The organism is Pseudoalteromonas distincta, assembly GCF_000814675.1.
GTDB classification, from domain to species: Bacteria; Pseudomonadota; Gammaproteobacteria; order Enterobacterales; family Alteromonadaceae; genus Pseudoalteromonas; species Pseudoalteromonas distincta.
The window spans coordinates 659318-774660 of sequence record NZ_JWIG01000001.1; the positions used below are offsets into that span (position 1 = coordinate 659318).

Genomic DNA, 115343 nt, shown 5'->3' on the forward strand with positions numbered 1-115343 from the left:
GTTATTGGCAAGAAGTTAGCTCTATTTTAACTGCAGCGCTTCCGCTACTTGGTTTATTAGGCACCATTGTTGGTTTGCTTGATACATTTAAAGTAATGGCGCTGGGCCATAACGAGTTAATGAGTGACGCCATTGGTGATGCATTACTAACAACTCAATTGGGCCTTGTGTGCGCTATTCCTGCGTGGTTAATGCAAGCTTACTTAGCGTATTCGCAGCGTAATCCTAAATTACATACGTTAAGTAAACAGTTAGGGTAACACTATGCAATCACGTTTAAAGCACAAGCTAGAGCAAGAAGCGGGGCAACATATCGATATGTCGCCGCTACTTGATGTGGTATTTATATTGCTAATATTTTTTATTGTTACAACCGTATTTGTACGCGAAAGCGGCGTTGAGGTTGATAAACCACAAGCCGTATCGGCCAGTCGTCTTGAGCAGCAAGTTATATTTTTAGCAATAACCGACAACCAACAAGTATTTTTTGATGGCAGCCAAATTGGTGTGGCTGGCGTACGTAGTAGTGTCGAGCAAATGTTAAAGCAGCAACAACGCCCTGTGGTTATTCAAGCTGATAAAACAGTACCTACTGAGTTACTTGTTCAAGTAATTGACGAAGCAAAGCTGGCAGGCGCAGCGCAAGTTAACTTAGCTACGAAACAATAATATGCACACGATTAACCCGCTTCAAAAAACAAAAAACAATCGCCATCCGCTGTTTGCATTTGGCCTTAGCCTCATTGTGCTTAGTGCTGCATTACTGCTTTTATGGCTTGGGCAACTTGCAGAACATCATATGCAAGACAAAGTGGTTGTACGTGAGATTGCCATGGTGGCACTGCCACCTCCGCCACCTCCATCAATATCGCAACAGCAAACAAGTGAGCCAATGCAAAGCTTAGCGGTAGAAGGTGCAGGCGCGTCAATTCAAGCCGTAAAAATTAAGATAAAGAGTGATTTAAGTATTGTAAAACCCGATACACCCAACGTAAAAGTAAGCGCGCCACAATGGCAATCAATGAGTGTAAATTGGGATGCATTTAGCTTAAATCAACTCGATGGTCTCCCCACTTTACTTACTCCCGTCAAGGCCGTTTTACCAAAAAGCTTAACCCGCCGAGGTGTTGATGTATTTACTGTAAAACTCGATGTATTTATTGATGAAAGTGGCAAGTTAAGTTTAATTGAGGTAGTACAAAACCCATACCCTGAACTTAAACCAGCTATCGACAAAATTATTAAACAAAGCCGCTTTAGTGCACCTAAAAAAGAAGGTGAAACCGTACGCGCTCGCTTTATTTGGCCAATCGAATTTAAACCTTAAGCCTATTAAAATGAAAAATATGAATATATTTAAAACGCTAAAACCATTAACTCGCGCAGTTATCACTACTTTAATGTGCTCACTCCCTTTATTAGGTGTAAGTAGCGTGCATGCAAGCGCTGCTAGTACGCCATTAAAAAGTGCGCCACTAAAAGTAACTTTATCGCCTAGCGATCCAACATGGCAGTTGGCTATAAATAATAAATTACTAGGCCCTACAGAGGTTCTTATTGAGCCGACCGAGCGCGGTTTTGCTCGCCAAGTACAACCACTATTACAAGCCGGTAATTACAGTGAAGTTGCGGCGCTATTTAAAGGCCGAGATATAAGCCAAGATAGCACTGCTTTAAACTTATTACGTGCACAAGTACTGCTTTCAACAAAAGACTTTAATAACGCTGAACTAGCTTACCTAGCGTGTTTAAAAGCTTCACCTGATTTAGTAAAAGCACACCAAGGTTTGAGCCTTTTATACATGCAACAAGCAAAGTATGACAAAGCACAAACACACCTAGTTCACAGTATTGAACTTGGCCAAGCTGACGCACAAAGTTATGCGCAACTTGCTTATATACACGTGCAGCATAGCCAACCTTGGAGCGCAGTAGCGGCCTACCGCCAAGCGCTGATGCTTGCTCCTCAAACAGCGCAGTATCAACAAGGGCTATTGTTTGCGTTAATTGAATCGGGTGATTTAAGTCAGGCAAATGCATTATTAAAAGAATTACTCAATAAAACCCCTGATAAAGCTGAACTTTGGCTGCAACGTGCACAAATAGCATTACAGCTTGATCAAAAAAAGCAGGCGCTAGCTGCTATTGAAGTAGCCCTAAAACTCAACCCTAAAGATGCCAGTAACCAGCTTTTAGCAGCCCAGCTGCATTTAACTGAAGGCAGCACTGAACGCGCAGTGAGTTTATTAAAGCAAGGTTTAAAACACGCCACTAAACAGCAGCAAGTTGAAGTTATTAATACCACGATGCAAACTTTAGGCTGGCTTGTATCTCAACAAAAATGGGATTTAGCTAAAGATCTAATAGGCAGCGCAAAAAGATTAACTAAGCAGCTACCCCGTGATGAACAAGCGCAGTTTTCTGTATACAACGCACAAATTGCTATGCAACAAGGTAATACTAAACGTGCTCTTAAAAGCTTAAATAATGCACTTAAAATAAACCCGAATTTAGGTGATGCCCTACTTAGTTTAGCAAGTATATATCGTAGTAAAGGCCAACTCACCCAAGCTAAACTTATGTATGTTCGTGCACAAGCTCTGCCTGATTACCAACTATCGGCGTGGCTTGGATTATCGCAAATAGCGATTGATTCTAAAGACTACCCGAGTGCGCTAAAGCAGCTTAGAAAAGCATTACAAGCTAACCCACAACGCCAGGATTTAATTACTAATATTCGCGCCCTTGAGAATATAGTGCGCCAAGAAGGGTAAGTTTAACACCGTGGTTAAACTGACTTGTAGACGCACAGCTTGCTGGCGTGACGAGCAAAGCTCGTAATTTCTATGCTTTAATGTTTTCTCATTTGCTCCTCTTTGTGCAATAAGATCTTAAGTGATTTATTCACAAAGAAGTTTAGAGAGCGCTTCGCTTTAGAGAAACCAATAAGTAAGCAAAGTAATCAGTTATAAATATTAAAAGCTGCGCTTTTCGCGTGAGCAAGCTAAACGCCTACCAGTAAAAATTTGACGCCGTGGTTAAACTGACTTGTAGACGCACAGCTTGCTGGCGTGACGAGCAAAGCTCGTAATTTCTATGCTTTAATGTCTTCTCATTTACTTCTCTTTGTGCAATAAGGTTTTAAGTGATTTATTCACAAAGAGGTTTAGAGGGCGCTGCGCTTTAGAGAAGTAAAAATACATAATTACTATTGTTTTATGTTTTCTCATTTACTCCTCTTTTACTTCTCTTTGTGCGATAAGTTTTTAGATAATTTATTCACAAGGAGGTTTAGAGGGCGCTTCGCTTTAGAGAAGTAAAAATACATAATTACTATTGTTTTATGTCTTCTCATTTACTCCTCTTTTACTTCTCTTTGTGCAATAAGATCTTAAGGGATTTATTCACAAAGAGGTTGAGAGGGCGCTTCGCTTTAGAGAGGTAAAAATACATAATTACTATGTTTTAATGTCTTCTCATTTACTCCTCTTTTGCTTCTCTTTGTGCAATAAGGTTTTAAGTGATTTATTCACAAAGAGGTTTAGAGAGCGCTTCGCTTTAGAGAAACCAATAAGTAAGCAAAGTAATCAGTTATAAATATTAAAAGCTGCGCTTCTCACTTGAGCAAGCTCGTTTACAATATATATTAAAGCGTTACCAATTTTGCATTTCGACTATGCGTGATTGCGTGCGCGCATATTCAAAGCTCAACTTTTTACCTTTATATAAATGTTCAATGTCGGTTTGCGCATTTATTACCAGCAATTTATGGCAATCGTAAAACTCATCTACTAAGGCAATAAAGCGCCGTGCTTCGTCGTCAAATGTGTGCTCATCAAGCGTTTGTTTTTCGCGTTGGTAGCTATCTTCTATACCGTGAACAATAACTTTACCCGTTGCTTTAACACCCATTTGCGGCACGTTCGATACATATAACACATCAAATTGCGTTGCTAAAAAAATATAATCGTTAGCACTTCGTGGGCCTGAACATAGCGCCATAAAATCAATCATCAAGGCGTTATCTGCTTTTAATAAATAAGGTAAATCGCGCCCATGCACACTAACTGTATTGCTGCATGTTACAGCCGGATACGAAGCTAAAAACTTATTTTCAAAATCGTGAGTTGATAAATTAATAAAATAGTGACGACTGTTTTTACCATATCTAAAGCGGTGATCATCCTCCCCTGCTACGTTAATTATATGACAATGGTTATTAATTAAATCAATAGTAGGTAAAAACCGCGCTCGTTGCAGGCCGTTGTAATAAAGCTGCTCTGGCTTTGCGTTCGATGTGGCCACCAGCACAACACCTTGTTCAAACAATGCATTGAACAATCTGGCCATAATCATGGCATCGCCAATGTCGCTCACAAAAAATTCGTCAAAACACAGTACTCGAATATTTTTAGCCCACTGTTTTGCAATTAGAATGAGTGGATTTTTTTGACCTTGTAGCTGCGAAAGTTGGGCATGCACTTGTGCTATAAAATGATGAAAATGCAGTCGCTGCTTTTGCTCAATAGGTAGGTTTTTATAAAATAAATCCATTAACATGGATTTACCACGCCCTACGGGTCCATATAAATAAATGCCTTTTATTAAGGGCGCTTTTTGCCACCATGATGTGTGAGCTTGAAGTTGCTCGCTTAGCGTATTTAAAGCTTCCACCGCATTTTGCTGCGCTGCATCAAAACACAGTTCACCCGTGTCTATTTTTGCTTGGTAAAGGCTTAAAATTTGTGTGCTGTGCACTGTCATGGTATTTCACTATCGGCTATAATCGCGCCCATTGTAGCCGACTAAAAATGTGAACCAAAATGAAATTCCCTTGCCGCTTAGATAAATTTATTAGCCACTTAGCTGAAATACCGCGCACCCAAGCTCGCGCTAGTATTAAGCGAAAAGAAGTAAGCGTGAATGGCGAAATAATCACATCACATAATTTTCAGCTAGCCCAACAAGATGAAGTACTGCACCAAGGTACGCCTTTGGTATTTTTAGGTAAGCGCTATTACATGCTAAATAAACCTGTTGGCTATGTATGCGCTAACAGCGATGAGCTACATAAAACCGTTTTTGACTTACTTGATGAGCCAAATATGAGCGATTTTCACGTAGCAGGTCGTCTTGATATAGATACCACAGGGTTAGTTATTATTACTAATGATGGCGATTGGTCACATAAAATTACGTCGCCTAAAAGCAATAAATTTAAAACCTACCTAGTAGAAACTCAAGAGCCTATTACCGATGAAGCACTTGAGCAATTACGTACAGGTGTCATGCTGCATAACGAAAAAGATTTAACCCGCCCAGCTATTGCCGAGCGACTTGCTAATTACGGACTGCGTTTATCAATAAGTGAAGGAAAGTATCATCAAGTTAAGCGTATGCTTTACGCGGTAGATAACAAAGTGGTTGAGTTACATCGCGAGCAGATTGCGGGGATTACCCTAGATGAAAACTTGGCTAGTGGTGAATATCGATTATTAACACCCGAAGAAATTAAGTTATAAAAGCGCTTTAAAGGAGCCTAAGGCTTGGACTATTAGTTAAAACAATATAGCCAAACTTTTACTTGAGCCTGTTGGCTTGCTCTACTAAAATAGCGCCCTTCAAAATTACTAAGGTCGGCCGTGTTAGTTAACTACAATCCCCCTATGAGTCCGTATTTAACGATACTTTTTCAGGATGACGACTTACTGATAGTTAATAAACCAAGTGAGTTATTAACTGTCCCAGGTAAAGATCCTAAACATGCCGACAGCTTAATTAATCGTGTTAATCGTGTTTTTCCAACAGCAAGAATAGTGCACCGCTTAGATATGGCGACTTCTGGCATACTGTGCCTTGCCATGAATAAAGCCGCGCACAGACATTTAAGTATGCAGTTTCAAGAGCGCGAAACAGCTAAACGTTACATAGCACGTATATTCGGACACCTTGAAGCTGAAGCAGGATCAGTAGATCTACCCCTTATTTGTGATTGGCCTAATCGCCCTAAACAAATGGTTGATCACGACAGAGGTAAACCTTCGCTTACGCATTTTAAAATACTTGAGCGTGAAGAAAATGCAACCCGTGTAGAGCTAACCCCCATCACTGGTCGCTCGCATCAACTACGTGTGCATATGTTAAGCCTGGGTCATCCTATTTTAGGTGATAGACTTTACGCCCACAAAGAGGCACTTGCTGCAGCCCCTCGCTTACAATTACATGCACAAATGCTGCAATTAAAGCACCCTGTAACTGAGCAAGTACTTACTTTTGAAGCTGAGCCAGAATTTTAACCGGCGCAAATACTTCGTAAATTATTAAACTTTTAGATAACCTTGCCGATACCTAACTAATTGTCATTAGTTAGGTGCGTTATGCTATTTTCACGGTTTTTAAAAAGGGCTTTTTATATACAGCTCAGCTGTGCGCTACTTTTAGCTAACCCCGCCTACGCGGCTGAACATATTGCCCCACCTAGTTTATCAAGTATTGAAAATAGCGATATTGAGCGACTACTTCCAAGTGATGAAATAAAGCCAATATTAGCGGGTGAAACAGAATTTTTAAGCCTTTACAGCGAATATATGAGTAGTAATTTTAGAGGTATCGTAATACTTATACCCGATTGGCATTCTTCACCTACCAATAACTCAGGTATGAGTTACTTGCGTAAAGAGCTTAATAATTTAGGTTACAGCACCTACGCAATGACAGTACCCGACATTGATTGGCAAGCAAGTAAAATGGCCAAAGCAATGCCCAGCGAAACCGAAGCTGCGCCTAGTAAAACCGATGAACCTGCATCACCCGACACAGCAACAAACGCACAATCACAGCCTGCAGAAATAAAAGAAGAACCTCATTACGTAAATGCAATTGAAAAAGTAACTGACGACATACTTGATAACTATAAAATAAATCTCATTTCTCGGTTTAATGCGCTGTATCAAACCGCTATGGAAGATTCGAGTAATATAGTGGTTATTGCACAAGGTACTAGTGCGGGTGTGTTGTTGGAGTACTATGCAGATTTTCCAGATGAGAGACTAGATGCGTTTATAAGTTTGAGCGGTTACTTACCTAATACTAAACGTAACGAAAGTTTGAGCCAAACAGCGTCACTTGTTACACCCGCCTTGCTTGATATTTACTACGCAAATGACAGCACAGACATTTTAATGAGCCTTAAAAGTCGTCAGCGCTGGGTTGAGCGAAATGCAAAATTTGATTACCGCCAACGCCAATTGTTTGGCCTGCGCGATCAACCTGCTCAACACGCACGCCTAACAAAAGAAATAGACGGGTTTTTACGCCGACTTTTTTAAATACTCATAAGCGGCTTGAATATCTTGGCTCTTTTTAACAGCCAATTCCATCATGTGCTTTGGTAAACCTTGCGATACTAATTTATCTGGATGATGTTGCGACATAAGTTTACGGTACGCTACTTTTATATCACGTTGCGTTGCATCGCTATTTAAGCCTAATAACGCCAATGCTTGCGCACGGTTCATATTATTATTTGGCGGTACATGATGGCCAGAGCCCTCACGATAGCTACTACTTTGACCTTGGCTTTGTTGCTGTTGATTAAAGCGCTGTTGTTGCTTTCTAAAGTTAAACTCAGCTTGATAACGTTTTAATACAAATGCAAAGTGTGTTTTAGAAATGCCTAGCTGTTTACTTACTTCTGCTAATAATTGCTTTTCTTGTTCGGCTAATACCCCGTCAGAAAACGCCATTTGAATTTGTATTTCTAAAAACAACTGTATTAAATCGTTTCGTTTAGCAAAGCGTTCTTTAAAATCGTGTACTGTTTCTTTAAGTGAAAAGTCGCTCTCTTTACCTGACTGAAATGCATGTTGTGCTTCGCGGCGTTCTTCGCCCTTTAAGCCCATTTCGTCCATGAACAAGTTAGCCGCTTTTATGTGTATTTCGCTCACTCGGCCATTCGATTTTGCAATGTGCCCCATAACAGCAAAGCAGCTTGAAAAGAATAAAGCTTGGCGCTCGTGAACATCGTCACCACTAAATAAGCTAGAAAAACCGCCTGCTTTATCAAAGTTATTTTTTAAGCTTTTATCAAATAAATGACCTAGGTATAAACCTAAAATAGCACCAAATATTTTGCCAAACATAAAGCCAAAACAAAAACCGAGAATTTTTCCCCACATCTATAATACTGCCTTCTTAAAAATTGAGTTGTTACGCCTCAAGGCGCGTGTTTAATTGGTTTAAACGCTCTGGTGTACCAATGTCATCCCACTGCCCTATATAGAGCTCAGTAGAGACTAAATGTTCATTTAGCTTTTCACGTAAAATAGGCCCTAAAGGGCGAATACCTTGCGTTAATCCTTTAAAAAAATCAGCCTGATACCGGCCAATCCCCGAAAAGGTATATTTTTGACTCTCGGCCGACAAATGGCTTAATGCAAAGTCGCCATCTGGATTGTGTGGCGGATTTTCTATAAGCACTATGTGCGCCTCACCAGGTTGTAAATGAAGTTGCATTAGCGCACTTACATCGTAGTCGGTGTATACATCGCCATTTATTACAATGAACGAGTCGCCCAACAACGGTAACGCTTCAATAATACCGCCGGCCGTTTCAAGGCCACCTTCAACTTCTTGGCTATAAAGTATATTTACGCCAAATTGACTGCCATCTTTAAAATAGTCTTTTATTTTATCACCCTGCCACGCAAGGTTTATTACAATATCGGTAATGCCGGCTGCTTTAAGGTTATTTATATGGTGCTCAATAAGTGGTTTTTCTGCCACTTTTAACATTGGCTTTGGCATATTTTGCGTAAGCGGCATCATTCTTTGCCCGCGCCCTGCAGCTAAAATCATTGCTTTCATGAGCGCTCCTTTGCCAACTTTTCAGTCACTTTTGGCACTATGGTATTTTTTGTCCACTCACTCAATGCTTTAAGCTCTGGGTAAATTGCTGTTACTTCAATAATGTAATCAAGCGTCGGTAAAATATTATCTAAATAACCTGTTTTACCATCGCGTAAATACAATCGACAAAATATACCCGCAGCCTTTAAGTGGCGCTGTAATCCGGTTAAATCAAACCAATATTTAAACTCATCGAATGAAGTGTTAGCCAGTAAATTTTGAGCTGTAAATTCTTGATAAGCAAAATCAAGTAAACTTGTTAACTCTTGCTCTGGCAATTTAAAGTAGCAATCGCGCAGTAGCGATACTAAATCGTAGCAAAGCGGCCCGCGTACAGCATCTTGATAATCTATAATTGCCCACTGGCCGTTACTGTTCATAATATTACGGCTATGGTAATCACGATGAACGGTAACCGTAGGTTGCTCAAGCATCGCCTTTATTAATAGCTCTGAACTTGTTTGCCACATTATTTTTTGTTCGGCACTGAGTGACTCATTAATAAAGTCGCTTACTAACCACTGGCTAAATATATCAAGCTCTAGCTTTATAAAATCTTCGTTATACGCTTGCATAGCAGAAGCTGTGGGCGTTTTTGCCCACTGAGCGCTTAAACTAATTAGTGCTTGGTAATGCTCGGTGCGATTTGCATCATCAAGCATGTCAGCTAGGTGCGTACTGCCTAAGTCACTGAGAACAAAAAAGCCCTGTTTCTCATCGCTTGCAATAATAGTGGGAAGTAAAAAACCTTGCTCAACAAACACCTGGTTTAGCGAAATGTAAGGTTCGTTATTCACTTTTTTTGGATCTGAGTCCATCACTATTAAATGCTTATTATCGTGATTTAAACGATAATAACGGCGAAAGCTAGCATCCCCCGTGATCGCGTTTAAAGTATGCGACTTGGCATTAAGGTGTGTGTTTATAAATTGTTGTAAATTCTCAAAGCGTGTCATTTTATTAGATATCTATTTTTATAGGTCAATTACTGTAATTGCCATTATTTTCCTTTATTATGTGTATATTATATTAAACACAAAGTATTAAGGTCGATAAATGAGCAAAACCTGGGGCATATTGATGCTAAGCGTAGTTAGCGCACCATCGCTTGCCGAAACTGAACTGGCACACAACCTTTGTGGCATTTCAATGCAAACCAGAGCTTGGCAACCACTTGAAGGCCTTAACCTTGGTGAAGTTGATATCCAAGCTGATGATGTTGAGCTACTTGGCACTCAAAGCGCTGAATTTACCGGCAATGTTGATATTAACACCCTTAAGATGAGTTTGTCCGCACAAACTGCGTTGATAGACAAACAGCGTGGTTTATTAAATGCAACGGGGCCAATTACTTATCAAGACTACGTAAGTAAAGTAAACAGCACCGGATTAAATGCCGATTTAAATAATTCAGAAGTCAGTTTGTTAGGCGCCGACTACAGTCTAACCGAACAACAAGGTAAAGGCGGCGCTGAAAAGCTCACTGTTAATCAGTCTGGCCTATTACTCATGAATGCAAGCTTTACTACTTGCCCAAGTGACACCCCAGCATGGGAAATTGAAGCTGACGAAATAAACCTTTCACGCGAAGAAGGCTGGGGCGAAACATATAACGCCGTATTGCGTATTTTAGATACACCAGTTTTATATTTACCTTATTTTACATTCCCGCTAGATGAACGCCGTAAATCGGGCTTACTTACCCCGACTATTTCAAGCTCTGACAAATACGGCCTTGAAACAATTACGCCGTATTATTTAAATATTGCACCTAATTTTGATGCCACTATTACGCCTCGTTATATGTCTAACAAAGGGCTGCAATTACAAACAGAGTTTAGATACCTAACAGAGCAACACGAAGGCTTAGTAGGGATTGAATACTTAGATAGTGATGATTCTGAGCCTGATTTAAATGAACGCTACATGTTTCATTGGCAACAGCAAAGCTACCTGGGTGAAAACTGGCGCGCAAACGTTGATGTAACCAATGTGAGCGATGATAACTACATCACCGACTTAACTTCAAACTACGCAAGTAAAACCGATACTCAATTGTATCGTACTGGTTCACTTACCCATTTAGGTGATACATGGCGAACCGATATTAAAGTGCAAAACTTTGAAGTACTCGGCGATCACTTAGAGTCATACACTGCAATACCACAAGTTAATTTTACGCAAACAGCGCCTTGGCGTTTTGATAATTTTGACTTTAGTGTGTCGGGCGAGATAAGCCATTTTACTAATGATTCATCAGAAGTGGCCATAGACAGCGCAACTCGTGTACACGTAGAGCCAAAAGCACGCTACAACTACGCTACGCATGCGTGGTCATTTTTATCTGAAGTAAGCTTATTACAAACAAATTATAAGCAAAGCGGAAACTTAACCGGCACGCAATACAGCGATACTGTATCGCGTACTATCCCAAAAGTACGTTTGTACTCTCAGCTTAACTTTGAGCGTGACGCATCTTACTTTTTTGAAGATGGTATACAAACACTAGAGCCGCAAATTCAGTATTTATATACACCTAATAAAGATCAGTCAGACATTGGCTTGTTTGATACAACTAAACTGCAAGATGATTATTATGGTTTATTTAGAGACGTGCGCTTTTCGGGTGTTGACCGTATAGCAGCTGCTAATCAGTTTACTTTAGGTGCTACAACGCGCTTATTTGATAAAAAACAAGAAGAAGTGTTTAACTTTAGTGCGGGCCAAATATTTTATTTAAGTGACGATGCCAAGCCAACAGAGCAAGGCTTAAACTCAGACACTAATTATAATGCACTATTTGCAGCTCAAACCATGTTACATTGGCACCGCCGTTGGTACCTCGCTGGAGGTATTCAATATGATACAGATGGCAAGCAAATGGTACAGTCAAATGTAACACTTGATTATAAAGGTGATAATAATCAGCTAGTACAATTGAACCATCGCTATGCAAATGATGTCTCAGGAAATACAATCGAGCAAGCAGGTGTATTTACAAGTATTCCTATTAGCGACGAATGGCAATTTATTGCGAGCTATCATCGAGATCTTGAAAACAACAGAAGTATCGAAGTATTGAGCGGATTACAGTATGAATCATGCTGTTGGGCTATCCAAATTACTGGCCATCGCCAAATTGAAACTGATTTAAATCAGTCAATAGGACAAGAACAAGCAACTTTTGATTCAGGTATTAGTTTGAATTTTGTATTAAAAGGACTTGGCAGTAAAAGCCGTTATGATGCACAAAAATTATTACAACAAGGTATTTTTGGCTATCGTAGACCGTATTTTCTTAGTAACTAGAGTACTATCAGCAAGAGTAGTAAAAAGAATATGAATTTAAAAAAATTATTAACATCAGCAGTTTTAAGTGCCAGCCTTTGTCAAAGTGTAATGGCTGCACCAGTAGAAATAGATAAAGTTATTGGCGTTGTAAACCAAGGCGTAATTTTAAAAAGCGAAGTAGACACCATAATTGATCGTGTTAAAAAGCAAGCACAAGAACAAGGCCAGCAATTACCAAAAGATGAAACACTTCGTGTACAAGCTGTAGAGCGTTTAGTTAATCAAGCGCTTATGATGCAAATGGCTGAGCGTATGGGGTTACAAATCTCAGACAGCCAACTCGATCAAACTCTCGCTAACATGGCAAAAGAGCAAGGCGGAACAATTGCCGACTTACGCCGCACTATTGAAGGTTCGGGCGAAAGCTTTCAAGCTTACCGTGAAGAAATTCGTAAAGAAATCACAACGCAGCAAGTAACACGTGCAAGCGTTGATCGTCGTATTTATATTAGCGAACAAGAAGTTGATAACCTTTTAAAAATTATGGAAACCCAAGGTCAAAGTGCTGAAGAGTACGACATTGGTCATATTTTAATAGATATCCCTAACGATGCGACAGCTGACGAAATTGCTGATGCAAAAACACGTGCAGATAAAGTTATTGAGCTATTAAACGATGGCCAAGAATTTAAGCGTATTGCTATTTCATCATCAAGCGGCTCTAAAGCACTTGAAGGTGGACAACTTGGTTACATGGGCATTAACGAAATGCCATCGCTTTTTGCTGAAGCAGTAAAAGGCCAAAAGAAAGGCGCTATTGTTGGCCCACTTCGCTCTGGTGCTGGTTTTCATATCATTAAAGTACAAGACGTTCGTGGTCTACAAGTTGTAGAAACAACTGAAGTACGTTCACGCCATATACTTATTAAACCTTCAATTATTTTAAGTGAAGAAAAAGCACGCTCAATGCTTGCAGGCTTTGCAAAAGACTTACGTGCAGGAACAGCCGACTTTGGTGAACTTGCTAAAGAGTACTCAGAAGATCCTGGCTCTGCACTTAAAGGTGGCGAGTACGATTGGACAGATCCAACTACCTACGTACCTGCGTTTAAAGATACATTACTTTCTCTTAAAGAAAATGAAATAAGCGAACCGTTTAGAACACAGTTTGGTTGGCATATTGTGCAGTTACTTGGCAAACGTGTAGCTGATAAAACTGAACTAGCTAAACGTAACCGTGCTCACGGTATGTTGTTTAACCGTAAATTTAAGGAAGAAAGTTTTAACTGGCAGCAAGAAATGCGCGAGCAAGCTCACGTTGAAATTTTCCCTATAGACCAATAAATATGACTCTAAGAATTGCTATTACACCGGGTGAACCAGCCGGTATTGGCCCAGATTTACTACTCACGCTTGCTCAGCAAGCGTGGGACGCTCAACTAATAGCGATTGCTGATGGCAAACTATTAAAAGAGCGTGCAAAGCATTTAGGCTTAACAATAAACTTAATTAAATTTGATGATAATGCCCCCGCCATAGCAGCACCTGCGGGCAGTTTGTATATTCATCAGGTTGATTTAGGTGCGGATGTAGAGCTTGGCGTACTAAATGACGGTAACGGCCAATACGTGTTAGATACCTTGCGTATAGCAAGTGAAAAAAACATGGATGGCACGTTCGATGCGGTTGTTACGGGCCCTGTTCACAAAGGCATTATTAACAAAGCGGGCATTTCATTTAGCGGACACACTGAGTATTTTGCGCAGCAATCAAATACTGCAGATGTAGTTATGATGCTTGCAACTGAAGGTTTACGCGTTGCACTTGTAACCACGCATATTCCACTTGCGTATGTATCGCGTGCCATTACTCCTGAGCGCTTAACTAAAGTAGCGGGTATTTTAAATCACGACCTACAAACTAAGTTTGGGATAGAAAAACCACGTATTTTAGTGTGTGGCTTAAACCCACATGCAGGTGAAGATGGCCATTTAGGCCGTGAAGAAATAGAAACAATCACCCCAACGCTTGAAATACTTAGAAGCGAAGGGATGAATTTAATTGGCCCACTACCGGCCGATACCTTATTTCAACATAAATACCTATCTGAAGCAGATGCAGTACTTGCTATGTATCACGATCAGGGATTACCTGTGCTAAAATACAAAGGATTTGGTAAATCGGTAAATATTACCCTTGGCTTACCATTTATCCGCACCTCAGTTGACCACGGTACTGCACTCGATTTAGCAGGGACTGGTACAGCTGACGTTGGCAGTTTTGAATTAGCGATCCGCGAAGCAATTAAGCTCGCCCAAGAAAAAGCACAAAATCAATGACCGATAAAGTACATTTAGGACACCGCGCTCGTAAGCGTTTTGGGCAAAACTTTTTATTTGATGAATCTATCATCGATAAAATAGTCTCTGCGATTGATCCTAAACCAGAAGACAACTTAGTAGAAATTGGCCCCGGCCTTGGCGCAATTACTGAGCCAGTAGCCGACTTAAGCGGCCATTTAACGGTTGTTGAATTAGATAAAGACTTAGCACAACGATTAATTGAACACCCATTTTTGGGTCCTAAATTAACCGTTAACCAAGGCGATGCAATGACGTTTGACTTTGCAAGCTTGGTTCGCGATGACAAAAAATTAAAAGTGTTTGGTAACTTACCTTACAATATTTCGACACCGTTATTGTTTCACCTTTTTGAATTTTCAGATCATATTGAGCACATGCACTTTATGCTTCAAAAAGAAGTAGTAAAACGCATGGTAGCAGGCCCTGGTAGTAAAACATTTGGTCGCTTAAGCGTAATGACTCAATACTACTGTAATGCAATGCCGGTTGTTGAAGTACCACCTGAGTGCTTTAAACCAGCGCCAAAAGTTGACTCTGCTGTTATTCGTTTAATACCTAAAAAGCCAGAGCAACGTACAGCAAAAAGCGTTAAAATTTTAAACACAGTGTGTTTAGAAGCATTTAACCAGCGCCGTAAAACGCTACGTAATAGTTTAGGTAACTTACTTACCGCAGAAGAACTAACTAGCATTGGCATTGATATAACGCTGCGTGCTGAGCGCTTATCTTTACAACAATTTATTGATATAGCTAACTGGATTTATGACAACAAGCAGTAACATTGGATCGCCTGTAAAGGTATCTGTAGAAACATTTTACGTAGAAGGCCAATCTCAACCTGAGCTTGAAAAATACGTATTTGCTTACTCGGTAACAATTAAAAACCATAGTTTATGCAGTGCAAAATTACTGAGCCGCTATTGGTTAATTACCGACGCAAATGGCAAACAAGTAGAGGTTGAAGGCGAAGGCGTTGTTGGCGAAATGCCAGATATTGCACCAGGCGAAAGCTATAAATACACCAGCGGTGCAATTTTAGATACACCTGTAGGCACTATGCAAGGCCATTACACGTTACGCAACGAGTTTGGCTCTGAGTTTCAGGCGCCTATTAATGTGTTTCGTTTGGCTTGCCCTAACATTTTGCATTAAGCACTTAGATGGCAGATTATGCGATAGGTGATTTACAAGGGTGTTTTAGTGAATTTAACACCCTTTTACAACGGGTTGATTTTAACCCAAGTAAAGATCACCTATATTTAGTTGGCGACATAGTTGCTCGCGGGCCAGACTCCCTAGCCTGCTTAGACTATATTTACCAACATCAAAATAGCATGACCATCACTTTAGGCAATCACGACCTTCACATGATTGCCTGCTACTTTCTTAACAAACCCACTAATCCAAAAGATAAATTAAACCCAATATTTGAAAGCCCTAAATTGGCTAACTACATCGCTTTTTTACAAACCCAGCCATTGGCTTTAGAGCTTATAAAACATAACTGCTTTATATCTCACGCGGGGTTAAATCCCGATTGGTCTGTTGAAGATGCGCTAAAACAAGCGCAATTTGCACAAAGCTGTTATCAATCAAGTAACGCAAAAGCGTTTTTTGAACACATGTATCAGGCTCACCCCGCAAAGTGGTCTAATACCCTTGATGACTTTGCAAAGTTTAGATACATAGTTAATTACTTTACCCGCATGCGTTTTTTAACAAGTGATAACAAACTCGAGCTTAATGCAAAGGGTGCAATAACCGAAAGCGAAACTCTCACTCCTTGGTTTAACCACCCCAATATAGCTAAATCTAAACACGATATTATTTTTGGCCACTGGGCCGCACTTGAAGGTAGAACAGGTAATTCACGGGTTCACGCCCTAGATACAGGCTGCGTATGGGGTAACACCATGACCCTAATGGAGCTGAGTACTAAAAAAGTAATTGTAGAAAAATCCCACCTTTCGTCTAAATAAACTGAAAAAAAACAATACATCTGTTAGATTTATCAATTAATAGTTAAAATTAATTAAAGTAATTGATTTTAATTACTTAACTTATTGGTACAAACGCCGATAAGTCTTAATTGAAGTACTTTTGAGTGGAAATCTTATGAACCTGACAGTAAGCCAGCGTATTTGGGGTGGTTTTATATTTATCACACTATTATTATTAATAATTGGTGGTAATTCCTTAATAAAAATTGCAAATATTGACCGTTCCACTCAAAAAGTGAACCAACTATCACTCCCAGCATTAAATAAAAGCTCTGAGCTACAAGCCGAATTTATTTTAATGAGCAAAGCCGCTCAAGCGAGTTTTTACACGACATCAGCCAGTGAACTTGCGCCAATAAAAGCACAGGTCTTTGAGCAAAAACAGCAATTCAACACGCTGCACCGAGAGCTTCAAGATGTAGTAAAAAACGATGCTGCACTTAATCAAAGCAGCCAAAATGTAGAAAAAACTTATTTAAGCTTTTTAAGCACCGTTGAAAATTTATTAGAAGACAAAGGCAAGCAACTAGCATTAAATAAAACATTAAAAGCACAATTAGAAAATATAGAACTAAGTGCAGAAGATGCTAACTCTGTTGTACTCGACATTACCGACATTGATGGGTTTGAACAAAACCACCCTCGCGCTTATCAAGCTGCAAATAATTTAGAAAACAACTTTATGTCGGTAGTTAGTAACAGCACCGACATGCTGACTGTTAAAACGCTTAACACTCTCGATATTGTTAAAAACGAGCAAACGTATTACCTTGAAGAAGTAATACGTACCGTTGATTTAATTAAGCCAGCAATAGAGCAAACGCATAGCGACTTATATTCAAGCCTAAAAGAGTATGTTGATGTTTTAGAAAATAACATAAAGGGCAGTAACAGCTTAGCAGCAAACAAAAAACGTTTAATTGATTCGATTACGCTTACGCAATCAGAGCTTGCACAGTCAGAGCAAGCCACCAAAATGGCACTTAACCAAATTGACGAGCTAGTTAATCAAGCAAGTGACGTTGCGTTTAAATTGCAACAAGGTGTGCGCAGCGATGTAGACTCAGCTAATTTATGGACCTGGGTTGGTATGGTTATAGCCACTCTTTTAGCAATTGTGATTGCCATTATTACTGTTAGCCGCATTACTAAACCACTTGCCGAAGTTAATCGCATTTTAGATATTGTTGCCAGTGGCGACATGACACAACGTTTAGACGACAGCGCTAAAGACGAGTTTGGCGAACTATCTAAAAGTTGTAATACACTAATTGACAGCCTACGCAGCCTAATTAAAGGCATTATTTCGCGCTCTACTCAGCTTGCAGCAGCATCAGAGCAAACATCGGCCATTACCTCAGAATCAAGCCAAGCAATTCGTAACCAGCAAGCACAAGTTGAACAAGCAGCTACTGCAACAACCGAAATGAGCAGTACATCGCAAACAGTTAGTAACAGTGCTCAACAAGCACTTAGCGAAATTAAAAATGCAGATAAAGAAGCTGAGCGTGTTAAAGGTATTTCAAATAACAATAAAGCTACAATTGAACAGCTAGCACGTGAAGTAGACGACGCCTCACAAGTAATTAATAAACTGCATCAAGATAGCGCATCAATAGGCAGCATTTTAGATGTAATACGCGGAATAGCGGATCAAACGAACCTACTTGCTCTAAATGCCGCAATTGAAGCTGCACGAGCTGGTGAATATGGCAGAGGCTTTGCTGTTGTAGCTGACGAAGTACGCTCTCTAGCAAGTAAAACTCAAGAGTCGACCCAAGAGATACAATCAATGATTGAGTCGCTACAAACAGGCGCTGAAGCTGCCGTAACGGCAATGAGCAAAGGTAAGCAACGCGCTGTATCGTGTGTTGAGCAAACCGACCTAGCAAGTAGCGCACTTGATTCGATTACATTTGCAGTTTCGCAAGCCCACGACGTAAGTGAAGAAATTTCGACTGCCGCACTTGAGCAACAACAAGTAGCACAAGAAATTAGCGAACGCCTTGAGTCGATTGTAGCCATCGCAGAGCAAACAGCCGAAGGCGCAAACCAAACTAATATCTCAAGTTCAGAAGTAGCAAAACTTGCTGAAGAGCTTCGCTTGTCGGTAGACGAATTTAAAGTTTAAGTTTACTAAAACGATTAAAAAACCCCGATGGTACACAGTACCACCGGGGTTTTTGTTTATAAGAACTTTAGGAATGAGATGTAAAACCTTACCTACAACATACACACACCCTGCAGATGCGAATTTACTTCGCGCTCATCTAACCTAACTTTACCAAAGCGAGGTATAAAACCTCACCTACAACATGCACACACCCTGCAGATGCGAATTTACTTCGCGCTCATCTAACCTAACTTTACCAAAGCGAGGTATAAAACCTCACCTACAACATGCACACACCCTGTAGGTGCGAATTTACTTCGCGCTCATCTAACCTAACTTTACCAAAGCGAGGTATAAAACCTCACCTACAACATACACACACACCGTAGGTGCGAATTTATTTCGCGCTCATCTACCTTAACTTTACCAAAGCGAGGTATAAAACCTCACCTACAACATACACACACACCGTAGGTGCGAATTTATTTCGCGCTCATCTACCTTAACTTTACCAAAGCGAGGTATAAAACCTCACCTACAATATATGCCACCTGTAGGTGCAAATTTACTTCGCGATCATCTACCTTAACTTTACCAAAGCGAGGTATAAAACCTCACCTACAATATATGCCACCTGTAGGTGCAAATTTACTTCGCGATCATCTACCTTAACTTTACCAAAGCGAGGTATAAAACCTCACCTACAACATCCCCCCTGTAGGTGCGAATTTACTTCGCGCTCATCCAACTTAACTTTACCAAAGCGAGGTGTAAAACCTCACCTACAATATGCACGCCCTGCAGATGCGAATTTACTTCGCGCTCATCTAACCTAACTTTACTTCGCGCTCTCTTAATTTGAAACCTCTGCTACCTTTAATAAAAAGTATTGAAAGACTGTAAAAATGTATCGTTCTGATTTATTGCGAAAAGGCAGAGTATCATTAACAAATCGATTTTACTCAATCACACTAGTGGCACACAAAAGAGAAAACATATTTATTTCTATGGATATTAATCGTTTGATAATCACAGAAATGAAAAAGATAGAAACGCAAGAAGCAGCTAAAACAATAGCATTTGTAATTATGCCAAATCATATACATTGGCTAATTCAATTAGGAACTAAGAAAACGCTGTCTGATGTAATTAAGTTATTTAAAGGCCGTTGCTCTAAAGCAACCCGTGACGACTTAGGTATGTATAAATTATGGCAACGTAACTACTATGATCACATGATTAGAAATGAAAATGATTTACTAAACAATGCTAGATATATTATTGCTAACCCTTTGCGGGCTAAAATCGTAGATAAAATTGCTTTATACCCTTACTGGGATTGTATTTATATAAAATAAAAAGCGAGGTATAAAACCTCACCTACAATATATGCCCCCTGTAGGTGCGAATTCACTTCGCGCTTATGTAATTTAATTTTACCAAAGCCAGATAATAAAACCTCATCTACAACTTATATACATCAATTACTAACTACTAATATATCGCTTTTTTCTTCCTTACTTAGGCGTTTATTGCTAACCTCGCGTTAACGTTTTTACTTAAACAATTTTTTGCTAACGGAATAATTATGCTCAAAAAAATATCACTGTTTATCGGGATGGCAATCAGTGCAAATGCTGTTGCTAAAGGTGGCGTATCACCCTACTTACCTTTAAATCAAGCCCCAGAACTTGAGCACTTAGTACAACAACTTTTAGCTGTAAGTAAAAACACACACATTATGAGTAAACCTTATAAGTCTCACGACATTTATCGAATATTACAAACCATAAGGTATGACTACCCTGAGCTTTACCACACACTTACTTATCAAATTAATCCTTATATACAATCAAGCGCAACCACTCTTGCTAAAGTAACTTTATCAGCAGGCACGAATGAAAAGAACATACCAAATCAACGCGGCCAAACAACAAAAACAAACCTAATAGTTGAAGGTGGTGCTTATTCTAATTTTGGTGATTACTTCGGTATGAGTGCTGTGGGTATAGCCAACGAGGATGAAATATTACTAACGCAAAGTATCATGTATTTAGGCTTCAAATATGCACAACTTGATATCGGTTATAGAGAGCATTGGTATTCACCTTTTAGCAACAGCGCAATGTTACTCAGCACACAAGCCGAAACAACTCCGTCTATATCCATAAGTAATGTAACCCCCATAACTAGCTTTAATATTCGATACGATATGTTTATTACTCAACTCTCTGAGCAAAGAGGTATCTTAAAAAACAAAAGAGTCGAAAACGCAGAAGATCGAGAATATGAACCCGGAAAACCTTACTTATTCGGCCTGCATACTAGCTTGGCAATAACTGACAATCTGACTGTTAGTTTAAGCCGTCTCATGCAGTTCGGTGGGGGTCCAAGAGATGTATCATTAAAAGATTTTGCTGAAGGCTTTTTTAGCCCCGGAAGCAAAGATAATGTTGGCGAAGATGACACAAACGATGTTAACTTTGAATTAGGTGATCAACTAGGTGCTATTGCTTTTGAGTATTCAAACACACTCTATAATACACCTTATGAACTATATGCAGAAATAGCATTAGAAGACACCCTTGGAGGGGATCGCAATAATGCATATAGCTTTGGTTTATTTCTTCCATTTATCAGCGACAAACACAGCTTACGTATCGAACACAGTAACTGGCAAGACCTTTGGTATGCCAATGGTATATATCTAGATGGAAATAGAAATAACGGCAATGTAATTGGCCACTGGGCTGGTGATGAGCATATCTACGACGACTATGTTGCAGCTAAGGCCGTTAGCTTAAATTGGAACTGGCAATTGAATCGAAAAGAGAGTCTACAAACTACATTTAGCAGTTTAAAAAACAAAAGTGATGTTTATACGACCAGCTATGAGTTACAAATAACTTATAATAGAAAGCTTTCTAGAGCAGCTTGGGGAGTTAAAAGCTGGGGTGTAGATTTTTATGGCGGTGAGGATGTATACGGTGACTCATTTGCTAAATTAGGTGTTACGGCCAATTTTAATTAGTAATAGCTGTTTTGTGCTTACATTTAAATTATATCAATTCGCTTAATTAGGTGATCTATTTTGAGGTAATAAAATCGTGTTGGTAACAAGACAAAAATTTCGTTATTTATTTGTTATATATCGGAATTTTTAACACAGTTAGCGTCAGATTTAACCCCTCAAATTTATTAAGTATTATTGTTATTAAGCCAAATAAAATGTATAGCACTTAATGCTATAGACCTTCACACTATATAGATATAAAAAACCCCGTGATTACCACGGGGTTACATACGTATTAAACAATAAGAAGCTAATAGCTTGTTAGTAGTTTAATCACTACCAAATAAATCGCGTGTATAAACTTTGTCTGCAATATCACTGAGTTCTTCAACCATACGGTTAGACACAACAACGTCAGATATTTGCTTAAACTCATTTAAATCTTTAATTACGCGAGAATGGTAAAATTCGCTTTCTTCAAGTACTGGTTCGTAAACTACTACCTCAATACCTTTAGCTTTAATGCGCTTCATAATACCTTGTATAGCAGAAGCTCTGAAGTTATCAGACCCTGTTTTCATTACTAAACGATACACGCCAACCACTTTTGGGCTACGCTTAATTATTGAGTCCGCAATAAAGTCTTTACGTGTCGTATTAGCATCAACAATCGCACCAATAATGTTGTTTGGTACATTTGCATAATTTGCACGTAACTGCTTAGTGTCTTTTGGTAAGCAGTAACCGCCATATCCAAACGATGGATTATTGTAATGATCACCAATACGTGGGTCTAAACTAACACCCTGTATAATTTGCTTAGAGTTTAAGCCATGTGCTTCAGCGTAGCTATCAAGCTCATTAAAGTAAGCTACACGCATTGCTAAATAAGTGTTTGAGAACAACTTAATAGCTTCGGCTTCAGTTGAGTCAGTAAAAAGTACTTCAATATCTTCTTTGATAGCGCCTTGCTTAAGTAAGTTAGCAAATACACTGGCGCGCTCACTTTGCTCACCAACAACAATACGCGATGGGTATAGGTTATCGTGTAGCGCTTTACCTTCACGTAAAAACTCTGGTGAAAATATTAAATTACTAATACCCAACGTCTCTTTAATATTTTGCGTAAAACCAACCGGTATAGTCGACTTAATCACCATAACTGCATTTGGGTTATGCGCTATTGCATCTTTAATTACAGCCTCTACAGAGTTTGTATTAAAGTAGTTATTTTCAACATCGTAATCGGTTGGAGTCGCAATAATTACAAAATCGGCATTTTTGTATGCGGCTACTTTATCAGTTGTGGCTGTAAAATTTAAATCACTGCGCGTTAAAAACTCACTAATTTCAGTATCAACAATAGGCGATTGCTTATTGTTTAAAAGCGCAATTTTGTGGTCGTCTATATCTAATGCAACCACTTCATTGTGCTGCGCTAACAACATAGCATTAGAAAGGCCTACATAGCCTGTACCAACAACGGCTATTTTCATTTTATTCCCTTAAAGTTTATAATTTTAATCATTTGATTTTACCAGATATCTAAAGTAAAACGAATAAACAACTCGTTCAATTAATTTGTTCTCAGCTAAACATTAATAAACATTTATCCTCATCTTAGAAACAACTAAAATGAGGCTATGTACCTACAACTTATAGTTAGTAAGTAATTTACTAAACGTATCAATTTTAGCTTTTCACTTGGCTTAAAAACTCATTGAAGTCTGTACCTAACTTGTCATCACGCATTGCATATTCAACAATAGCTTTAAGATAGCCAAGCTTATCGCCACAATCATGCGAACGCCCACTCATATGAAATGCTTCTACAGTTTCTTTCATCATTAACGCATCAATCGAATCAGTTAGCTGGATTTCACCGCCAGCTCCAACTGGTGTTTTAGCTAGTAAAGGCCATATATTTTTACTTAAAACATAACGCCCTACAACAGCGAGGTTGGAAGGTGCGGCATCTTCATCCGGCTTTTCAACCATCGTCTTAATTGCAGCACTGTGTCCTGGAGTAAGCTCAACACCTCCAATATCAGCGATACCATATTTACTAACATCCTCACGGGCAACTGGCTCAAGCATAATTTGGCTAGCGCGAGTCTCATCAAAACGCTTAATCATCGCAGCTAGGTTTTCAGTCTTTTGATCCGCGGTATAAGCGTCTAAAATAACGTCAGGGAGCAATACTATAAAGTCATTATTACCAACGATAGGCTTAGCGCACAAAATTGCATGCCCTAACCCTTTCGCTTCACCTTGACGTACACTCATAACCGTTACATCAGATGGACAGATTGAACGCACTTCATCAAGTAATGCGCGCTTTACACGCTTTTCAAGCGTTGCTTCAAGTTCATAGCTTGTATCAAAGTGGTTTTCGATAGCATTTTTAGAGCTATGTGTAACCAATACAATATCTTTTATACCCGCAGAAACACATTCATTGACGATATATTGAATCAATGGCTTATCTACAATTGGAAGCATTTCCTTAGGAATTGCTTTGGTCATAGGTAACATACGTGTACCAAGGCCGGCAACCGGTATAACAGCTTTCATGGGTAGTCCTTTATTATATTTAGTATTTTAACTTAGCAATTTGAACTTATATCTAAACTGAATCACAATAGTAGTTGAGTAATAAAAGTGAATATAAAGAAAACGCGTATTTTGCTTTTTAATTACTTAAAAAGTAGATATTGAACATCAAAAATTTATGTTTATACCCTTTAAGATAATTTTCATCACGAACTGGGTGCACCGAGGATACGGAAACGCTTCACGCTACACCGAGGAGTAATGAGCTCTTCTCTTTCACTTCTCTGTATTCTCTGTGGTGATAACAATCTCTTAATCACTTTATGAGCATTTAGCCCAAAACAATTTTACCACCGAGAGCACAGAGGCGCCTCGCGCTACACAGAGAAGTTATTAGATCTTCTCCTTCACTTCTCAGTGGTAATAATAATGCCTTAATTACTTTATGAGCATTTAGCCCAAAACAATTTTACCACCGAGAACACCGAGGCGCTGCGCGCTACACTGAGAAGTTATTAGATCTTCTCCTTCATTTCTCGGTGGTGATAATAATGTCTTAATTACTTTATGAGCGAGGTATAAAACCTCACCTACATAACAATTTTACCACCGAGGGCACAGAGACGCTGCACGCTGCACTGAGAAGTTATTAGATCTTCTCCTTCACTTCTCTGTCCCCTCCATGTTGATAACTATTACTTATTCACTTTGTGAGTATTCACTTAATAAATAAGATTTAGAACTCATCTAAATACATTACTTATAGTAACCTATTAATTCAGTTATAAAATTTGAAAGTTGCGACTCAGGCAGCTCATTAATTCCAGCAGCTGCCGCACGCCCACCACCTGTTGCAAACTTACTACATATATCAACAGCCCCCTGCTTATTACTAAGCGGAGCGCGAACGCTAACAGTGTAACTTCCTTTATTATTACTTGTAACAACACCATGCGCTTTCGTTGGAGCTTGGTTAGCTAAATCATTACCTAATACCCCACTAACACGACGCGCCCAAGGCTCATCATCTAATAAAATAACTTTGGCAGTATCACAATCATGCAGAACTTTGGCCCCTGCAGCTTTTTTCATATCAGCTTTATAAGCACGCTCTAAAGTATAGTAAGCTGAGCTTTCATCGTTTATGGCATCAAGCGGCGATTTATATTGCAAAAGTTGCTCGTAAAGATCTTCTGGAGGAAAATGTAAATCAGCAACTTCACTCCCATAACCATTATAATTAATATACGTACCAAATGCTTTTAGCTGCGATTTTTGTAATTCAGTCAGTTTTAACTTATCAGCTTCTGCATCAGCCTTTGCAAATAAATTATCACCATATGCAGCAGTAATTGCCCACAGGTGAAATTGCTTATCAAGTAAATCACTCACAATTAAACTGGTGCACATATTTGCATCCAGATCTATATGAGGAAATAAATTTGCGTGATTAGGAATGTCACCTGCTTTGTGATGGTCAACATACATAACTTTTGCGCCAGCCGTTAATGCATCATGAAGAGCTGACATATTTTTTTCCATTGAAATATCAAGCACACGAATGCAGTCGCCTGATTGTGGTGTTACTTTTTTTAGTAACTGAATATCACGCTTAACCCCAGTTACTTTAACTGTCTCTGTAGGGTTAGCAAGTTGTAACTGAAGCAATGCGATAATACCATCAGCATCACCATTAAAAACATCATATTTCATAGTAGTCTCAAAGTCAGAAATCAAAGTACTTTGCTTAACTAAGCAGTTAATCTTTAAATTATTCTGGTATCAAAATCTGAATACCTATAATTTTATAACTTCTTTTTCCTTTAAATACTGAATAATTTGCTCAACACTTTGTTCAATACTTTGCTGTGCTGTTTTAACATGTATCTCTGGTGATATTGGTACATCAAAAGCAGAGCTAATCCCAGTAAAGTTAGGTATTTCACCAGCTCTCGCTTTTTTATACAAACCTTTAGGATCGCGGCTTTCACATACTTCTATTGGGGTATCAATAAACACCTCAATAAACTCACCTTTAGCCATAATACTGCGAGCCTGGGCACGATCTGTAGCAAATGGAGAAATAAATGCAGTCGATACTATTAATCCTGCATCCACAAATAACTTAGCAACTTCGCTAATACGACGAATGTTTTCAATACGGTCTTCATCGCTAAATGTAAGCCCTTTATTTAGGCCCATACGAACATTGTCACCATCTAACAAATAAGTATGACAACCTAATTCAAATAATTTTGATTCTACCGCATTAGCAATAGTAGACTTACCTGAGCCACTTAATCCCGTATACCAAAGCAAAACAGGCTTATGTCCTTTGTGAACTTGCTTTTTTTCTCGTGACACCGTTTGTGTGTGCCATACTATATTTTCATCCTGGCTCATTAATATACCTTACTCTAATTCTTATACAGTGCGAGATAACCCCACACTGGCGTAATATAATTTTAAATGCGACACTAAAGTGCATTAAATACTTACTTAAACGGAAAAAATACCGGAATACAAACTAAAACTACCACAGCATAAACAACACTGACAGGTAAGCCCATTTTAACAAAGTCATTTAACCTATAATTACCAGCGTTAAAAACCATTAAATTAGTTTGATAGCCATAAGGGCTTATAAAACTTCCACTTGCAGCAAAAGCAACTGTCATAACAAATGGCAATACATCTACTCCAAACCCCAGAGCAATGGTATAACCTATAGGAAACATTAACGCAGCTGCCGCGTTATTAGTCACAAACTCAGTCATTAACCAAGTTGCTATATAAACAAAGATTAACGCTACATATACATAGCTCGGATCGTTATACTGTCCAATAAAATCGCCTAATGTACCTACTACACCAGAATTAACTAATGCATTTGAAAGCAAAATTGCCGATGAGACAACCAGCCAAATATCAACCGGAAAGCGCCTAACCAGCTCATTCGTAGTTAAACTATGAGTGAATAATAGCCCTCCGAGCAATAATACCAAACCTTCTAATAAATCAAGAATACCAAAAGCGGCCAGCACAATGATTGAAATAAACCCACCAATAGATAGCCAAGCACGCCACCCATTTATTCTTGATTCAGGCTCAACGCCAGAAAGCACTAAAAAGTTTTTATTAATATTAGTTCTTGTTTTGTAATCTTTACCTACCGCTAGGACTAAAAAGTCACCAGAACGGATTACAACGTCTCCTAGCTTACCAGAGACTTGCTCACCATCGCGTCTAATTGCAACTACAGCGGCATCAAATAAAGCCCTAAACCCTGTTGTTTTTAAGGTCTTACCAACAATAATACTTTCCTGCCTAACCACTACTTCAGTTAAATTACTATTTAACGTACCGTTTTTTTCAGCAAAAATTTCCAAGCCTGTAAATTGCCCTAATTGAAGTAACTTAGTAATCTCTCCACAAAATATAAGCCTATCAGAGCAGTGTATAACCTCCGAAGGGGAGACAGGGCTAATTAAATGCCCCTCTCTCACTATTTCCACCAGAAACAATGACTCTAAATGCCTCAAGCCATTAGCTTCAACGGAACGCCCTATAAGCTCAGAGTTTTTAGTGACCTTAGCGTCAATAAAATAGCCTTCGGATGTCGCTTTTTTTTGCTCAATACTCGGTAACATATTCGTGCAAAAATACATAACAACACCACAACTAACGACCAAAATAGCCCCTATCGCTGTGAACGAAAAAAACGACAGTGAACGCCCAGAGGCCTCAATATACATTGAGTTAACAATCAAATTAGTTGAAGTTCCTATTAGCGTTAAAGTACCACCTAAAATAGAAGCGTAGGAAAGAGGTAACAGTAGTTTACTCGAAAAGTGGTGAGGATTATTGCGTATAGGAGAAAGTAACGTAGCGACAACAGCTGTATTATTTAAAATAGACGAAAAAAGTGTAGTAACTCCAAATAATCTAAACCAAGTAGAATGGTAGCTACTCACAATTATTTTAGATGCTACAACCCTTAACAAACGTGTTTTTTCAAGTGCTAAAGAACACAATACAAGTAAGATTAAAGTCACTAAACCAGGGTTTGCAATGCTTGTTAAAAATTGTTCTTTAGTGACCAAATCACAAGCTATCAAAGCAACGAGTGTCGCCCCAAAAACAGCGACTGGCCTTCCTTGAATAACAATTAATCCAGTAACCGTAAGTGCAAAAATAATAAGCGTTAGATAAGCATCTAATGGCATAATTATAGTAGCCATCCATAGTTAATAAAACAAAAGTGCGGGCTTAAAGAGCCCGCAATGCTTAGCATGAGTAATCTAACGAATTACTTTTGCATCCCAATGAGGAAAGTGTTTACGAACCAACGCATTAAACTCAACTTCAAAAACAGAATGTTGGCTTTGCGATTTATTCGTTTTAGCATCCAGAGGCTTACGTATCATCCCAGCACCAACAGTTACGTTAGTTAAGCGATCAATAACAATAAACGCACCAGTGTGCTTATTCAGATCATAAGCATCAAATTGTACCGGTGCCGTTAAAGCAAACTGACAATTACCAATCTCATTTAAGTTTAGCTGCGACGCTTCTTTTTGCTCTAGCGTATTCACGTCAACTTTATAGTTAACAGCTTCTACGTGGCCAAAAACAGACTTACTGCCAACTTTTATTTCATATTCACGGTCAACTTGTAATGCTTCTTCAGTCATCCACACCACATCAGCTTCTAAATTAGCAGATGAATGAGGTTTTTGATGAGGGCGCACTAGCATATCGCCACGACTTACATCAATTTCATCTTCAAGCGTTAGCGTAATGGCCATACCAGCAGAAGCTTTTTCAAGATTGCCATCAAAAGTAACTATTGATTTAACTTTACTTTCTTTACCTGAAGGTAATGACGCAACAGTATCCCCCACTCTAATATCGCCAGCAGCTATAGTGCCACTAAAGCCACGAAAATCTAAATTAGGACGGTTAACATATTGTACTTGCAGTCTAAATTCATCATTTTTAGCATGTGTCACTGAAACCGTGTTTAAAAGCTTCATTAGCGTAGAGCCAGGGTACCAAGACATCGCTTCACTTTCATTTACTACGTTATCACCACGCAGTGCCGAAATTGGTACAAAACGTATATCATCAAAAGATAATTTTTCAGCAAACTCTCGGTAATCTTTTTTAATGTTTTGATAAACAGATTGCTCGTAGTCGACTGCATCCATTTTATTAATGGCAATAACTACATTTTTAATTCCTAACAAAGAACAAATATAGCTATGGCGACGTGTTTGAACTTGCACACCATGGCGAGCATCAATCAAAATAATTGCTAAATCACATGTTGAAGCGCCCGTTGCCATATTACGAGTATATTGCTCATGTCCTGGCGTATCGGCAATAATAAATTTACGTTGATCCGTTGCAAAGTATCGATATGCAACATCAATTGTAATACCTTGCTCACGCTCCGACTGAAGACCATCAACTAAAAGCGCTAAGTCAAAATCGTTGTCCGTAGTGTTAAAGCGTTTTGAATCTTTTTCGATAGCCGCCATCTGATCTTCAAAGATCATTTTGCTGTCGTAAAGTAAGCGACCAATTAAAGTTGATTTACCATCATCTACACTACCGCATGTTAAAATACGTAGCATATCTTTGTTTTCGTGAACTTTTAAGTAAGCTTCAATATCGGTTGCAAGTAAGTTTGTATCTTGTGACATAATTTTCTCTGAAATTTGGTTCGTAATAGGTTAATAACAAGCAGTTATCTATACTTTATTTATAACTTAGTGATAACTTGTCTCTTAAAATCTCTAACGTATGGTTAGAAATAACCTTCCATTTTTTTCTTTTCCATAGAACCAGCTGAATCGTTATCGATTACTCTGCCTTGGCGCTCTGAAGTAGTACAAAGCAGCATTTCTTGGATAATTTCAGGTAATGTTTGAGCCACAGACTCAACAGCTCCCGTTAATGGATAACAACCTAACGTTCTAAAACGAACCATTTTTTGCTGAACTTCTTCGCCTTTTTCAAGCTCCATTCGTTCATCATCAACCATAATTAATGTGCCATCACGCTCAACTACTGGACGCTCTTGTGCAAAATACAATGACGGAATTTCAATACCTTCAAGGTAAATGTATTGCCAAATATCTAACTCAGTCCAGTTACTAAGTGGAAATACGCGAATGCTTTCACCTTTATCTACTTTGCTGTTATAGACATTCCAAAGTTCTGGACGTTGATTTTTAGGATCCCAACGATGATTCTTATCACGGAATGAATAAACACGCTCTTTAGCGCGAGATTTTTCTTCATCGCGACGAGCACCACCGAATGCAGCATCAAAACCGTTCATATCAAGTGCTTGCTTTAAACCTTGAGTTTTCATAATGTCAGTGTGTTTAGCACTTCCATGAACAAATGGGCTAATCCCCATCTCTAAACCTTCAGGGTTTTTATGAACAATTAAATCGAAACCATGCTTTTCAGCCATCTGGTCTCTAAACTGAATCATTTCTTTAAATTTCCAGTTTGTATCTACATGCATTAACGGAAAAGGGATTTTACCAGGATAAAAAGCTTTACGGGCTAGGTGTAATAGCACCGAAGAATCTTTACCTACAGAGTAAAGCATTACCGGGTTATCGAATTCTGCGGCAACTTCACGCATTATATGTATTGACTCTGCTTCGAGCGCTTTAAGGTGGGTTAACTTTTCTTCATTCATAACGTTTATTCATATCCTAAATTATCAAAATCCATTCAAGCCGATTATGTCATTACTTGATTCGGCTAAATTAAAACTATTATGTAGCCCTATTCTAAATTTAATTAACGCCATGTGCAATGTGGGTATATACGTATAACATTATATTATCGATAACGTGCTTTTCCTCCTTTTAAAGAAAAGAAGAACTACTCTTACACCCTAGCTTCACTACAATAACATCTCACTTAAATTTTTTGTCAGTGTATGGCGTAATTAAAAGAGAAACTGTAACTTGATTGTATTAAATTGCCAAAAAACTACTAAAGCACTACTTCCAATGCTTGTCATAAGGCCCCTTTCTCCCTATCAATCCATCGTAAATACCTTTTAGCATAAACCCAAAACGTTTACGCCTATTCTTTTGCATAACAGAATTTAAAAAAAAGCGTATCGGCATAAAAAACAAACACCTTACTTTCCAATAATTAGGGACGTACGCTCTGCGGCTCAGCAATAGAATATTTCTAAACTGATAATACAACCTAATTGGGGCACCGACTTTATAAGTTATCCCCACAAATTTACTACGGGAGTCGCCTAAACGATGAATCATTTCAATATTTTTAGCCTTAGCGATATCAAAACCCATACTACGGGCTCGCCAACACCACTCATGATCAACGCCATCAATAAATAAGGACTCGTCTTTTAAACCGATTTCATCAAGAGCACTTAAATCTATCATCATCCCGGATGCAATAATTTGAGTAACTCCTACCAGTTCATCATATTCAAAAACTTCTTTTTGAACTTTAGGGTTTACTTTTTTGTCCGAAAAACTACAACGAATCCTAGGCCCAATAGCAACTACATTTTGCTTCATTTTATTAGATGCTTTAAGTAAGCTACTTAGGTTAAACACCATATCGCTGGGTATTAGGCTGTCTTGATCAAGTAAAATCGCATACTCACAACCCGCTTCTAATAAATAGATTAAACCTGCGTTATGAGCTGAAGCAATGCCTGAATTAGAAGAGAGATGTATATAATGGTAGTGAGTAATAATTTTACTAAAATCGTGAGGTGTTGGGCTATTATCAACAATAACCACCTCTTCTGTTTGGCCGTATAAGCGAGTTAACAAACGCTCAACTAAAGGCAAGTCTGGCTTATATACAACTAACACCGCACCAATCATAATTTAGTTATGCTTCTTTAAATTAAGTAAAAAGCGATCAGCTTTATACGCCAGTTTTATTATTTTAGAGGGCATCATGCGCAATGCCAAAACAAATAACGCATAGCAATAATTTTTGACCGACTTTTGTGAAAGTAACTCCATAGCAAGTAACCTTGCTTTAAATTCATTTGCCGACTTACCTCTGCCACGCCTTTTATAAAAACCATTAATGCGTCTAAAATGTAGTAATGGTTCTTTTACATTGGCAAATTTACAGCCATCATTAGCTAAAGCAATCCATAAAAAGTAGTCTTGAGTATTACGCATTGTCGATAAGTAGCGGTGTCCACGTTCAAATACACTATATCTAATAGCGACAGTAGGATGATTTATAGGACAGCGACGTGAAAAAGCCAGTAACAACTTAGAGTGGCTCAATGGAAGCCTTCGAATACCCGCTTTGTTACCTTGTTCGTCCACTTCCCACAACGCAGACCCTAGTACATCAACATCGCGATGTTTTTCTAACAAGTTAATTTGCTTTTCAAAGCGATGTAAAACGCATATGTCATCTGCATCCATTCTAAAAAAATATTTGGGTTTTAAAGGTAAAGTAAAATCAATTATATGATTCATACATGTACTCAAACCTTGGTTTTTTATTCCATGTACTAGAGCTAAGTTCGCATGTGTTTTTTCAGCGTGTTTTAGATAAATTGAAATATCATCCGACACTTTACCATCAATCACGATCATAAAAAGATCGGGTGGAATTGTTTGATTTAATACACTTTCAACAGCTTGTTTAACCCACTCTAAGCGATCATTTATATAAACAGACATACCACAAACCACACTCACATCGCTTGCAATTGGGTTAGTCGAATGTAATATAAACTGGCTATTGGTTGTCAAAATAGGAACCACACTCTCTCTATAAAAAGATAAAACAACTCAAATAAACAGTCATTTACAAACTAAAAGCAATTCTAGCTTACTTTAATTAAGCACACAAAAACATTACGGATAATAACGCTAGTTTTACTTTTTATTAACTACCTAAAAGGCTTAATCGCAAAGTTTTCACGTTTGCGAGTTAAATTAGGATTATATGCTGGGTCGTTAGCAATAAAATCACACCAGGTAGTTTGCAGATAATTAAGCTCAGCATTAAAACGTCGCACCTTTTCAGGCGTATCTTCGTGTCCGCGCGATACAGACTCATGATGGTATAAAACAGCCTCTGCACAATATAGGTTTCGTCTACCTAATTGCAGCACCTTTAAACAAAAATCAACATCATTAAAAGCTATTGCTAGCTTTTCTTCGTTCAAACCACCCACAGCCCAAAAGTCATCTGTTTTAACAAGCAAGCATGCAGCGGTAACCGCACTGTAATTTTGACTCGCAACCAAGCGGTTCATATAACCATAATGATCGCTTGGGAAATACTTATGTCCATGCCCGGCGCCGCCTCCATAACCCATAATAACACCGGCATGTTGGATACGATTATCTGAATACAACAGCTTTGCGCCAACACAGCCTATATCTTCACGCATAACATGGCTAACCATATTCAATAGCCAGTCAGGTTCGATTACTTCAATATCATTATTAACTAACGCCAACACATCGCCATTTGCTTTTCTAGCTGCAAAGTTATTTATTGCCGAATAGTTAAATTCTGACGGATAATTAAACACCTTTATTTTTGAATGCTTGCTTAACTCATTGAAATATTTAATGCAGTTAGGATCATCTGAAGCATTATCAATAAGCAAAACTTCATAGTTATCATAAGTAGTTTTACTTAAAATAGAGTCAATGCAATTTTTTACTAAATCCAAACCATTACGCGTAGGAATAATAATCGACACTAATGGTTTTTTATCTAAATGCCATCGCAAATAAACACTTGGTAGCCTTGATGGCACAATACTCGCGAATGAGTCATATAAAACGCTTAATTGGCTTTTAGCATCACTAAAATCAGGTAGTGTAGGCTCTCTTGAAAGTAATACCTGAGCTATATGTCCAACCTTTAAACTAGGATTTTTAAGATGACGAGTACATACATATATACTCAGCATAAATTTATTGATAGGAAGCTTTTCAGCATCAAAACCTCTTAGCTGTTTAACCCAAATACCCGAACTAATATAACCGTTAGTCAGCTGTAAATCTGGATTCCAACTAGGTTTAAAATCAGCAAACTCTCTTTTTTTACCCTTGATACTTAATAAATCAGTATCAACATAAGTCAGCTCGGTTGATTGCGACAACTCTGTAGCAAGTACAAACCCTAAATACGGGTGTAATACATCACCAGCATATACAAAAAAGCACGGCTCGTTAATTATTTTACTAGCCCCCCCCTGTTCACTTAACGAACAAACGACATTTAAATTTAATTTGCTATTTAAGTTTAAAAAATCACTAATATCGCTTTTATTATTATTGTGGCAATACACAACGATATTTACAAATGGGGTATGCTGCTCACGTATACTGTTAAAGGTATCAAGTAATTTACTAGGACTGTAATCGGTTACGCAAACTATTAACGAGCAACCACTATTATTTACATTGGAAAAGCAATCAACTTGCTTTGTAAGATAGCTACTATGTTGATGAATATAATCAGCGTAAGAACGCTCCAGCTCATCTAAAGTTTGTAATTGATAGAGCAAACCACTTTTGTGCAAATTGCGACTATAAGCAGCTACTAAGCTCGGGTGTTGCTTTGCTTTATCGATAATACTAAGAGGTAAAATACCGATGAATGCTTTTAACGTTTTTACTAAAGCCTTTCTTAATATTTTCACTTGGGGATCTGCTTTTCTGTATTGGCGCTATCTATCTTGCGCTCGTACAATTTAATTTTTTTGTTAATTAACGGCCCATTAGGCCTTAACTTTTGTGCTCTTTTCATAAACATATAAGCTAACCCAATATCATGATTTTTTTCTGCAACAAAGGCCAGCTCTCTTAATATATCTACATCACTAACATCATCACTTAATCGAAGTGTATTTCTTAGTCTACTAATATCACCTGAATTTGGAAGCATAAAAGGAAGCTCTTCAGCATTCGTAGTTTTACCTAGTAAGCGCTTTATAAAATTTATCACTTGTGTTTTATACATATATTTATCCGAAATATCAGACAGCTTATATTTTTTAATAAAAGCCTGCCCATATGTGCCAGTGTAACAAGAACGATAACTAGAAAGGTAAAGTGCATTACAAATAGATTTATAAACCTCTGGTGCTTTGTGATCTATATAGTTCGCCACCCGATTAAAATCTTTTTCGCTTAACTTTTGATTTTTGTATAATTTTTGCTTCGCATTATGGACATCATCTAATAAGCCTTCAAACCCAAAGATACAGTGCTTACTTTGCAGCTTATTTAAAAAACACACAGCTTGCTCTTTATATAGCTCATATGTTTTTGGCTCAATAAGAGAAAAAGGCCCTAAATCACTTTTAAAGTTTTGTAAAATTTTATCAGCTTTTAATGCTAAGCTATGAGAGCAAAACTGGTTTATCCATCGCTTAAACTCTAAAGCTTCAAAGCTATAAGAAGGATTAATACTTTTACTCGTTATCAGTGGTGGAGTAACATTTAAAATACTATAAAAATCATCAATAATACTCCCTCCTACAAATGCACTTTTGCTATATGCACGTAAAATAAAATGGCTAGCGCCAATTTCATCTAAAATAGCCTCAAGTTTAGTTAAATAAAACTTAGGCAACTTGGGGAGGTTTTTAATAGGGTCGACTTTATGATGCCTTTTTACCGACTGGTTATATAAAGATTCAAAACTATCTAGTGGGTTACGAATATAAGCTATAAATATCGCATTAGGGAACGCACAACTAACCTCTTTCATATTTTCAAAGAAAAACTCTGAACTTAAAAGTAAGGTATGCATGCTCAGCTTTTCACAAAGGTTGATTAGCTTATCAACCTTACCTTTATTAATAGAGCGGCCTAAACTAGCTGTAACGTCATATATACTATTTAAATTACCTGAACTGATCCCATTTACATCAGTAGTATGCTTTGGATAATAAATCCCATTTTCAGCTAAGCGTTGCCTATCATGCTGTAAACAATACTGTATTGCAGAGGTCCCTGTTTTAGGAGGACCTATATGTATAACTACCTTAACTGACATTAATAAACCTTAAACATAAATTAAAAGCTAAATAGGTTAGCTCTTAACTCTTTTTTATCTTTGCTAATTAAATTCGAGATAATTTTTTCTTCTCTACCAACAATATAACTTTATAAGCACTGCATAATTGGTTTTTTAATGACTCAACAACATGATGAACACTATTAATACGCTCCCCATAAGAGGTTAACGATATAATTACCTGATTCATCAGTCTGTATTTCTACTAATTTCTTTTTTATATTGTGCGATTTTTTTAATAATAAACGGACCATTCGGTCTCAACTCGCTTGCAACTTCCATCATTTTTAGAGATTTATATAAATCTCTTTTCTCTAATATTACAGCCGCATTCCTTAGATTGTCAGTGACATCACCTGACAAATGCTTACATACCTCCTGTAGATAAGTCGCAAAAGAGAAGTTTACTTCTGAAAGATTAATATTCCTCAGCACCTTTCTGATAACCTTGAATTCACTCAGAGAAGAAGACTCTATTAGACTTAATACATCATTAAATCTTTTTTCAATAAAAAGATGGGCCTTTATAAAATAACTGTTGGTAGTATATATCTTTAGAAAGCTTTCTTTTTGAAGGTTATATTCCTTAATTTTATCTATTGGTAACTGAATTGTCTTAAATTCATATTCTAAAAAACAAAATCCATTGCGATTATCTTTGAAAACGCCTCCACCTCGAGGCCTACCTCTCCCTAAAAGAGAAACGTACTCAAGGCTACTTCGATACATTCGGTGTATAATAAGATAAGGCTTAATTTCTCCTACTTTTGATAACTGCTGGTTTCCATCAGAAAATATAGGCTTAGTACCATCAGCAAGAACGTTAATAGCACCTTCAACCTCAATATTATGAATATCTAATTTCTCAGAATTTAAATTTAAGCTCATCAATGTTTTCACTAATCTATGATGCTCACCAGAAATTTTTGATTCTAAAGCAGGCGAGAACTTGTTATCTTCAAATTTATTAAGCCATTCAAATGAAATCACATCCGCCATAAGTAAGTTTAGACAATCTTTGATAGTAGTACTCATATCAAGAGGGGTCCAAAACTCATCAATATCTAAGAACATGATATGACTAAAGCCTTGTTCTTTTGCTTTAGTAAATGCACCACTATAAACATTTTGCTGAGGAGTTTTTAGCCCGCTTAAAAAGTAGCTATCACCATCAATAAAACTTACTGACTCTAAAGGTGCGAGATACTGGCTTAATTCATGAGTATTATCTGTTGTATTATTTACGTAAATATCGATTGCATCAAAACCAAAATATAGATGATGAAATATCCATTCAGGCAAGTAGGCGGCTTCATCTTTAGCTATAGCTACTAATTTTATTTTTAGTTCAAGCTGGGATTCCATATTAGTCACTTTTAACCTTCTCATGAAGTCTATCTGCAAGGTTATTTATCAATGTGATTGCTTCAGGGTTCATAAGCCAACTATCTTGTATCAATGTTATCGAGCTTTTATATTGTGCTTGCTCAAAATTTATGAAGTTTTCTTTAAACTTGCTATACATTACCTTTTCAGTTTTTTTATCTATGAAGTAGTTACCAACAGGTAAGGTAGTTACTTGCGTATTCATTATTTGATGCAGTTCAGTAATGTCCAGCTCAGAGTAATGGGCTAGGTATGCTTCTCTCACATCATTACCATGCATTCCATACTTCGATGACATTATCTTGTTTAAGATCCGGATAGTCTCAGTATCAAAAGGGTTTAAAGAACGATTGCTAGATACTCGACTCTCAGACTTTTCAAGATACTTTGTCGAGTATTCGCAGTTTATTATTGAAAAAAATAGCTCTAATAAATTTTTATCTTTAGCCGCTTTGTCATAGTCAATCAAATGTACTTTTTTAATTCCGAAAACCTTAGCAAAGCGCTCTATTTGGAGATCTGCTGACAGCATATAGCTTTGTGCGGGTTTAGCTAAGTGCTCATGATAAAACTCAAAAAATGATACAGACTTACCATGCTTAATTAACTCTTGCCAAATTGAGTACATTTTTAAACTAGCTCTTCGCCAGCTGTAAATAATATGAACTTCAAAATTACTAAACTGCTTTTTTAGATATTCAAAGTCTTTTACCGTAAAAGAAATAAAATCCTCACTAGATAATAGAATATCTGAGTCTATCTCTTCAAAAAACTTTGAGTCAGTATCTGTCAGTTTTTGCTCTTTAATAAGATCACGAATTAAGTGATGACCAAAAATACGAACATAGTTTTTGGGATAAAACACACCATTATTTAATAATTCATTTTGATTATCTAAACACACTTTTTGAATTAAAGTTGTACCTGTTTTATGTGGCCCCACATGTAAAAATAATTTACGTTTCATTTACTACTCACCTAAAAACGGAAAACGGCCAAAATCACTGACCAGCGGCCCCCACTTGAGGATCTGCGCTTCATCTAAACTTGAATCACCCACAAATGGATTTTTAAACCCGCCTGCGTGCCACTTATCTAATGGGTTAAGAATATGCAAGTTTTGCAATCCAAAATCGCCCGGTATTTGTGCATCAGCGACAGCATTATCACCAACGTGAATAAAACTTTGTTTTGCTGGTAGGCTCTCTTTATATATGCTGCCAAAGAGTACCGTTGTCTTTACGCTTACCCAAGTTACTTGACACCAATAACTCAAACCCAACACTGACCCCCACTTTAGCAAGCATCAGCGACACCTGGTCTTGCGTATAGTAAGTATCTGAGGCAACCGTTACGTGTTTGCCACCTATTATAAGCTCATTAAATAGATCAACCATTTCGTCTTTAGGCACAATCATATCTAAATCATAGGCAAATTCTTGTTCGGCATACTGTACAGCTTGCTCTTTAGTCCAGCCTAGTTGGTTTGCCAAGTATTGATATGTTTCAAAAATATCAACGTCGCCAATAAAGTTTTTTTCTTTTCTAACTTCAAACTCAGCGTTATTGCGTGCTTTAACAAAGCTATGGGCATCACTTACTGTTTTACTTTTTACAAGAGACTTCCCGAGTAATAACTTAGCATAATCTGGGGCGTGATACTTGCGCCTCACTAACGTATCAAATACGTCAAAGCTAATATGATCAAATGCACCAAGTTGGTGGCGTAAATTCTCTTGAGTGTTGACGTATTGGGCTAAAATAAAGCTATTATCAAACGTTAACTGTCCCGACTTTGGATAGTAATATAGTTGTTTAAAGCCGTTTTTCTCTACCAGTAGACCAAGCATTCGCTCAAGCGCATGCAGTTCTGAACCATCATTAGAGAGCGGCTCGGCAGGGAAGTCATCATACTTATAACTTTTATCTAAAAGCTGCTTTAATGCATCAGGCCTTGCCCAAAACATGCCACCAGCAGGGTAAGATAAAAAGTCATCACTTAACTCTATGCCCCACTCTTTTGCTATTTTTTGTGCATGAGGCTTATTTTTCAGCCAATGATTAACCCAATCAGGCATCATCCAAAACGAGGTTGGGTAATACATACCACTTTTAGGGTTATCGTTAAAATGATTAAGTACTTGCTTAATAACATGCTGGTCTTTTAACAAATACTCACCTAAGTAATCTGCCCATTGTGTTTGAGCTCGACCTGAGTACAGAGACTTTTTAGAGTGCATATGGCAAAACAAATCATAGCTTTGTAGCTCGCTTGCAAACTCAACAAGCATAGGTCCAAAATTTCGACCATGGTTAGGCACTACTTTTACCGTCACGTTATTTACTTTTGCACAAGCTTCGAAATCGTTTGTTGCTTTTTTAGCAAGCTCATCACTAGCGACACTCACAAAAACATCTACTGATTGTGGAAATTTAGCCAAAGCATCACAGTAGTAATCAATAAACTCACCATAAAAAACATGGAAACACATTGCTATTTTTAATGAGGTAGCCTCACCGTCGGCAGTACTTTGTATTGCTTTTGGATGCCATTTTTGAGTGGCAGGTAGCGATGTACGTCCTTCTTGCTGACCGTGGTTTAAGTAATGGACTAATGCATGTTCGCCTTGTAAATATATGTCTGTATTACATTTATAATAAAGCTCTGTATCAAAATTTGGACTTGGGTTAACACAGCTAAATTTTCCTTTATGTAAGTAATCTTCAAAGGCTTCAAGCTCACAGCTAAATGTACGACACTGCTGCGCGCTATACCAAGCGTAATCAAATAAACCGGCCTGCTTCGCTCTACTTAGCAAATATGAAATATCTTTAGCTGTATACCCTTTATCATTAGCGTTTAATTTAGCGTACTCACGGGTTTGTATCCGTTCATCAACTCGCTTTGCTAATTTAAATAATTGTGGCTGGTTTTTAACAAAGTTAAATACACCCGGCATCGTTTTTTTTATAAGTTGTTTATTTATCATTATGCTAAACCAAAAAATTGTAGTGCATTGACGGTACCATTACCTGTCACGTCATCGTCAATATCAAATATATGTTTAGTGCTTCTAGGAATCATATTCGGCTTACTTAAATAATTATTTAGTAGCAGCTCTAACTCATCACTATTAAACTCTATTTGATGCTTACCTGTATGGTGACAATACTCAAGTGCTCCAGCCATAACTTGCTCTAATTCATAAAAGTAACGTTGTGATGACACCTTGCGCCCATAGTAAAAATCAAACGTATTTTTATCAAATGTATTAAACCTAATACCTCTAAACTGCCCGAAAGGCGCTGTTAACAAAGATTCCAAAAACATAGAACGGTCCAATGGCAAGTATCCCTCGCCTAATTTCACGCCTTCTTTTAAATAGCCTTTCATTGTTGCTGTGTTATCGGCTATGCGATGTTCTCCAGGTTTAGAAGATATTAGATAATGACCAACCGTGTCTTTATCCAATAAAATAGTCAGTAATGACTGAATAGTCCCTGAGTAACCTAAATCAACTAAATGAAGTGTACTTTGAGCAGTAACACCTAATGATGCTAAATAAGCTAAATAGGGTTTTTTAATAGAAGAAATAACGTTATCAAGTAACTCTTTATGTTGAGTTAAAACGTCTATTATTTTTTTTCTGTCGTGAGGTAAATATAAAAGTTCCTGAATAATATCGTCACTAAACACTTGCCGTATTTCTGTATTTGAAAGTAAAAAACGCGTGCGCATTAAGTCAAAAAAAGAGCCATTAAAGTCACCTTTTAAAGAATACTCATAGCTTCTGCTATCACTCAAAAGTAATTTAAATAAAAAGGCGCGTGATGCTAGTAAATAACAACTATTACCTTGTTTGTCACTACCCGATAAATACTGTTGGTAAGCCTTTTCGAGCCAATACCCTTCTCTAGCAAGAAAGAAAAGTGGGGTGTTTTTAGGTGTACTTTTTGCTAAATTATGCGAAAAAAAGCTCAGCGTAGGACCCATAAACGAAGTGCCAAAAGACGAAAAACGAGCTTGTGAAATTTGCAGTTCTGCAATACTTTCCATTTTGATTAATACCATGATAGTTAAAACTAAAATATATTCACCGGAATTCAATAGCCACTTTAATTACAGCAACTTTTCATCCTTGAGTCGAGGGAGTTAGTTTATGTTATGTACTAAAAATAGTAAACCACAACTTAAACTAGCCAACGGTTTACTTATACCCTTTTAAAAATAATGTATAAATAATTTTAATAAAATCAAACTGTGTTAAAAAAGGGGTTGATACAGTTTCTCTAAATGGATTTAACTTTACTTCATCCGTAAATAACACTTGCCTATTAGGCATATATTTTTTGCACATTCTAGCATTAGAACTTTCGTAATATGCCATAACTTCGTTGTATTTGCTCAATAGTCATTAAATGTGATGGCTGTGGATTTAACTCAATATCAATTATCTCTTGGGCAAATGTTAAAAAGTCTAACCTCTGTTGGCCAGTAATATGCGTCATTCTTGCATTAGCTAATCGAGCAAACTCTAACATTGGATTGCTCCATTTTTCGTTAAGCTTTGCCTTAGCTAAATCCAGTCCAGAAAGCTCTGTAACTCCAATAGCCGATAGGAAATTAAGCCTTATATCATCACCAATAGATGATTTTTCATAGGGAATAATGTTAATTGAGTCTTTATTAAAAAAACTTGCCCAAAGATCAATAAGCTGTTCATAGTCATATCGCAAAGACTGTGACTGATACTGCTCCATAACCTTTTTAAAAACCTTAGGGCTACCTGCTTTAATTTCAGTTGAATATGATGATTCTATATAGTCAGCTTGAGGTCTAAGATATATTATTATCTGTAGCGTAATACTTAACTTTTCAAAAAAATCTCTTATGTATTTTAGTGCATGCTCTCTTAGCCTTGAACTAAAGTGCTCAGCACTCAAAACGATAGTTTTATTTGGGTGCTCATTAATACACTCTTCTAGTTTATTCCATAAAAAGTCAACCGGTTGAGTGACAGACCCTAAAAACTCCGGTGGTGAAACAATGTCTTATTCACTTTACAAAAACAAAACTACCACCGAGGGCACAGAGGCGCTGCGCGCTACACCGAGAAGTTATTGGCTCTTCTCCTTCATTTCTCTGTGTTCTCTGTGGTGATAACAATGTCTTATTCACTTTACAAAAACAAAACTACCACCGAGGACACCGAGGCGCTGCGCGCTACACCGAGAAGTTATTGGCTCTTCTCCTTCATTTCTCTGTGTTCTCTGTGGTGATAACAATGTCTTATTCACTTTACAAAAAACAAAACTACCACCGAGGACACCGAGGCGCTGCGCTTCACCGAGGAGTTATAAAATCTTTACGTCATCATGATGATACATATAGAATACGCCCATAAAAAGCTTTATGAAAAGGAGTCTGTAGTACTTCTGTTCATACATAAAAAATATAATTGAACGTAAAGGGAGATACCGTGAAAATATTGGAAGTGCTAAAAAATGCTGATTTAAGTACAGTACACAATGGCCAAGATACTGTCGCAGACATGTATTACAAATACAGAATAAAAGACTTAAATAAGCCAATTGTAATCACTTTTCCCCCCAATAGAGAAACAATCAATAACAATCCGAATATTGCCCCTTTTAATTTTAACTTTTTATGTCGATACGATATAAATATTGTATGTTTTGGTGTACTAGGAGCCCATAAAGATAACTATTTTATGCATCCAGAATTTTCAGCATTTATAGAAAAGTTAGGGGTTGCATTAAAGCCTTTTAAAATACGGTTAGGGTACGCAAATAGTAAGGGCGGATTTGGAATTGGGGCTTATGCTAACGCGCTAAAATTAGATCATGCAATTTTATTTCATCCAGTCAGTACAAAAAATATAGCTCTAGTTCCGTGGGACAACCAAGCTACAACTAAAGCTTCACAGCACCTAGATTGGTCAGGCCCTTACGGAGACGTAAATATGGGGGAGTGCAAGGGTTTTGTAATATACGACCCCCTCAATCCAATTGACGTAAAACATGCAAATAGATTCCCTAATTTAAAACATATAAAAATGTATGGATACGGGCATAGCCAAGGATATTATTTTTTAGCACAGCATTCCGATCTAATTAAAGAAATGTTAAATGACTTCATAAATAAACAAGAAGTAGATATAACAAACCTAAGAAAAAAAGGTAAATTGCTCAGAACAACTAGCTATTACTACACTAAACTTTTAGTAAAAAAACCAAAAAATAAAACACTACTAAAAAGCCGAGAAAAACTTGAAAAACTTGTCACTTCACCACAAGTAAAACCCATAAAAAAGCAATCAGAAAAGAATATTAATACAATTAGAGATTCAGCTTTAGCTTTAGAAAAAATAAGCCTTGAAAAGGCACTAAACCTGATGAAAATTGCATTAGAGCTAAGCCCTAAAGACTCATTTATTATTAATAAAGTCAATGAATACACTCTAGGCTTTATGGAGTTATCACTAAAAAATAATTTAAAAGAAGAAAAATGTAAGCAAATAAAAAGTAAAGCTGGGAAAGCATTATATTTTGATCATATTAAAAATAAATGTACTACGGTAAATGAATCCAAGGCCCATAACGACAACCTATCATTAGTTGCATTGAATATATCCGCTTCAAACCAAGTTTCGTTTTTTACTATAAAAAACAAAACTGATCTAGTTCCTTTATTTATATCAAAAAAAGGTCTTACGAAAAGTGCTAATAATAACTTTAAAAGCCTTTCCGAATTAATTCATACCGATGACGGCTACTACCTAATAAAAACTGAAGAATGCTATTTGTGTGCAGAGCCTTCTGGTAAAGTTTTATCTAATCGTAAAGTCGCTAATAATTGGGAGCGTTTCAGTATTAATAATTTACCTAAAAACATTTTGGACCCTTTGGTAAATTAATCCAAAGCGGCTACTAGCTCTTCAAATAATTATATAAGATTTAGTAGAGATGGTTTATGCACCAGTTAATCTGGTGCAAACCTATGCTTATGCTTTGCCCCACTTCCCTTGTGTTGCCTTTGTAGTAATTAAAGTATTGTTACCATCTAAGCGCTACACCGAGGAGTAATTAGAGCCTCTCTTTTTCTTCTCGGTGAGCTCTGTGTTCTCTGTGGTGATAACAATGTCTTAATTACTTTAAGAACTTTTAGCCCAAGACAAATCTACCACCGAGAGCACAGAGGCGCTGCGCGCTACACCGAGAAGTTATTAGAACTTATCTTTACTTCTCTGTGCACTCTGTGGTGATAATAGTCTCTAAATCACTTTCGTTGTATATTTAAAAATAAATCTACCACCGAGGGCACAGAGGCGCTGCGCACTACACCGAGGAGTAATTAAATGATGCTATACGCTAATTCGTTTAATGCCATCTAACAATTTAACTTGATTGAAGTTTATTAATAGCCCGGTTTTAATACCAGACAACTTTAAATATGTAATTAGTTGAGCGGAGTGGATTGGTAGTAGTTTATCAACAGCCTTCAATTCTATGATTAATTCACCTGGTATTAAAATATCTAGCCGGTAACCAGCATCTATTGCTCTACCTTTATAATTTATTGGAAGAAGTACTTGGTTTTTAACTAGTAAGCCAGCATCGTGAAGCTCATACATAAAACAGCGCTCATAGGTAGACTCTAGGAGCCCTGGCCCCAGCGCTCTATGCACTTCTATTGCGCAACCAATTACTTTTCTAGTTAATAAGTCTTCCATAACTACCTTTTAATTTAGTATTGAAGCTATTTGTATTAATTCAGTAGATATAGATTAACTATTTGTTTTTAGCAATTTTTACTGTTACGAGGTTTTAAAATCTAACTTAGCAGAAAAGCCAGCTCTAACAGCTACACAGAGAAGTTATTAGAGCTTATCTTTACTTCTCTGTGCACTCTGTGTTCTCTGTGGTGATAAAATCACTTTAGTTTTTTACTTAAAAATAAATCTACCACCGAGAACACCGAGGCGCTGCGCACTACACCGAGGAGTTATCAGATCTTACTCCTTCACTTCTCTGTGGTGATAACATGTTTTATTCACTTTATGAGCTTTAGCCAAAACAAATCTACCACCGAGAACACCGAGGCGCTGCGCGCTACACCGAGGAGTAATTAGAGCTTCTCTTTTACTTCTCTGTGAGCTCTGTGGTGATAAAATCACTTTAGTTTTTTACTTAAAAATAAATCTACCACCGAGAACACAGAGGCGCTGCGCGCTACACCGAGAAGTTATTAGAGCTTATCTTTACTTCTCTGTGCACTCTGTGTTCTCTGTGGTGATAACAATGTCTTAATTACTTTATGAGCTTTAGCCAAAAACAATTTACCACCGAGGAGTTATTGGCTCTTCTCTTTTACTTCTCTGTGCACTCGGTGTTCTCTGTGGTGATAATAGTCTCTAAATCACTTTCGTTGTATATTTAAAAATAAATCTACCACCGAGGGCACAGAGGCGCTGCGCGCTACACCGAGAAAAAGTTCTTCTCTTTTACTTCTCTGTGCACTCGGTGTTCTCTGTGGTGATAACAATGTCTTAATCCCTTGTTTATAGGGTACAAAACCAAACATGTTATTAGTTTGTGGTGGCTAGCTTGGCTTGGTAGGTCTTCACTTTATTATTAATTACCTTGCCATTAGGGCGAACTTTTTGAGCTAACAGCATTAATTGCAATGCTTTTTTCAAATCTGTACTTTCAAGCCTCATAGCTTCATCACGAATAAAATCCACATTAAGCGGATCAGTTAAATCACTATCTTTAATATTATGTATATCTAAACGCGGCGCTTTTTGGGGTTGTTTGTTCTTTATATTAAAAAACGAAAATAAATGGTTTGATATGCTTTCTAAGCGCTTTTCGTCAAGCGCATATAAGCTATTAGTTATAGCCTCTGCTAAGTTTGGCTCGCCCGTAACTTGTAGCTCATCGTTTTTTAGCGCGTTAATAATCACTTGTTTATCATTTAAGCTCATTGCTACATTAAGCTTAGTTTTTATTTCCGCGCTTACTTTACGCAACTTAGTAGCTTCAAAACCTGCATCGCCATAGCTTACAAACCAGCTTTTTTTTATATCAGTCACGTTTAGCTTAACAACTTGACCTTTTAAGTTACCCAAAGGCGCACTTAAAAATAAATAATTTAACGCCTTGCACAAAGCTTTGTTTTGAAGTGTTTTAGGTATTAACCTAAGCGAGGTCGTAATCAGAGTTTTTTTCATAGTGATAGTTTTTCATTAATATAAAGGGTAAAAAATAATTTACAGCTTCGCCCAATGCTTAAAACAGCGTACAACAAAATCACGCTCTGCATTGGCGCAGCTGATATTACTTGTTATTTTGTTGAGCCAGCTAAACTTATTTTTTCCTTTAACTTGTTGAGCCATAAGTTCATAATAAGTACTCACCCCTGATTTGTAATCGCGTGCTAATTTTAAGTGCGCAATCTTACTTAATACAGCAGGGTGTGTTTTTTCTGACTGTGCCAGCACTTCTAAAGCAAGTTCAATTTTGTCTTGCTGAACTAAAAACTCACTGTAATTTAGAGCGAGGGGTGCTAAGTAACCAAGTAGTTTAATCCCTATTAAAAATTCATTTTCTGCCAGTTCAGGCTTACTTAGCTTTATTAAACAGCCTGCTTTTTTCACATAAAATGTAGGATTTTTTAGGTTAGCGGCTATCGCTTTATCAAAATAGTACAAAGCGAGTTCATATTCTTCTATAGCTTGATAGCACTCCCCTAGTAACATATTTACATAAGGGTAATTAGTACCAAGCGCAATACACTTGTGATACACATGTATAGCATCAATAAAACGTTTATTTACTTGAAGTAACCGTGCTAATTCAAGCTGCACTTTACCAACAGCCTCATTAAAATGCACCTTAACTTTATTTAAGCTTTGTTCATCAATTGATTGAGACCTAAGGTCAACTAAGTAATCAATGCATATGTTCTCATCTAATGTACTTAATAAAGATATATCAACCTCTTTTTTAAGTAGTGATTTATTAAAAACCGATGCTGTTACACTAAGCTTTGTTACCTTATCTTTATATTCTAAGTAATACTTTTCATCCTGCTCTGCAGAAAAAGAATAAGCTGGCAATTCATTCGCAGAACTAAAATTAGCAATATTAAGTAGCTCCTCCCAAACAGAATCAAGCTGTCTTTGTAATGCTAATGATAGTGAGTCTTTAACATTTGTAGATGCGCTATCGTTAAATAAACTACTATCAAATGGCGGCTCTATATTAGTATCAAGTTCAAATCCAAAGCGTGTATTTATACTGTTTATTATTGGGGCTCCCTCAAATAAAGCTCGTTGCGTACACAAAATCACTTTATCAGGGTGAGCTTTAGCAAATTTAAGCATTCGCTTATTATAAGCAAGCCATGCTTTTGCCGCAATGTCCGGTTGCGCCCAAATTTTTAAATGGAGGTTTTCGCCGGTAACATCCATCAGTCCGTAAGCAAGCTCACGGCTATGCCTATTAAGTAAAGATTCAATACAGCCGCTCCAATGGCGCACAATAAAAACGTAGCTGCCCAAGCTACCAAGCGCTTGCTCCCACTGCTCTAAAAACAAACAAACCCTTGGGTCCTTAACACTCCAACTATAACTTTTGGCCGAGCGTGCATTAATATATTCATATAAAAAATCAGGCCCTGGGTCTAGTACTACTTCATCATGGAACTGCCAATTACTACCAACAGCTTTTAGCTGCTCATCGTGTAACTTTACGGCCTTTAAATCTTCGTAGTGGCCTTTAACATTACTTATATGAGGGGCAACTAAGTCTTCGCCTAAATCTAGCCCAGCATTAGCTAGGTAATTGGCTAATGTTGAGGTGGCGCTCCTATGAAACCCCGTACACACAATAACAGGTTGACTTTGCATAGACCTTATCCTTAATGAATCATCAAATATTTCTGGGTAACCGCTACTTTCTAAGTCACTCAAAGTGTCACCATTTATTAGTTTTTAATTTACTGAGATTATTTTGCCTAGAAATAATACGGTAGTGCTAGCATATTAAATGCGCTTGTTTAATTTTTTCTTCAGTTAGTTGCTCATAAAAAGAATCAAGTTTACTTGGTTTTTTATCGACAGAATCGACTATGATAGCTGGAGTGCTAGAGTTTAGAGGGTGGTGGTCGAATATATTGGTAAATGATGCTGTTTTAAATATACATTTAACCTCAATTTTTTCATACCTACAACGAAATTTAGATACCGTATGCGGGTGCTTAATATCGTGATTCCAACGCCAAACCTTAGCTTGTAGTATACTTTTTGGGTTAGAAATTGCTCCATTAGATGACATCATCACCCAGGGGATTTTTATACAATCAACTGCATAAAATTCAGTCTTTATTATATCAACTAACCTAAGTGATTTATGTTTATTCGATGTAATAAATTCATCAACGTCTATATATGCAATCCATCCAAAAAGCTCTCGAATTTGCTTATAAACACAAGATGCAAAGTTACTTTTTATGATATTTTTTTCAAAAAAAATCGTTACGTTATTGTACTTTTCTACATCATTATAGATAGACTTATCATTACTATCATCATCAATGATATAAATATGGTCTACCCCTTCACAGAGATAATAGTCAACAAACTCTTTAATAAAAAATTCGTCTTTACAACGGGGTAATAATCGTTAAAAACAACCTACCTCTGCAATTATAAAAAATTATGATAAAGGTCTGCACTTTAAATTCATTCAAAGAACTTCTTTTTCCATGTTTTATACCTTTGCGAGTTTCTAGGTAAAAAAACCATATTTATAGCTTCAGTATCTTCCGGGCTTAATTTAGACATATCGACTGTTGGGTTAATTAAACTTAAAAAGTAAGGCTTATCATCACGACTATCAGGAACATTAGCCAAGTACCTCTCAGCATTACCTGTAAGTATCACATCTGGCTTTAATTTATTAGAAAAATCCTGATCAACATAAGGTTTCCTGACATATATAACTTCTTCAAATAACGCACTTAGAATAGTTAAACACCCTACAAAAAAACTATCCCCAAACAGGAGTAGTCTTTCTTTATATACTGCATCATTATTAATTTTTATACGAAATTCACCTGTATTACCTTTCAAAGCAGCTAAATTCGAAAAACTTTGTATATTTTCATGACCAATGGCGCCGGAGATATACTTCCGCTTTATTGGTTGAGCACCAATCATTCGACCTAAGTCACCCAGTCTATTAGTTGTAACAAATTGAAAAACAATATCTTGAAAACTATAGCCTAATTTATTCAAAACAGGTTCTACTATACTAAAGTACCCAATACAGGAGCAGTGATTACCATCCTTTACGTAATAATCCTTTTTTAAACTTGCTGCATTAGGATAATAGACTTTATAGGTTAGGTGTTCATCTTTGACAATAGGGTAAATGCTCAAACCTAAATTTGAAAAGTCAGCAATATAAGCCATAGCCTTTGTTGGGAAGATTATATGATGATACTTACAGTTATTGGCTGTGGTAAAGCTTATATTACTCGCCATATTTTCTTGAAAATTTTCAATACTAGATTTGCTAAGTTTTATATTACCAAGCATATAATCAAATTGTTTCTGGGCTTTATTTTTTTGTCGCAAAAATAAAGTACTATCATTAAGAATTACAACCCCATTTTCAACTTGTAAATCATTACAGTCCTCTAAAGTGATTTGCATCTATTATCTTCCTTTATTTGTCAATAGAGCTTACAGCAAGATAACTTTTAAGATTAGCAACTTTTTCTTCCCACCTAGCATTCCTAGCGGAGCTTTCCATCTCTTCTATACTACTTGCTGGCATTCTAGACCAAGTAATATTGCTTTTTAATTGCCGGGCTGGAACTCCTGCATAAATTGAATTTGAATTTATACTACCGGTACATATTGAACCTTGAGCTATTACAGTATTAGCTCCTATAACTGTGCCCTTATTTATTACAACATTTCTACCAATCCAAACTTTCTCGTTTAATTTCACATCAGCATCTATATTAATTTTCAATCCTGTATCTAAATTATAAATAGAATGGTGATCAGAAGTATCAACTATTACCCCTGTTGAAAACATACAAAAAGGAGCAATATTTATACTTTTCCCTCCTATAGCTATTAACTTAGCACTTCCAATACTCGTAAAAGCACCTATAATTATCGTGTTATTATTTCCCTTTATCCGTATATCTAAATTACTCAAATCACAATAAGGCCCAAATATTACAGTATTCCCATTACCTGCGATTAAGGCTCGAGATTTTAAAATAGTACAATTTTTACCAAAATAGATTTTGTTATCATTACCATGCTTTATATTGACAGAAAGCCCTTCAGTAATTGCGTCTAACTTAGAGTAATAATAAGAAACTCCTGTTTTAACGTCCTCAGAATAACAAACATCTTTTTCAAGTAAGAAAGTTTCGGATAAACTGTCATCTATCATATTTTAGATCAATTCCATTTATAAAGTTATTATATTCAGTTAGTAAAATTCGCACGAATTTGGGTTTAAAATGATCACGATCAACAAGTAATTCTGAAGCATCATACTGTTCTAAAAAGATATTTGGGTTAAATAATGATAAACTGTCATATTTTTCAGACAATGACTTAAGCATTAAGTTTAAATTTACTCTATAAGGATCCAATTCGATTAAATTTTTGTCTCTTTCTATATTACATACCAACACTATTTTCTTGAAATAACCAAATAGCCCCATTATTTCGGTTTCTAAATTTTCAAGAGGCATAATATAGTTCTCCGCGTCATTGAATTTGGCCTTAGAAATACATGTACTATGTAACTGTACACCATCAAAAGTTCTATAGGCTAGAGTAGACACTTCAATTAGAGCAATACCAGGGAATTGAAAGCACTCTACGGAACTTAGACTAGAAGAGCAACTATCGCTATTTACAACTAAATGGTGTATGTCTTCTGGAATGCTCTTTTCCCCCGCCATTAAAGCTATTCTTTGATTTATTTCCAATATGTTATGAGCATACCAGGAAGAGTTTATATTGGCTAAGTCAACTTTACCTTGTCTATGCAAGTGCTTCATAGTAGCCATAAGCCGGCAAGTCCCCAAGGCAAATACTGTTCTTTTCATAATTAAATCCTATAATACTTATTGTGCGTTCAAAGTTTTCAGTTTGAGCATTAAAAACCTAAGAAGTATAACGACATTCACAATCATCAGCTTGCATAAATTCTTAACTAGCGTTAGCTAAGCTCGTCAAACTAGTAGAAGGATTAATATTATTTAACTTAAGAAACTCTTTAAATTGACGAGCTAACTTTACGCGTGAAATATCATAATCTTCGTAATTCCAATCATTAATTATTTGATTGATATTGCCTTGGTTTATTCCCTGTGGATAGTTTCTAGCATTTGCGTGTGGTATTTTCATTTTTTCACATAATTCTTTAGTTCTAGAGTCTATATATAAACAAATTGCTGGCACCCCAGCCTGAAGAGCAGATTGAACGCCGTGAATACGTGTACCAATAACAATATCCGAATATTGATGTTCGAGCATCCACTGGGTGGGATCTACAAATACTCTAAATTTATTTTCAATCGATTCGACGAGCTCTTCTTCGGAAAAGCCAAGTTTTTGATAAAATGGTAAAATACGCTCAAAAGAGTGTTTAAAATCTTCTTTTGAGTAATTAATAGTTACATTGATCAAATCCATAGGGTGTTGAACAATATAGCGGCCTTTATTATTGATTGCTAAATTTAGTAAAGATCCTTCAAGTTTTGAAAAATCTTTGTTATATGGACTCCCAGCTGCTATGGATATTTTTTTCATACCTGTGGAGTTGAATCTATCTATTATAGTTTTACCTAAATTAGCATTTGGGTTTATAAAATTTGTCTGGCAACCAATTGGTAATGCTTTATCAGCTAAACCCAACTTTTCTAAAATGGAGTAAGTATAATCGCCTCTTACAGTTAAATTTGGGGAAGAGCCTATAGACCGCTCTGTTAATTGTCTGATCCAATCAACCGTCCCCTGAGGAATAAAACTTAAATCTTCAGTTTGTTCTTTAATTTGCGCACCTAAGCCAAGCCCCACAACAGGAACGTCTAATTGTTCAAGCCTCATACCTCTTTTTCCAAGATCAGTATGAGAACCAAGTTGGTTTGCAAGAGAAAATACTAAACCATTACCAATCTTATTAATAATTTCAGGCTTAGCGCCGAAGCCAAATTTTCGGTTGGAGAAAGCAATACAACAACGAGTGGCATAGTAATAAACTAAATTACCTGTATTTCCAGTATATAGTCGCTGAAATTCACTACTGTTCTTTGGGTATATAGTCTGCCCATGATCTGGTCCAACATATGACCAATTAAGACTCATCGCTAAACTCCTTCAGAGCTGCTGTCACAGTTAAGCCCGTTGACTCTATAATTTCGACATACTTTTTAGCTAAAAATTTTCGATTCGTATCGTAATCGACGCCTGAAAAATTCAATTTTTTATATATCTCTTCGATCGAAGTGAATTCTAAATCTTTGATACTGCAATTAGGCAATTTCATTATATCGACCAGCTCACTTGTTCTGCTATCATGCGATAGGAAAACTGATGGTACGCCAGATTGGAACGCAAGCATATTGCCATGGAGTCTGGTACCAATAGATAAATCAAACTTTTTGGAATATTCCATCCAAGAGTTTGCACCAAAGAAAGTGACAAACTTGTCTGTTATAAATTGTTTAAACTTGCCTGATGTATATAAATTTTTCCATAGCTTTTCTTGAAATTGCATATGAGGACATGACTTATCATAATCATCACCCCTTGCTGCTTTAACTATCTCAAGTGGATTTTGGCACACAACGTTAAAGCTATTTTTGCATACTAGCTCAATTAACTTTCTGTACTCTGCATAAAACTTTTTACGGTGTGTATCAACATTAAGTAGGATACTTGGTTCAGGTATTTCGCCCTTTAAAACCTCTGTAAGCTTTTTCTCAATAGTAACCCCTAAATTGTTACTTAGATTTGTAAGGTTAGAAGGGCAACCTAAAGCCGTTACTTGCTTTACACCGTAGCTATGAAGTACTTCTGCGGTGTAGCTACCTCGGCACGTGATATGGAGGGCTTGATCTTTTAAAACAGAAATGAAACGCTCCGTACCTTCTTTTAGAGCTATTTTAGAGCCGGTAGCGGGGGCTTGTGCACCGATGCCAATAACGAGTAGAGGCAGCTTTGTTTTTTGCAACTTATCGGCTAAAGCACCAAGGTCACGATCAGGGTGTAAAAAATTAGAGGCAGGAATAACAATGATATCGAAATTATCACGGATATAGCTAGGATTAAAACCCCAATTATTTAAATATTCTCTCTCACCAATTATATGGCTATCTACAGCATTCCAAAAAGCATGGTTACCAACATTTAATCCAGAGCGTTTGTATGCATCTTCAGTTTCAACTAAAGCTGAACGGAAGTTAGGATCTTCACCCAAAAAAGCTATTTTCATTTTGTTCCACTTGTATTTTTTTTTAATATAAATTCGAGTACATCCTCAACACCATTCAATGGGTTCCATGAAAAGCTATTTGGTGTATTAACCGGGCTCACATTATGGAAACTCAATTCACTATTAGTATTGTTTTGTAGGTACTTAGTTATAAACTTTTGGTTACTTTGTTTGTAATTTGCAGCTATTACCTTTTCGTAAGCTACAGGTAGTTTAAACTCTGTGCTTTTTTTCAGGTCCTTTCTAAACTCTTCAAGTAACTCTGTTTGATTCTCCATACCGTTACGGTTCATAGCTAATTTAAGTAATACCTCGCTATGGCTCAGAGAATAATTCGACGAGTTACTATCTGGGCTTACTAGTTTATTTTGAATAGCTTTGTAATCAATTTTTAATATATTTAAAAAGCTAATTAACAGCCCTTCTTTTTCTTTTTTTACATAATCGTAATCTATTACCTTTACGTCTATGCTTTCAGCGCTCCATTTTTCACAGTACTCCCAGTAATCCATATGCTGGCTGCTTGTTTTATCCCATGTAAGATTAGAAGTTCTAGCTAGCGCTTTAACATCTTGATTAAAACCAGAGGCTATTAATTTATCCTGGCGTCTTACCGATATAACCACTTCAATACTTTCAAAAATACGGTTAAAGTATTCTTTTAATTTATTAATGCCACATAAAATAAAATACTCTGATGAAATAACTACCGTTTCTGCGTTAGCTGATTGGGTTTTAAGCAATTCTTCAATGTCATTAGTGTATTGTTTTTTTAGCTCATTTATATCTGTTCTTATTCCCAAGCGGCTATCGTCAATTAAATAACAAGCTAGGAGGTGAGGCTTTATGCCCCCCAATATTCTAATATTGCCATTTTCTTCAATAACTTTATGGTTTTTATTCAGTACGCCTTGAATATAACTACTACCCGTTTTAGGCATACCTACATGTAAAATGAGCTTGGCCATTAATAAACCTCTTTTAAGTGAATGTCAGCACACTCTTCTATCGTGATAGGAACCTGTATATTATCAACATACTTTTTCCAACATGTGCTATTACTTACAACTTCCTTAATTTTACTTGCTAAGTCAACAGGGTTTTTAGTTCTAAATAGTATTCCTGTTTCTCCATCTTTAATTTTTTCGGCCATCCCACCAATATCACTACCAATTAACGGGCGACCATGTTTATACGCTTCTTGAATTACCATAGGGGAGTTTTCCCACCATACCGAAGGAATAATAACCCAGTCGGTTTGTGCTAGTAAGCCTGGCATTTCATGTGGCTCATAAGAGCCATGCATAGTTACAGTACCTTCTAATTCCCCTAAGAGCTCTTTAACTTTTTCTTTAAACTCACCGGTTTGGTGCTCTAAGTTAGCGCCATGTATATCTAAGTGGACTTGCTGTTTTACCTTTTCTGGCAATGCACTAAACGCTTGCAGTAGCACATCAATCCCCTTAAAAGGATTTACTTGTCCAAAAAAAGCAAAACGGCCACGGCATTCGCCTTTAGCTAATTGCCTTGGTGGTAAAAAATCAGCCTTGGGTTGACCATTTTCTATCATGGTTATTTTTTCTTTTGGCAGCCCCCAGTCAACATAGCGGTCAACTAAAAAGTCACTTGGAGATACAAATTTATCTACATTATCAAATACAGACTTTATGTATTTTTCTCGTAGGAAAAAGTCTGCTGCAGAGCGCTCAGGAAAACAGGTTGCACAGTCGCTCGGCGCTGCTTTATAACACAGCTTCATTTGTGGACCCGGCTTCACCATTTGGCCGTTATTTCCGCAAATTGCTAAATATTCATGCAGGGTAACGATTATTTTGGCATCTGGTAACGAGTTTTTTACCTGCTGTATCATTTCTAACCCCATATGAATATAGTGATGAAAATGAACAACGGTCGGTTTAAAGCTCTCTAATAACAACTTAAAGTCTTGCCAAATATGCTTTTTATAAGCCGACTGAAACAAGAAAAAATCGCCCATAGCAGTATGGTACAGCACTTCGTTTTCATCATTTCGAGTAGAGAATGTAGAGCCGCCATGCGCTTGTATATCTGTTCGGGCTAAAAATAGGCTTTCAATTCCTCTTTTTTTATATTCACTATACAGATTATAAGCAGCAACTTCTGCTCCGCCTTTACTTAAATCTGGGTGCCCGTGTGAGACTACTAAAACTTTACTGTTAGACATTTTTTTCTCTTAATTCGTTAATCATATTATTCCAGCGTGCAGTATGCTGCCAACCATTAAATAAAGTAAGTTTGAATTTCCAATCGCCTTGGTCAACTAACGATTGCGATTGCCTTTCTAAATGGTAAAGTTTTTCAGAACCTAACACGTAGTTTTCATATCCCTGCTCAACTAGTTTTAAGCATAGGTCAGAGTCTTCAAAGTCACCCAATATATAACGCGTTTCAAAGCCCCCTACTTGTTCAAATTTTTCTTTGTCTATTAATAAACATGCTGCGGTAACAGTGTCTGATTTATTAAATTCAAATTTGGGAGCTAAGTTTGCAGGCATTCCTTTGTATTGGTGCTCATTTAGCCATATTCCACCAAACTCGCGGCTTTGGTTAAATTGCATACCAATGTGCTGAATGGTTTCATCTTCATAAACTAATTTAACACCCATCGCACCGATGTTGTTTGTAGTACTGTACTTAGTTAGCATTCGCTGTAACCAGCCAGACTCTGAAGGAATAACATCTGAATTTAATAATAATAACCTTTTTCCCTTTGCCTGGGTCACGCCAAAGTTGTTGGCACCAGAAAAACCAAGGTTTCGTCCGCATGTTATAACTTTAAAAGGAGTTGAATAAAGTTTCGAAACATCTTCACACAATAGCAGTAACTCATGCTCTATGCGGGGGTCATCTAATACATAAATTAATTCTACATTATTAAATGTACTGTCTTTTTCAAATTGACTTATTTGGTGTAACACAAAATCGTACCGCCCGTATAGTGGTACAATTATTGTGCATTCTGGGTCAGTGTTTAAGCTACCAAATTCATAAGTTTTAATTTCTGAAGGTTCTGGTAGCGCTACTCTATCAGCCCAAATTCCTTTTAATGCAGGCATTATGTGATCTTGATAGCATGCAACAACATTGTTGTTAGTTGGCTCTACGTCTACTAATACGTGCTGAGTAGCCATTACCTCGTTATCACTCACTGTCATAACTGATAACGGGATACGTACTATCGCGCCAGATTTTTCGAACAACAAAATTGCAAGCTCTGATGATTCCTTTTTAATCGCGCTATAGCAATAAAAGCCGCCTTTATAATTACTTGGTAAGTGTTCAAAAGCATCATTAACATCTGGTCTTACTTTTAGGCATAATAGTGGCAGTAAGTTTTCGCTAATTTTAGTACCATTGCTTACGCAAATTGCAGATAAAGTATTAAAGTGATTATCTATCCAGCCACGAAAAAAAGTACCATTTTGTCCGCATGTTATTGCAGACTCTACCTGTATGTTTGTTGTCACTTCATTTATATCAACAAACTCTTTTTTAACCTCTGAAAAATAGCTTGCTCCTAAGTTTTCTATCAACCACCTTCTAGCTTCAATTAAGCTAAAGTTATTTGTATCTAACAGCTTATTTTCTAGTTCTTTGTGGTCAAACACATTAGCAACGTCTAAGTCTGTCACTTTTTCTGATTGAAGGCTTTCAAACTTTAATTCTAAATTGTTATTTGTTGGGGTATTTAGCTCTACTATTAATAAAAAGCCGTGCTTTTCTTTCGTGCCTGTTAGTTTTAAGCTTTGTGCTACATCTAACCTTTCTCGCTTAATACATGTAAGCACCCTTAAAGGAGAGTCTAGTAGCTTAACCGAAAAAACAATTTCAGAGTCTTTTACTGTATCTGCACACCAACCTTTAATAATTACAAACTTATTTTTAAAAGTCCCTACTCGTTCTATATAATGTACTATGTCGGAAGGTTCTTCTTCTACTTTATCTTGATGAGCTGCTGTTAAACTCATTTCTACGTCGTCCATTTCTACTTCATGCATTTGTATTTCGTCTGTTTCATCTATTTCGTTAAAATCATCACTTAGGTTACCTAAGTTACTATTTGGTTGAAGTGATAAAAACTCATTATATGTATTAGCTAGCTTTTCTTCACTAACCTCTGTCATATCTAAAGGGAGCGTTAATTCATTTTTATCACTTTTAAGCTGCAAGTAAAATTGGCCTGTTAATAACTCGCAATCGTACAATTGAAAAAAGCCTGGGGTTAAATCTCTGCTTTTTAAGTTTAAATGACTTAAAACATCTTCACGGTCTTCACGCACAGAACTTTGCAAATAGACTGGTATTTTGTCTTCACCAAGTAATGAAATTGATACCGAGCTTTCTTGATCTATGGCCCAGCCGCGAATAAGTAATTGCTCATTCTCTACAAAGCCGCAAATATCTATCCAATACTGGATAGGTGATTCAATAGTTTCAGTCAGTTCGTTTACTTCAGTATCGTTAGTAACAACAGATTTGTCTGAAGTATCTGCAGGTGTCTCTTTGCGTGTAGATATACCTTTGCTTTTATTATGTGCACTTTTAAACCACATTTGCAGCTTCCTTAAATTATTAAGCTATTTTTTTGGTTAACAATTCCGACCACCAAGCTTCATTATCTAAATACCAATTAAGGGTTTTAGCAAACCCTGTTTCAAAGCTTTCGGCTGGTACATAACCTAATTCGTTGTTTGTTTTAGTTGCATCAATAGCATAACGGCGGTCGTGGCCTGCGCGGTCTGTTACGTAAGTAATTAGCTGTTCAACGTTATTAGCAATGGCCGATTTTGCATTAGGAAAACGCTTTGCAAGCTCTGGGTTGGTTGCAAACTTTTCGCCCATAACTTTACACACTAGTTTTACAATATCTATATTGGCCCATTCGTTGTTGCCGCCAATATTGTAGTTTTCGCCTATGCGGCCTTTTTTAAGCACTAGCTCTATACCACGGGCGTGATCTTCTACGTATAGCCAATCACGAATTTGCTGGCCATCGCCGTAAACAGGTAGTGGTTTGTCGTTTAATATGTTAGTTACAATTAAAGGGATTAACTTTTCAGGAAAGTGGAACGGGCCATAGTTGTTTGAACAGTTTGATGTTGTAACCTCAAGCCCGTACGTATGGTGATACGCACGTACTAAGTGGTCGCTCGCTGCTTTTGACGCAGAATAAGGTGAGTTTGGTGCGTACGCTGTTTCTTCGGTAAAGGCAGGATCGGTTGCGCTTAGTGTACCGTATACTTCGTCGGTACTTACATGGTGAAAGCGATGCTCTAATGGCTCATTACCTGCAGCTTTTGGCTCGTCTATCCACTTTTTTTTAGCTGCTTTTAATAAGCTATATGTACCAAGTATGTTTGTTTCAATAAAGGCATCTGGCCCTGTAATTGAGCGGTCTACATGCGACTCTGCTGCAAAGTGTACAATGGTATTTAATTGATGAGTGTCGATTAGGTTTTCGATTAACGCTGTGTCGCAAATGTCGCCATGTACAAAGGTCATATTTGGGTTGTTTGCTACTGAGTCTAAGTTAGCTTTGTTACCTGCATAGGTCAGTGCGTCTAGCACTATTACTTTATCTTGTGGGTTTTGCGCTAACCAATAGTGCACAAAGTTTGCACCTATAAAACCTGCACCGCCTGTTACTAATAAGTTTTTAACTGTCATCTGTTATTCCATTTTACAAATTTTGGCTTTAAGTCTTATGTCACCGGGACGAGTCATAAGCTGTAAACCGTAAGACTACAAATTTTTACAAAAGAGTAAAACAGTAAAGGTAATTTATTTTTACCTTTAATGCGCTCTCTTTAATACTGATAATTACTTTACTTACTTTTAAAGCGAGGTATAAATTCTCACCTACAAAATAATTTTACCACAGAGCCGCTTCGCGCTACACCGAGAAAAAGATCATCTCCTTCTCTGTGGTGAGAACAATCTCTTAATCACTTTATGAGCTTTAGCCCAATACAATTTTACCACAGAGGGCACCGAGGCGCTGCGCGCTACACCGAAAAGTAATTAGCTCTTCTCCTTCACTTCTCTGTGAATTCTGTGTTCTCTGTGGTGATAAAATCACTTTAGTTTTTACTTAAAAATAAACCTACCACCGAGGGCACCGAGGCGCTGCGCGCTACACCGAGAAGTAATTAGCTCTTCTCTTTCACTTCTCTGTGTCCTCTGTGTTCTCTGTGGTGATTACAATGTCTTAATCACTTTATAACCTTTAGCTCAATACAATTTTACCACCGAGGGCACCGAGGCGCTGCGCGCTACACCGAGAAGTAATTAGATCTTCTCCTTCACTTCTCTGTGTCCTCTGTGTTCTCTGTGGTGATTACAATCTCTTAATCACTTTATGAGCTTTAGCCCAAGACAATTTTACCACCGAGGGCACAGAGGCGCTGCGCGCTTCACCGAGAAGTAATTAGATCTTCTCCTTCACTTCTCTGTGTTCTCGGTGGTGATAACAATGTCTTAATCACTTTATATAATCTTTAGCCCAAGACAATTTCGCCACAGAGGCGCTGCTCGCCTATATATGTAATTTAAGCTTGCGCTTTTAACTCTGTTAGCATTGCTTTTAACTGTGCACGCCAGTGCACCGTTTTTACACCGCTTAGCTCTTCTGCTTGTGCTTTATTAAGCACACTAAATGCTGGGCGTTTAGCCGGTGTTGGGTAGCTTGCCGCAGGTATTGCACTAATAGGTATCGCTTTACTTAATAACCCTTGCTCTACCGCGAGCTCTTGTATTGCTACAGCAAAGTCGTACCACGAGGCTACACCTGCATCGGTCCAATTAAGTATTAACGAATTATTAGCGCTACTGTGCTGCTCATTAATTGTATTATCACTTGTTTTAGCAACCAATGCCCAAAGCATGTCAGCCAAACCAGCGGCCCATGTTGGTGTGCCAACTTGGTCGCCCACTATACCTAATTGCTCTTTTTCGCTCATTAAGCGCAGCATTGTTTTAACAAAGTTATTACCAAAAACTGAGTACACCCATGCTGTACGCACTATGATTGCTTGCGACCCTAAAGCCTCGTTAATAGCTTGTTCACCAGCTAGTTTAGACGCACCATAAACACCCAATGGGTTTGTTGCATCGCTTGCGGTATAAGGCAAAGTGCTCGTGCCATCAAACACAAAGTCGGTCGATATGTGCAAAAGCTTAGCGTTAATATGCTTGCATGTACTTGCTAAATTAGCTGCACCTTGCTTATTTACTGCATATGCTTGGCCAACATCAGTTTCTGCTTTATCAACCGCAGTATATGCAGCAGCATTAATAACTATATCTGGCGAATGGCTTATTAATAGCTCGTTTACTTGCTCTACATTACTAATATCGAGATCTTTAGACCCAAAGCATATTAGCTCTATATTGCTTGGGCAGGTTTTTTGTAACTCTGAGCCTAATTGCCCATTTTTACCTGTTATTAATACTTTCATGATGGCTACTTAATTTATTGAATATTAAAATGCTGGGGCGTTTTTAAAGCTAAGGCCAGCTTCGTCTTTGGCAGACAGCTGTGGTAACTTACCTTCCACTAATGGCCAGTCAATATTTAGAGTTGGGTCATCCCATTTTATTGATACTTCAACATTTGGGTTATAAACATCAGTACATTTATATACAAACTCAGCGCTCTCGGTGGTTACATAAAAACCATGTGCAAAACCTTCTGGCACCCAAAGCTGGCGTTTGTTTTCAGCCGACAATAACACTCCTACCCACTGCCCAAATGTTGGCGAGCTTTTACGCATGTCAACTGCAACATCAAAAACCTCGCCCTGAGTTACGCGTACTAACTTACCTTGGGTATTTTGAGTTTGGTAGTGCAGGCCGCGTAATATGCCATGTGCAGATTTACTGTGGTTTTCTTGCACGAAAGTGCGCTCGCCGCAGTGTTGGTTAAATAGTTCTGTGCGAAAGGTTTCCATAAAAAAACCGCGCTCGTCACCAAATACTTGAGGTTCGATTATTTTTACATCGGGGATGCTAGTTTCAATAAATTTCATTATTACTGCCTATTAAAATACAGTTTGATCTAAAAGCGATAGTAAATACTTACCATAACCCGACTTTTTAAGCGGCTTTGCTAGCTTTTTAAGTTGATCTGCATTTATGTAACCCATGCGATAGGCTATTTCTTCTGGGCAGTTAATTTTTAAGCCTTGGCGTTTTTCTATCGCGCGAATAAAGTTAGCAGCATCTAGTAAATCATCTAATGTGCCGGTATCTAACCAGGCTGTACCGCGTCCCATTATTTCAACGTTTAGTTCTTTTTTGGCCAGGTATTGTTCTATTACGTCGGTAATTTCAAGCTCGCCACGTTCAGAGGGTTTTACATTTTTAGCAAACTCCACTACGCGGCTATCAAAAAAGTATAACCCTGGTACAGCATAGTTTGATTTAGGTTTGTCTGGTTTTTCTTCTATTGAAATGGCTTTGCCGCTTTCGTCAAATTCAACCACACCATACGATTTAGGGTTAGCAACATGGTAGCCAAATACTGTAGCGCCTTGCTCACAACTTGTTGCATTTTGCAGTGATAACGATAAATCGTGACCGTAAAACAGGTTATCGCCTAATACTAGGGCTGCACATTGGCCTTGTAAAAAGTCTTCAGCTAATAAAAACGCTTGTGCTAGGCCATCTGGGCTTGGTTGTTCTTTGTATTCAAATGTAATACCCCATGCACTGCCATCGCCTAATAGCTCTTTAAAACGAGGTAATTCAGCAGGTGTTGATATAATTAATATTTCGGTAATACCGGCCATCATTAAGGTAGATACCGGGTAAAATATCATTGGTTTATCGTATACCGGCATTAGTTGTTTACTTACTACTTTGGTAAGTGGGTATAAGCGAGTGCCTGAACCACCGGCTAAAATGATCCCTTTACGCGCTGACTTATTTACAGGGGCTTTTAATGAATACATGTAGAGTCCTATCTATCAATTTTAATTAAATACTTTTTAAGCTGTGTAGCTTTTATTAGTTTATCTTAGCTCTTTTACTGTAGCTAAAACTATTTTGCCAATACCAAACAGCATTAGCTGTAACGCTGCGAATAATAAAATATTATATAAAGTAGTTGGATATTTGTTGTCTTGCGGCAGTGTTGCCGACTCTACAACTACTAAATATTTTAACTGCCTATAAGCTTCTATTCTAGCTTTATCTAAAGATACCTCAGAAGATGTATAGCCTTTAAGCGCCAGCTCTAACTCTATTTTTAAATCAGAAAATTGCGCAAGCACTTCGCTTACTGAGGTTCCATTGTTTTTAATATTATTGTTAGTGCCCTGCTGGGTAGATAGCCTGTCTCGCTCCAGTTCTAGTTGCTTTTTAAGCGCACTAAGCTCAGAGGCTAGCATAACTACTTGCGGGGCTTTTTCGGTCATGGTTGAACGCAAGCCTTTTAGCTGCGCACTTTTAGTCGCAATTTGCCCTTCAAGCCCGTAAGTTATTTGCTGAAGTGCTAAACCTTCGGCTTCTGGGTCGAGTAAGTTATTTTTTTGCTGAAAAGCTAGGGTGTTTTTTTGCGCATCGCGTAAGCGCTGCTCAACTTTTGCATGCTCTAACCTTATAAACTGTAACTGCGCGTCAGCTAATTGGTGGCCTATCGAGTTTATATACCACTCTGCGCGGTTAACAATTGCTTGCGTTAAGGTGTTAGCAAATTCGGGGGTAAAGCCCTGTACTAAAATTTTAATTACACCAGACGCTTCGTCAATCTCTACTGTGGTGTGATCTATATAAAACTTTAGTAAATCTTCTATGCTGGCGTCGCTGCTTAAACGTGAAAATACATCGCCACCATTTTGGTAATGTTCTTTTAAGTTATTGTGTGTTTGTAAGTAATTTAGCATGTCTTCTGAGTGAATATACGCTTTTGCTATTTCGGTATCAGCTGTTGAGTTACCGCCTACACCCAAACCGCTCAGTAGCGCCATTGACGGGTCCATTGTTGCCATGCCATCTGGCTGCTGAATTATTAATTGCGCGCGGCTTTCAAACCGTGGTGCAGCCCAAACTAACTGGTAAAATGCAAATAGCACAAACGGTACAGCTAGTAACAAAACCCAAGGCTGGGCCCACTTTTTTGAGCTGAAATTATTATTTAATTTACTGAAAAAGTTATCCAATTTATTATTTTTTTCTTCGCTGTTTTTTTTATTTTCACTTTGCTTTGTACTTGGCTCAGTAGAAGTGCTAGTTTGCGTTTGTTTAGCATGTAAGGCCACTTCGTCACTTAATCGCTTTAAGTGCATTTTTATTTTTGGTCTATCTGGCTGTAAAATGCGCACACGCTGCATAACTCTGCGAGCTAGATAAATGTCTGTTTTCTCTAATTGTTGAGAAAGCTTAAATAGCTCATCGGCGTTATTCCAAACTTCTGGACTCGTTTTTTTGTGTAGTTCGCTAAAGCGTTTTTCTATTGTATTAACTGCTTGTTGACTCATAATTATAATGCCTGGTAATGAGCAATTCCTTGCTCTAAATCGTTGTAAAAAGTGAGTTCACCTTTGTGTAATACTATGGCGCTGTCGCAAAAATGTCTTAACTCATCCATTTCGTGACTAACCATTATAACATTGGCATTTTTACTCTTTTGTGTAAGCGCTCGGCGAGTTTTATTTCTAAATTTTGCATCGCCTACTGAGGTAACCTCATCTATAAGATACACATCAAAATCTATACCTATTGAGCACGCAAATGCTAAACGCGGCTTCATACCGCTTGAGTATGTATTTACTGGCAGGTCGAACTTACGGCCTAACTCTGCAAATTTACGAACACGTTGTACATATGTGTCTAAATCGGCCACACCGTTAATTGTACCAATAAAACGGGCGTTTTCGGCGCCACTCATTTGTGGGTGAATCCCCGTAGTTAATGCCACCGGCCACGACAAATGAAGATCAGTTATAATTTTACCTTTGTTTGGGTACTCACTGCCAGCCAACATCCTAAATAGCGTAGATTTACCCGCACCATTAGAGCCTAAAATAGCAATATTGTGGCCTGATGGAATTTCAAAATTTAAGTTTTTAAAAATATACTGATTCCCCAATGCTGAGGGGTAATATTTTGTGACGTTTTGTAGTTTTATCAACGCTATATTCCTTGTTGCATTTACTTACCTGCTTATAGCCTGTTTCCACGAGATGTGGTAAATACTTGCTGCAAAAAACAGGGCAACTAAGGCTGAAAAAAACAGATAAAACTCGCTTACAGCCTCTGTGCTGTACGTGTTATAAGCTGCATGGCGGGTTAGCTCTATTGCGTGTAAAATAGGATTCCAGTCGAGGTATGGCCAATACTCTTTAGGTACATCTTGCATAGAAAAAAACACTGCCGATATAAAAAACATTGGCCGAGATAACACACTTTGTATTTTACTTATCTCAGGTACGTAGCACTGGGCTATTGCAAACATTAGCCCAAGCGATAAGGCAAACATCCAAAGTGTAACTATGTTTAGTAGTATAAATAGTGGATCGTCTAATTTAAAATCCATTTTTAAAAAGTACATAATCAAAAATATTAATGCAAAAACCGATAGCTTAATTAATAAACTAAATAAGGCAGATGCCAAAACACTACTTATTGGTTGCACTTGCCTAAAAGCAAATAACGATTTATTTTTTTTAATAGCCGCGGCACAGTTTGTGAGTGTTTCTAAAAACAGCTGTATTAGCAACATGCCATACATCATAAATTCGAATGTTGGGATTGTATGCGTATCGCCACCATCCATTTTACCGCGTAAAAAAGACAGCAAAAAAATGAAGCTTAACGGCTGAAATATAGCCCATGCCAGCCCTAATCTATCGTTAAAGCCGGTGCGAATTTCACGGACAAAAAGGGCAAATATAACGTCGCGCCATATTGCCCAATTACTACGTTTAAGTACGGTAGTCATAATTAAGTTGCTACATTTGCCGCAATAGCAATTTGGTAAATTATTTGCGTTATATCTTTAACCGATTGCAAAAACTTAGTGTCGACTTTTGGTAATACTAATATTTGATCCCCTGGTTTTAAGTTGCCGTAGGCGTCTACGTCTATCATGCCGTTAGGGTGTATTACCATTATTTGCTCATAATTAGCGCGTTCGCTATAACCTCCAGCCCATGCGATGTAGTCATCTATTGTTGCATTTGGGTTATACACTAGCGCTTGCGGCATAAGTACTTCGCCGCCTATGTGTATTAGGTCTGTTTTGGCTGGTATGTAAACTACATCACCCTGCTCTAAACGAATATTAGCTACTTGGCCTTGATCTGAAATTACAACCTTGCCAAGCGGAATCGCTTTACGGGCACGTTCTGTAAATTCTAAAATCATTTTGCCTTCTTCGGCTCTTATTTTGGCTTCTCCGTCGGAAGATGCAGGTGCTGTAAAGATGCTGCGTTCTAATCGGTCCAACGCTTGGTCAATCATCTCTTTTTGTTTTTTAGCTACGCTTTTACGCTGAATATAAATTGATTGATAATCGGCAAGATCTTTATCTATTTGTATGTTGGCAAGTAGATCGTGCAAGCGGGTGTTGTTTTTTACCGCAAAGTACGATGGTCCTAAGTAACTACCCGCTACTTGAATATCGAGCACTTGTGCACGTATATCGTCGTTAAAAATAAGGCGGTCGCCGTCTTTAAGTGTAAAGCTTTTAAACTCATTGTAAGGTAAGTAAACCGAAAATGGGCCTGTTTTACGATCGCCTACAATTCCTACGTGGCTTACTTTAGCAAGTGGCAAAGCAAACTTTGCGAGTTGTTCACCCGTTGCTTGATTCTCTTTAAACTCAAACCTAAACGGTGCTCTTACACTTCCTGATACAACAACTGTTGCCTTTTGGCGCTCAACTAAAATTACGTCGTTATCTTTAAAGTTAAATTTAGGGAGGTAGCCACTTAAAATAAAGTCGTATAGGTCTATATTTTGAATTACTTTGTCGTCACGCAATACTTTTATAGAGCGATAGCTGCCTCGCTCAGAGTCAATTCCGCCGGCACGCTTTAGGTAATACAAAATACTGTCGGAAGCTATACCTGCATATTGCCCTGGGCGAACAATACTGCCACTTATGTAGATACTCACTGGTGTTGCTGTCAGTAAGTTTACGTATATTTGTACACTACTTTTGTACACTTCTTTTATTTTATTACTTACATAGCTGTTTAGCTGGCTTGCTTTAACATCGGCCACGTATACAGGGCCTACATTCGTTATAAATAAATTTCCTTGGTTATCAACAGTAATAACTTCTGACTGATTTATTGCTCCCCATAACCAAATAGAAACTTTGTCGCCGGGGGCTATTGTGTAATCGTCGTTTAAGCCGTCTTGACGCTCGCTTTCGTAGCCGCCTGCAAATAAGTTTGCACCATACGGTGGTGGTAAACCTAACTCTGAAGTAGGCAGCAATTCGGCTGCTGACATTTCGCCTGGTAATAGTGTTCCTGAACGCCCTTGTTTATTGTATGTCCCATTTTGTAATGAAGCATTAGGTAGTTGCGTTTGGGTTGTACCTGCGTTTTCAAGCTGGCTTAAAGATATTTGCTCTGCAGCGATAGCGCTATTACTAAATGAGCTTACTGCAAAACAGGTTAATATTAAAAATGCTTTAAATGCGTTGCTTAACATGTTCATAAAAGGCTTAAGCTCCAAAGCTAATTTGGTTGTTTTTATTTTCAATTACCTGAGGCGTAATTACCCATTGTTGATTAGCATTTTTACATGCAGCTCTGCGCTCTTGTTTGGCTAATTGCTCTGATTTTTTTAGGTATACTACTGTGCATAATTCACCGAGTGCTGACGTATATTGCTGGCCTAATATAAACTCAATATTATTATATTGCCCTGTATAGCCTTGTTGCTGAGTTTCTAATACTTCGCTTAGTTGTTGTGGTACTACGCTCGTATCAGCAGACTTTATTGGCTCGTCTATTAAAGCCCGTGTTGCATGAAGAACTGGAGGTGCTGTAGCACAGCCTGTTAAAATAAGAAAAGGGACAAGTGATAGTATAACTTTATTTTTTTTCATTATTTATTTTCTAATCTATTGGTAAGTAACAAAATAAAATTCCTTTGATGCAGCTAAATTTGCGTTAACTTTTTCCATGCATGTCTAGTAAGTGCCGAATAGCACATAAAAAACAATAAAAAAGACACTAGCATTATCCACTCAGCTACAGCATAAACTTCAGCTAGACAACCTAGTGCGGCTAGTATACTTGCACCAGCAGAAATAACAATAAGCGAAAAACGATGGCTGTAACCAGCAGATTCAAACAAATGATGCAAATGCTGTCTGTCAGCCTGAAAAGGGGATGTTCCTGATTTAACTCTACGCATTATTACTGTTGCCATGTCCATTAAAGGCACTGCAATTATGTACAAAGCGGTTACAGGTCTTAATGCTGGCGCATCTAATTCTATTCCTATTACCATGAGCCAAACTAGAGTTAAGCCTATGAGCATATTGCCAGAGTCACCCATAAATATTTTTGTGACTGAACTATGCAGCTTGAGATTAAATATTAAATAACCCAATAAGGCGGCAATAAATAAAAAAGGTAGCAAATACCATGCATTAGTAACTCGACTTAGTAAAAAAGCTAAAGCAGTAAATGCGACTAAGCTGAGTAAACCGACTAACCCGTCCATGCCATCCATCATGTTAATAGCATTTATTCCCGCTATTATTGCAATGATCGTTAATATTACCCCAAACCCTGCTAGTTTTAGTTCAAACCAACCTAAAATATACCCTAAGCTGTGTAAATATATCTCTGTTCCAAATATAACTAACGAGGCTACAAGTACCTGTGCAACAAGGCGAATTTTTACCGAGAGTTGATAACGGTCATCGAGGGTACCCAAAAAAAGTACCAACGCTGATGCAACTAAATAAATATTTAAGTTTCGGCTGTGCTCTATAAATAACATTGAAGTAATTAATACAGCTAAATAAATTGCAATTCCGCCAACTAAAGGAATGTTTCCTTTATGTATTTTTCGATCGCAAGGGAAATCAACCAACCCTGTTTTTATAGCTATGGGGTTAATCACTTTTATGGCAACAAGTGAGATAGTGAATGTAATTAAGAGAGGGAACCAAAAGTCCATTATTTATCCATCAATGTAAATAGGGGGAAATACTTAGGCATACTTATCATCCATAACCATGCAAAAACCTTATATTTATATGCAGTTAATTATAACTATGTTCCCAATAAATAAATACCAAAAAAAACTTAGAATAATTTATTGCGCCAAAAAGGGTATCACAAATAATAGCTCAATGCGCGATACACGCTAATCTGATCAGTACCAGCACATAAGATAGATAAGCATACTTAAACACAACCTGAACACTATGTAATTCTAGTTATACCTATACTTTACCTTTATCGTAAGATAACAGCGCTGTAACTTACCTTGAATATTTATACTTTAGCTCCTACCTTAAATGCCAATATAATAAATACGTGTCAATAAGGAAAATAATGCAAATACTTCATCACGGAGCGGTTAGTGGGGTTACAGGTTCGTGTCACGAGCTGGTAATTGACGAGCAAACAAGTGTACTTATTGACTGCGGATTATTTCAGGGTGAGGATTCTAAAGCAGATCTTTCAATTGAATTTGATATTACCCATGTAACTGCGCTTATTGTTACCCATTGCCATATTGACCATGTTGGTCGAATTCCTTACTTATTAGCAGCAGGTTTTAAAGGCCCTATTTTTACAAGTATTGCATCGGCCAGCTTATTACCTTTAGTAATTGAAGATGCTTTAAAAGTAGGTGTAACCCGCGACCCTAAAATTATAGCTGCCTGCTTAAGCTTATTAAATAAACGCATAGTTGCTGTTGATTATAAAACGTGGTTTGAACTGCCTTGCAAAGCGCCCGATAAAGCTAAGGCGAGATTACAGCGTGCTGGGCATATATTAGGTTCTGCCTACGTTGAAATTGACGTTACAAATAATGATAACAACAAACATCGCGTTGTGTTTTCAGGAGACTTAGGCGCACCGTATACCCCGCTACTTCCTTCACCTAAAGCGCCCTATAAAGCCGACACCCTCGTTATTGAATCAACCTACGGTGATAAAAATCATCAAGGCCGTAAAGAGCGTACACAAACGCTAAAAAACATTATTGAACGCGCCGTAGCCGACAACGGCGTTGTTTTAGTTCCTGCTTTTAGTATTGGCCGCACACAAGAGCTACTATATGAGCTTGAGCAGCTCATACATAGCTCATCTAAAAAGTCTAAGTGGCGAGACATTCACGTAATACTCGACTCCCCCATGGCAGCCAATTTTACTGAGCAATACAAAAACTTTAAACACTTATGGGACAGCGAAGCTAAACGCAAAGTTGCAAACGGTAGGCACCCGCTCGATTTTAAAAACCTAACTACGGTTGATTCACACAAAGAGCACATGGCTGTTATTAACTATTTAAGTTCACGGCAAACGCCAGCCATAATATTAGCGGCAAGTGGTATGTGTACTGGTGGGCGAATAGTTAATTATCTTGAGCGATTTTTAAATGACAAAACCACCGATGTATTGTTTGTAGGTTACCAAGGAAACAAAACGCTAGGCCGTGAAATTCAAAAATATGGCCCACGTAATGGATATGTTTTTATAAATGATGCCCGCATTACTATAAACGCCAAAGTACATACAATTAGTGGCTATAGCGCCCACGCCGATCAAAACGGATTAGTTAAGTTTGTAACGGGTATGCATAAAAAGCCAAGTCATATAAAAATTGTGCATGGCGATGATGATGCAAAAAGCGCGTTAGCAGCAAAGTACAAGGAAGTGTTAAGTAGTGAAGTTAAAATTGAGATAGGTAAATAACCTCAAGTATAGCAACTTAGCGCACTCTAACAGTCATTAAGCAAAGGAAAACACTTTTACCGGTATCTTCTTCCCAAAAACTTTAATATTTGGAGTAATAACAAAATAAAATTACACTCCATACCCCTTACGCTGTTGTACAATGTTGCACTTTAGCTCCAATATATAAACTAGGAAGCAAGCTTTGCAAACTACATTAAACGTAACAATACCGATAATATCATTTTTAATATGTATTTTGACCGCTTACATTTTAGGTAAAACTCCCGCATTTAATTTTCTCAATGCAAGAGAAAACCGTTTTAAGAGCCTTGATGGTATAAGGGGGTTTTTAGCGTTATCAGTATTTTTTCATCATTTTGTAATCACTTATTATTGGAAAAAAAACGATATTTGGGCATCACCTCCCGAAAAGATGTTTGATAACTTCGGCAGTGTTGGTGTCGCTATTTTTTTTATTATAACTGGCTTCCTATTCATATCTAAAATAACTAAAAAAAGCACAACTAACTGGGTATCCCTTTATAAATCTAGGTTTTTTAGAATCGTTCCTTTGTATGGATTTACTTTGGTAGTTATTTCATTAGTTGTATTTGCCAGTTCTAAATTTAATTTGCACGTGTCTATCCCGATGCTTATTAAAGACTACATAAAATGGGGACTATTTCACGGGGGGAGTTTGAATGGGTTTACAGATACTCGAAAAATTATTGCCGGTGTAGATTGGACCCTTAAGTACGAATGGCTTTTTTACATCTGTTTACCTCTAATATCACTATGCATAAGCAAACTTAAAAAAGTTGGTATATATTTATTAGTAGCAGCTACCCTAATATTATTTTTTCAACCGTTCTATATTTTTTCATTTAAAACAAGTTATTTCATTTTCTTTTGTATTGGTGGCTTTGCTTCCTACTTAATAAAAAACTACAAACCCAATTTTAAGATAACAGGTAAAATAGCTTCAACCATTAATCTTCTGTTTATTATCATTGCAATGCTTTACCCAAATACATTAGATATTTTTCACGTTTTTACTATAGCTATTGTTTTTTTACTAACGCTATTAGGCAACGATCTTTTTGGAATATTTACATTGCGTTCTTCTATTATCTTAGGTGAAATTAGCTATAGTATTTACTTACTCCATGGAGTTATTTTATATCTCTTATTCACGGTAGCATTTCCTCTTGAAGCTTCAAGTAGCCTGTTAAGTGACTTTTTACTACTCATGCCTTTGACTTCAGTAGCCGTAGTTTTAATATCAGCAGCTACTTTTTTATTGATTGAAAAGCCTTGTATGAGTATTGGTAAAAAATCAACTTAGACGTTTATTTTAAAAGGAAAAATTAATTTCTTAAAGCTATTTTTCATTCCTATAATGGGAACCAGATATAAATGCTTTTAATGTGTAACTTAGGTTGAGTGGACCTTTTTTGATTTTCAATACTCTAAGGAGATTAATTGCTACCAACTTTGAAATTTTATAAAAGGCTATATGAAGGGGATAGTAATACCTCCATTGTAAACCCACATCGTAGCCTCTCTCTTTTACCCGAAACCTACTTATTCCACCCGACTCTGACTCCAACCTTGATAATGAGTGAGATAGCGGAGGAAGAATGGTTACTCTTTCATTTTTTTCTAGTCTATTCAGCCTAAAACAAAAAGCCGTATCTACACCATATAAATAAAAATTATTATCAAATACAGAACCGTATACCTCTTTTATTTCGTCGCATATGTTTTTTCCAATAACTAGCCCGCTTCCTATGGCAAAAATTTTATCTTTAGATTTACATACATACTTATGATCTTGAATAATTGTGAGATTTATTATTGGACCTTCAGTTTTATTATCAAATTGAATTGTAGGAATGCCTACCTCTGATTCGCCTAGATTTAGCGCTTCAGATAAATATTGATCGTTTAAATCTGTATCGTCATCTAAAATAATATAACTTTTTGAATCAAACTGAGATATGAATAAATTATATATTTTTGCTAGTGATTCGTTTTTAATAGTTTCTTGTATTTCAACGTTAAAACCTCGAGATATTAACTGGCTAACATTACGATTATCTAATGAAAATGGGCCATTATTCCAAATTACTAACTGACAGTTACTAAAAGACAATTTAGATTGGGCAAGCCTGTTTAACGTTTTTGACTGGTGAATTTCTTTATTATAAATAATTACAATAATAGCTGAATTAAATATCTTTAGCATCTCACACTTTCCCACTTAACATTGCTAAACTCATTAGTGTAGCAGCCAGAAATATTGGTAGCATTTTTACAAAAAACAAAATAGCTGATTGATTAAACACTTTTTTATACATTAATAAATATGTTTGAACGAAATTAATATGCATCGCAATTACTAAGTACCATGAGATTGATAAAATATCTCTTTCAAAAATCCCTATTACGATAGCTGCAATCATTAGTACCGCAGATAAACAACCGCTTAAAAATAGTACACCGGCTTTATCCATTGCTTGAAAAAAGCTTCCACTCGTTGAAGCAACAACTTGGACTGGTATTGAAATCGCTAATATTTTTATAATAGGAATTACCTCCTTCCACTGCTCTCCCAGCATTATTAGTACTATAAATTCGGATAAAAAAAACATTGCGATGCCAGCAGCAATAGCAACCATAGACAGTTTAAAAGTAAATGCCATATGAATTTTTTCTACTTTATCTTTGTCATCTCTATTTTGACGTATAACAGGCTGTATTGCTGGTGTCATAGCAAATGTTAATAACATTAATGGGTATTTCATCAACTGATATGATTTATCATAAATTCCTAGTGATGCTGCACCTAAAAATTTACCAATCAAAATATTATCTAAGTTCCTAGAAAAGAAATTTATAAAGTTGAAACCGAACTGGTAAAGTGAAAAAGAAAGCAAAGGCTTTATGGCTGATAGTTGACTTCCTATTTTAGGTCTACCGAAATCCGTATTAGCAGAAAAATAAAATTGCATTAAGAATGATATACATGCACTTGCTAAATATTTAGCAGATAGAGCATAGACCGCATCTATATAATAGTTTAATAGAAAAGCTATAGAGGTAGATGTAATTTCTGCAATCGTACCTGATATCGCAATCTTATAAAACGATTGCTCACGAAGCAGTAAAGCGTTTGGCACAATCGTGATAGCAAACAAGATTAGAGACACTGAGACAAATGGGACAACTTGCTCAATCCCCTTAATTTGGTAAAAAGAGACTAAAAAGTCAGAGGACAATAAAAAAAGTCCGGCTAGGATAACCCCAATAATTAAAGTTAGAGTAAATATACCATCTCTCTCTTTATTGGATAATTGAGTAAGGTTTATTATTGCTGGCCCTAAGCCCGCCTCAGCCATCAACTGAAAAAAAAGATAAAAAACCATTATTGCAGCAATTATACCAAAGACTTCAGGAGTGAAGACACGAGCCAAAATCATCATTGATATTAGATTTACTAAGTAAACCGAATATCTACCTAAAACACTTTTTCCAATTGCTTTATACAATAATTTATTTTCTTTCATTAATTTTAATCGCCTATCTAAAGCCAAAATTTGCATTATTTAAAATGAACTATTTATGACTCGTTAAATTTTATTGTGTAAATAATGGTGACAATGATATAACTAAAATAGTTGTATAAAGAAATTTATACTCTTTGGGTGGTTGTACGAAGTCAAAAGTAGCACTTATATACAACCTTGATCTTTAATGATTACAGAATAATACTAAACCAATTTAAGGGATTAAACCTGTCGTTAACTGTGTTAAAAATTTCTGATAAAGAACAACTGAATAACGAAATTTTTTCTTGTTATCGATAAATTTTTCTTACCTAAGAATAGACCACACGACTAAGAAAATTGAGATTACTTAGCGATTAAAGACTTTAAAAAATCGATCCAATAATGTTGACTTGAATAAACTGACATTTTTTTAGCTTCAGCCTGTAGTTGACTATATAAAACTTCGTCCGTAGCAAGTTTATTAACTGAATCACTTAATTCTTGCATGTTCCCAGGACTAAATATCAGTCCATTTACGTTATGCTTAACAAAAGCTTTAACGCCTCCTGTATTTGAAACGATAACTGGTTTATTGAAGGCCCAACCTTCCATAATTACCCTAGGAAAGCCTTCATAATGATTATTTGAAGGCACGACTACAACGTCTGTTTGATTGTAGTATTCGCTAAGTTCACTATTGGGTAATAACCCTGTAAACGTAACAGTTTCTTGTAGTGAAAGTGAATCAACTAATTGCTTAGCCTCATCTAAATCAGCACCATCACCTATAATAGTTAGCTCTACTTTTTCTTTTAGTTGATTCGCAACCTGAATTAAATCAAATACCCCCTTGTCTTTAACTATACGTCCAAGAAACAGCATCTTAAATAATGTTTTCCTTTTCAATGTAGGCGCTATATTTCCCGGCTTTTTAGCCATTAAATCAACAAACTGATATGTGTTTTTAGGTGAGTATTTAGCACTGAAAGTCTCTAAAACATCCCCTGTGCATAAGTTAATTGTATTTTTATGTTCGCATATTTTCTTGAGTTTAATACGTAAATACTTTGAAAAAAGAAATCCAAAAACTTTTTCTGAAAATGAATACTTTGGATCTTTCCAAGTACTAGAAGAATCAGCACACATATGGTGTAAAACTTTTTCGCCTGCATTTAAAGCTTGAATACCAAAAAGTAAGCTTCCCATTGATGGTGACCTAATCCAAAAGTATGCGCCACTATGCTCTGCGATCACTTTATCAGCATTTAGTTTATAGCTTTTAATATAACCTCGTTGAAAAAGACTCTTAATCGCAAAGTCTTTCGTAGAAGAATAGCTTGGGAATGGATAAAAATGACTTTCATTAACCTCTGTACTATAACTAAGCGGCAATGAAGCAACTTTTTTTACCGGTGAGCATACATATACAGACTCAGTGCCTATCGCATCTTGCAAAAATGCAGCTGAAGTTTGTTTGGTATAATAATTACCATTATACGAATCGAAGGTCTCACCTACGAATGCAACTATTTTCATGAAAATTAAACCTTGAAGTCAACGGTAATTAGCTTTATGTAACAAATCACGCAGTAAAGAATAAAGATAGGAAAGAAGTACTTTTTCTTACCTATATTTTGATAGAAGTAATACAAAACAAATGGCTCAAGCATTGTGTAAACCAAAGTAAAACGTCCCGAAATAACTGACGATTTCGAAAAAATCAAGCTAAAGACCACTATAACAAAACCAAAGTAGATGTACTCAGAATATTGAGCGTTGCTTTTTCTACATAATAAAAAAAGCAGTAAAAGCATGGAAATGAAAAGATAAATCAGAGATGAGATTGACTTGCCTTCTTGATATTTTGTACCGACATAATAATAGTAACCAGTGGCCATAAGAATATGATTCATTAATATACTTATACCTACTGATGCAACAATAAAAATTCCTAGCCAAAATAGGTTATTTTTCAAAAATATCTTTCTTTTGTCATTCAATAAATACCTAACCGAATTAGATAAAAAATAAACAACAATTATCGCATTGTGAAATAAAATGGGAAAAAGTGAAATCAACCAGAAATGTTTTTTCTTATAAAAAAAAGAAAAAACGACTAAAAATAGTGATATAGCCAAACCAAATCTGATTTGTGTACCCAAAAAACCTTGAGAGATGAAAATGAGGTTTGGGAAGGCAAACAAAAATATTGCGTTATTTCTATATAAAAACGCTATTAGTATAACCTCTAGAACTAAAATAAAGATCCAAAAGCTCAAAAATTCAGACTTAAATACTTTAAAAGGATAGGCTATAGACTCGAAACCTAACTCAAATTGCCACCAATCGTTTTTATAGTTTGCTAGATAGTTTGGATAATCAACATTCAATGCTTTGTCGAAATTCATAAATAAAAATAAAACGATCAATAAAACTAATTTTAGAGAAAATAAGTAAAAGTCTCTTTTTTTTATATGCCAGCTCATTGTTATTTAATTACTCTAAATGTTTTAAGTAATTGTTTCGCAAATTTTAAACATATCGCTTTAATAAACTTAGCCAAAAGTTTGTGTTTTAAGGAAAAGACTAACGCTCTTTTATAGTGTTTATGGGATATCATTGAGCGTAAAATAACTAAATAATAAAAACCTGTTGTGGCATCATTACTTAATAAATCTTTATACATATTTAGCCATTCCAATGAAAAATTATAATCATTTAATTTAGGAATTTGTATAAACTCATATGCAACGCTTTCTAGCAGAACAAACTTTGCACCACACTCCTCTAGTGATAAACAAAATTGATAATCTTGATGCCTTTTTAAGTTATGAAATGGTGCTATTTTTGCTAAAGCTGTAGGAAGTAATATGCCACTAGTTTGGATTATTTGTTGTGCTTTAAATAAGTATTCACCAACAGTTTCACCTTCTTGAATTTTACGTGTAGGGCGGATTATTTCTCGAGATCCATCAATAATCTTACATGTAGAATAAATAACAATATCTTTCCCTAGATAAACTGACTTTTGTTCGTATAACTCTAACTGCTTTTCTAATTTGGTTGGGTACCAAATATCGTCATAATCCAAAAACGCAACAAACTGCCCTTCAGCATTTCTTACACCCACATTTCTCGATAGCCCACCATGTAGGTTATATTCGTTGCGTATGATTTTTATACGAGGGTCAGTAATAGATTTGAGTTCACATTTAGCTTCAAGTGGAGAGCAATCATCAACAATTATGACCTGAATGTTATTAATTGTCTGCTTAAGCGCACTCTGCACCGCTTTTATTAACAATCCAGGGATAGTTGAGTAGAAAGGTATTACCACTGTTACATGTGTCATAGGTCTATAATCTTATTTAAGTTCGTGCTTTATCCGGCATACTTTATAACGTTCAATCAGCATCATACTTTTACGAAAATAGTATAATCCTACAAACTTTAAAGATAAAAATAGCGCATAGTACTTATTTTTTATTTTTAAAAAAGCCGTTAAAAGCATAAAAAAAGAAATAATAAGAAGATTGAAAGATGTCAAATTTTAAAACATCTCTATAAAAAGCCCACTGCCATTTCAGTATCTTAAATTTATTTTTCGTCATACCTGAATCATGCCGATATGACGCTAAAACATCAGAAAGCCCCTCAGCATGTGGTATGTCTTTTAGGATATCAAGCCAAAGTCCCATATCTTGACGCTTTCTTATTGTAGGCATATATTTTTTACCTACAATTGCGGTGTCGTAAATTGCAGTTAAACAACCAATTACATTCCCATATAATAATTTAGAATACGTGGTTTGCTTTGGAGGAGTAATAATACCTTGAGAATTCCCCTGGCTGTCTATCTTTTGATAGGCCGTATAGGATAGACCTATTTTATTAGCTTTCATGAATTCAATTTGTAATTCTAATTTTTTAGGTGCCCACATATCGTCGGAATCTAGAAAAGCTATAAAGCGTCCTTTAGCCTCTGCAATTGAGTTATTTCTAGCACAACCAGCACCACCATTAACCTTACTCGTAAATAATTTTATTCTTGAATCTATTTGCTGAAATTGCTTAATTAATTCACGTGTATTGTCTTGTGAGCAATCATCTGTAATTAATAACTCCCAGTGTAGATATGTTTGCCGCCTTACAGACTCGATACTCTGAGTAATATACCGACTAGAATTATAAGTCGGCATAATAATAGAAACCATTGGGTCCATTTAACGCCCCAGACCAAACAAAACTACTTTAATCGTTTTAAACATTATTTTTAAATCACCAAAAGTACTATGATGTTTAATATAGTGAATATCGTATTTATGTTTCCATATAGCATCATCTACTGAAGCACCATAAGGATAACTTATCTGCGCAAGCCCAGTTACACCCGGCTTTACCGCGTGTCTAAACCTATAATACGGTATTTCTTTTTCGAGCTCTGTAATGAACACTTCCCGTTCAGGTCTAGGTCCTACCATTGACATTTCACCACGCAGTACATTGATAAACTGTGGTAGCTCATCGATTCTTGTCTTCCTAATAAACCTACCAACTTTAGTGACTCTTGAATCATTTGCTTGAGCCCACTGAGCTCCATCGGCTTCGGCATCACGAGACATCGAACGAAATTTTATTACTTCAAACTCTTCATTATATTGCCCTGTTCTGGTTTGCTTATAAAAAATAGGACCTCTACTCTCCAATTTTATTAAAATCGCAAATAAGATACCAATAGGTAATGTAAGTAAAATTAATAGTATTGCACTCAGCACATCAATAAATCGTTTTGCTACCTGCGTTTTTTTCACTGATAAGATAGAAAATGCTTTTTGATGTAAAAAATAGTTACTTTGGAGAAGCTGTACCTCAGTAAAACCCAGCCTATTATCTAAATAACTAACTAATGGCTCTACCCACGCACCAAGCTCAGTTGCTTTAACTAAATAGTCTTTTTGAGTTTTACTCAAATTTGTACTTTCAAAGTGACAAATAACTTTTAAACTAAAGTCTTTTATTGAATAATCATTAAAAACCAGCTCAAATTCATATTCTTTAAGTATGCTTTGAAGCTCTTCAGTTCTATTTTCGGGACAAAAAATGAAAATAGTATTTTGTTTTAAAACTTCTTTTTTTGATTTAAATCGTTTCACTGAAAAGTTACCCATTAGTGTGTTCATTAATAGATTCTTCTGGATTAGAACTTAAGTACATAACTGAAACGATAAATAGCGATAGTAATAGTCCAGCTAAAAATCCCAAAATGCATATTAAAGATCGTCTTGGTTTAAATTTTTTTTCGGGAACGATCGCGGGATCGACCGTTTTAAATACATATTCAGTTCTAACGTTTGCAAACATTATTATTTTTGCTTGCTCTTCTAATAGGGTAAATAAAATTGATTTCATATTTGATATTTCAGTGTTTTGAATCTGCTGGGTTAAAAACAAGGTGCTTTTTTGTGCTTCATCAACATCTCTAATTCGCATAACCTCATTTATATCTGTCACTAACCAGTCAACCCAATTCTTAGCAATATATGGCGAGTAATGCTCTACAGATAGTTTAATCATGCCTGTATCAGGATCTAACTCCACACTCATGGCTTCTTGTAATTTGATATATGCTTCTTGCATAGATGGCTTAGCTTTAAAAGGGAGCTTAACTTCTCTTACCCACTCTTGAGTCTCGGTATTAAATATTTCTTTATCGTATGTAATTTTATTTTGATATAAGTCCCATTCTTTAACTGCCATCAAGTCTTTAAGAATGTCGTGCTGCTCTATAAATTTACTACTGAACTTTCTTGATTTTAAAACTTCAATTGCCAAACCTGTTTTACTCGAACTACTCGAACCACCTAAATCTACTCCAGCAAGGTTAGCGATACCACCAAACTGTCCAGCTAAGGAAGCTAAACCGTTATTTTGTTGCTGCTCAGCTGGAGATAATAGAGCCTCAGCCTTATAGATATTTGGCAACTGTAGTGCGTATATAACTACTGCAATACTAATTATTGAAGTTATTAATGCTATTAATAGCTTTTTAGACCATATAAAGATGAAGAGCTCTCTGAGATCAACTTCATCATTTTTAACTAAGCCTTCCTTGGACTGAATATAGCTGCTATTTTCCATGACTTAATGAAACCTTTTTAGTATTGCTACGTAATTTAAAGTATTTGTAATGTAAAAATACATATCACAAACTTCCAATAGCAGCGACAGCCACACCTAACTGATAAAGAATCTGCGTTGCTGTGCTCCAAAGCGTTAGCTTATCCATGTGCCCTGCATCCATTGGTATTACTATTGTGTCACCGGGTTCTAACTGTTCAGCATTATTAGCTGCAAACCAGCCACCTGTACTTGGTATTTTCACTGAACCATTGGCTTTAATAATGTAAATTCTATCTTCAGCAGCACGCTCTTTAAGGCCACCACTTAGCGCAATATAATCATCAACACTAACACCTGATTTATAAAGATGTGATGTTGAGTAGTTAACTTCACCTATTACACTGATTGAATCGCGCTTACTTGGTACATAAAGTGTATCGCCATCTTGTAATACTAAGTTTTGTTGATTATTTACAATTAAAGGTAAGTCAATTACTAAACGCCCTACAGCTTCAACACTTGCGAGGTCGTTTAACAGCATGTTCATTTCTTCATAAGAAAGTGTGCTGCTACTCACCGAGTTTTGGAAGCTTTTAGAAGCTATATCGCGGCGAAGCTCTGTAGATAAACGCGCTAGTTGTTTTTGTTCTTGTTCTTTAATTGATGTACGGGTAAATACAGCTGCTTTTTGCTCTGCAAATTGTGAAAAACCACCCGCGCGTTCCAGTAATTCAGTTAGCGTTTCACCTCGGCGTATCGTGTACGTACCTGGAAATTTAAGCTCACCTTTTAATTCTACTTTTACGTTTTCTTGCCAGTTTGGAATAGCGAAAACGTTTATGCTGTCTTTACTTTGTAACGTAATATTACTTTGAAGATCGCCCTTCATGGCGCTTTCAAGATCAAATCGTAAGTGTTCTATTTTAGAACCATCGCTGGCTACAATACGTGTAATTTCAGCTTGTTTTACGTAGGCAGACTCCAATAAACCACCGGCTGCAGTTATTAAGTCTTTTACCTCACCACCAATCATTAGTGGATAAATACCAGGGAAAGTAACATTCCCGCTGATTTCAACTAATTGCATTGCTTGTTGCACTGATGCTTGCTGTTTAAATTTAGCAATAATCGGCGCTAATAAGTTATGGCGGCTAAATAATGCGTAATCTTCAGGTTTGAGTTCTTGGTCTTCTTCTTCTTTTGCTTTGCGTTTAGAAATTTCAGCAATTGTTAGTATTTTATTGTCTTCAAGAACAAGCTCTTCGTCTTCTTGATTAACACCAATATATTTTTCGAACTCTTTTTGCTCAAACTTGTGCCATTGCTCTGCTTTTTGTTGCTGCTCTTGTTGCTCTTGGCTAAGGGCCATATTTGCTAGAGCTGATTGCTCTGCTTCTTTTTCTTCAAAACGACTAAATACAACTATCTTGTCATTAGCTTTAAGTTGTAAGTTGTTTTCAGGATTTTTAATAATCGCTTGAGCAACGTCGAACTGATGCGCTTCTATATCACCGTTTACATTTATTTCGCGGATTACGAGGCCGTAGCTTAAATCGGCTTGCGGTAGTAGGTCACCGCGTATAGATTTAAGTACATCTGAAATACGCTTGCCTTGGTGCCATTGATAATTACCTGGGCGTGCTACTGCACCAATTAAGCTAATTGAATTTTGATATTGCGAGCTAACTGAATTAAAGCGAATACGGTCGCCATCTTGCGGGATATAGTTAATTTGTGGTTTTGAAAAATCGACCGAGAGTACTTCTTTACGGTCGAAGTTGAAGCGCTCTACCACTGCATTTTTAGCATAGGCATTTGGTTTGAGGCCTCCGGCCATTGCTAATAACTGCTTAGCAGATTCACCTTTTTTAAGTTCAAAAATAGCGGGACGTTTAACTGCACCTTCAACTTTTACTTGAGCGCCAACTGATGGTATAAATACGACATCACCCGGCTTTAATACGATATCGTTGCTGCTATCGCCTTTAATAAGTAAGTCATAAAGGTCAAAATTTGCTACAACCTTGCCTGCGCGTTTAACTTGAATATTACGTAGAGAAGCAATATCAGACACACCACCACTTACAAATAATGCGTGCGAAACGGTTGTTAATGATGAAACACTGTAGCTACCAGGCTTGTAAGCCTCACCTAGCACTAAAATACGCATGCTACGAAGCTGACCAAGTGATACAAACGCTTTTACACCTATTACCTCTTGCTCTACTTTTACTTTTATTAGTTCTTTAATTTCAGCAAAGGTTAAACCAGCCACTTCCACAGGGCTTAAGTCTGGAATACTAATACGTCCTTCACGGTCAACTATAACTTCAAAACTTTCACTTTCTTTACCGTAAAAGTTTATTTTTAATTGATCGCCAGGGCCCACAATATATGTATCTGGTACTGCGGCATTTTCGCTTGGCATAAACGTAGTAGGTTCACCTGCAAACAACTCATAGCCATATGGCTTAAGTTCGTCTATTTTTGGTTTAAAGCGCTCTTCATCTGTAAGCTCTTCTTTTTCAGGCTCGGTACGCTCACCAATACTACTTTGCTGCTGTGTATTATTTTGAGTATTAGATTGGTTTGCACCAGTGATCGTTGATATATCAACACCATACTGTTTTGCTAGCGCTTCTTGTTGAGCTTTTGGTAGCTTTTTAAACTGCTCAAGTTGAGACGCTGTTGGCGTAAAAGCCAAAGTACTAAAACTACAAAGTAGAATAAAAGCACTAATAAATTGTGTAAAAACTTTCACGAGTAGGCATATCCCTAGGTCTACAACCAAAATTGGCCGCTATAATACCTTAATTATAAGCAAATAAAAAAGGGACTTTCGTCCCTTTTGTCACTTAAATGTCATTAACTTAACTACATTGGTTAAAAACTGTAAACCAACGTGAATGACGTTTCTGTGTCAGTGCTTTCTTTGTCGTCAGCAACATCTGAGTTGTTAGTGACATTAAAAGCGACTTTCATTTGTAACGAGCCGTTTATTTTTGCAAGTAATGCAGTTTCAGAACGGGTTTTAGTGTTTGTATCACCGTACTCAACAGCAACTAATTGAGTAAAACGTGCATTCTCAGAAATTTGCCAGTTGTAATCTAGCTTACCTAAGGCAATTACTTCGCCTTCAAATTCACCAGCAAGAGAGTTACCGTTGTCATCAACTTCAGTGCTGTCATCTGGGTATTCAAAGTATTTATAACCAGGACCAATTTCAGCACTTAACCACATAGTTTTTTCGTTTAATAAACGTAAACCGTAACCTGCATAAATTACTGACTCACTTCTATACGCTCCAAAATAATCTGAAACGTGTGAACCATAAATGAATAAATGAGAATGATCTTCATTTAATTTGTAATTACCTTGTGCAGAAATTGAATACTTCTCGTTAGTGCGCTGCTTGTTTTTGTCACCATTAGCATTTTCAACTTCATATTCTTTGTAGATGCCGTCTAGCTTGTATTCGTTGTTCCAGTGTTCAAGGTTGTGCTGAACTTTAATGCCACCTTTAAGTGTGGTCGTTTCTGTATTACCACTTGTGACAATAGCACCTAATTCACTGGTAACTTCCCATGTTCTTTGTTCTGCGTCTGCAGCAAATGCGTTTGTTGCAGCAGAAGCCGCAACTAAAACTGATAAAAGCTTTAATTTCATTAAAAAATAACCTTTGTATAAATGTACATCTATTTTATTAAAGCATTACTTGTTAGAGCAAGCTAAACAACTAAGTAATGATGTAAAAAATTTTCATGCAGCAAATACCGCATGAAAATTTTATGTTTAATAGCTCTTTAGCACTATAACAATTAAAGATAACTTTAATTAAATAACTATTTAAAATTAGTCTTGCTTGTGAAAGTGAACATCCATTTGTGGAAATGGGATAGTAATATCTGCATCATCTAATGCGATTTTAATATTTTCCATTAATGACCAGTAAGTAGGCCAATAATCAGCAGCGTTAACCCAAGGACGAACAATAAAGTTAACACTTGAATCGCCTAACTCATTTACAGATACATTGTAAGCTGGATCTTTAAGTATGCGTGTTTCTGCATCTAATACAGATTTTAATACTTCTTTTGCGTGACGTAAATCAGCATCGTAGCCAACACCAATAACTAAATCGATACGACGAGTAGACTCTCGTGAGAAGTTAGTAATAGCACCAGACATTATTTGAGAGTTTGGTACGATAATTACTTTGTTATCTGGAGTACGTAGTTCAGTTGAGAATATTTCGATTTTTTTAACCGTACCCATTTTATTACCTGCTTCAACAAAGTCACCAGACTTAAATGGACGAAGTAAAATAATTAGTACGCCTGATGCGAAGTTAGATAATGAACCTTGCAATGCTAAACCCACAGCTAAACCGGCAGCACCTAAAATAGCAATGAACGAAGTTGTTTCAATGCCAATTTGCGAAAGTGCCATTAAAATAGTTACAGCAAATACAAGTGTGTACACAATACTTGAAACAAATGAACCGACAGCTTTATCTACTTTCTTTTTAGCAAAACCTTTTTCAGTTAAGTTAGAACAAAACTTAGCAACACGACTACCAAGTAAAAAGATAACAAGCGCAACAACTGCTTGAATACCATAGTGTAAAATTAGGCCTGAGTTATCGTTAAGCCAATTAAGTACTGAATCCATATTTACTCCAAATGTTTTTTATTAAGCGTTTTCGGGCATTATTATACATTAATTTACAATTTATTCTCATGGAATAATGAATTAATACTATTAAATGCAAGTATATTCGATTTTTTAGAGGCAATTATCCGATAAAATGTAGCCTACTTTGGAAAAATATTAACGACTAAATACTAATTATACTTGCCTGATTTAAATTATTTTAATTTATTTCACTTTTAGGCTTCACAACAATTATTATTTTATGTATTATGCGCGCCACACCAAACGAGGTGTGTAGTGGCGGTTGTAGCTCAGTTGGTAGAGCCCCGGATTGTGATTCCGGTTGTCGCGGGTTCAAGCCCCGTCAATCGCCCCACTTTTTTCCTAGTAAGCCTCATATTTATACCCTATTAATTATCCTATTATATAAATTCTAAAACCTCTTACTATATTAAGATTACAACACAATTATTCATACTCTAGTTAAACCCACTAATTTGTAAATCTCACGCAGCGATTAAATCATCCCTAGATTAAAAAATTTCAACCCACAAAGCTCAACACCCCCTAATTAGTAATAATATTTAATAAACAAGTATTTATACCAATTCGCTTAATTAAGTGTTCTATTTTGAGGATGGAAAAACATGTTGATAGCTAGGCAAAAAATTCGCTATTTCATTGTTCTCGGCAATTGCTCCTGCATTGCTCTACCTTCTGCATCCATGCAGTCGTATATGAGAATTTTTAACACAGGTAGCGACACGTTTAGCCCCGCAAAATGACTAAGTATTATCGCGGATTGGTATAACTCATTACTTATCTACAATTAATTAACCAATGTGACTGTATTAACTATACTTAGCTACAAAAAGTGGTAGGTTTCTAATGTTGGCATCACTTTTTACAAAACATCAAACTTCTACTGGGATATAAAATTAAGCATGATTAAACAGGTTTTAGGAAATTTACTGTGTAGTTGTTTAGCTGTAATGAGCTTTAACTCATTGGCTCAAAGCAATGATGAATTCAATAAGCTATTGATTGAGCTTCAAAAATTAGTTTCTGAAAAAAAATACACTCAGGCTTATCAAAAAAGTAATAGCGAATATCAGTACCTAGGCGAACCCGTATACGACTTTTTATTAGGGGTCAGTGCACTTAAAACAGGGCATGCGGCGCCAGCTGTATTTGCCTTTGAACGCGTGGTTGAAAATAATCCTAGATGGTATGAAGCTCGCTTATACTTAGTTCGCGCTTATTTAACAGTTAATAATTTACCTGCTGCCGATACTCAAGCTTTAATACTAATTAACTCACCTGACACACCTAATAATATAAAGTCTTCAGCACAGTCATTGCTAGAAACTGCTGCACTTAAGCAACAAGAGGCTGGACGCTCTTATAAACAAAATATTGAGCTTGCGCTTGGCGTAGATGGCAACGTAAACGCAGGTACTGCAGAAAATACGATTATAATTCCTAATATTGGTGAATTTTTGTTATCGCCAGAAAGTAAAAGTACGCAGGACAACTATGCACGACTTAATTACAGAGGAAAGTACTCTCACCCTATTGACCAAAAAAGCTTAATCACTTTAAGTATTGATACCGGGTGGTACAAGTTTGATGAACTCAGTCAATACGATCGTGTAAATGCGAACATTAATGCCGCCTATCAATATAAACAAAATGACATAAGTTGGTTTGCACGAGTTGCTACCACTCCACTGATGCTTGACGGTAAACTTTATCGTACTGAATCAGCTTTAACGGCCGGAGCTAATTTTACGCTAAATAAACAAGTTAATTTATTTAGCTCTTTGACTGCGGGTGTTTTAAACAATAGATTTGATGAAAAGCTCGATAACTCATTTTATGCGATAAATGCAGGTGCTAGCTATGCAGCTAAAAATTGGTTTCAAAGCTTAAGCATTAACGCTAAAAGCGAGGAAGCTGACATTACAGAGGGTGAATTTAATAGCCGTAATATTACGAGCTTGTACTACCAAGTGAACACTCAGTTGGCTCAACATTGGCAGTTGTTATCTCTTGCTGGATACCAATGGATTAATTATAAAGATGATCACCCTTTATTTTTACAAGAACGTGCCGATAACCTCTTTATGCTCTCAACTTCTGTTCGCTACTTAGTTAATCGCGATTTAGCCATACAGTTGGCTGCCAACTATCAAGATAAATCCAGTAATATTTCTTTATTCGAATATGACCGTTTAGATATAAATTTAAGCGCTTCTTACTCATTTTAATTTAAGGTATTTATGAAACATTTACTCCCTGTAATTACCACTTTACTTTGTGTAAGTTTTTATACACAAGCAAACGACCCTGCTGGTAAAACTATTTTAGCACGAGGCTCTGTACTCGCGCTTGATGGAAGCAATGAACAACAACGACAATTGCAGCGCAGAGATACTGTTTTTGGCATAGATCGTATTACGACTGGAGAGAAAAGCAAAGCGCAATTTTCGATGTTGGATGGTGGTTTAATAGCCTTAAAAGAAAACTCAGAATTAAATATTGCTAACTACGAATTTAATGACAATACCCAACAGGGCTCTGCTTCTATTGAGTTACTTAAAGGCGGTTTGCGCTCTATTTCCGGCGCAATTAAAAAAAATGGCGGCTCTTATAGTGTAAAAACTCCCGTAGGCTCTATTGGCATACGCGGAACGCATTTTGAAGTTCAGCTGGTTAAAGGCGATGTATTTTTAGCGGTATGGGATGGCGCAATAGATTTAACGTTAGAAAATAATAACGTGGTTTCTTTGGGTGATAACGAGGCATTTTCGTTTGCACAAATTACAGCCACTGGTGAAGTATTTAAAACGACACGTGCGGCACGTGTGTTTGATCAAAATATAGTAGCAATTGATCCTAAAGGCGACAACGAAGAAGAAACTGAGCAAGCATCGGTAACTGAAGTTGAAGTAAATGCTTTTGAAGCAGATACAGGTGTTATGGATATATATTCTGAACAACAATTTCAAACTGTTAGCAGCGCATCTTTAGTCGATCAAATAGCTCAGCGCCAAGGTGTATTTAACTATGAGGCATCAAGCTTTAATGTAAATTCGAGTGTGGGTGCTGTTACTGACTTTGCTATGACTATGGCAGTTGATTTTGATAATGGCACCGTGCCTGATGGCGAAATTAGTTTTAATGACGCCGGTGGAAATTGGTATGCAGCTTACAGCGGCTTAATAAATTTAAGCGAACTTGAGCTGGCCGTTACATTTGCATCCCATGGTAACAATAAAGCCGAGGGCGATGTTGATGCAATATTTTTGAATGACTTAGACAACATTACTGGCAACTTTAATCTTAACGAAATAAATAATCCTGATGTAAATGCTAGCGGTTCTTTTAAATTAGAACCATAAACACATTGGATACAAAGCTTTTATTATGGAGTATTTAAAATGACAGCAAAAAATATATTTTTGCTTGGTTCTATGGTGTTTTTGTTAAGTGCCTGTGGAGGCTCAGAAGAAAGCCCCACTCAAGAGGCAATACAATCACCTACGGCTGAAGTAATACCGCCAACGGTGACTAGCTATATTAATTTGGCTGGTGTTATAGCGAGTAATCAAACCAAGAGTACAAAAGTTTTAGGTGCTGTCACTTCAAGTAGAGGAGTTGTTGGAGCAAGTTTAGCTAATACTCGCGCTAATATTGTTTTTTCACAAACAAACGACACCGTACAAGGTAATGTTTCTTTTTTGCTTGAAGCTTCGGATACTGATGGCATTGCTGAAGTTAATTTAGTACTCCCTAGCGTTAATAAAAGCATATCACTTTGTTCTTCTGATTGTGGTGTTGACTACGAAAAGTCAATTATAGGCCTCAGTCCTGCGCTTTATGGCGTAACTCCAGGGGAAATACGCCTTGAAATATGGATAACTGACACTTTAAATAATCAAGTACTTGCTGATGCAATCACTTTTAACTGGCAACCATATCAAATTGAAGGTGTTACAGCACAACGAGACGAAGATAATATTAATCTTTCGTGGCAGGCCAACCCCGAACTTAATCGTTACAACGTTTATATTGCAACTCAAGCTGGAGTCTCATCTACTAATATTAATGAATTAGAGAATGGGCAACAATTTTTAAGTATTCAAGATACTGCATTAAGCATTACCGAGTCACTTACAGATAAAAGTTATCAAGTACTTATTACCGGTGTTGATGGCAGTGGTGAAAGTGGTTTTGCTAATATAATAAACATAGCGCCAATGGGTGGAGAGCTTGCATTTGCACCAGAGGCAAATGCCGATCAGTTTCAGATAAATGAAGATCAAACTCTGCAAGGTAACGTACTAACAAACGATACGAATCAATACAGTGGCGATTTACGTGTAAATGCAGATGCATTAATTCTACCGCAGCATGGCACTCTTAATATAAATGAAAATGGGGATTTTACTTATATCCCTATTGCAAACTTTAATGGTGAAGATGCCTTTAGCTATCAAGTTGCTAACGAGCTAGGTATGACTGACACCGCAGTTGTAGAGATAACCATTTTAGCTGTTAACGACGCTCCTATTGCGCTTGATAATACTTACAGCATTACAAACAATGGAACCTTAGTTGTCCTATCGCCAGGCTTACTTATAAACGATAGCGATATAGACTTAGATGACTTAACTGTTGATACAACGCCGGTTAGCGAACCAACAAGAGGACAGTTAACCCTTTTTGATAATGGTGGCTTTGAATACCAAGGCGAGCAAAATATGCAAGGCCAAGACAGCTTTCAGTATAGAGTTGTTGATGCACAAGGTGCTCAGGCTATTGCAAATGTAACCATTGTAAGTTCAAACACTAACGTAGCCCCTGTAACAAAAAATGATAGCTATAGTTTAAGCGAAGATGAAACACTTGTGGTTACAGCAGCCAATGGTGTGCTTAGTAACGATACTGACCCAAATAATGACAGTTTTTCAGTTGATGAAACGTTTATGGTGGCACCCACACATGGTCAACTATTATTAGCAACTGACGGCAGCTTTAGTTATGTGCCGGATGCTAATTTTAATGGTGTTGATCAATTTCAATACCAAGCTATAGACTCATTAGGTGCAACCTCTACAGCCACAGTAACTTTAGTAATAAACAGCGAACCCGATAACCCTGTTGCACAAAATGATGCCTATCAATTTAGCAAAAATAAACTATTTGAAGTAACAGTACAAAATGGCTTATTAATTAACGACTTTAATATTGAGGCTGGCGATTTATCTGTTAATACCACGGCAATTAATGCAACTCAAAATGGCGAACTTACATTAAAAGTTGATGGCTCATTTACCTATCAGCCAGACTTAGGTTTTGTTGGTGTAGATAGCTTTACCTATTCAATTTCAAATGAGCAAGGCTTAACTGCAACAGCTCAAGTAACCTTAAGTGAAAGCGGCGTTAATACTTTTCCACAAGCCAATGACGATCAATATACGTTAGACGAAGACAGCTCTGCATCTTTATTCGATGTGCTAGCTAACGACACTGATGCAGATGGCGATACAATAAGTATTTCTAATATAGAAAATACTGCTGGTGAAGCGACTATTGTCGCCGGAAAAATACAGTTTACTCCACCAGCAAATTTTTCAGGTGAAATAGTACTAACTTACACCATTACTGATGGTTATAGCACTGGTAATGAAGGTATAAACGACAGAACAGCAAGTGTGACGATTACTGTTACACCCGTTAATGATGCCCCGACTGCAAATGCTGATTCAGCAACGATGAACGAAGATGCTCCTGCGTTATTAGTTAACGTATTAGCTAACGACTCCGACATTGACGGCGATACTCTTGTGATAACAGCAGCTACTGCAGATAGAGGTTCTGCATCTGTTGTTGATAATAAAATCCAATATACGCCTGCTGCTAATACAAATGGAACAGCAATTATTAACTACACAATAAGTGATGGTAACGGCGGTACTGCAACTATTAACTTAACAATTACTATTATTCCCGTAAACGATGCTCCAATAGCAAACGCAGACTCAGCTACAATAGATGAAGATGCAGCGCCAATACTAATAAACGTATTAGCCAATGACTCAGACGTGGATGGCGACAGCCTTACCATAAGCGCAGCATCAGCTGATATTGGCTCTGTATCAGTGGTTGGCAATCAAATTCAATATACACCGGCAGCCGACGACAACGGCTTAGCAACAGTTACTTATACTGTAAGCGATAGCAACGGCGGCGCCAGTACAGCAACGTTAACTATCACTATTACACCTATAAATGATGCTCCAATAGCAAATGCTGACACGGCAACTATGGATGAAGATGCAGCGCCAATACTAATAAACGTATTAGCCAATGACTCAGATGAGGATGGCGACAGCCTTACCATAAGCGCAGTCTCAGCTGATATTGGCTCAGTCTCAGTGGTTGGCAATCAAATTCAATACACACCGGCAGCCGACGACAACGGCTCAGCAACAGTTACTTATACTGTAAGCGATAGCAACGGCGGTGCCAGTACAACAACGTTAACTATCACTATTACACCTGTAAATGATGCTCCAATAGCAAATGCTGACACGGCAACGATGGATGAAGATGCAGTACCGCTACTCATTGATGTGTTGATTAATGATATAGACGCTGATAGTGATAGCCTAAGCATAACAGCAGCGTCAGCCGATAGCGGTTCAGTATCCGTTGTTGATAACAAACTACAGTACACACCGGCTGCAAATACCAACGGTATTGTTGTTGTCAGTTATACTGTTGATGATGGGAATAACGCTACAGATACTGGTAGTTTGTCAATTACGATTGCTCCTATTAACGATGCTCCAGTTGCGTCAAACCAAGGTTTTAATATTAGGGAAAACGCAACCGATGGCGACACTATTGGGACTGTTAGTGCCTCAGACATTGAGAACCAAAATTTAAGTTACACCCTGCTCAGTGGTGCCCCCATATTCGAAATAAATAATGATTCTGGCTTATTAACTGTAAAAGGAGAAAGCCCGTTTGATTTTGAAACAACTCCTCAGTACATATTGAGCCTAGCTATTACTGATGATGGTACGCCTAACGAAACAACTACTATTAATATAATAATTGATATCACTGATGATACGGAGCCTCTAGTTCCTGTTGAAGATGAAACATTTGGTCGCCCTATAACAGGTGAACTTGATCTTTCTGGAGTTTTTTCAAGCGGTGAATTTAATGACAGTATTGAGCTAAATAATAACCTTTACTTTGTAGGTTTTAGTAATAACAGCGACAAAGATATCGTTATTGCATCGTATACAACGAGTGGTGTGATAAATACAGCATTTAATGGTGATGGCGTTAAAGTATTAGATTTAGAAAATGATGAACAAGCAACAGCTATCATCTCTGATGGTACAAGCCTCTTTGTTGCTTACACTAGTTTTGATGGCACAAATACCGAAGCATGTTTGTTGAAAATGAATACCGCTGGCGTATTAAGTAATAACTCTGGAGATAATAATTCAGGTATTCACTGTACCGCATTAGCAAGCACCCTCGTGATTAATGACCTTGAATTTAGCGACAATAAAATTCAGGCTGTTGGTAAGTCATTTAATGGTAACGACAGCGATAGCTTATGGATAAAATACGATATATCTACGCTCGCTTATGAAGCCGGAAGCCCTAAAATTGTCGATGTGAGCGGCGCTAGTAGAGATGACGAAGCGTTTGCTATTAAAAACTTTAATAGCTCTGATCTTATGGTTGTTGGCAGTGTCACAAGTGCAACTGGTGATAAAGACGTACTTATTCGTTATTTAATTTCTGATGGTGAAAACAATGGAAGTTTTAATGGTAGCGCAGCATTATCGCTCGACTTGTCCAAGAATAATAAAGATGACGAACTATTTGCAATTGGCGGCGCTAAAAACACCGACTTTACAGCTTTTGTAGGTGGTTACATAACTCGTAATAGTGGTGAAAAAGAAGCCGTGGTTTTGGCTATTGATAAAACGGGTACTCTTATAACGAGTTTTGGTGATGCAGGTACTGCTATTTACGATATTGATAGTGATAGTGGTAGTGGTGATGGTGGCGCGAGTGTAACCGGCGTAAAATATGAGCAAATTAAAAATGGAATTACGTTATCTGGCACTACTGGAGTTTCTGCTAGTGAAAAACTATTTTCTGCCCGTATTTTAATGTCTGATGGTTCACTTGATAGTACTTATGGTGCATCAGGTATTAATATTATTTCAGGTATCAATGGTAAGCAATTTGCCAAATCGGCAACTATAGATGCGAATGATACAGTATGGGTATCGGGTGTTATTGACGACTCAACCACTAAACCATTTGTTGCAGCAATTGACGAGCAAGCCACATTATTCAGTAACTTTGCAGACGTTGGTTATCTTGCTTTTGATACTATAAGCGCAGAATCTGACGATCAATCAATGCACGTTTTACAACTGAGCAATGGCCCTCAGGTCGGTAAGTATATTCTTGCATCAACGGCTAAATCGAACTCAATTACTAAGTTAGTATTAACACGCTTTACGAGTACGGGTGCTATAGATACTAGCTTTAGCGAAAGTGGTCATAAAGAAATTGCCATAGATTTGAGCGTACCTAATATAGCGTTGGTTGAACACAATAGCGGCAGCTTATTTATTGCGGGATCTAAAAGCAAAACTGACGGTGAAGAGGGCTTTATAGCTAAAGTTGATCAAAATGGTGATTTAGATACCTCATTCGCCAGTGATGGTATTTACTCTACTTCTATTTCAGGTGCTGAAAAGCTTAACTTAACTGATTTAGCACTACATGATGGCAACGTTGTAGCAGTTGGCTCTGTAGTTATAGCCGATACTCCTAGTTCGTTTATCATGATGCTAGATTCTGACGGTACACTTGACGATGACTTTGGTAGCAATGGAAAAATTATAGGAACACCTTTTGAATATTATGAAAGTGTTTTTATCAGTGATGATAGTATTTTTATTGGTGGTAAATCTGTATCAGGTGCCAGTTCAGAATTAATAGCATTAAAGCTCGACTCTGACGGTGAGCAAACCTACAAATACATAGGTGAAACAACCATTGATTCCGAGAATAAAATGGTAAAAGTATTAGTCGACGAATCAAATAAATTATATTTAATTGCAAACGTTGTAGATACGCCTAATAAAGCTAGTATTACGCGATTACTCGCATCTGGAGTAATTGATGACAGCTACCCGTTAGACCAATATACATTAGCTTCAACGGGAGATACCGAAGTAAAAAGTGCCGTTTTTGATACCAACAACAATATTGTTTTAGTTGGTATGGGCAACAATAAAGGCATGTTAGCGCGCATTTTAACTGACGGTACTTTGGATAATACGTTTGGAGCCAGTGGTGCCGGCTTTTATGAAGCAAGCCAATGTGTCAGTACACATGTGTTTACTTCAATCATCCTGCAAAATGATACCCAAGTTGTTGTAAGTAGCACCTGTAATGACACTAACTCTAACAATGTTAGTATTTCTAAATTCAATTTTGAAGCAGATGGAGCTTAGCCTTAAATTATGAAAGTTGAATTTTTTGGTGTTAGAGGCTCGATGCCTTCAGCTGGAAGTAATACACACATTTTTGGGGGAAATACCTCGTGTGTGTACATTGAACAAAACAACGGTAAAGATCTTATTTTAGACTCTGGTACCGGTATTGTAGAACTCGGTGCACGTTTACTAGAAACACAAAGTCCTATCAATATTTTGCTAACGCACAATCATTGGGATCATATTCAAGGGTTTCCTTTTTTTAAGCCTATCTACCAGCCCAACCGCAATATAACCATTGTAGCTGGCAACGTTGATGATAAAAAAAGCCAAGATGCCATATTAAAGCAAATGAGTGGTTCGTACTTTCCTGTGTGTTATCAGGATTTACCTGCCAGCATTACGCTAAATACTGATTTATCGTCTCAAAAGCAGTTTACACTTAACGGTTTTTTGGTTTCGACAGCCCCACTGAATCACCCTGGTGGCGGTACTGCTTATTGCATTAAAGCAGATGAAAAAAAGATAGCCTACGTTACCGACAATGAGCTAAACCCGCCAGACAAGGTAAACACAAGTATTTGCGAATGGAGCAATTTTATTGAAGGCGCCGATTTACTAATTCACGATGCTCAATTTATAGATGCAGACTTGCCTCTAAAGCATGGTTGGGGTCATAGCACCATAGATCAGGTTGCTGAGCTTGCTATAAAAGCGAGTATTAAAAATGTGATTATTATTAGCCACGATCCATCAAGAACCGATGAACAGTTAGTCGCTATAGAAAAATATTTACACACGCAGTACGCTCAACAGCTAAAAATAGAATGCGGCCGAGAAGGACGAGTTTTTGATTTTTAGTCTATCAAGGAGCGTTACTCATTAGCTTCTTAAAACCCATTACCTCAAAGCATTTTTTTATTGGCACTGTTATTACATTATTAATTGCATCAATAGAGTTATTTTCAACTGGGTCGCTTGCAAAGTTAGTTAACCGTGTAGAAGGTATAATATACGACTCTCGGTTATTACTGACGCTTTCAGAGACGCCTAGGCGCATAGATGAAACCGTTGTAATAATTGATATCGATGAAAAGAGCATGCAAGAACAAGGACGCTTTCCTTGGAGTCGCTCAAAATTAGCAGACCTTGTTACAAAGCTTAGCGATGCAGGTGTTATTGTTATTGCATTCGATATATTTTTTTCTGAACAGGAAGAAAACCCTGTTACAAAAATTATGTCTGAAATTCCTGATTTATCAAAAAAGTACACCATCCCCTTTGCTGAAATTACTAAACAAGTCGATGCAGACACAAAACTAGCAAGCGCATTATCTAAAAATGATACTGTTCTTGGTTTTTTACTAATTGATGAACAACTAACTAATCAAAACTTGCCAGCTAAAAACAGTGTTGTATGGGCAAGCGAAGAGCACGCTAATTCACAAATAAACCAGTTTCCTGGTGCTATTGTAAATATTCCACAGTTACAAAATGCTGCAACGGGCACCGGCTTTATTAATGCACATATTGACGAAGATGGCTTTATACGTAAAGCAGCTCTTATAAATCGAGTTGGCGATAAGCTTTATCCGTCTTTAGCACTTGAAGTTGCTCGACTTTATACTCTTGCTGAAAACATAGAAACCCGTTCCAATAGGTTAGATGGTATAACCTTATTCGAAGGTATAAAGTTTCAAAATAAGTGGATTCAAACTGATGAGTATGGGCAAATATTAATTCCTTACAAAGGGCGTGCGCATAGCTTTCCCTATTATTCGGCTACCGATATTTTGACCAAAAAAATTGGTTTAGATGAATTAGAAGGCACAGTAGCCTTTATTGGTACTTCCGCCGTAGGGCTTGCTGATTTAAGATCAACACCTGTTGGTTTGCAATACCCTGGTGTGGAGGTTCATGCCAATATATTTGAAGGGTTAATGCACCCAGAGCTACTGCCATCTAAACCTAATTGGTCACAGGGAGCAAGCTTACTAATTATTGCATTGACGGGTTGCGTACTGTCGTTTTTTAGCCACGCTAAGAGCGCACGTTTTATTATTGTTTTGTCTCTTACAGTCACAAGTGTCGTTATATTTTTAAACGTTTATTTATGGTCAGTACAAAAAATTAGTTTACCTTTATTAATGCCTCTTTTACTCATCATTATATTAGCCGGTTATTACATCATTGTAGGCTCTATCGCTGAAATGAAACACAGCCGAAAAATAAAATCTATGTTTGACCAATATGTTCCTCCTGAGCGTATAAACCAAATGATACTGCAAGGTAAAAGTTTATCTCAAAAAAGTGAGCGAAAAAATATGACGGTGTTGTTTGCCGACATACGTAGCTTCACTTCACTATCAGAAAGTATGTCGCCTCATCAGTTAAGTGAATATTTAAACGAATATCTTACAGCTATTACCAAAATCATATTTGATCATCACGGAACTATTGATAAGTACGTAGGCGATATGGTGATGGCATTTTGGAATGCCCCACTGAAAGATGAAAACCACGCTCGCCATGGTGTTGAAGCCGCAATGTCTATGATCCACGGGTTAACGAAAATAAATCAGTTATTTGCAGAAAACAACCAGCCTGCAATAAAAATAGGTATCGGTTTAAGTACTGGTGACATGAATGTAGGTGATATGGGTTCGGTTTATCGTAAAGCCTATACAGTTCTTGGTGATACTGTTAATTTAGGTGCTAGAGTAGAAAGCTTGACCAAATTTTATGGCGTAGCTATTCTTGTTACAGAAGAGACAATGAAAAAATGCCCTCATATTTCATTTCGTTTAATAGATAAAGTGCAAGTTGTTGGTAAAACAGCTGCTGTACAGTTGTTTGAGCCTATAAACTTTACAGATAAGCTCAATGAAGAGCAGTTAAATGAAGTTAAAAAGTCGCAGCAGGCCATGACGCTTTTTTATAATAAAAACTGGCCACAAGCACTTAGCTTATTTAAAGAACTACACAGTACAACCGTATTTAGCCCCAACATTTATGCCATTTTTATTGAACGTATTAAGGGCTCTGATTTGCAAACACTAGCTAAGGATTGGAATGGTGCCTTCAAACATACTCAAAAGTAGTAAACATATGCGACAGCACATTAAAGACAAAACAAATCTTCAACACTTTATCGATATTAGCATTAGACTAACAACCGAAAAAAACTCGTCTAAGTTACTTGATGAAATACTGCAAGTTGTAATGTCGATAGCAAATTCTGATGCTGGCAGCATTTACTCTATTACCTCAAACAAACAACTAAAGTTTGAAACAGTAATAAACAAATCATTGAATCTTTATTTAGGCGGCACATTAGGTGGTCCTGTTGATTTTCCTAATATAGATCTTTTTATTGATGGCAAACCAAATGACACCGCTATTGTTGCGCATTCTGTTAATACAGGGGAAGTAATAAATATTCCTGACGTGTATGATGCCTTGCCTTTTGATATGAGCGCTGCACGCAAAATGGATGCTCGCACGGGTTATCGTTCTGAGTCCATGCTAACAATTCCTTTAAAAGATCATGAAGATGACATTATTGGTGTAATCCAGCTTATAAATGTAAAAGATGCGCAAAATAAAAACATTCCTTTTAGTGAAGAGCTCGTCACTCTAATTCGATCTTTTGCCTCTTTAGGCGCTATTTCACTAACTAACTCTACTTTAGTTAAAGATATGGAAGTGCTTTTTTCAACGTTTGCCGAAGCTATCGCAATGGCAATAGATGAAAAGTCTCCTCACACGGGCGGCCACTGTAAGCGGGTACCAGCACTGACGTTAATGCTTGCTGATGCAGTGCATAAAATAGATAAAGGTCCACTAGCAGATTTTATAATGAGCCCAGAGGATCGCCATGAACTAAGTGTTGCGGGATGGCTACATGACTGTGGGAAAATTGCTACTCCTGATCATATTATGGAAAAGTCGACCAAGTTAGAGACTATTTTCGATCGCATAGAGTTTATTGATGCTAAGTTTGAAATAATTAGTCGAGATTTAGAACTCTCTTATCAGCAGCAAATTATTTCAGCAATAAAACAGAATAAGTCGGTTGAGGTTTTACAATTTGAACGATTGCTTGAAACTGAGCTTAAACAACTAGCTCTCGACCGTGCATTATTACAGCGGGTAAATATTGGCGGTGAGTTTTTGGGCGAAGAAGAACAAGCCCATATACTGAGAATATCAAAACAGTATTCGCTTAAAATAAACGGCGAAGAAACACCTCTACTGACTGATGATGAAGTAGAAAACCTCATGATACGACGCGGTACACTTACCCAAGGTGAGCGCGAAATCATGAAACGCCATATGGATATAACTAAAAATATATTAGATATTTTGCCGTTCCCTAAACATCTTAGTAATGTAGCTGAATATGCATTAGGTCATCATGAAAAACTTGACGGTACTGGTTACCCAAGAGGTTTAACCAAAGAACAAATGTCGGTGCCTGCAAGGTTAATGGCTATTACGGATATTTTTGAAGCACTCTCTGCCGTAGACAGGCCCTATAAAAAAGCAAAACCGGTAAGTGAATGTTTGAATATTCTAGGGAACATGGTTAGTAATAATCACCTTGATCCTGATATTTTTGCTATTTTTATTGAGTCAGAAGTCTATAAAAATTATATCAACGAATATGCTAACCCAGAGCAGCTAGATGAGGTAGATTTTGATAACTTACCTGGTTACACACCTATAAGTTAGCACCTATAAAGTAATATCTTTATTCAAAATGTGCTTATTACAGTCTATGACTATTCAAACAAAAAAATGCCACCTGACGGTGGCATTTACACACGGGGTTATTTCTACTTATAGAAATACTTTTACTTTTTATTTGTTTTTTTGTATTGTTTTATTAACAAAAAATATGTGCCCAAAGGTAGCATTTAGTGCTTTGTGTAGCAACAGTAAAAGGTAAAGTTCATATATCTGCCATATTAACGTCATAAAAAAGCGCGAAGTAAATTCGCGCTCATAAACTTAACGGGCGTTATATTTTAATACACACGTACTTTTCTTCTAAGTACTCATCAAGCCCTTGATGACCGCCTTCTCGACCCAAACCAGATTGCTTAACACCACCAAATGGCGCTACTGGGTTTGATATAACACCTTCATTTACGCCGACCATACCAAATTCAAGCCCTTCACTAACTCGGTAGACTTGCTTAATGTTTTGGCTGTAAAAATATGCTGCTAGGCCAAATGGTACATCGTTAGCAAGCGCAAGCACTTCACTTTCTTCATCAAAAGGAATAACCGTCAATACTGGACCAAATACCTCTTCGTGGTAAATATCCATCTCTGTAGTGACATTGTTTACTATTAATGGATTTTGAAAGCTGCCACCTAAGTCACTATTATCGCCAATCAGCGTCGCGCCCTTATCGAGTGCGTCTTGTACTAACTGCTGCACTTTCTCTTTGGCTTTAGGGTAAATGAGTGGACCAATATCAACATCGTCTTCAAAACCATTTGCCACTTTTAACGCTGCAACCTTAGGCGTGATTTTTGACAGTACTTTGTCGAGAATATTACGCTGTATAAAAATACGGTTTGCAGCAACACATGCCTGCCCACTGTTTCTAAATTTAGCCGCCATTAGCCCTTCAACAGCTTCATCTAAGTCAGCATTATCAAAAATAATAAAAGGTGCATTACCGCCAAGCTCCATCGAGGTGCGTTTAATTGTGTCTGCACATTGCGATAGCAACTGCTTACCTACACCGGTAGAACCGGTAAATGTAAACTTACGCACAACTTCTGAATCAGTCAGCATTTTGCCTACTGTTTTGGCATCTTGAGAAACCAGTACATTAAATGCACCTTTAACAAAACCAGCTTGATCGGCTAGATGAGCAAGCGCAATAGCACAAAGTGGTGTGTACTCAGAAGGTTTTAATATAAAGCTACAGCCCGCAGCGTAAGCTGGCGCTACTTTACGAGTAACCATAGCAATAGGGAAGTTCCACGGCGTTATACCAGCTACAACACCGACAGGCTGCTTAAAGCTGGTTAAACGGTGCGAGTCATCTGTTGGCGGAATTACATCTCCGTAACTACGTTTGGCTTCTTCTGCAAACCATTTGATAAAACCTGCACCGTAATCAATCTCACCAAGAGATTCTTTGAGTGGTTTGCCTTGCTCTTTAGTCATCAGCTCTGCAAGTGTTTGTTTGTGTTTTATTACTAGCTCATACCAGCGCATCAAGGTTTCGCTTCGCTCAGTGGCATTTGTCGTTTTTAACTTAACAAAAGCCCATTGAGCTGCGGTTATTGCGCTATTTACACCCTGCTCGTCAATATCGCTTACTTCAACAATACTTTTTTCGGTAGCGGGATCGTTAACGCTAAAGCGCGTATCAGTTTTATAAAATTCGCCGTTAATAAATGAGTCAGAAAAAATAAGATTACTCAAAATAAACCTCCAAAATTACGTTTTAAGGTGTTAGCTTTTAATGCGTGGCATAGAGCCAAGACTAACATTTTAGGGTCTTTGCTCACGTGAGAAGCGCAGCTTCTATATTTATAACCTAGAGTTAAAACACATAACGCCAGCAAGCTGTGCGTCTACAAAATAAATGTATAATTTAAAATTTGCTGTAGACGTTGAGCTTGCTCACGTGAGAAGCGCAGCTTCTATATTTATACCTAGAGCTAAAACACATCACGCCAGCAAGCTGTTCGTCTACAAAATAAATATATAATTTAAAATTTGCTGTAGACGTTGAGCTTGCTCACATGAGAAGCGCAGCTTCTATATTTATAACCTAGAGTTAAAACACATAACGCCAGCAAGCTTTGCTTGCCTACAAAATAACTTACGAGCTTTGCTTGTCACGCCTACAATTCACAAACAAAAAAGCCGCTGTATCAAACAGCGGCTTTTAATATATACATCGTTAAAAACTAGTGCTCTTCATTAACGATATTGAGATTGTACTTAGGTATTTCAACCACTAGGTCTTCATCTCTTATAATTGCTTGGCAACCAAGGCGTGATTCAGGCTCTAAGCCCCATGCTTTATCTAGCATGTCGTCTTCTAGCTCATCACTTTCTTCAAGTGAATCAAATCCTTCACGAATCACTAAGTGACACGTAGTACATGCACACGATTTTTCACAAGCATGCGCAATGCTAATACCATTTTTAAGCGCAGCGTCGAGTACCGTTTGACCTGTAGGAGCTTCAATTGCAGCGCCGTCAGGACATAATTCAGGATGTGGAAGAAAAACAATTTGTGGCATTCTAATCTCTCTTAAATGTTGTCTACTGACTGCCCTGTAAGGGCCTTTTTAATTGATGCATCCATTCTACGCGATGCAAAGTCGCTACTCGCATTATCGACTTTTTCGATAGCTGCTTTAATTTCGCCAGGCTCTTGTGCATTTTCGCGCACTTTTACCAGTTCTGCAATTTCAGCGCGTAAGTTAGCTAGTTGCATATCGTCAAGTAATGCACCATCGGCTTCAAGTGATGCATTAAGCGCTTCTATAACACGCAACGCTTCTACTTGTTGCTCTTTAAGCATACGCGCTTGCATGTCGCCTTTAGCGTTGCTCATTGATTCTTTTAGCATGTTAGCTACTTGATCATCAGATAAACCAAACGAAGGCTTAACTTGAATCTCAGCTTGTACACCTGTTGATTTTTCCATAGCTGAAACACTTAATAGGCCATCAGCATCAACTTTAAAGGTTACACGAATATGCGCAGCGCCTGCCGCCATTGGTGGAATACCTTTTAAGCTAAACTTAGCAAGCGATCGACAATCATCAACAAGTTCACGCTCACCTTGCAGCACATGTAATGACATGGCTGTTTGACCGTCTTTAAACGTTGTAAATTCTTGTGCGCGTGCTACCGGAATCGTTGTATTACGCGGAATGATTTTTTCAACCAAACCACCCATAGTTTCAAGGCCTAGCGATAACGGTAATACATCAAGCAATAACATGTCAGAATCGGGCTTATTGCCAATTAACACGTCGGCTTGAAGCGCGGCACCTAAGGCTACAACACGATCAGGATCGATTGAAGTTAGCGGCTCTTTATCAAAAAAGCTTTGTACTTGGCTACGTACCAATGGCATACGGGTTGAACCACCTACCATAATAACTTGCAGCACTTCTTCGTTTTCAATGCCAGCATCTTTTACAGCACGACGACACGAGCGCAGCGTTTTTTTAATTAGTGGCATAGCCATTTCATCAAACGTTTCGCGCGTTACTTCAACGGTGTATTTTTGATCGTCAAACTCAAGACCCACGTTTACTTTAGCGTATTGGCTTAATGCTTCTTTACACGCTTTTGCTTTATTGATGAATAAACGCAAAACTGAAGGTGATAATGCTGACACACCTGTTTGCTGCTTAAAGTAATCAACAAGGAGCGAATCAAAGTCATCGCCGCCGAGGCTAGAGTCGCCACCGGTTGCCATTACTTCAAATACACCTTGGTGTAATCTAAGTACTGATATATCAAACGTACCACCACCTAAATCGTAAACAGCAATAATACCTTCTTGGCCTGAATCTAAACCATAAGCAACCGCTGCTGCTGTTGGTTCATTTAATAAACGTAGTACGTTAATACCAGCCAGCTCTGCGGCATCTTTAGTACTTTGGCGCTGCGCGTCATCAAAGTACGCTGGTACTGTGATTACAGCCCCTAAAATTTCTTGGTTACCAAAACTTTGCTCAGCTCGTGCTTTTAATGCAGCTAAAATATGGCTTGATGCTTTAATTGGACTAATTTTACCTGCCGCAGTTTCTATTGCTAGCGCACCATTGTGCTCACAGAACTCATACGGTAGTTGCCCATAACTTTGCTCTATTTCAGCCTGAGTTTTACCTAAAAAACGCTTAACCGAAATAAGTGTGTTAGCAGGGTCTTGCGTTGCTGCTTGTGCAGCTTCTGCGCCAACAGTAATACCGCCTGCTTGATAACGAACAACCGACGGTAACATAGCCGCGCCAAGATCATCAGTTAACGTGCGGGCTTCGCCACTTTGCACTGTTGCAACTAAAGAATTAGTTGTACCAAGGTCAATACCAATCGCTAGTTTATGTTCGTGTGGTGCCGCGCTTTGCCCCGGCTCAGCAATTTGCAATAATGCCATAATGCTCTTTAAACTCGTGTTGCTCGCTTTGCAGCAAGTAATTAATCGTCAAATAAACTGTCTTCGATACGCTCTAGTTCTTCACGTAACTTATAAACAAACTTCAGTTTACGAATATTATCTGCGGCAAGTTGATATTGCTGCTCATCGTTACTTGCTAATTGCTCAGCAAGTTGTGCACTGTATTGCGCGTTTAATTGCTTAATTTGTTTTTCAAAATTTGCAATGGCGGTATCAGGATCGCTAGCTGATGTTAGCTCTTCAAGTTCTTCGCGAAGTTCCATTTGCTGCATTAAAAACATTGGATCTTGCAAGGTTTGCTGCTCTGCACGAATATCAACGCCTAGCTCGCTCAACATATATTCGGCACGTTTTACTGGGTGCTTTAACGTTTGTAGCGCATCGTTAATTTCGGCAGTGCTTTGCACAGCCATTAACTTATCGCGGCTGCTCGCATTCGCGTGGCGATCGGGATGTACAGTACGCTGTAATTCCAAGTAGTGCTTGTTAACCGTTGCTAAATCAATATTGTAATCAACGGGGACTGCAAATAATTCAAAGTAACGCATAACTTCAACCAATAATATTCAGAAATAACAAAGCCCTACATTAACTGGCAGGGCTTATTTATACTACAAAGATATTTAAAGCTTAAACGGTAAAGCTTTCGCCACAACCACACTCATCTGCTTGATTCGGGTTATTAAATTTAAACCCTTCATTTAAGCCTTCTTTAGTGTAGTCGAGCTCTGTGCCGTCAATGTAAACTAAGCTTTTAGCGTCAACAATTAATGTAACACCTTTAGCCGCAAAAGTTTCATCGTCTTCGTTTAAATCGTCAACAAACTCAAGTACATAAGCAAGACCTGAACAGCCCGTCGTTTTAATGCCAACGCGCAGGCCTAAACCTTTACCGCGGTTTGCTAAAAATGATTGTACGCGGTTTGCTGCCGCATCTGTCAATGTCACTGCCATGAGTTTCTCTTCTTACTTCGCTTGTTTGCTTTTGTAGTCTGCAATTGCTGCTTGAATTGCGTCTTCGGCTAAAATTGAACAGTGAATTTTCACTGGTGGCAACTCAAGCTCTGCACTGATATCAGTGTTTTTAATTGTCGCTGCTTCGTCTAGCGTTTTGCCTTTAACCCACTCTGTTACAAGTGAAGATGAAGCAATTGCGCTACCACAACCGTAGGTTTTGAATTTTGCATCTTCAATAACGCCAGTGGCAGATACTTTAATTTGCAGTTTCATTACGTCACCACATGCTGGTGCGCCTACCATACCCGTTGCCACTGACGGATCGTTCTTATCTAGAGTACCTACGTTACGTGGGTTTTCTACGTGGTCAATTACTTTATCACTATAAGCCATTATTCTATCCTCATTACCTGCTAGGGTATGTGCTCACACTATTAGTGGTGAGCCCATTCAACTGAATCTAAATCAATACCTTCTTGATGCATCTCCCAAAGTGGAGACATCTCACGTAGGCGACCGATAGAGTTTTTCATTAATTCGACGGTGTAATCAATCTCTTCTTCGGTAGTAAAGCGGCCAATACTAAAACGAATTGAGCTATGTGCTAATTCGTCGTTACGGCCAAGTGCACGTAATACATAAGAAGGCTCTAAGCTTGCAGATGTACAGGCTGAACCTGACGATACTGCAATGTCTTTTACTGCCATAAGTAACGACTCACCTTCAACAAAGTTAAAGCTGATGTTTACAATACCCGGTACTGATTGGTCTTGTGTGCCGTTAAAGTATACTTCGTCCATGTCAGCCATAATGCCGTCGATTAAACGATTACGTAAGGCGCTGATGTGTGCGTGATCTTTTTCGAAATCTTGCTTAGCAATTTTAAACGCAGTACCCATACCCACTAATTGGTGAGTTGCTAGTGTACCAGAGCGCATACCGCGTTCATGTCCGCCACCGTGCATTTGCGCTTCAAGGCGAGCACGTGGTTTACGACGAACGTAAAGTGCACCAACACCTTTAGGGCCATACACTTTATGTGCAGAGAACGACATAAAATCAACTTTAAGCTGTTGCACGTCGATTAATACTTTACCCGCGCTTTGCGCTGCATCTACGTGGAACATAATTTTACGTTCGCGACACATTTCGCCAATAGTCGCGATATCTTGAATTACACCTAGCTCGTTATTAACGTGCATGATGCTTACAAGTACTGTGTCGTCACGCATTGTGTCGGCAAGTTTTTGTAAATCAAGTAGGCCGTTTTCTTCAACGTCCATGTAAGTTACTTCAAAACCTTGGCGCTCAAGCTCACGACATGTGTCGATTACAGCTTTATGCTCAGTTTTAGCGGTAATAACGTGCTTACCTTTTTTCTTGTAAAACTGTGCTGCACCTTTAATAGCAAGGTTATTTGATTCTGTTGCACCCGATGTGAAAACAATTTCACGTGGGTCTGCATTAATTAAATCAGCAATATCTGTACGCGCTTGGTCAACAGCTTCTTCTGCTTGCCAACCAAAACGGTGTGAGCGTGACGCAGGATTACCAAACTTACCGTCCATTGTCAGGCACTGCATCATTTCTTTAGCAACACGTTCATCAACAGGCGTGGTCGCTGCGTAATCTAAATAAATCGGTAACTTCATTTCTCTCTCCGCTGCAGGTCAACCTTAAAGTTGACAGCTTACTTGAATGTTTTCCAACTGCTTAATTGCATTATTGATACTGTTATCTTGGCGCGATGCTATTTCTTTCACATCTGATTTTTCCACCAATTCAGCAAGGGTAATATTATTCAAAAATTCTTCTATGCGTGCGCTTAAGTCTGACCACAAATTATGTGTTAAACAACGCATACCACTCTGACAGCCGGTATCGGCACCTTGGCAACGTGTTGCATCGACCGATTCGTCTACGGCGCTAATAATATCGCCAACAGAGATAACGCCCGCTTCACGCCCTAGTAAATAACCACCACCAGGTCCACGAACAGAACTTACTAGGCCATTTTTACGTAAACGAGCAAATAATTGTTCAAGGTAAGACAAAGAAATTTCTTGTCTTTGTGAAATATCAGCAAGGGCTACAGGACCTACACCTGTGTGTAGTGCAACATCCAGCATAGCTGTAACGGCATATCTGCCTTTTGATGTTAACTTCATAACGCCCCCTGCACAAAAGAGTGCAAATTTTAATTACCAGAGTAAATTAGTCAAGTATTATCACTTGATAAAAATTTGATTTATAAACTCTTACTTTTTAAATTGTAGAGTTAACAAACTTTCAATACTTGACCTCTTTGGTCAAGTATTACAGCCATTGTAATTACCTGAGTATTTTAGTCAAGTATTAGCTAGTTATTTACCCATTGGTTTTTATAACTAATAGCTATACCTAAGTTACTTAGGGATAGACTTATTAATTGAGGTGAGAATACCGCGTAAAATATTCATTTCGGCATCTTCAGGGTGAGCTCGGTTAAATAAACGACGTAATTTAGTCATAACTAAACCAGGGTGCTGTTTGATAATAAAGCCGGTTTTGAAAAGCGTCTCTTCAAGGTGCTCATAAAACAGTTCTGTTTGTTTTGAGCTTGGGTAAACAGCATCGTCTTCTTCAACCTTTTTAGGTTGTTGATTTAAAAACGCCATACGTGTTTCGTAACTAAGTGTTTGTACCGCCATAGCTAAATTTAGCGAGCTGTATTCAGGATTAGCAGGAATACATACGTGGTAATTACAAAGCTGTAATTCTTCATTAGTTAAGCCGCTGTTTTCACGACCAAATACTAGCGCTACAGGACCATTTACAGCTTCAGCAACGAGTTTTTCACCACATTCACGTGGTTCAACCATTGGCCACGAAAGCGTACGAGAACGCGCACTTGTGCCAATTGTTAATGTACAGTCAGCGATAGCTTCTTCAACAGTACCTACAATAACTGCATTGCCCAAAACATCAGTTGCGCCTGCAGCTAAAGCACTTGCTTGGCTGTCTATTTCACAAGCAGGATCAACTAAATAAAGTTTTGATAAACCCATGGTTTTCATGGCGCGAGCCGCCGAACCAATATTGCCCGAATGTGACGTGTTAACTAAAACAATGCGAATATCATCTAAGATCATTACTGTGCTACTTTGCTATGCCAAAAAATTGCGCAAATTCTAACATGAAAATGTAATAAGATCCTAGATTCAAAAGGCTAGATCCTAAGATCCAAGCCAATATAACGATTCTTACATGGGTAAATTCTAGGGATAAACCACCAATTTGTTTTGATGTTTAAACCATTGCCGCCTTTACATAAACATCAAAACGGTTCTTTTTGGTTTTGATCTGCATACTTGGGGTTTTTTCGTTTAAGAATGGCGCGTAATCAGGGCGTTTTACAACGACACGCTTACTGGCAAGTGGATAAGCAAAATCAAGTAAATCGTCAGCGTCGTTGTCTGCACCAACTAGCTCTTGAAATACGCGCATTTCTTTTTTAACTAATGCTGATTTTTCGCGATGCGGAAACATAGGATCTAAATAAACAACATCGGGCATGCTTTCGCACTGAGAGAGCAAAGTATGGCTTGAGCCAAATATTAGGCTCATGTTTTCTTTCATCCACAAACCAATTTCAATATCGCTATAGGCTCGCTTTAACCCATCGTATAAAAGGGCTGCAACAACCGGATGACGTTCATGTAATATGACTTTGCACCCTAGCGAGGCAAGTACAAAGCCGTCTCGTCCAAGGCCTGCGGTAGCATCAAGTACAACAGGCGTTGCACCTTTATTTAAGCCAACTGCTTTGGCAATAGCTTGCCCTTTACCACCGCCAAACTTGCGCCTATGGGCGGCCGCACCTGTTACAAAATCAACATTAATTGCACCTAGTTTAGGCTCATCGGTTTTAAATAGGCTTAACCCTTTATCGTCGTAATGTAAGCTAAAGCCACTGCAATTTTGCGCCCATTGGGCTAAACCAAAGCGTGTTTCTAATTCATTTAAATAAGGACGTAACTCTTTAAAAGCACACTGAATAACCACAATAAACTCCGACGATAAAATACGCCTGTAGTATATCAACCGCTTTACTTTAAAGCACTAAAATAGCTCTATATCACTGTGATGATTAGTATTGACCTTTGCGGCTTCCGCTTTAGTGCGTAAATTAGATATAAGCTCATTGCGGCTTTCGGCAACTTGTTTAAGCTGATATTTGATAAAAGCTAAATCACTATTAGCCGATACAAATAACTGCATTGTTTGATCTAATTGAGATATATATAAGGTGAGATCGGCAGGGTTTGCTTGTGTTTGTTGTAGCTTAATGGCGCAGTCAAGCTCATGTAGCTGCTCTATAAACACTTTAGTACTTTTGTTTTGCTCTATATTTTGAGTAGTTAACTGCTTAACAATATCTTGAAGGGCTGTACTTATTTGAGCTGCCTGCTCATAACTGCTTTCGCTTCTTTCCATGGTAATAACCTTCTCGTTGGTTACTTCTAATATATGCGGGGACAGATCTTTATAGCGCCCGTACAAAGCATCGTTATCAACTGGCATATTTTTTATCAAAAGGGATACTTTGGGGTAATTAATTATAGTACTACTACCAATATCAACAAATCGTTGAGCTTGTCTGTGTTGCTCCAGCAGCTCTTGCTCTAACGGGCAAACACCGCTTTGCTGGCTATAAAAAACACCTGTTCCTTGATACCAAAACACAACCACAACATCTAAATTTAAAGGAGCAAAAAAGGCAAAAAAGTGCTCACTCAACGATTGAAAGTTATTAGCGTGATAGCTTTGTCCAACGTAGCGCATTATACGGCCCATATCGCCCGACTCTGTCATCGCTATTTCCGCTGTTTTATTCGCTTTTGCTATATCCAGCTTTAGCTTTGCACATTGCTGTCGATATTCGTAAAGCACTTTTATACGCGCTATTAACTCTTCTGCGTTAAAGGGTTTAGTAATGTAATCAGATGCGCCAACACTATAACCTTTTACCCGATCGCTTAACTCTATTTTAGATGAGAGAAACATAACGGGAATATCTTGAGTGCTTTCACTTTGCTTTATCGTTTTACATACGTCATAGCCTGACATACCTGGCATTTCAATATCGAGTAAAATAATATCAGGGTTATATTTATTGGTTAGCCTTAATCCTTCATCGCCATCTTTTGCATGAATTATTTTACAAAACCCTGCTAAAGACTCTTCAATTATATGATGAACATATTTGTCGTCATCAATTGCTAATACCAACTTTGCCATGCCTTAATCCATTTTAATAGGTGTGCTAAAAGCATAGTACGACAGGATGAAATTACTAAAAATTATTAGATAATAATTTACAAATAATAAAAAAGCGCCATTTAGGCGCTTTAATTTGGTTTGTGCTAAATATTAGTTTTTAAGCTGCAATACCGCTGTGGCGTAGTAACGCGTCAACATTAGGCTCACGACCACGGAACTTTTTAAATAATTCCATTGGCTCTTCACTACCGCCTTTTTCTAAAATATTTTGCATGAAGGCTTGACCGGTTTGCGGGTTAAAAATACCTTCTTCTTCAAATTTAGAATAAGCATCAGCAGAGAGTACTTCAGCCCATTTATATGAGTAATAACCAGCGCTGTAACCGCCTGCAAAAATGTGGCTAAAGCCATGTTGAAAACGGTTAAACTCAGGAGGCTGAACGACCGAGGTACGGCTGCGTACGTCATCAAGTACTGCTTGAATTTGACACTCTTCACCTGCTTTATAATCATTGTGGATTTTAAAGTCGAATAACGAGAACTCAATTTGACGTAGCATTTGCATGCCTGAGTTATAATTTTTAGCCGCTAGTAGCTTATCAAGTAGCTCTTTAGGTAACGGTTCGCCCGTTTCATAATGACCTGAAATAAAGCTCAGTGCTTCTTCTTCATAACACCAGTTTTCTAAAAACTGACTAGGAAGCTCTACCGCATCCCACGCTACACCATTAATACCCGCAACAGGAGCAGCATCAACTTGTGTAAGCATGTGGTGAATACCATGACCAAACTCGTGGAATAAGGTTGTCACCTCGTCATGAGTAAACAATGCAGGTTTATCGCCAACCGCTTTATTAAAATTACACACTAAATAAGCCACTGGAGTTTGTAGTTCGCCGTTAGCACGTACTTTACGGCCCATACAGTCGTCCATCCACGCCCCACCGCGTTTACGGTCGCGTGCATATAAATCGAGATAAAAACGTCCGCGCAGGGTGTTGCTGCTATCTACAATTTCAAAAAAGCGTACATCTTTGTGGTAAGTATCAAAATCAGTAACTTCTTTTACGCTAATACCAAATAAGCGGTTAACGGTTTCGAATAAGCCACTTAATACTTTATTTGCAGGGAAGTAAGGACGTAGTACTTCATCTGAAATAGCGTATTTTTCTTGCTTAAGTTTTTCGCTGTAGTAACCAAAATCCCATGCCTGTAATTCAGAAATACCATGTTTTTGCTCAGCATAGGCTTTTAACTCTGCCACTTCTTGTTCTGCTTGTGGTTTTGATTTAGCAGCAAGGTCTTCTAAAAACGAGAATACTTGCGCCGGTGTTTCGGCCATTTTAGTTGCCAGTGACTTTTCAGCGTAGCTGTTGAATCCTAGTAACTGTGCAAGTTCATGGCGAAGCGCAAGCTCCTCACTCATAATCTCTGAGTTATCAAATTCACCAGCATTAGGGCCTTGATCTGATGCGCGCGTAGAAAACGCGGTGTAAGTTTCTCTGCGGAGTTCGCGGTTATCTGCATAGGTCATAATTGGTAAATACGACGGAAAATCAAGGGTAAATACCCAACCGTCTAACTCTTTACTTTTAGCTGTGTCAGCTGCAAGCGCTAAAGCAGATTCTGGCAAGCCAGCTAAGTCGCTTTCATCAGTAATATGTTTGTGCCAAGCAAGTGTGGCATCCATTACGTTGTTGCCAAATTTTGAGGCAAGTTCCGATAAACGCGCGCTAATTTCGCCGTAGCGTTTTTGCTGCTTCGGCGCTAATGCAATACCCGATAATTTAAAGTCACGAAGCGCATTAGTAATTGTTTTTTGCTGTGCTGTAGTCAGCGTTTTAAATTCGTCGCTGTTATAAAGCGTATTATACGCGTTGTATAATCCTTGATGCTGACCTACAAATGTTGAATATTCAGATATTAATGGTAAGCACTGCTCGTAAGCTTCACGTAATTCGTCGTTATTCATTACTGAATTTAAATGCGATACAGGGGAGAACATGCGCGATAATTTATCGTCCGCTTCTTCAAGGGGTAATACTAAGTCATCCCACGTGTACGAGCCTTTCGCTAGCACGTCATCAATGGCTTTACGACAAAGCTCAATACCGTCTTTTAGTGCTGGTACTACGTACTCAGGCTTTATTTTTGAAAATGGTGGTAAGCCTTCAAGGCCAATTAGTGGGTTGCTCATAAATACTCTCTTTGCGTTAATGCATTACGTTTTAAATTGGGTCTAAAAGTAAAAAAACAACTCAGCCGCTTTTAAGTTGTTTAATTTTAATATGGTTGCTCTAAAGCAAAACACAAATAACCCATTAATGAGTCGGCCACTTTATAACGTTCTAGTACCGTATCAACTAAGTTATTACTGCATATTTGCTTTTGAGTAAGTGGGCTAATGGCTATAAAGTCTTTTCGTTTGAGCTCATCTATTAAGGGATGATCTTTTTCAAAACCCCTTGGTGGGCGTTTTAGCGACTCTCCTGACATTTCAAATATAGATTTAAATTGCTCATCATAAATTGCTTTTTTATAGCTATTTGGGTTTTCATCTATGCAGGTTCTAATTGCATTAAGCGCCTTTGATTCTGGTCGCCAAATACCAGCACCTACAAAACATTCGTCATTTGCTAAGTGAAAATAAAAACCAGGGGCGTGTACGTCTTTTCCCATAAAATGGCGAAATTGAATCCCTACATTAATTTTATATGGGGTTTTATCTTTACTAAAACGCGCGTCTTTATGGATTCTCATTAAACTACCGCCGACTTTTTTATCTGATGCGACAAAATGGCTAGAAACCTCAGCAAGTGGTGCTTGCATTTGCCTAATGAAATCTAAAGCGGGCTCTCTTACGTATTCCTCATACTGTGATTTATGGTCGTTAAACCAGTCTCTATTATTGTTTTGATCAAGCAGAGCAAGAAATTCGAATGTTTTTTTACTAAACATAGGTCACCTAAACACTCTTTATTTTTAAAACTTAATGTTATGCTAATGCGCATAAAACTCAACGCCTAAGGACATAAAATGACACAACACTTTGATTATATTGCAATCGGTGGTGGCAGTGGTGGTATTGCCTCTGCAAATAGAGCGGCAATGCGTGGCGCTAAAGTAGCACTTATAGAAGCAAAACACATGGGCGGCACGTGTGTAAACGTGGGCTGCGTACCTAAAAAAGTAATGTGGCACGGTGCTCAGGTTGCTGAAGCAATTAATTTATATGCCCCAGATTACGGCTTTAATGTTGAAGTTAAAGGCTTTGATTGGAGCAAGTTAGTAGAAAGCCGTGAAGCCTACATAGGCCGAATTCATAAAGGTTACGACAGTGGCCTTGCTAGCAATGGCGTTACTGTAATTAAAGGCTTTGCTAAATTTGTAGATAATAAAACAGTTGAAGTAAACGGCGAGCACTACACAGCCGATCATATATTAATTGCAGTAGGTGGACGCCCAAGCATTCCGCATATTGAAGGTGCTGAACACGGTATCGATTCAAATGGCTTTTTTGAATTAAAAGAGCAACCTAAACGCGTTGCAGTAATAGGCGCAGGCTACATAGCCGTTGAGCTTGCTGGTGTATTACATGGTTTAGGTACTGAAACACATTTATTTGTTCGTAAGCATTCTCCACTTCGTAACTTTGACCCATACATAGTTGAAACACTTGTTGATGTTATGGCTGCTGAAGGCCCTACTCTTCATACAGAATCTGTACCTCATAAATTAGTTAAAGAAGATGATGGCTCTGTAACGCTACATTTAGATAATGGCAAAACTCATAACGTTGACCAAGTAATTTGGGCCATTGGCCGCCAGCCAACAACAGATGCAATTAATGTAGCCGCTGCCGGCGTAGAAGTTAACAGCGATGGTTTTGTTAAAGTTGATGAGTTTCAAAATACCACAGCTAAAAATGTATACGCGGTTGGCGATATTATCGAAAACGGTATTGAACTTACGCCTGTAGCAGTTAAAGCAGGGCGTACTTTATCAGAGCGTTTATTTAATAAAGAACTACCTGATGATTTAAAAATGGATTACAGCCTAGTTCCTACTGTTGTATTTAGTCACCCACCAATTGGTACTATTGGCCTTACTGAACAAGAAGCTATTTCTCAGTATGGCGAAGAAAACGTTAAGATTTACCAATCTGGTTTTACAGCTATGTACACAGCGGTAACTAAACATCGCCAGCCTTGTAAAATGAAACTTGTATGTGCCGGCCCAGACGAAAAAGTAGTTGGCCTACATGGTATTGGTTTTGCGGTTGATGAAATGATTCAAGGTTTTGCAGTTGCCATGAAAATGGGCGCTACTAAAGCTGACTTTGATGCCGTTGTTGCGATTCACCCAACAGGTTCTGAAGAGTTTGTAACGATGCGCTAGGCGCTAAACTCTAAGCGCTCAATTATAAAAAGCCCTTGTTAAGTAATTAGTAAGGGCTTTTTTAATGCTTGTTATATTTTGCACAACAAACCACTTAAAACGTCACATTAAAAACATCCATTCAACATTAAAAAAACATCTAAGCCATTATTTTAACAGCAAAAGTTTTAGACCGATAAAAAGGTTAAAAGTTTAAATTTTGTTTTGGCTTTAAAGCATTTTAACGATTAGAATCCCGCGCATTTATAGTTTTTCTTGGTTATTTATGTTTTTACTGCGATCTTTTATTTATTTATTATGCCTAGCGGGTGTTGCTTATTTAATTCAACTTGAAGGGTTTGAATTAAAACAGGATGCACTTTACAGTGAAGAAACTCTTACCGAACATATGCAAGATGTTTTAACTTTTTTAAGCTGTATTTTATTTTTTTACGCTTCGCGAATTAACTTTCAACTCAAAATACCGGCTGT

General features: G+C 37.5%; 93 protein-coding genes and 1 tRNA gene (2 of these 94 running past the window's edge). 28 read left to right on the top strand and 66 right to left on the bottom strand.

Annotated elements, in window-relative coordinates; genetic code table 11:
• The 4 genes in view from QT16_RS02985 to QT16_RS03000 are tightly spaced (at most 19 nt apart) and all read left to right on the top strand, a layout consistent with a single transcriptional unit that may run on beyond the window.
• Positions 1-260, top strand: partial view of a MotA/TolQ/ExbB proton channel family protein gene (locus QT16_RS02985; RefSeq protein WP_002960812.1) — the 3' portion only. 121 nt of this gene lie to the left of the window's left edge; only the last 260 of its 381 coding nucleotides appear in the window; its start codon lies beyond the left edge, outside the window; its stop codon occupies positions 258-260.
• A 4-nt stretch (positions 261-264) separates the two neighbouring features.
• Positions 265-669 carry an ExbD/TolR family protein gene (locus tag QT16_RS02990; protein WP_036981164.1) on the top strand — a complete coding sequence of 135 codons (405 nt, stop codon included), beginning with the start codon at positions 265-267 and terminating at the stop codon, positions 667-669.
• A 1-nt stretch (position 670) separates the two neighbouring features.
• The gene (locus tag QT16_RS02995; RefSeq protein ID WP_039485507.1) at positions 671-1327 is read left to right on the top strand and encodes an energy transducer TonB; all 657 of its coding nucleotides are present in this window, start codon (positions 671-673) and stop codon (positions 1325-1327) included.
• A gap of 19 nt (positions 1328-1346) precedes the next feature.
• The gene (locus QT16_RS03000; protein ID WP_039486045.1) at positions 1347-2774 is read left to right on the top strand and encodes a tetratricopeptide repeat protein; all 1428 of its coding nucleotides are present in this window, start codon (positions 1347-1349) and stop codon (positions 2772-2774) included.
• Between the two features lie 880 nt (positions 2775-3654).
• Here the strand turns inward: QT16_RS03000 and zapE are convergent.
• Positions 3655-4764, bottom strand: a complete 1110-nt coding sequence (zapE, locus tag QT16_RS03005; protein ID WP_039485510.1) for a cell division protein ZapE — start codon at positions 4762-4764, stop codon at positions 3655-3657.
• A gap of 59 nt (positions 4765-4823) precedes the next feature.
• Between zapE and rsuA the strand changes: the two genes are divergently transcribed.
• The 3 genes from rsuA (at position 4824) to QT16_RS03020 (ending at position 7328) form a co-directional block, all read left to right on the top strand.
• The gene (gene rsuA / locus QT16_RS03010) at positions 4824-5522 is read left to right on the top strand and encodes a 16S rRNA pseudouridine(516) synthase RsuA (RefSeq protein WP_039485514.1); all 699 of its coding nucleotides are present in this window, start codon (positions 4824-4826) and stop codon (positions 5520-5522) included.
• 120 nt (positions 5523-5642) lie between these two features.
• Positions 5643-6296: a bifunctional tRNA pseudouridine(32) synthase/23S rRNA pseudouridine(746) synthase RluA gene (rluA, locus tag QT16_RS03015; protein ID WP_039485517.1), complete on the top strand. Its 654-nt coding sequence runs from the start codon at positions 5643-5645 to the stop codon at positions 6294-6296.
• Positions 6297-6377: 81 nt separating this feature from the next.
• Positions 6378-7328 (top strand): DUF3530 family protein, encoded by a 951-nt coding sequence (locus QT16_RS03020; RefSeq protein WP_039485520.1) that lies wholly within the window; start codon positions 6378-6380, stop codon positions 7326-7328.
• Here the strand turns inward: QT16_RS03020 and djlA are convergent.
• Genes djlA through QT16_RS03035 form a run of 3 tightly spaced genes read right to left on the bottom strand, consistent with a single transcriptional unit; the run spans position 7311 to position 9863 of the window.
• Entirely contained in the window at positions 7311-8177 is an 867-nt protein-coding gene (gene djlA / locus QT16_RS03025) for a co-chaperone DjlA (RefSeq protein WP_002960826.1), read from the bottom strand. The genes QT16_RS03020 and djlA overlap by 18 nt on opposite strands.
• Positions 8178-8208: 31 nt before the next feature.
• Positions 8209-8865: an N-acetylmuramate alpha-1-phosphate uridylyltransferase MurU gene (gene murU / locus QT16_RS03030; protein WP_039485522.1), complete on the bottom strand. Its 657-nt coding sequence runs from the start codon at positions 8863-8865 to the stop codon at positions 8209-8211.
• Entirely contained in the window at positions 8862-9863 is a 1002-nt protein-coding gene (locus QT16_RS03035) for an aminoglycoside phosphotransferase family protein (RefSeq protein ID WP_039485524.1), read from the bottom strand. The genes murU and QT16_RS03035 overlap by 4 nt, the downstream gene beginning before the upstream one ends.
• Positions 9864-9963: 100 nt before the next feature.
• Here QT16_RS03035 and lptD point away from each other — a divergent pair, with 100 nt between their 5' ends.
• The 9 genes from lptD (at position 9964) to QT16_RS03080 (ending at position 21705) form a co-directional block, all read left to right on the top strand.
• Positions 9964-12216: an LPS assembly protein LptD gene (lptD, locus tag QT16_RS03040; RefSeq protein ID WP_039485527.1), complete on the top strand. Its 2253-nt coding sequence runs from the start codon at positions 9964-9966 to the stop codon at positions 12214-12216.
• Between the two features lie 30 nt (positions 12217-12246).
• The gene (surA, locus tag QT16_RS03045; protein WP_002960833.1) at positions 12247-13542 is read left to right on the top strand and encodes a peptidylprolyl isomerase SurA; all 1296 of its coding nucleotides are present in this window, start codon (positions 12247-12249) and stop codon (positions 13540-13542) included.
• 2 nt (positions 13543-13544) lie between these two features.
• Positions 13545-14537 carry a 4-hydroxythreonine-4-phosphate dehydrogenase PdxA gene (gene pdxA, locus QT16_RS03050; protein WP_039485530.1) on the top strand — a complete coding sequence of 331 codons (993 nt, stop codon included), beginning with the start codon at positions 13545-13547 and terminating at the stop codon, positions 14535-14537.
• Positions 14534-15340, top strand: a complete 807-nt coding sequence (gene rsmA / locus QT16_RS03055) for a 16S rRNA (adenine(1518)-N(6)/adenine(1519)-N(6))-dimethyltransferase RsmA (protein WP_002960838.1) — start codon at positions 14534-14536, stop codon at positions 15338-15340. Before pdxA ends, rsmA begins: the two co-directional genes overlap by 4 nt.
• Positions 15324-15713, top strand: a complete 390-nt coding sequence (apaG, locus tag QT16_RS03060; protein WP_039485534.1) for a Co2+/Mg2+ efflux facilitator ApaG/CorD — start codon at positions 15324-15326, stop codon at positions 15711-15713. Before rsmA ends, apaG begins: the two co-directional genes overlap by 17 nt.
• A gap of 8 nt (positions 15714-15721) precedes the next feature.
• Positions 15722-16540 (top strand): symmetrical bis(5'-nucleosyl)-tetraphosphatase, encoded by an 819-nt coding sequence (locus QT16_RS03065; protein ID WP_039485537.1) that lies wholly within the window; start codon positions 15722-15724, stop codon positions 16538-16540.
• Positions 16541-16676: 136 nt separating this feature from the next.
• On the top strand, positions 16677-18692 hold the full coding sequence (locus tag QT16_RS03070; RefSeq protein WP_039485540.1) for a methyl-accepting chemotaxis protein: 2016 nt from the start codon (positions 16677-16679) through the stop codon (positions 18690-18692).
• An 887-nt stretch (positions 18693-19579) separates the two neighbouring features.
• Positions 19580-20032, top strand: a complete 453-nt coding sequence (locus tag QT16_RS03075) for an REP-associated tyrosine transposase (protein WP_039485543.1) — start codon at positions 19580-19582, stop codon at positions 20030-20032.
• A gap of 230 nt (positions 20033-20262) precedes the next feature.
• Complete coding sequence (locus tag QT16_RS03080; protein ID WP_039485546.1) at positions 20263-21705, top strand: capsule assembly Wzi family protein; 1443 nt, start codon at positions 20263-20265, stop codon at positions 21703-21705.
• A gap of 311 nt (positions 21706-22016) precedes the next feature.
• Here QT16_RS03080 and QT16_RS03085 read toward each other — a convergent pair whose 3' ends face one another.
• The 17 genes from QT16_RS03085 to QT16_RS03160 form a co-directional block, all read right to left on the bottom strand.
• Positions 22017-23183: a nucleotide sugar dehydrogenase gene (locus QT16_RS03085; RefSeq protein ID WP_039485550.1), complete on the bottom strand. Its 1167-nt coding sequence runs from the start codon at positions 23181-23183 to the stop codon at positions 22017-22019.
• A gap of 196 nt (positions 23184-23379) precedes the next feature.
• Complete coding sequence (gene galU, locus QT16_RS03090; RefSeq protein ID WP_039485553.1) at positions 23380-24261, bottom strand: UTP--glucose-1-phosphate uridylyltransferase GalU; 882 nt, start codon at positions 24259-24261, stop codon at positions 23380-23382.
• A gap of 735 nt (positions 24262-24996) precedes the next feature.
• A complete protein-coding gene (locus QT16_RS03095) occupies positions 24997-25953 on the bottom strand; it encodes a hypothetical protein (protein ID WP_039485555.1) in 957 nt (318 codons plus the stop codon).
• A gap of 84 nt (positions 25954-26037) precedes the next feature.
• Positions 26038-26643 (bottom strand): adenylyl-sulfate kinase, encoded by a 606-nt coding sequence (gene cysC / locus QT16_RS03100; RefSeq protein ID WP_039485560.1) that lies wholly within the window; start codon positions 26641-26643, stop codon positions 26038-26040.
• Positions 26644-26735: 92 nt separating this feature from the next.
• Complete coding sequence (locus QT16_RS03105) at positions 26736-28466, bottom strand: SLC13 family permease (RefSeq protein WP_039486047.1); 1731 nt, start codon at positions 28464-28466, stop codon at positions 26736-26738.
• Between the two features lie 75 nt (positions 28467-28541).
• A complete protein-coding gene (cysN, locus tag QT16_RS03110; RefSeq protein WP_039485563.1) occupies positions 28542-29948 on the bottom strand; it encodes a sulfate adenylyltransferase subunit CysN in 1407 nt (468 codons plus the stop codon).
• 104 nt (positions 29949-30052) lie between these two features.
• Positions 30053-30961, bottom strand: a complete 909-nt coding sequence (cysD, locus tag QT16_RS03115; RefSeq protein WP_002963147.1) for a sulfate adenylyltransferase subunit CysD — start codon at positions 30959-30961, stop codon at positions 30053-30055.
• A gap of 310 nt (positions 30962-31271) precedes the next feature.
• Entirely contained in the window at positions 31272-32141 is an 870-nt protein-coding gene (locus QT16_RS03120) for a glycosyltransferase family 2 protein (protein WP_052201194.1), read from the bottom strand.
• 3 nt (positions 32142-32144) lie between these two features.
• The gene (locus QT16_RS03125; RefSeq protein ID WP_039485572.1) at positions 32145-33050 is read right to left on the bottom strand and encodes a glycosyltransferase; all 906 of its coding nucleotides are present in this window, start codon (positions 33048-33050) and stop codon (positions 32145-32147) included.
• A 128-nt stretch (positions 33051-33178) separates the two neighbouring features.
• Positions 33179-34951: a glycosyltransferase family 2 protein gene (locus tag QT16_RS03130; protein WP_039485574.1), complete on the bottom strand. Its 1773-nt coding sequence runs from the start codon at positions 34949-34951 to the stop codon at positions 33179-33181.
• On the bottom strand, positions 34948-36312 hold the full coding sequence (locus QT16_RS03135) for a hypothetical protein (RefSeq protein ID WP_039485577.1): 1365 nt from the start codon (positions 36310-36312) through the stop codon (positions 34948-34950). The genes QT16_RS03130 and QT16_RS03135 overlap by 4 nt, the downstream gene beginning before the upstream one ends.
• Before the next feature lie 210 nt (positions 36313-36522).
• A complete protein-coding gene (locus QT16_RS03140) occupies positions 36523-37698 on the bottom strand; it encodes a glycosyltransferase family 2 protein (RefSeq protein WP_039485581.1) in 1176 nt (391 codons plus the stop codon).
• Between the two features lies 1 nt (position 37699).
• A complete protein-coding gene (locus QT16_RS03145; RefSeq protein WP_039485584.1) occupies positions 37700-38686 on the bottom strand; it encodes a hypothetical protein in 987 nt (328 codons plus the stop codon).
• A 3-nt stretch (positions 38687-38689) separates the two neighbouring features.
• On the bottom strand, positions 38690-38995 hold the full coding sequence (locus QT16_RS20970; RefSeq protein WP_238719413.1) for a hypothetical protein: 306 nt from the start codon (positions 38993-38995) through the stop codon (positions 38690-38692).
• On the bottom strand, positions 38928-40709 hold the full coding sequence (locus QT16_RS03150; RefSeq protein ID WP_238719405.1) for a rhamnan synthesis F family protein: 1782 nt from the start codon (positions 40707-40709) through the stop codon (positions 38928-38930). The genes QT16_RS20970 and QT16_RS03150 overlap by 68 nt, the downstream gene beginning before the upstream one ends.
• Positions 40709-41776, bottom strand: coding sequence for an HAD family hydrolase (locus tag QT16_RS03155; RefSeq protein WP_238719406.1), 1068 nt, complete (start codon positions 41774-41776; stop codon positions 40709-40711). Before QT16_RS03155 ends, QT16_RS03150 begins: the two co-directional genes overlap by 1 nt.
• Before the next feature lie 308 nt (positions 41777-42084).
• On the bottom strand, positions 42085-42663 hold the full coding sequence (locus QT16_RS03160) for a hypothetical protein (protein WP_039485586.1): 579 nt from the start codon (positions 42661-42663) through the stop codon (positions 42085-42087).
• Positions 42664-43199: 536 nt separating this feature from the next.
• Between QT16_RS03160 and QT16_RS03165 the strand changes: the two genes are divergently transcribed.
• Positions 43200-44657 (top strand): hypothetical protein, encoded by a 1458-nt coding sequence (locus QT16_RS03165; protein WP_152609334.1) that lies wholly within the window; start codon positions 43200-43202, stop codon positions 44655-44657.
• Between the two features lie 447 nt (positions 44658-45104).
• Here the strand turns inward: QT16_RS03165 and QT16_RS03170 are convergent, their stop codons facing one another.
• The 21 genes from QT16_RS03170 to wecA form a co-directional block, all read right to left on the bottom strand.
• Positions 45105-45473: a GxxExxY protein gene (locus QT16_RS03170; RefSeq protein WP_039485591.1), complete on the bottom strand. Its 369-nt coding sequence runs from the start codon at positions 45471-45473 to the stop codon at positions 45105-45107.
• A gap of 855 nt (positions 45474-46328) precedes the next feature.
• Positions 46329-46871 carry an SCP2 sterol-binding domain-containing protein gene (locus tag QT16_RS03175; protein WP_161792774.1) on the bottom strand — a complete coding sequence of 181 codons (543 nt, stop codon included), beginning with the start codon at positions 46869-46871 and terminating at the stop codon, positions 46329-46331.
• A gap of 141 nt (positions 46872-47012) precedes the next feature.
• On the bottom strand, positions 47013-48653 hold the full coding sequence (locus QT16_RS03180) for a sulfotransferase family protein (protein WP_039485598.1): 1641 nt from the start codon (positions 48651-48653) through the stop codon (positions 47013-47015).
• Between the two features lie 834 nt (positions 48654-49487).
• Positions 49488-50462 carry an alginate O-acetyltransferase AlgX-related protein gene (locus QT16_RS03190; protein WP_039485604.1) on the bottom strand — a complete coding sequence of 325 codons (975 nt, stop codon included), beginning with the start codon at positions 50460-50462 and terminating at the stop codon, positions 49488-49490.
• Positions 50463-50475: 13 nt separating this feature from the next.
• A complete protein-coding gene (locus QT16_RS20405) occupies positions 50476-51222 on the bottom strand; it encodes an acyltransferase (protein WP_052201195.1) in 747 nt (248 codons plus the stop codon).
• Positions 51212-51889, bottom strand: a complete 678-nt coding sequence (locus tag QT16_RS03200) for a hypothetical protein (protein ID WP_039485607.1) — start codon at positions 51887-51889, stop codon at positions 51212-51214. Before QT16_RS03200 ends, QT16_RS20405 begins: the two co-directional genes overlap by 11 nt.
• A gap of 103 nt (positions 51890-51992) precedes the next feature.
• Positions 51993-53150, bottom strand: a complete 1158-nt coding sequence (locus QT16_RS03205; protein WP_039485610.1) for a polysaccharide pyruvyl transferase family protein — start codon at positions 53148-53150, stop codon at positions 51993-51995.
• Positions 53140-54279: a polysaccharide pyruvyl transferase family protein gene (locus tag QT16_RS03210; RefSeq protein ID WP_039485613.1), complete on the bottom strand. Its 1140-nt coding sequence runs from the start codon at positions 54277-54279 to the stop codon at positions 53140-53142. The genes QT16_RS03205 and QT16_RS03210 overlap by 11 nt, the downstream gene beginning before the upstream one ends.
• Positions 54276-55247 (bottom strand): hypothetical protein, encoded by a 972-nt coding sequence (locus QT16_RS03215; RefSeq protein ID WP_039485615.1) that lies wholly within the window; start codon positions 55245-55247, stop codon positions 54276-54278. The genes QT16_RS03210 and QT16_RS03215 overlap by 4 nt, the downstream gene beginning before the upstream one ends.
• Positions 55247-56482, bottom strand: a complete 1236-nt coding sequence (locus tag QT16_RS03220) for a glycosyltransferase family 4 protein (protein WP_039485618.1) — start codon at positions 56480-56482, stop codon at positions 55247-55249. Before QT16_RS03220 ends, QT16_RS03215 begins: the two co-directional genes overlap by 1 nt.
• Positions 56475-58871 (bottom strand): glycosyltransferase family 2 protein, encoded by a 2397-nt coding sequence (locus tag QT16_RS20410; protein WP_052201196.1) that lies wholly within the window; start codon positions 58869-58871, stop codon positions 56475-56477. The genes QT16_RS03220 and QT16_RS20410 overlap by 8 nt, the downstream gene beginning before the upstream one ends.
• Before the next feature lie 19 nt (positions 58872-58890).
• Entirely contained in the window at positions 58891-59985 is a 1095-nt protein-coding gene (gene rfbB, locus QT16_RS03230; RefSeq protein WP_039485621.1) for a dTDP-glucose 4,6-dehydratase, read from the bottom strand.
• An 881-nt stretch (positions 59986-60866) separates the two neighbouring features.
• Positions 60867-61775 carry a dTDP-4-dehydrorhamnose reductase gene (gene rfbD, locus QT16_RS03235; RefSeq protein ID WP_039485624.1) on the bottom strand — a complete coding sequence of 303 codons (909 nt, stop codon included), beginning with the start codon at positions 61773-61775 and terminating at the stop codon, positions 60867-60869.
• Positions 61776-61799: 24 nt separating this feature from the next.
• The gene (gene rfbC, locus QT16_RS03240; RefSeq protein ID WP_039485627.1) at positions 61800-62345 is read right to left on the bottom strand and encodes a dTDP-4-dehydrorhamnose 3,5-epimerase; all 546 of its coding nucleotides are present in this window, start codon (positions 62343-62345) and stop codon (positions 61800-61802) included.
• Between the two features lie 12 nt (positions 62346-62357).
• Positions 62358-63269: a glucose-1-phosphate thymidylyltransferase RfbA gene (gene rfbA / locus QT16_RS03245; RefSeq protein ID WP_039485630.1), complete on the bottom strand. Its 912-nt coding sequence runs from the start codon at positions 63267-63269 to the stop codon at positions 62358-62360.
• Positions 63270-63329: 60 nt separating this feature from the next.
• Positions 63330-64796, bottom strand: coding sequence for a KpsE/RkpR family capsule polysaccharide export protein (locus QT16_RS03250; RefSeq protein ID WP_039485633.1), 1467 nt, complete (start codon positions 64794-64796; stop codon positions 63330-63332).
• Between the two features lie 2 nt (positions 64797-64798).
• Positions 64799-65449, bottom strand: a complete 651-nt coding sequence (locus tag QT16_RS03255; protein ID WP_039485636.1) for an ABC transporter ATP-binding protein — start codon at positions 65447-65449, stop codon at positions 64799-64801.
• Between the two features lie 24 nt (positions 65450-65473).
• Positions 65474-66259, bottom strand: a complete 786-nt coding sequence (locus QT16_RS03260) for an ABC transporter permease (RefSeq protein WP_039485638.1) — start codon at positions 66257-66259, stop codon at positions 65474-65476.
• Positions 66260-66261: 2 nt separating this feature from the next.
• On the bottom strand, positions 66262-67989 hold the full coding sequence (locus QT16_RS03265) for a polysaccharide biosynthesis/export family protein (RefSeq protein WP_039486056.1): 1728 nt from the start codon (positions 67987-67989) through the stop codon (positions 66262-66264).
• A gap of 7 nt (positions 67990-67996) precedes the next feature.
• Positions 67997-68383: a hypothetical protein gene (locus QT16_RS03270; RefSeq protein ID WP_152609335.1), complete on the bottom strand. Its 387-nt coding sequence runs from the start codon at positions 68381-68383 to the stop codon at positions 67997-67999.
• A gap of 53 nt (positions 68384-68436) precedes the next feature.
• The gene (wecA, locus tag QT16_RS03275; RefSeq protein WP_039485641.1) at positions 68437-69468 is read right to left on the bottom strand and encodes a UDP-N-acetylglucosamine--undecaprenyl-phosphate N-acetylglucosaminephosphotransferase; all 1032 of its coding nucleotides are present in this window, start codon (positions 69466-69468) and stop codon (positions 68437-68439) included.
• 380 nt (positions 69469-69848) lie between these two features.
• On the opposite strand from wecA, the gene QT16_RS03280 reads away from it, so the two are divergent.
• Positions 69849-71219 carry an MBL fold metallo-hydrolase RNA specificity domain-containing protein gene (locus QT16_RS03280; RefSeq protein WP_039485644.1) on the top strand — a complete coding sequence of 457 codons (1371 nt, stop codon included), beginning with the start codon at positions 69849-69851 and terminating at the stop codon, positions 71217-71219.
• A gap of 184 nt (positions 71220-71403) precedes the next feature.
• Positions 71404-72546, top strand: a complete 1143-nt coding sequence (locus QT16_RS20415) for an acyltransferase family protein (protein ID WP_052201197.1) — start codon at positions 71404-71406, stop codon at positions 72544-72546.
• 36 nt (positions 72547-72582) lie between these two features.
• Here QT16_RS20415 and QT16_RS03290 read toward each other — a convergent pair whose 3' ends face one another.
• The 11 genes from QT16_RS03290 to QT16_RS03340 form a co-directional block, all read right to left on the bottom strand.
• Positions 72583-73449, bottom strand: a complete 867-nt coding sequence (locus QT16_RS03290; RefSeq protein WP_039485646.1) for a glycosyltransferase family protein — start codon at positions 73447-73449, stop codon at positions 72583-72585.
• A 1-nt stretch (position 73450) separates the two neighbouring features.
• The gene (locus QT16_RS03295; protein ID WP_052201198.1) at positions 73451-74770 is read right to left on the bottom strand and encodes a lipopolysaccharide biosynthesis protein; all 1320 of its coding nucleotides are present in this window, start codon (positions 74768-74770) and stop codon (positions 73451-73453) included.
• A gap of 345 nt (positions 74771-75115) precedes the next feature.
• Positions 75116-76288 (bottom strand): glycosyltransferase, encoded by a 1173-nt coding sequence (locus QT16_RS03300; protein ID WP_039485648.1) that lies wholly within the window; start codon positions 76286-76288, stop codon positions 75116-75118.
• 5 nt (positions 76289-76293) lie between these two features.
• Entirely contained in the window at positions 76294-77238 is a 945-nt protein-coding gene (locus tag QT16_RS21120; RefSeq protein ID WP_039485651.1) for an EpsG family protein, read from the bottom strand.
• 2 nt (positions 77239-77240) lie between these two features.
• A complete protein-coding gene (locus tag QT16_RS03310; protein WP_039485655.1) occupies positions 77241-78104 on the bottom strand; it encodes a glycosyltransferase family 2 protein in 864 nt (287 codons plus the stop codon).
• 124 nt (positions 78105-78228) lie between these two features.
• The gene (locus QT16_RS03315) at positions 78229-78975 is read right to left on the bottom strand and encodes a glycosyltransferase family 2 protein (protein ID WP_039485658.1); all 747 of its coding nucleotides are present in this window, start codon (positions 78973-78975) and stop codon (positions 78229-78231) included.
• Positions 78976-79920, bottom strand: coding sequence for an exopolysaccharide biosynthesis polyprenyl glycosylphosphotransferase (locus QT16_RS03320; protein ID WP_039486070.1), 945 nt, complete (start codon positions 79918-79920; stop codon positions 78976-78978). It lies immediately after the preceding gene.
• Positions 79913-80890, bottom strand: a complete 978-nt coding sequence (locus tag QT16_RS03325; protein WP_039485661.1) for a Wzz/FepE/Etk N-terminal domain-containing protein — start codon at positions 80888-80890, stop codon at positions 79913-79915. The genes QT16_RS03320 and QT16_RS03325 overlap by 8 nt, the downstream gene beginning before the upstream one ends.
• A gap of 64 nt (positions 80891-80954) precedes the next feature.
• A complete protein-coding gene (locus QT16_RS03330; RefSeq protein ID WP_039485665.1) occupies positions 80955-83633 on the bottom strand; it encodes an SLBB domain-containing protein in 2679 nt (892 codons plus the stop codon).
• A 122-nt stretch (positions 83634-83755) separates the two neighbouring features.
• The gene (locus QT16_RS03335) at positions 83756-84538 is read right to left on the bottom strand and encodes a DUF481 domain-containing protein (protein ID WP_039485669.1); all 783 of its coding nucleotides are present in this window, start codon (positions 84536-84538) and stop codon (positions 83756-83758) included.
• A gap of 186 nt (positions 84539-84724) precedes the next feature.
• Positions 84725-85543, bottom strand: coding sequence for a mechanosensitive ion channel family protein (locus QT16_RS03340; RefSeq protein WP_002958438.1), 819 nt, complete (start codon positions 85541-85543; stop codon positions 84725-84727).
• A 282-nt stretch (positions 85544-85825) separates the two neighbouring features.
• Between QT16_RS03340 and QT16_RS03345 the strand changes: the two genes are divergently transcribed.
• The 7 genes from QT16_RS03345 to QT16_RS03380 all read left to right on the top strand — a co-directional run bounded on the left by QT16_RS03345 (position 85826) and on the right by QT16_RS03380 (position 99813).
• Positions 85826-85901, top strand: a tRNA-His gene (locus QT16_RS03345).
• 568 nt (positions 85902-86469) lie between these two features.
• Entirely contained in the window at positions 86470-87795 is a 1326-nt protein-coding gene (locus QT16_RS03350) for a porin family protein (protein WP_039485674.1), read from the top strand.
• Between the two features lie 12 nt (positions 87796-87807).
• Positions 87808-88929, top strand: coding sequence for a FecR family protein (locus QT16_RS03355; protein ID WP_039485677.1), 1122 nt, complete (start codon positions 87808-87810; stop codon positions 88927-88929).
• Positions 88930-88968: 39 nt separating this feature from the next.
• Positions 88969-95097 (top strand): Ig-like domain-containing protein, encoded by a 6129-nt coding sequence (locus QT16_RS03360; RefSeq protein WP_039485681.1) that lies wholly within the window; start codon positions 88969-88971, stop codon positions 95095-95097.
• A gap of 9 nt (positions 95098-95106) precedes the next feature.
• Complete coding sequence (locus QT16_RS03365; protein ID WP_039485684.1) at positions 95107-95940, top strand: MBL fold metallo-hydrolase; 834 nt, start codon at positions 95107-95109, stop codon at positions 95938-95940.
• A gap of 20 nt (positions 95941-95960) precedes the next feature.
• Entirely contained in the window at positions 95961-98180 is a 2220-nt protein-coding gene (locus tag QT16_RS03375; RefSeq protein WP_307734201.1) for a CHASE2 domain-containing protein, read from the top strand.
• On the top strand, positions 98152-99813 hold the full coding sequence (locus QT16_RS03380; protein WP_039485693.1) for an HD-GYP domain-containing protein: 1662 nt from the start codon (positions 98152-98154) through the stop codon (positions 99811-99813). Before QT16_RS03375 ends, QT16_RS03380 begins: the two co-directional genes overlap by 29 nt.
• Positions 99814-100102: 289 nt before the next feature.
• On the opposite strand, the gene QT16_RS03385 is transcribed toward QT16_RS03380, so the two are convergent.
• The 13 genes from QT16_RS03385 to QT16_RS03445 form a co-directional block, all read right to left on the bottom strand.
• Positions 100103-101530 carry an NAD-dependent succinate-semialdehyde dehydrogenase gene (locus QT16_RS03385; protein WP_039485696.1) on the bottom strand — a complete coding sequence of 476 codons (1428 nt, stop codon included), beginning with the start codon at positions 101528-101530 and terminating at the stop codon, positions 100103-100105.
• A gap of 491 nt (positions 101531-102021) precedes the next feature.
• On the bottom strand, positions 102022-102360 hold the full coding sequence (fdx, locus tag QT16_RS03390) for an ISC system 2Fe-2S type ferredoxin (protein WP_002958430.1): 339 nt from the start codon (positions 102358-102360) through the stop codon (positions 102022-102024).
• Between the two features lie 11 nt (positions 102361-102371).
• The gene (gene hscA, locus QT16_RS03395; RefSeq protein ID WP_002958429.1) at positions 102372-104234 is read right to left on the bottom strand and encodes a Fe-S protein assembly chaperone HscA; all 1863 of its coding nucleotides are present in this window, start codon (positions 104232-104234) and stop codon (positions 102372-102374) included.
• A 41-nt stretch (positions 104235-104275) separates the two neighbouring features.
• Positions 104276-104803 carry a co-chaperone HscB gene (gene hscB / locus QT16_RS03400; protein ID WP_002958428.1) on the bottom strand — a complete coding sequence of 176 codons (528 nt, stop codon included), beginning with the start codon at positions 104801-104803 and terminating at the stop codon, positions 104276-104278.
• Between the two features lie 82 nt (positions 104804-104885).
• On the bottom strand, positions 104886-105209 hold the full coding sequence (gene iscA / locus QT16_RS03405) for an iron-sulfur cluster assembly protein IscA (RefSeq protein WP_002958427.1): 324 nt from the start codon (positions 105207-105209) through the stop codon (positions 104886-104888).
• A 12-nt stretch (positions 105210-105221) separates the two neighbouring features.
• Positions 105222-105605, bottom strand: a complete 384-nt coding sequence (gene iscU, locus QT16_RS03410; protein WP_002958426.1) for a Fe-S cluster assembly scaffold IscU — start codon at positions 105603-105605, stop codon at positions 105222-105224.
• Between the two features lie 41 nt (positions 105606-105646).
• Complete coding sequence (locus QT16_RS03415; RefSeq protein ID WP_002958425.1) at positions 105647-106864, bottom strand: IscS subfamily cysteine desulfurase; 1218 nt, start codon at positions 106862-106864, stop codon at positions 105647-105649.
• A gap of 24 nt (positions 106865-106888) precedes the next feature.
• Complete coding sequence (gene iscR, locus QT16_RS03420) at positions 106889-107380, bottom strand: Fe-S cluster assembly transcriptional regulator IscR (protein ID WP_002958424.1); 492 nt, start codon at positions 107378-107380, stop codon at positions 106889-106891.
• Between the two features lie 237 nt (positions 107381-107617).
• On the bottom strand, positions 107618-108343 hold the full coding sequence (gene trmJ, locus QT16_RS03425; RefSeq protein ID WP_002958423.1) for a tRNA (cytosine(32)/uridine(32)-2'-O)-methyltransferase TrmJ: 726 nt from the start codon (positions 108341-108343) through the stop codon (positions 107618-107620).
• A 157-nt stretch (positions 108344-108500) separates the two neighbouring features.
• Positions 108501-109256, bottom strand: a complete 756-nt coding sequence (locus QT16_RS03430; RefSeq protein WP_010554084.1) for a class I SAM-dependent methyltransferase — start codon at positions 109254-109256, stop codon at positions 108501-108503.
• A gap of 57 nt (positions 109257-109313) precedes the next feature.
• A complete protein-coding gene (locus QT16_RS03435) occupies positions 109314-110492 on the bottom strand; it encodes a response regulator transcription factor (RefSeq protein WP_039485710.1) in 1179 nt (392 codons plus the stop codon).
• 139 nt (positions 110493-110631) lie between these two features.
• Positions 110632-112671: an oligopeptidase A gene (gene prlC / locus QT16_RS03440; protein WP_039485714.1), complete on the bottom strand. Its 2040-nt coding sequence runs from the start codon at positions 112669-112671 to the stop codon at positions 110632-110634.
• An 86-nt stretch (positions 112672-112757) separates the two neighbouring features.
• A complete protein-coding gene (locus QT16_RS03445; protein ID WP_039485717.1) occupies positions 112758-113432 on the bottom strand; it encodes a DUF2461 domain-containing protein in 675 nt (224 codons plus the stop codon).
• A 78-nt stretch (positions 113433-113510) separates the two neighbouring features.
• On the opposite strand from QT16_RS03445, the gene gorA reads away from it, so the two are divergent.
• Entirely contained in the window at positions 113511-114872 is a 1362-nt protein-coding gene (gene gorA, locus QT16_RS03450) for a glutathione-disulfide reductase (RefSeq protein WP_039485720.1), read from the top strand.
• 265 nt (positions 114873-115137) lie between these two features.
• Positions 115138-115343 carry the 5' end (the start) of a hypothetical protein gene (locus QT16_RS03455; RefSeq protein ID WP_039485723.1) on the top strand. The gene runs 427 nt beyond the window's last position, so 206 of the gene's 633 nt are visible here — the first part of the coding sequence; its start codon is at positions 115138-115140; its stop codon lies off the right edge, out of view.

What these genes read in the sequence shown, in the direction of transcription:
- QT16_RS03280 (WP_039485644.1), top strand. Translation starts at nt 69,849, where the DNA reads ATGCAAATACTTCATCACGGAGCGGTTAGTGGGGTTACAGGTTCGTGT.
- fdx (WP_002958430.1), bottom strand. Translation starts at nt 102,360, where the DNA reads ATGCCACAAATTGTTTTTCTTCCACATCCTGAATTATGTCCTGACGGC.
- QT16_RS03210 (WP_039485613.1), bottom strand. Translation starts at nt 54,279, where the DNA reads ATGAAAATAGCTTTTTTGGGTGAAGATCCTAACTTCCGTTCAGCTTTA.
- QT16_RS03220 (WP_039485618.1), bottom strand. Translation starts at nt 56,482, where the DNA reads ATGTCTAACAGTAAAGTTTTAGTAGTCTCACACGGGCACCCAGATTTA.
- QT16_RS03250 (WP_039485633.1), bottom strand. Translation starts at nt 64,796, where the DNA reads ATGAGTCAACAAGCAGTTAATACAATAGAAAAACGCTTTAGCGAACTA.
- QT16_RS02995 (WP_039485507.1), top strand. Translation starts at nt 671, where the DNA reads ATGCACACGATTAACCCGCTTCAAAAAACAAAAAACAATCGCCATCCG.
- rsuA (WP_039485514.1), top strand. Translation starts at nt 4,824, where the DNA reads ATGAAATTCCCTTGCCGCTTAGATAAATTTATTAGCCACTTAGCTGAA.
- iscU (WP_002958426.1), bottom strand. Translation starts at nt 105,605, where the DNA reads ATGGCTTATAGTGATAAAGTAATTGACCACGTAGAAAACCCACGTAAC.
- apaG (WP_039485534.1), top strand. Translation starts at nt 15,324, where the DNA reads ATGACAACAAGCAGTAACATTGGATCGCCTGTAAAGGTATCTGTAGAA.
- QT16_RS03135 (WP_039485577.1), bottom strand. Translation starts at nt 36,312, where the DNA reads ATGTCAGTTAAGGTAGTTATACATATAGGTCCTCCTAAAACAGGGACC.
- QT16_RS03310 (WP_039485655.1), bottom strand. Translation starts at nt 78,104, where the DNA reads ATGACACATGTAACAGTGGTAATACCTTTCTACTCAACTATCCCTGGA.
- QT16_RS20410 (WP_052201196.1), bottom strand. Translation starts at nt 58,871, where the DNA reads ATGTGGTTTAAAAGTGCACATAATAAAAGCAAAGGTATATCTACACGC.
- QT16_RS03000 (WP_039486045.1), top strand. Translation starts at nt 1,347, where the DNA reads ATGAATATATTTAAAACGCTAAAACCATTAACTCGCGCAGTTATCACT.
- surA (WP_002960833.1), top strand. Translation starts at nt 12,247, where the DNA reads ATGAATTTAAAAAAATTATTAACATCAGCAGTTTTAAGTGCCAGCCTT.
- cysC (WP_039485560.1), bottom strand. Translation starts at nt 26,643, where the DNA reads ATGAGCCAGGATGAAAATATAGTATGGCACACACAAACGGTGTCACGA.
- iscR (WP_002958424.1), bottom strand. Translation starts at nt 107,380, where the DNA reads ATGAAGTTAACATCAAAAGGCAGATATGCCGTTACAGCTATGCTGGAT.
- QT16_RS03020 (WP_039485520.1), top strand. Translation starts at nt 6,378, where the DNA reads ATGCTATTTTCACGGTTTTTAAAAAGGGCTTTTTATATACAGCTCAGC.
- QT16_RS03290 (WP_039485646.1), bottom strand. Translation starts at nt 73,449, where the DNA reads ATGCTAAAGATATTTAATTCAGCTATTATTGTAATTATTTATAATAAA.
- QT16_RS03445 (WP_039485717.1), bottom strand. Translation starts at nt 113,432, where the DNA reads ATGTTTAGTAAAAAAACATTCGAATTTCTTGCTCTGCTTGATCAAAAC.
- QT16_RS03315 (WP_039485658.1), bottom strand. Translation starts at nt 78,975, where the DNA reads ATGGACCCAATGGTTTCTATTATTATGCCGACTTATAATTCTAGTCGG.
- QT16_RS03180 (WP_039485598.1), bottom strand. Translation starts at nt 48,653, where the DNA reads ATGCAAAGTCAACCTGTTATTGTGTGTACGGGGTTTCATAGGAGCGCC.
- cysN (WP_039485563.1), bottom strand. Translation starts at nt 29,948, where the DNA reads ATGTCACAAGATACAAACTTACTTGCAACCGATATTGAAGCTTACTTA.
- QT16_RS03335 (WP_039485669.1), bottom strand. Translation starts at nt 84,538, where the DNA reads ATGAAATTAAAGCTTTTATCAGTTTTAGTTGCGGCTTCTGCTGCAACA.
- QT16_RS03080 (WP_039485546.1), top strand. Translation starts at nt 20,263, where the DNA reads ATGCTCAAAAAAATATCACTGTTTATCGGGATGGCAATCAGTGCAAAT.
- zapE (WP_039485510.1), bottom strand. Translation starts at nt 4,764, where the DNA reads ATGACAGTGCACAGCACACAAATTTTAAGCCTTTACCAAGCAAAAATA.
- gorA (WP_039485720.1), top strand. Translation starts at nt 113,511, where the DNA reads ATGACACAACACTTTGATTATATTGCAATCGGTGGTGGCAGTGGTGGT.
- QT16_RS03295 (WP_052201198.1), bottom strand. Translation starts at nt 74,770, where the DNA reads ATGAAAGAAAATAAATTATTGTATAAAGCAATTGGAAAAAGTGTTTTA.
- rsmA (WP_002960838.1), top strand. Translation starts at nt 14,534, where the DNA reads ATGACCGATAAAGTACATTTAGGACACCGCGCTCGTAAGCGTTTTGGG.
- QT16_RS03120 (WP_052201194.1), bottom strand. Translation starts at nt 32,141, where the DNA reads ATGATTGGTGCGGTGTTAGTTGTATATAAGCCAGACTTGCCTTTAGTT.
- hscB (WP_002958428.1), bottom strand. Translation starts at nt 104,803, where the DNA reads ATGCGTTACTTTGAATTATTTGCAGTCCCCGTTGATTACAATATTGAT.
- QT16_RS03170 (WP_039485591.1), bottom strand. Translation starts at nt 45,473, where the DNA reads ATGGAAGACTTATTAACTAGAAAAGTAATTGGTTGCGCAATAGAAGTG.
- QT16_RS03340 (WP_002958438.1), bottom strand. Translation starts at nt 85,543, where the DNA reads ATGGATTCAGTACTTAATTGGCTTAACGATAACTCAGGCCTAATTTTA.
- QT16_RS03300 (WP_039485648.1), bottom strand. Translation starts at nt 76,288, where the DNA reads ATGAAAATAGTTGCATTCGTAGGTGAGACCTTCGATTCGTATAATGGT.
- rfbD (WP_039485624.1), bottom strand. Translation starts at nt 61,775, where the DNA reads ATGAAAGTATTAATAACAGGTAAAAATGGGCAATTAGGCTCAGAGTTA.
- QT16_RS03085 (WP_039485550.1), bottom strand. Translation starts at nt 23,183, where the DNA reads ATGAAAATAGCCGTTGTTGGTACAGGCTATGTAGGCCTTTCTAATGCT.
- QT16_RS03140 (WP_039485581.1), bottom strand. Translation starts at nt 37,698, where the DNA reads ATGGAATCCCAGCTTGAACTAAAAATAAAATTAGTAGCTATAGCTAAA.
- QT16_RS03065 (WP_039485537.1), top strand. Translation starts at nt 15,722, where the DNA reads ATGGCAGATTATGCGATAGGTGATTTACAAGGGTGTTTTAGTGAATTT.
- iscA (WP_002958427.1), bottom strand. Translation starts at nt 105,209, where the DNA reads ATGGCAGTGACATTGACAGATGCGGCAGCAAACCGCGTACAATCATTT.
- QT16_RS21120 (WP_039485651.1), bottom strand. Translation starts at nt 77,238, where the DNA reads ATGAGCTGGCATATAAAAAAAAGAGACTTTTACTTATTTTCTCTAAAA.
- QT16_RS03200 (WP_039485607.1), bottom strand. Translation starts at nt 51,889, where the DNA reads ATGAAAAGAACAGTATTTGCCTTGGGGACTTGCCGGCTTATGGCTACT.
- djlA (WP_002960826.1), bottom strand. Translation starts at nt 8,177, where the DNA reads ATGTGGGGAAAAATTCTCGGTTTTTGTTTTGGCTTTATGTTTGGCAAA.
- QT16_RS03155 (WP_238719406.1), bottom strand. Translation starts at nt 41,776, where the DNA reads ATGGAAAGTATTGCAGAACTGCAAATTTCACAAGCTCGTTTTTCGTCT.
- QT16_RS03435 (WP_039485710.1), bottom strand. Translation starts at nt 110,492, where the DNA reads ATGGCAAAGTTGGTATTAGCAATTGATGACGACAAATATGTTCATCAT.
- QT16_RS02990 (WP_036981164.1), top strand. Translation starts at nt 265, where the DNA reads ATGCAATCACGTTTAAAGCACAAGCTAGAGCAAGAAGCGGGGCAACAT.
- QT16_RS03205 (WP_039485610.1), bottom strand. Translation starts at nt 53,150, where the DNA reads ATGAGTCTTAATTGGTCATATGTTGGACCAGATCATGGGCAGACTATA.
- QT16_RS03365 (WP_039485684.1), top strand. Translation starts at nt 95,107, where the DNA reads ATGAAAGTTGAATTTTTTGGTGTTAGAGGCTCGATGCCTTCAGCTGGA.
- QT16_RS03035 (WP_039485524.1), bottom strand. Translation starts at nt 9,863, where the DNA reads ATGACACGCTTTGAGAATTTACAACAATTTATAAACACACACCTTAAT.
- galU (WP_039485553.1), bottom strand. Translation starts at nt 24,261, where the DNA reads ATGAAAGCTGTTATACCGGTTGCCGGCCTTGGTACACGTATGTTACCT.
- QT16_RS03360 (WP_039485681.1), top strand. Translation starts at nt 88,969, where the DNA reads ATGACAGCAAAAAATATATTTTTGCTTGGTTCTATGGTGTTTTTGTTA.
- QT16_RS03355 (WP_039485677.1), top strand. Translation starts at nt 87,808, where the DNA reads ATGAAACATTTACTCCCTGTAATTACCACTTTACTTTGTGTAAGTTTT.
- QT16_RS03350 (WP_039485674.1), top strand. Translation starts at nt 86,470, where the DNA reads ATGATTAAACAGGTTTTAGGAAATTTACTGTGTAGTTGTTTAGCTGTA.
- QT16_RS03215 (WP_039485615.1), bottom strand. Translation starts at nt 55,247, where the DNA reads ATGGCCAAGCTCATTTTACATGTAGGTATGCCTAAAACGGGTAGTAGT.
- QT16_RS03270 (WP_152609335.1), bottom strand. Translation starts at nt 68,383, where the DNA reads ATGAAAAAAAATAAAGTTATACTATCACTTGTCCCTTTTCTTATTTTA.
- pdxA (WP_039485530.1), top strand. Translation starts at nt 13,545, where the DNA reads ATGACTCTAAGAATTGCTATTACACCGGGTGAACCAGCCGGTATTGGC.
- QT16_RS03105 (WP_039486047.1), bottom strand. Translation starts at nt 28,466, where the DNA reads ATGCCATTAGATGCTTATCTAACGCTTATTATTTTTGCACTTACGGTT.
- wecA (WP_039485641.1), bottom strand. Translation starts at nt 69,468, where the DNA reads ATGGACTTTTGGTTCCCTCTCTTAATTACATTCACTATCTCACTTGTT.
- QT16_RS03145 (WP_039485584.1), bottom strand. Translation starts at nt 38,686, where the DNA reads ATGAAACGTAAATTATTTTTACATGTGGGGCCACATAAAACAGGTACA.
- cysD (WP_002963147.1), bottom strand. Translation starts at nt 30,961, where the DNA reads ATGAATGAAGAAAAGTTAACCCACCTTAAAGCGCTCGAAGCAGAGTCA.
- hscA (WP_002958429.1), bottom strand. Translation starts at nt 104,234, where the DNA reads ATGGCATTATTGCAAATTGCTGAGCCGGGGCAAAGCGCGGCACCACAC.
- QT16_RS03265 (WP_039486056.1), bottom strand. Translation starts at nt 67,989, where the DNA reads ATGAACATGTTAAGCAACGCATTTAAAGCATTTTTAATATTAACCTGT.
- QT16_RS03070 (WP_039485540.1), top strand. Translation starts at nt 16,677, where the DNA reads ATGAACCTGACAGTAAGCCAGCGTATTTGGGGTGGTTTTATATTTATC.
- trmJ (WP_002958423.1), bottom strand. Translation starts at nt 108,343, where the DNA reads ATGATCTTAGATGATATTCGCATTGTTTTAGTTAACACGTCACATTCG.
- rfbA (WP_039485630.1), bottom strand. Translation starts at nt 63,269, where the DNA reads ATGTATTCATTAAAAGCCCCTGTAAATAAGTCAGCGCGTAAAGGGATC.
- QT16_RS03095 (WP_039485555.1), bottom strand. Translation starts at nt 25,953, where the DNA reads ATGAAATATGATGTTTTTAATGGTGATGCTGATGGTATTATCGCATTG.
- QT16_RS03190 (WP_039485604.1), bottom strand. Translation starts at nt 50,462, where the DNA reads ATGCAAATCACTTTAGAGGACTGTAATGATTTACAAGTTGAAAATGGG.
- rfbC (WP_039485627.1), bottom strand. Translation starts at nt 62,345, where the DNA reads ATGAAATTTATTGAAACTAGCATCCCCGATGTAAAAATAATCGAACCT.
- lptD (WP_039485527.1), top strand. Translation starts at nt 9,964, where the DNA reads ATGAGCAAAACCTGGGGCATATTGATGCTAAGCGTAGTTAGCGCACCA.
- prlC (WP_039485714.1), bottom strand. Translation starts at nt 112,671, where the DNA reads ATGAGCAACCCACTAATTGGCCTTGAAGGCTTACCACCATTTTCAAAA.
- QT16_RS03075 (WP_039485543.1), top strand. Translation starts at nt 19,580, where the DNA reads ATGTATCGTTCTGATTTATTGCGAAAAGGCAGAGTATCATTAACAAAT.
- QT16_RS03325 (WP_039485661.1), bottom strand. Translation starts at nt 80,890, where the DNA reads ATGGAAAATAGCAGCTATATTCAGTCCAAGGAAGGCTTAGTTAAAAAT.
- QT16_RS20405 (WP_052201195.1), bottom strand. Translation starts at nt 51,222, where the DNA reads ATGATAGATGACAGTTTATCCGAAACTTTCTTACTTGAAAAAGATGTT.
- QT16_RS03150 (WP_238719405.1), bottom strand. Translation starts at nt 40,709, where the DNA reads ATGATAAATAAACAACTTATAAAAAAAACGATGCCGGGTGTATTTAAC.
- rfbB (WP_039485621.1), bottom strand. Translation starts at nt 59,985, where the DNA reads ATGACAGTTAAAAACTTATTAGTAACAGGCGGTGCAGGTTTTATAGGT.
- QT16_RS03415 (WP_002958425.1), bottom strand. Translation starts at nt 106,864, where the DNA reads ATGAAGTTACCGATTTATTTAGATTACGCAGCGACCACGCCTGTTGAT.
- QT16_RS03260 (WP_039485638.1), bottom strand. Translation starts at nt 66,259, where the DNA reads ATGACTACCGTACTTAAACGTAGTAATTGGGCAATATGGCGCGACGTT.
- QT16_RS03380 (WP_039485693.1), top strand. Translation starts at nt 98,152, where the DNA reads ATGGTGCCTTCAAACATACTCAAAAGTAGTAAACATATGCGACAGCAC.
- QT16_RS03320 (WP_039486070.1), bottom strand. Translation starts at nt 79,920, where the DNA reads ATGGGTAACTTTTCAGTGAAACGATTTAAATCAAAAAAAGAAGTTTTA.
- murU (WP_039485522.1), bottom strand. Translation starts at nt 8,865, where the DNA reads ATGAAAGCAATGATTTTAGCTGCAGGGCGCGGGCAAAGAATGATGCCG.